Annotated in this window: 76 protein-coding genes and 1 pseudogene; 35 read left to right on the forward strand and 42 right to left on the reverse strand. The window is 69.5% G+C overall.

What is annotated here, in order from left to right:
• Nucleotides 1-166 precede the first annotated feature (166 nt).
• Nucleotides 167-955, reverse strand: a complete 789-nt coding sequence (locus tag AC16DP_RS11365; protein ID WP_329732946.1) for a DUF2379 family protein — start codon at nt 953-955, stop codon at nt 167-169.
• Between the two features lie 583 nt (nt 956-1538).
• On the opposite strand from AC16DP_RS11365, the pseudogene AC16DP_RS11370 reads away from it, so the two are divergent.
• A pseudogene (locus tag AC16DP_RS11370) lies at nt 1539-1841 on the forward strand (DUF2381 family protein); the annotation flags it as partial.
• A 125-nt stretch (nt 1842-1966) separates the two neighbouring features.
• Here AC16DP_RS11370 and AC16DP_RS11375 read toward each other — a convergent pair.
• Both AC16DP_RS11375 and AC16DP_RS11380 read right to left on the reverse strand, forming a co-directional pair.
• Nucleotides 1967-2836 (reverse strand): alpha/beta fold hydrolase, encoded by an 870-nt coding sequence (locus tag AC16DP_RS11375; RefSeq protein WP_329732947.1) that lies wholly within the window; start codon nt 2834-2836, stop codon nt 1967-1969.
• 24 nt (nt 2837-2860) lie between these two features.
• Nucleotides 2861-5332, reverse strand: coding sequence for a PAS domain-containing sensor histidine kinase (locus AC16DP_RS11380; protein ID WP_329732948.1), 2472 nt, complete (start codon nt 5330-5332; stop codon nt 2861-2863).
• Between the two features lie 109 nt (nt 5333-5441).
• Between AC16DP_RS11380 and AC16DP_RS11385 the strand changes: the two genes are divergently transcribed.
• Nucleotides 5442-7184, forward strand: a complete 1743-nt coding sequence (locus tag AC16DP_RS11385) for an N-acyl-D-amino-acid deacylase family protein (protein WP_329732949.1) — start codon at nt 5442-5444, stop codon at nt 7182-7184.
• Here AC16DP_RS11385 and AC16DP_RS11390 read toward each other — a convergent pair.
• Nucleotides 7178-8128, reverse strand: coding sequence for a tetratricopeptide repeat protein (locus tag AC16DP_RS11390; protein WP_329732950.1), 951 nt, complete (start codon nt 8126-8128; stop codon nt 7178-7180). The genes AC16DP_RS11385 and AC16DP_RS11390 overlap by 7 nt on opposite strands.
• A 15-nt stretch (nt 8129-8143) precedes the next feature.
• The gene (coaA, locus tag AC16DP_RS11395) at nt 8144-9097 is read right to left on the reverse strand and encodes a type I pantothenate kinase (RefSeq protein ID WP_329732951.1); all 954 of its coding nucleotides are present in this window, start codon (nt 9095-9097) and stop codon (nt 8144-8146) included.
• 48 nt (nt 9098-9145) lie between these two features.
• Here coaA and AC16DP_RS11400 point away from each other — a divergent pair, with 48 nt between their 5' ends.
• Complete coding sequence (locus tag AC16DP_RS11400; RefSeq protein ID WP_329732952.1) at nt 9146-9607, forward strand: hypothetical protein; 462 nt, start codon at nt 9146-9148, stop codon at nt 9605-9607.
• Nucleotides 9608-9618: 11 nt separating this feature from the next.
• Here AC16DP_RS11400 and AC16DP_RS11405 read toward each other — a convergent pair whose 3' ends face one another.
• Nucleotides 9619-9804 (reverse strand): hypothetical protein, encoded by a 186-nt coding sequence (locus AC16DP_RS11405; RefSeq protein ID WP_329732953.1) that lies wholly within the window; start codon nt 9802-9804, stop codon nt 9619-9621.
• A 47-nt stretch (nt 9805-9851) separates the two neighbouring features.
• On the opposite strand from AC16DP_RS11405, the gene AC16DP_RS11410 reads away from it, so the two are divergent.
• The 4 genes from AC16DP_RS11410 (at nt 9852) to AC16DP_RS11425 (ending at nt 15279) form a co-directional block, all read left to right on the forward strand.
• Complete coding sequence (locus AC16DP_RS11410) at nt 9852-12182, forward strand: DUF3857 domain-containing protein (RefSeq protein WP_329732954.1); 2331 nt, start codon at nt 9852-9854, stop codon at nt 12180-12182.
• A gap of 162 nt (nt 12183-12344) precedes the next feature.
• Nucleotides 12345-13898 carry an ELWxxDGT repeat protein gene (locus AC16DP_RS11415; RefSeq protein WP_329732955.1) on the forward strand — a complete coding sequence of 518 codons (1554 nt, stop codon included), beginning with the start codon at nt 12345-12347 and terminating at the stop codon, nt 13896-13898.
• Between the two features lie 93 nt (nt 13899-13991).
• A complete protein-coding gene (locus tag AC16DP_RS11420; RefSeq protein ID WP_329732956.1) occupies nt 13992-14597 on the forward strand; it encodes a Wall-associated protein precursor in 606 nt (201 codons plus the stop codon).
• Between the two features lie 133 nt (nt 14598-14730).
• Nucleotides 14731-15279 (forward strand): imm11 family protein, encoded by a 549-nt coding sequence (locus AC16DP_RS11425; RefSeq protein WP_329732957.1) that lies wholly within the window; start codon nt 14731-14733, stop codon nt 15277-15279.
• Nucleotides 15280-15330: 51 nt separating this feature from the next.
• Here AC16DP_RS11425 and AC16DP_RS11430 read toward each other — a convergent pair whose 3' ends face one another.
• Nucleotides 15331-15684 (reverse strand): hypothetical protein, encoded by a 354-nt coding sequence (locus AC16DP_RS11430; RefSeq protein WP_329732958.1) that lies wholly within the window; start codon nt 15682-15684, stop codon nt 15331-15333.
• 178 nt (nt 15685-15862) lie between these two features.
• Here AC16DP_RS11430 and AC16DP_RS11435 point away from each other — a divergent pair, with 178 nt between their 5' ends.
• Complete coding sequence (locus AC16DP_RS11435; protein WP_329732959.1) at nt 15863-16678, forward strand: hypothetical protein; 816 nt, start codon at nt 15863-15865, stop codon at nt 16676-16678.
• Between the two features lie 49 nt (nt 16679-16727).
• On the opposite strand, the gene AC16DP_RS11440 is transcribed toward AC16DP_RS11435, so the two are convergent.
• The 4 genes from AC16DP_RS11440 to AC16DP_RS11455 form a co-directional block, all read right to left on the reverse strand.
• A complete protein-coding gene (locus AC16DP_RS11440) occupies nt 16728-17168 on the reverse strand; it encodes a hypothetical protein (RefSeq protein ID WP_329732960.1) in 441 nt (146 codons plus the stop codon).
• Nucleotides 17169-17298: 130 nt separating this feature from the next.
• Nucleotides 17299-19608: an efflux RND transporter permease subunit gene (locus AC16DP_RS11445; protein ID WP_329732961.1), complete on the reverse strand. Its 2310-nt coding sequence runs from the start codon at nt 19606-19608 to the stop codon at nt 17299-17301.
• Entirely contained in the window at nt 19605-20360 is a 756-nt protein-coding gene (locus tag AC16DP_RS11450) for a sterol desaturase family protein (RefSeq protein WP_329732962.1), read from the reverse strand. Before AC16DP_RS11450 ends, AC16DP_RS11445 begins: the two co-directional genes overlap by 4 nt.
• 333 nt (nt 20361-20693) lie before the next feature.
• Entirely contained in the window at nt 20694-21515 is an 822-nt protein-coding gene (locus AC16DP_RS11455) for an SDR family oxidoreductase (protein ID WP_329732963.1), read from the reverse strand.
• A 142-nt stretch (nt 21516-21657) separates the two neighbouring features.
• On the opposite strand from AC16DP_RS11455, the gene AC16DP_RS11460 reads away from it, so the two are divergent.
• The 6 genes from AC16DP_RS11460 (at nt 21658) to rimO (ending at nt 27031) form a co-directional block, all read left to right on the forward strand.
• Nucleotides 21658-21963, forward strand: a complete 306-nt coding sequence (locus tag AC16DP_RS11460; protein WP_329732964.1) for a hypothetical protein — start codon at nt 21658-21660, stop codon at nt 21961-21963.
• A 53-nt stretch (nt 21964-22016) separates the two neighbouring features.
• Nucleotides 22017-22220 carry a hypothetical protein gene (locus tag AC16DP_RS11465; RefSeq protein ID WP_329732965.1) on the forward strand — a complete coding sequence of 68 codons (204 nt, stop codon included), beginning with the start codon at nt 22017-22019 and terminating at the stop codon, nt 22218-22220.
• Between the two features lie 103 nt (nt 22221-22323).
• On the forward strand, nt 22324-23967 hold the full coding sequence (locus AC16DP_RS11470) for a ribonuclease J (RefSeq protein ID WP_329732966.1): 1644 nt from the start codon (nt 22324-22326) through the stop codon (nt 23965-23967).
• A 17-nt stretch (nt 23968-23984) separates the two neighbouring features.
• Nucleotides 23985-24482: a YajQ family cyclic di-GMP-binding protein gene (locus AC16DP_RS11475; RefSeq protein WP_329732967.1), complete on the forward strand. Its 498-nt coding sequence runs from the start codon at nt 23985-23987 to the stop codon at nt 24480-24482.
• A 2-nt stretch (nt 24483-24484) separates the two neighbouring features.
• Nucleotides 24485-25612, forward strand: a complete 1128-nt coding sequence (locus AC16DP_RS11480; RefSeq protein ID WP_329732968.1) for a DOMON domain-containing protein — start codon at nt 24485-24487, stop codon at nt 25610-25612.
• 45 nt (nt 25613-25657) lie between these two features.
• Complete coding sequence (gene rimO / locus AC16DP_RS11485) at nt 25658-27031, forward strand: 30S ribosomal protein S12 methylthiotransferase RimO (RefSeq protein WP_329733019.1); 1374 nt, start codon at nt 25658-25660, stop codon at nt 27029-27031.
• An 18-nt stretch (nt 27032-27049) separates the two neighbouring features.
• Here the strand turns inward: rimO and AC16DP_RS11490 are convergent, their stop codons facing one another.
• From AC16DP_RS11490 to rplU, 7 genes are all read right to left on the reverse strand, one after another.
• Nucleotides 27050-28501, reverse strand: a complete 1452-nt coding sequence (locus AC16DP_RS11490) for a hypothetical protein (RefSeq protein ID WP_329732969.1) — start codon at nt 28499-28501, stop codon at nt 27050-27052.
• A gap of 158 nt (nt 28502-28659) precedes the next feature.
• Nucleotides 28660-30108: a hypothetical protein gene (locus tag AC16DP_RS11495; RefSeq protein ID WP_329732970.1), complete on the reverse strand. Its 1449-nt coding sequence runs from the start codon at nt 30106-30108 to the stop codon at nt 28660-28662.
• Nucleotides 30109-30111: 3 nt separating this feature from the next.
• A complete protein-coding gene (lolA, locus tag AC16DP_RS11500) occupies nt 30112-30885 on the reverse strand; it encodes an outer membrane lipoprotein periplasmic chaperone LolA (protein WP_329732971.1) in 774 nt (257 codons plus the stop codon).
• A 76-nt stretch (nt 30886-30961) separates the two neighbouring features.
• On the reverse strand, nt 30962-31651 hold the full coding sequence (locus tag AC16DP_RS11505) for a TrmH family RNA methyltransferase (RefSeq protein WP_329732972.1): 690 nt from the start codon (nt 31649-31651) through the stop codon (nt 30962-30964).
• Nucleotides 31652-31655: 4 nt separating this feature from the next.
• Entirely contained in the window at nt 31656-33059 is a 1404-nt protein-coding gene (gene obgE, locus AC16DP_RS11510; RefSeq protein WP_329732973.1) for a GTPase ObgE, read from the reverse strand.
• A gap of 131 nt (nt 33060-33190) precedes the next feature.
• Nucleotides 33191-33457, reverse strand: coding sequence for a 50S ribosomal protein L27 (gene rpmA, locus AC16DP_RS11515; RefSeq protein WP_047855918.1), 267 nt, complete (start codon nt 33455-33457; stop codon nt 33191-33193).
• 60 nt (nt 33458-33517) lie between these two features.
• Complete coding sequence (gene rplU, locus AC16DP_RS11520; protein WP_329732974.1) at nt 33518-33826, reverse strand: 50S ribosomal protein L21; 309 nt, start codon at nt 33824-33826, stop codon at nt 33518-33520.
• Nucleotides 33827-34103: 277 nt separating this feature from the next.
• On the opposite strand from rplU, the gene AC16DP_RS11525 reads away from it, so the two are divergent.
• Complete coding sequence (locus tag AC16DP_RS11525; protein WP_329732975.1) at nt 34104-34445, forward strand: hypothetical protein; 342 nt, start codon at nt 34104-34106, stop codon at nt 34443-34445.
• A gap of 50 nt (nt 34446-34495) precedes the next feature.
• On the opposite strand, the gene AC16DP_RS11530 is transcribed toward AC16DP_RS11525, so the two are convergent.
• On the reverse strand, nt 34496-34771 hold the full coding sequence (locus AC16DP_RS11530) for a hypothetical protein (protein ID WP_329732976.1): 276 nt from the start codon (nt 34769-34771) through the stop codon (nt 34496-34498).
• Between the two features lie 175 nt (nt 34772-34946).
• Here AC16DP_RS11530 and AC16DP_RS11535 point away from each other — a divergent pair, with 175 nt between their 5' ends.
• The 3 genes from AC16DP_RS11535 (at nt 34947) to AC16DP_RS11545 (ending at nt 38265) form a co-directional block, all read left to right on the forward strand.
• A complete protein-coding gene (locus AC16DP_RS11535) occupies nt 34947-35909 on the forward strand; it encodes an isopenicillin N synthase family dioxygenase (protein WP_329732977.1) in 963 nt (320 codons plus the stop codon).
• A gap of 15 nt (nt 35910-35924) precedes the next feature.
• Nucleotides 35925-36590, forward strand: coding sequence for a hypothetical protein (locus AC16DP_RS11540; protein ID WP_329732978.1), 666 nt, complete (start codon nt 35925-35927; stop codon nt 36588-36590).
• 145 nt (nt 36591-36735) lie between these two features.
• Nucleotides 36736-38265, forward strand: coding sequence for a hypothetical protein (locus tag AC16DP_RS11545; protein WP_329732979.1), 1530 nt, complete (start codon nt 36736-36738; stop codon nt 38263-38265).
• 61 nt (nt 38266-38326) lie between these two features.
• Here AC16DP_RS11545 and AC16DP_RS11550 read toward each other — a convergent pair whose 3' ends face one another.
• Both AC16DP_RS11550 and AC16DP_RS11555 read right to left on the reverse strand, forming a co-directional pair.
• Entirely contained in the window at nt 38327-41800 is a 3474-nt protein-coding gene (locus tag AC16DP_RS11550) for a DEAD/DEAH box helicase (protein ID WP_329732980.1), read from the reverse strand.
• 276 nt (nt 41801-42076) lie between these two features.
• Nucleotides 42077-42811 (reverse strand): hypothetical protein, encoded by a 735-nt coding sequence (locus AC16DP_RS11555; RefSeq protein WP_329732981.1) that lies wholly within the window; start codon nt 42809-42811, stop codon nt 42077-42079.
• 75 nt (nt 42812-42886) lie between these two features.
• On the opposite strand from AC16DP_RS11555, the gene AC16DP_RS11560 reads away from it, so the two are divergent.
• Nucleotides 42887-45676, forward strand: a complete 2790-nt coding sequence (locus AC16DP_RS11560) for a patatin-like phospholipase family protein (RefSeq protein ID WP_329732982.1) — start codon at nt 42887-42889, stop codon at nt 45674-45676.
• Nucleotides 45677-45679: 3 nt separating this feature from the next.
• Here the strand turns inward: AC16DP_RS11560 and gatB are convergent, their stop codons facing one another.
• The 4 genes from gatB to AC16DP_RS11580 are packed head-to-tail and all read right to left on the reverse strand — an operon-like array spanning nt 45680 to nt 49237.
• Nucleotides 45680-47119: an Asp-tRNA(Asn)/Glu-tRNA(Gln) amidotransferase subunit GatB gene (gatB, locus tag AC16DP_RS11565; protein ID WP_329732983.1), complete on the reverse strand. Its 1440-nt coding sequence runs from the start codon at nt 47117-47119 to the stop codon at nt 45680-45682.
• Between the two features lie 17 nt (nt 47120-47136).
• Nucleotides 47137-48597: an Asp-tRNA(Asn)/Glu-tRNA(Gln) amidotransferase subunit GatA gene (gene gatA, locus AC16DP_RS11570; RefSeq protein WP_329732984.1), complete on the reverse strand. Its 1461-nt coding sequence runs from the start codon at nt 48595-48597 to the stop codon at nt 47137-47139.
• A 4-nt stretch (nt 48598-48601) separates the two neighbouring features.
• Entirely contained in the window at nt 48602-48889 is a 288-nt protein-coding gene (gene gatC, locus AC16DP_RS11575; protein WP_329732985.1) for an Asp-tRNA(Asn)/Glu-tRNA(Gln) amidotransferase subunit GatC, read from the reverse strand.
• An 18-nt stretch (nt 48890-48907) separates the two neighbouring features.
• Nucleotides 48908-49237: a TFIIB-type zinc ribbon-containing protein gene (locus tag AC16DP_RS11580; RefSeq protein WP_329732986.1), complete on the reverse strand. Its 330-nt coding sequence runs from the start codon at nt 49235-49237 to the stop codon at nt 48908-48910.
• 184 nt (nt 49238-49421) lie between these two features.
• Here AC16DP_RS11580 and AC16DP_RS11585 point away from each other — a divergent pair, with 184 nt between their 5' ends.
• From AC16DP_RS11585 to AC16DP_RS11595, 3 genes are all read left to right on the forward strand, one after another.
• Nucleotides 49422-52532, forward strand: coding sequence for a DNA translocase FtsK (locus AC16DP_RS11585; RefSeq protein WP_329732987.1), 3111 nt, complete (start codon nt 49422-49424; stop codon nt 52530-52532).
• 197 nt (nt 52533-52729) lie between these two features.
• Nucleotides 52730-53029, forward strand: coding sequence for an antibiotic biosynthesis monooxygenase family protein (locus AC16DP_RS11590; RefSeq protein WP_329732988.1), 300 nt, complete (start codon nt 52730-52732; stop codon nt 53027-53029).
• A gap of 24 nt (nt 53030-53053) precedes the next feature.
• On the forward strand, nt 53054-54298 hold the full coding sequence (locus AC16DP_RS11595) for a THUMP domain-containing class I SAM-dependent RNA methyltransferase (RefSeq protein ID WP_329732989.1): 1245 nt from the start codon (nt 53054-53056) through the stop codon (nt 54296-54298).
• Here the strand turns inward: AC16DP_RS11595 and plsY are convergent.
• A complete protein-coding gene (gene plsY, locus AC16DP_RS11600; protein WP_329732990.1) occupies nt 54215-54796 on the reverse strand; it encodes a glycerol-3-phosphate 1-O-acyltransferase PlsY in 582 nt (193 codons plus the stop codon). The two genes, AC16DP_RS11595 and plsY, sit on opposite strands and share 84 nt — an antisense overlap.
• 9 nt (nt 54797-54805) lie before the next feature.
• Entirely contained in the window at nt 54806-55237 is a 432-nt protein-coding gene (locus AC16DP_RS11605) for a DUF2752 domain-containing protein (protein WP_329732991.1), read from the reverse strand.
• Between the two features lie 66 nt (nt 55238-55303).
• Between AC16DP_RS11605 and AC16DP_RS11610 the strand changes: the two genes are divergently transcribed.
• Both AC16DP_RS11610 and AC16DP_RS11615 read left to right on the forward strand, forming a co-directional pair.
• Nucleotides 55304-55834 carry a DUF4920 domain-containing protein gene (locus AC16DP_RS11610; RefSeq protein WP_329732992.1) on the forward strand — a complete coding sequence of 177 codons (531 nt, stop codon included), beginning with the start codon at nt 55304-55306 and terminating at the stop codon, nt 55832-55834.
• Nucleotides 55835-55837: 3 nt separating this feature from the next.
• On the forward strand, nt 55838-56443 hold the full coding sequence (locus AC16DP_RS11615) for a hypothetical protein (protein ID WP_329732993.1): 606 nt from the start codon (nt 55838-55840) through the stop codon (nt 56441-56443).
• 157 nt (nt 56444-56600) lie between these two features.
• Here the strand turns inward: AC16DP_RS11615 and AC16DP_RS11620 are convergent, their stop codons facing one another.
• The 4 genes from AC16DP_RS11620 to AC16DP_RS11635 all read right to left on the reverse strand — a co-directional run bounded on the left by AC16DP_RS11620 (nt 56601) and on the right by AC16DP_RS11635 (nt 63308).
• Nucleotides 56601-57518, reverse strand: a complete 918-nt coding sequence (locus tag AC16DP_RS11620; RefSeq protein ID WP_329732994.1) for a hypothetical protein — start codon at nt 57516-57518, stop codon at nt 56601-56603.
• 91 nt (nt 57519-57609) lie between these two features.
• Nucleotides 57610-59145 carry a radical SAM protein gene (locus AC16DP_RS11625; protein WP_329732995.1) on the reverse strand — a complete coding sequence of 512 codons (1536 nt, stop codon included), beginning with the start codon at nt 59143-59145 and terminating at the stop codon, nt 57610-57612.
• A gap of 134 nt (nt 59146-59279) precedes the next feature.
• On the reverse strand, nt 59280-60176 hold the full coding sequence (locus AC16DP_RS11630; RefSeq protein ID WP_329732996.1) for a hypothetical protein: 897 nt from the start codon (nt 60174-60176) through the stop codon (nt 59280-59282).
• Nucleotides 60177-60206: 30 nt separating this feature from the next.
• Nucleotides 60207-63308 (reverse strand): TonB-dependent receptor, encoded by a 3102-nt coding sequence (locus AC16DP_RS11635; protein ID WP_329732997.1) that lies wholly within the window; start codon nt 63306-63308, stop codon nt 60207-60209.
• A 325-nt stretch (nt 63309-63633) separates the two neighbouring features.
• On the opposite strand from AC16DP_RS11635, the gene AC16DP_RS11640 reads away from it, so the two are divergent.
• The 4 genes from AC16DP_RS11640 to AC16DP_RS11655 all read left to right on the forward strand — a co-directional run bounded on the left by AC16DP_RS11640 (nt 63634) and on the right by AC16DP_RS11655 (nt 66186).
• Nucleotides 63634-64392: an energy transducer TonB gene (locus AC16DP_RS11640; protein WP_329732998.1), complete on the forward strand. Its 759-nt coding sequence runs from the start codon at nt 63634-63636 to the stop codon at nt 64390-64392.
• A gap of 68 nt (nt 64393-64460) precedes the next feature.
• On the forward strand, nt 64461-65150 hold the full coding sequence (locus AC16DP_RS11645) for a MotA/TolQ/ExbB proton channel family protein (protein ID WP_329732999.1): 690 nt from the start codon (nt 64461-64463) through the stop codon (nt 65148-65150).
• A gap of 104 nt (nt 65151-65254) precedes the next feature.
• Complete coding sequence (locus AC16DP_RS11650; protein ID WP_329733000.1) at nt 65255-65680, forward strand: ExbD/TolR family protein; 426 nt, start codon at nt 65255-65257, stop codon at nt 65678-65680.
• A gap of 2 nt (nt 65681-65682) precedes the next feature.
• The gene (locus tag AC16DP_RS11655) at nt 65683-66186 is read left to right on the forward strand and encodes an ExbD/TolR family protein (RefSeq protein WP_329733001.1); all 504 of its coding nucleotides are present in this window, start codon (nt 65683-65685) and stop codon (nt 66184-66186) included.
• A 92-nt stretch (nt 66187-66278) separates the two neighbouring features.
• On the opposite strand, the gene AC16DP_RS11660 is transcribed toward AC16DP_RS11655, so the two are convergent.
• Complete coding sequence (locus AC16DP_RS11660) at nt 66279-66941, reverse strand: hypothetical protein (RefSeq protein ID WP_329733002.1); 663 nt, start codon at nt 66939-66941, stop codon at nt 66279-66281.
• Nucleotides 66942-67135: 194 nt separating this feature from the next.
• On the opposite strand from AC16DP_RS11660, the gene AC16DP_RS11665 reads away from it, so the two are divergent.
• Entirely contained in the window at nt 67136-68770 is a 1635-nt protein-coding gene (locus AC16DP_RS11665) for a YifB family Mg chelatase-like AAA ATPase (protein ID WP_329733003.1), read from the forward strand.
• Here the strand turns inward: AC16DP_RS11665 and AC16DP_RS11670 are convergent.
• Nucleotides 68718-70058, reverse strand: a complete 1341-nt coding sequence (locus AC16DP_RS11670) for an NAD(P)/FAD-dependent oxidoreductase (protein ID WP_329733004.1) — start codon at nt 70056-70058, stop codon at nt 68718-68720. The two genes, AC16DP_RS11665 and AC16DP_RS11670, sit on opposite strands and share 53 nt — an antisense overlap.
• 100 nt (nt 70059-70158) lie before the next feature.
• Between AC16DP_RS11670 and AC16DP_RS11675 the strand changes: the two genes are divergently transcribed.
• Both AC16DP_RS11675 and recA read left to right on the forward strand, forming a co-directional pair.
• The gene (locus AC16DP_RS11675) at nt 70159-70953 is read left to right on the forward strand and encodes a lysophospholipid acyltransferase family protein (RefSeq protein ID WP_329733005.1); all 795 of its coding nucleotides are present in this window, start codon (nt 70159-70161) and stop codon (nt 70951-70953) included.
• Between the two features lie 180 nt (nt 70954-71133).
• Nucleotides 71134-72183, forward strand: a complete 1050-nt coding sequence (gene recA / locus AC16DP_RS11680; RefSeq protein WP_329733006.1) for a recombinase RecA — start codon at nt 71134-71136, stop codon at nt 72181-72183.
• Between the two features lie 111 nt (nt 72184-72294).
• On the opposite strand, the gene AC16DP_RS11685 is transcribed toward recA, so the two are convergent.
• From AC16DP_RS11685 to pssA, 4 genes are read right to left on the reverse strand one after another with little or no spacing between them, the layout of a single operon-like run.
• Entirely contained in the window at nt 72295-72819 is a 525-nt protein-coding gene (locus AC16DP_RS11685) for a DUF1285 domain-containing protein (RefSeq protein ID WP_329733007.1), read from the reverse strand.
• A 52-nt stretch (nt 72820-72871) separates the two neighbouring features.
• Complete coding sequence (locus tag AC16DP_RS11690; RefSeq protein WP_329733008.1) at nt 72872-74344, reverse strand: hypothetical protein; 1473 nt, start codon at nt 74342-74344, stop codon at nt 72872-72874.
• A complete protein-coding gene (locus AC16DP_RS11695) occupies nt 74341-75606 on the reverse strand; it encodes a CinA family nicotinamide mononucleotide deamidase-related protein (protein ID WP_329733009.1) in 1266 nt (421 codons plus the stop codon). The genes AC16DP_RS11690 and AC16DP_RS11695 overlap by 4 nt, the downstream gene beginning before the upstream one ends.
• 56 nt (nt 75607-75662) lie before the next feature.
• The gene (gene pssA, locus AC16DP_RS11700; protein ID WP_329733010.1) at nt 75663-76502 is read right to left on the reverse strand and encodes a CDP-diacylglycerol--serine O-phosphatidyltransferase; all 840 of its coding nucleotides are present in this window, start codon (nt 76500-76502) and stop codon (nt 75663-75665) included.
• 102 nt (nt 76503-76604) lie between these two features.
• Here pssA and AC16DP_RS11705 point away from each other — a divergent pair, with 102 nt between their 5' ends.
• Nucleotides 76605-77750, forward strand: a complete 1146-nt coding sequence (locus AC16DP_RS11705; RefSeq protein ID WP_329733011.1) for an alpha/beta fold hydrolase — start codon at nt 76605-76607, stop codon at nt 77748-77750.
• On the opposite strand, the gene AC16DP_RS11710 is transcribed toward AC16DP_RS11705, so the two are convergent.
• Complete coding sequence (locus AC16DP_RS11710) at nt 77696-79138, reverse strand: right-handed parallel beta-helix repeat-containing protein (protein ID WP_329733012.1); 1443 nt, start codon at nt 79136-79138, stop codon at nt 77696-77698. The genes AC16DP_RS11705 and AC16DP_RS11710 overlap by 55 nt on opposite strands.
• 325 nt (nt 79139-79463) lie before the next feature.
• Here AC16DP_RS11710 and AC16DP_RS11715 point away from each other — a divergent pair, with 325 nt between their 5' ends.
• Nucleotides 79464-79733 (forward strand): HU family DNA-binding protein, encoded by a 270-nt coding sequence (locus AC16DP_RS11715; protein ID WP_329733013.1) that lies wholly within the window; start codon nt 79464-79466, stop codon nt 79731-79733.
• 30 nt (nt 79734-79763) lie between these two features.
• On the opposite strand, the gene AC16DP_RS11720 is transcribed toward AC16DP_RS11715, so the two are convergent.
• Nucleotides 79764-80798, reverse strand: a complete 1035-nt coding sequence (locus tag AC16DP_RS11720; protein WP_329733014.1) for a M23 family metallopeptidase — start codon at nt 80796-80798, stop codon at nt 79764-79766.
• A 195-nt stretch (nt 80799-80993) separates the two neighbouring features.
• Between AC16DP_RS11720 and nth the strand changes: the two genes are divergently transcribed.
• Nucleotides 80994-81632, forward strand: coding sequence for an endonuclease III (gene nth, locus AC16DP_RS11725; RefSeq protein ID WP_414640795.1), 639 nt, complete (start codon nt 80994-80996; stop codon nt 81630-81632).
• Here the strand turns inward: nth and def are convergent.
• On the reverse strand, nt 81629-82150 hold the full coding sequence (def, locus tag AC16DP_RS11730; RefSeq protein ID WP_329733015.1) for a peptide deformylase: 522 nt from the start codon (nt 82148-82150) through the stop codon (nt 81629-81631). The genes nth and def overlap by 4 nt on opposite strands.
• 252 nt (nt 82151-82402) lie before the next feature.
• Between def and AC16DP_RS11735 the strand changes: the two genes are divergently transcribed.
• On the forward strand, nt 82403-83128 hold the full coding sequence (locus AC16DP_RS11735; RefSeq protein ID WP_329733016.1) for a hypothetical protein: 726 nt from the start codon (nt 82403-82405) through the stop codon (nt 83126-83128).
• Nucleotides 83129-83155: 27 nt separating this feature from the next.
• On the opposite strand, the gene AC16DP_RS11740 is transcribed toward AC16DP_RS11735, so the two are convergent.
• A complete protein-coding gene (locus AC16DP_RS11740; protein ID WP_329733017.1) occupies nt 83156-87634 on the reverse strand; it encodes a hypothetical protein in 4479 nt (1492 codons plus the stop codon).
• A gap of 17 nt (nt 87635-87651) precedes the next feature.
• Nucleotides 87652-89028 (reverse strand): replication restart helicase PriA (gene priA / locus AC16DP_RS11745; RefSeq protein WP_483956701.1); only part of this gene is annotated, 1377 nt, incomplete at its 5' end.

Genomic DNA, 89028 nt, shown 5'->3' on the forward strand with positions numbered 1-89028 from the left:
CTCGAGCTCTCGCGGGGACTTGCGTCCCATGACCATCGCTCGGCTCCGCACACCCGTGAACCCCAAATCCTCCCCATACGCACGGCCTCTGGTCCTCGGCCCTGCCCACTCGACGTACCGAAGACCCCGATTTGTGTCCTACTCCGGAGCGCCCAGCCCGAGCCGGTCATGCCTCCGGGGGCGGATTGTCTAGGCCCCGTAGCTGCTCCTCGGCCGCCTCTCGGAATCGCGGCACTACCTCCACGGCGAGCACGTCGCGCATTTGCTGGCGCGCACCTTCGAGATCCCCAGCATCCCGGAGGCTTGTCATCCGGTACATCGAGCGCAAGAACCGGCTTTGGGCCTCTTGGAAGCGAGAGAGAATCATCCCCATCAAAGCCTCGGCGCCATCCGGGCTCTTTAGGGCCTCTTCCGTCTCGGCCTCGCTGATGGCTGCCGTGGGGGCGGTCCGGCGTAGAAGAGCGCACAGGTCGTCGGTGAGTTCTAGTGCGTGCCCCTGCTCGATGCGTTGAGCGAGAACGGCGAGCTGCGGCCGGTCGGGAAGGTTCGGATTGAGCCGCCCGGTTGCGAGCACTTCCGCCAGCCCAGCCGACTTCTTAAGGGTTCTTTCGGCCTGCTCCCGGTAGAAGGGGACAACCTCTACGGCGAGCACGTCACGCATGACCTGTTGTGCCCCGTCGAAGTCCCCTTGCTGCTGAAGATCGCTCACCCGGTCTCGGGCTTCGTCAAGTCGATTTGACCCTTCCCCAATACGGCGGTGAATCTCTCGAAGCAGCGTCATTGCGGTTGAGTGGCCACGCAACGCATCCTCCGCGTCCTGCTGACCGATGGCCACCTGCTGAGCAGCCCGCGAAAGGAGGACACACATCTCGTCGGTGAGGTCCAACGGGGCGCCATTTTCGAGAACGTCACGACACAACACCCACACATCATCCAAATCCGCCTCTTCGGCCATGTGCGCGCCTCCACCTACTCTTTTCCGTGGCACTTGCCAGAAGGCCATTTGTGCTGCCCCTCACACATACGTAGGCAGTCGTGGCAATTGCCCGTCCAATCGTCCTCTACGCACTCGTTGTACCTCTCGATGCACTTCTGTTTCCACTTGGGTAGGGAAGCGTTGTTGGAGAAGTCGTCCTCATCCTCGTCAACATCGGAGCCGGTTCGCACGGCTCGGAGCGCCTGATCAACCTCGGATTGCGTGGCTCCACAAGCGCCTACCGGGTCTTGAGGGTGCTTCTTGATGCAACAGGTCATTGTTGAGTCACCGGGGCGGCAGTCCATCGTGGCCGCTTGCGCCAGGAGTGTGGGGCGGTTCGACGAACAGTGCGTCCCACCGGAACAGGTGGTGTGCGCCCTACTGGCCGAGCAACCGGATGCGAACAGCCCCCAAAGGAGGGCCAAACCCAAGAACACACAGGACGTCAAGTGTTTCATTCGGCCCAGGCTAGAACAGTCTCTTTTCGAGACGCTACGACGGGCCCGCTCACAGGGGGCTGGCCGCTCGCGCCCCTTACTTATCTGGTAGGTCAACCCGCGATATGCGGAACTTCTTACCTCCCCGGTCTGCCCTTCTGCTCGTCATCTTGGCGTCTGCGGCCATGGCTCGTGGACGCGAGCCCATCTCTCGGACCGTCTATCTTTCGGACGAACCAAAGGCGGAAGTGCCCTCGGTTTACGTCGCGGGTGAGATGGTAACCGTCCTCCGTTTCGAGAAACCTTGTGACCGGGAACGGACGAAGCTGCTGGGCTGGGAAGGCCGCTTCGAGCCCGTGGAATGCGTCGGGAAGAAGGTGCTCGTAGAACCGCTAAAAGACATCAAGCCCGAGGATGGTTTTCTGTTGGTGGTGACGCTCGGGGAACCGTTTTTTCACCCACTAAGAGAGGGTCAGGGTGAGGGTCTACACGCTGGCGACGACCCTCCCCCCCCCGCCCTCTCCCAGGGCGAGAGGGAGCATGCGGAACCCGATCATGCTCCGAGGAAGGCCCGTAGGCGCTCGGCGACTATCTCCGGCTGCCGCATGGGCAGATCATGGCTCGCGTCGGGAATCGCCTCGCAGGTGAGGTTCGGGATGAGCTCGCGCGCACGGGCCATCATCGGCTCCGCGTCGTAGATGCGCTCCTGCTGGCCCACGAGCAGCAGCGTCGGCGCCCGGATGCGCCGCAACACCTCCTCCTTCACCACTCCGGGCCACTGGCCGGCGTACCAGCCGAAGTGGCGGAGCCCCGTCCACATCACGTCGGCGATCCCGCTCATCGCCTTGTCGTACAGGCCACCCGCCTCCTTCGCTGGAACGGCCGCCCAGCGCAGATAGGCGTGGACCCAGTCGCGGCGCGGCCAGATCAGGAAGGGAATGCCCCGCAGCACGAAGTCGGTGTTGAAGCGCAGGAACGTGGCCCCGGGCGCGATCAGCACCAGCTTGGACACCCGCTCCGGCGCCCGCGCGGCGTACTGCGCGGCGAGCCACCCGCCGAACGACATTCCCCCCAGGTTCGTCCGCGACAACCCCAGCGCCGTGAGGAGCTCGTCCAGCCAGCCGAGCAGATCCTCCACGCGCCGCGGCGGACGGTGCGGCACGCTGAAGCCGTGGTCTCCCGGCGTGTCGGGGGCGTAGACCCGGAAGGACTTCCCGAGCTCCAGGGCATTCGCGGCCCACATGCCGGACGTGACCTTGAAGCCATGCAGGAGCACCAACGGCGGTGCGTCCTCCCGTCCCCACACCTGCACCCGCGTCCGCGCGCTCGGCGTCTCCACGTCCCGCGACTCGGGCTTCGTGGTCCACAAGGCGAGCAGGTCATCGTACGCCCGCCGGAAGGCCGCTTCGGTTCGAGGATTCATCGCTCCCCCTCTGCCCACGTGGCTTCACCAGTGGGTTTCATCCACCGGCTCCGAGGGGCGAGTCTCGGAGGGGAAGCGGGGCAGGCGCAACTCGAAGGTGGCTCCCTCCCCCGGCTGGCTCCGCACCGCGAGCGTCCCGCCCAAGCGCATGGCGATCCGCCGGGAGATCCACAGCCCCAGCCCCAGCCCTCCGTAATTGCGCTCGGACACCGCGCGCTCGAACCGCTCGAAGATGCGCTCCTGATCCTCCGGTGCGATGCCAATGCCCCGGTCCCGCACCCGCACGAGGTACCCGTCCTCGTCCCCGTCCAGGGAGACGTCGATGGGCTTGCCCTGGCCGTACTTCGCCGCGTTGGAGAGCAGGTTGAGGAGGATCTGCTCCAACCGCATCGGATCCACGCGGGCCGAGTACGGGCCGCGCAGGTGCAGCCGCACCTCGGAGCCGCAGTGCCGGAGGAGGCCCCGCTGCCGCTCCAGCATCTCGCGCACCAGCCGGGTCACATCCACGGTCTCGAAGCGGAACTCCATCCGCCCCGAGTTGAGCCGCGAGATGTCGAGCAGATCATTCACCAGCGTGACCAGGCGCCGCACCTGGTGCTCGGCGAGCGAGAGCTTCTTCCGGGCGCGCTCCGGGGTGAAGGCACTGCCCTCCTGGGTGGCCAGTGCGCGCAACATCTGCAGATGGAGCTGGAGCGTGGTGAGGGGCGTCTTCAGCTCGTGCGAGGCCACGGACAGGAACTCGTCGCGCAAGCGGATGGCACCCTGGGCCTCGCGGTAGAGGCGGCTCCGCTCGTCCTCGGCGCGCCGCCGGGGGGTGATGTCCGCCACGGCGCCGATCATCCGCACGGGACGGCCGTTCTCGCGCACCACGTAGCCCTGATCCCTCACCCAGGCCTGGCTCCCATCCCCGCGCAGGAAGCGGTACTCGGCGCACCACCGCTCCTCCTCGCTCTCGAGGACACGCATCAGGGAGGACAGCACCTCTTCCCGGTCCTCCGGATGGATGCGCGCTTCCCACCAGCCCAGGGAGCTGGCGTCCTCGTCCTCCGGGTAGCCCAGGCGCGCCATCGCCTGTTCCCCCCAGTCCAGCCGGTTCCGCACGAGGTCCCAATCCCAGATGGACTCCCCCGTGGCCCGGCTCACCAGGCGGTAGCGCGTCTCGCTGCGCTGCAATCCCATCTGCGCCTCGTAGCGCTCGGTGACGTCCCGGCTCACCACCGAGAAGCCCCGGAGCCCGCCCTCCTCCGTCCACAGCGGGAAGGCCGTGTCATTGGAGAGGAAGCGCGAGCCATCCTTGCGGATGCACCAGCTCTCCACCTCGACGCGGCCCTTGCGCGCGGCCTCCGCGAGCGCCTCGCGCAGCAAGCCGGGGTGCGAGAGCTCCCCCTCATGGATGAACGCCGCCTGGCGGCCGATGATCTCCTCGGCCTTGTAGCCCTTGAGCCGCTCCGCGCCGCGGCTCCAACTCCTCACCCGCCCCTCCGCGTCCAGGCCGATGAGGCCCTGATCCTCGAGCCCATCCACCATCTGACGCAGATCCTCCTCGCGGCGGCGCAGCCCCTGCTCGATCTTCTTCAGGGAGGAGATGTCGAGCGCCATGACCCCGATGGCGCCGGCCGTCCCATCCGGGCTCCGGAGGGGAAAGCGTTCAGCGAGGAAGGACAGGGGCCCCTCGGGCAGCGGGAGCACCTCCTCGAACTCCCGCGGCGTCCCCGTGGCGCGCACGGTGTCGTCATGGGCATGCAGCATCCGCGCGGTGTCCGCGGGGAAGAGCTCCTCGTCGGTATGTCCGAGCACCTCCTCCACGGGCTTGCGCAGGTAGGAGGCGAAGCGGCGATTCACGTAGCCGTAGCGTCCGTCCGCGTCCTTCAGGCCGATGAGCACGGGCGAGCCCTGGAGGAGGGCTTCGAGCCGGTCCCCGCGGGTGCGGAGTGTCAGCGTCTGGCGCTCGTGGAGGAGGGCCGAGCCCAGGAGGAGCGCGACGGCCTGGAGGAAGGCCAGGGAATCCGCGTCGCATCGCCGCTGCGGGGGCAGCCCCAGCGCGAGCACGGCCACGGCCTCGCCCGAGGGACCGGGCAGCCGCACCAGGAGCCCCCGGCAGCCCGGCACCAGGGGCGTGAGGGCAACGGGTGCGCCCTCGCCGAACACCTTCACGGTGAGGGAGTGCGTCGCGAGGAATGTCTGCCACTCGCCGGCTTCGGCGGACGCCACGAGCCGCCCGGGCGCCAGGGGCACCCCGAAGCTGGCCACGCACCGCGGCGGGCCCTCGGGAAGCAGCTCCAGCAACGCGCCCTGGGACAACTCCAGGGCCTCGAGGAGCTGGGCGAGCGCCTCCCGGGCGAAGGACGAGAAGGAAGGTCCTCGAAGGGCCAGCTGACCCAGGCTCGCCAGGACTCCGTACCGCCGCAGCTGGGCCTGCTGAGCCGCCTGCTGCAAGTGGGCCACTCCCGCGGGGGTATGCCCCTGCTCGGCTCCAGGATGCGCTGGCGAGCCCATGTGCACCCTCCTGAGAGGGAGAAGATGCACACGTCCCCCACCTGCTGCATGGAAGGTGGGGACGGCTCCGGGCTGAAAGCAGGAGCCAGGGAAGCTAGGGTGGGGCCCCATGGACGAGCTCGTCATCGCCAACGGCCTCTTCTTCGATGGACTCGGCACTCCGCCCCGCGTGCGGCACCTGGGCATCCGCGACGGACGGGTGACGGCCATCAGCGAGCCGCCCCTGCCCACGGGGCCGGACACGCGCGTCATCGACGCCACGGGCCGCTGGGTGATGCCCGGGTTCATCGACCTGCACACCCACTACGACGCCGAGGTGGAGCTGGCCCCCTCGCTCTCCGAGTCCGTGCGCCATGGCATCACCTCGGTGATGGTGGGCAGCTGCTCGCTGAGCCTCGCCGTGGGCACACCGGAGGACCTGGCCGACCAGTTCTGCCGGGTGGAGGCCATTCCCTATGACACGGTGCGCACGCTGCTCGAGCGCAAGAAGGACTGGGAGACGCTCGGCGAGTACTTCACGCACCTGGACCGGTTGCCGCTGGGCCCCAACGTGGGCTCCTTCGTGGGCCACTCGGCCATCCGAGCGCACGTGATGGGGCTGGAGCGCAGCCTGGACAGCGCGGTGAAGCCCTCGGCCGGGGAGCTGGCGCGGATGGAGGCCCTGCTGCGCGAGGGGCTCGACGAGGGCTACGCGGGGCTCTCCATCATGACGCTGCCGTGGGACAAGATGGGCGGCAACCGGAGCATCCGCAGCCGTCCCCTGCCCTCCACCTTCGCGAGCTGGTCCGAGTACCGCCGCTTCACGCGCATCCTCCGCGAGCGCCGCCGCGTCTTCCAGGGCGTGCCCAACATCACCACCAAGGTGAACGTCCTGCTCTTCCTCTGGGAGAGCGTGGGGCTGCTGCGCCAGCCGCTGAAGACGACGGTCATCTCCATGATGGACACGCGCGCCACCCGGGGCCTGCACCGGCAGATCGGCCTGCTGTCGCGCTTCTTCAACCGGCTGCTGAAGGCGGACTTCCGCTGGCAGGCGTTGCCGGAGATCTTCGACCTGTGGTCGGACGGAATCGACCTGGTGGTCTTCGAGGAGTTCGGCGCGGGAGCGGCGGCGCTGCACCTGCAGGACGCGGTGGAGCGCAAGCGGCTGCTGGAGGACGCGAAGTACCGGGCGTGGTTCAAGCGGCAGTGGAAGAGCAAGCTGCTGCCCAAGGTGTTCCACCGGGACTTCAACCAGTCGCGGGTGCTGAAGGCGCCGGACGCGTCGCTGGTGGGCCGCTCGTTCGCGGACATCGCGCGGGAGCGCGGACAGGACGTGGTGGACACCTTCCTGGACCTGGTGGCGCGCCATGGCCCGGAGCTGCGCTGGTACACGGTGATGGCCAATGACCGGCCGCGCGAGCTGGAATCCATCGTGAGCCACCCGGACGTGCTCATCGGCTTCTCGGACGCGGGGGCGCACCTGCGCAACATGGCGCACTACAACTTCCCGCTGCGGATGCTGAGGCTGGTGCGCGAGGCGGAGCGGCGCGGCGAGCCGGTGATGCCGATGGAGCGCGCGGTGCACCGGCTCACGGGGGAGCTCGCCGGCTGGCTGGGGCTGGACGCCGGGAGGCTCGCACCGGGCAAGCGGGCCGACGTGGTGGTGCTGGACCCGGAGCGGCTCGGGGAGGGGCTGGACGTGCCCCAGGAGTCCTCGATGGAGGGCTTCGACGGCTTCGTGCGGCTGGTGAACCAGAACGGGGGCGCCGTGGAGACGGTGCTCATCAACGGCCGGCTCGCGGTGGACGGAGGAGCGGCCACGCCCGCGCTGGGCAAGGAGCGGGGCTTCGGGCGCGTGCTGCGCGTTCAGTAGCCGAAGACCTGCTTCGCCTTGCCCCTGGCGAGCAGCGCATCCTCCTGGCGCTGCTTCTGCTGGACCCAGGCCTGCCCCTGGGCCCACTCCGCGTCGAGCCCGGCGGCGAGCGCCTCCCATTCCGGGAGCCTGTTGGAATAGGCCTTGATGGTGCGAGACAGCGCCACGGCATGCTCACGCGCCAGGGGATGGCCAAGCAGCTCGGCGCGGCGCATCGCGCGAAGGGCGAGGTTCTTGTGGCCACTCCACGCCAGCGAGATGCCCAGACTGAACCACAGGTGCGGGCTCTTCTCGCCGCTACCGAAGCGGATGATCCCCACCAGCCCTTGCAGCACGTCCTTGGGGAGCTCGGGGCGCTCCTTGCGCAGAGCGGCCTTCTCCGGATTCATGACGAAGAGGTAGCGCTCCGGCTCGAGCGGGAGGCCGAGAAACTCCTCCTTCTGGACGAGCTCGGGAGTCCCGGCCAGCCGCTGCAGGTATTCGATGGCCTTCACCTGGTACTTCTCGCGGCCGAAGTGGGCATCCGGGTTGAGGGCCAGGGCGCGGCGCAGCTCCTCGAGCGCTCGCGGGTAGTCGCCCGCGTGGGCATGGAAGGTCCCCAGGTTGGCCGCCGTCGTGTAGAGGCCGGGGAAACGCTTCTCCTTGGCCTCCAGGGTCGCGATGGCCTCCTGGGTGCGGCCGAGCTTCTCGTAGGCCACCGCGAGGTCATCGTAGCGCTCGGGCTTCACGTCCTCGCGCTCCAGCAGCGGGAGCGTGTAGGCCACCTTGCGCTCATAGAAGGTGGCCGAGTGCTTGAGGATCCTCCCGCGGAGCACGGCGGCCACCTCGTCGAGGCCGATGGACTCCTCCTTCAGGGTGTCGCTGTCCCACAGGCATGCGAGGGCCGGAGGCACGAACAGCAGGAGGCCGACGAGGACGACACGGAGCGAACGGAGAAGCTGCATGAGGATTCCCTGGCGTTAGATCTTCCGCATGCGGACGCGGCGCACCCGGTGGTCCGCGCCCTTCACGAGGATGAGCCGCGCGCGCGAGCGGGTGGGCGCGATGTTCTGCGCCAGGTTGGGGCCGTTGATCTCCCCCCACACAGACTCGGCGCGGGCAATCGCCTGCTCCTCGGTGAGCTCGGCGAAGCGCCGGAAGAAGGAGCGCTCGTCGCGGAACGCCGTCTGCCTCAGGTTGAGGAACCGGTCCACGTACCAGCGGCGGATGTCCTGCTCGTGCGCGTCCACGTAGATGGAGAAGTCGAAGAAGTCCGACAGGAAGGTGTGCGGCATCTTCCCGCCCTCCACCGGCCCCGTCTGCAGCACGTTGAGCCCCTCGAGGATGACGATGTCCGGCCGGCGCAGCCTCACCGCCTCGCCCGGGACGATGTCGTAGACGAGGTGCGAGTAGACGGGCGCGAACACCTCGCTCCGGCCGGACTTGAGCTCGGCGACGAAGCGCACCAGGGCGCGCCGGTCGTAGCTCTCCGGGAAGCCCTTGCGGTGCATGAGGTTGCGCTCGGTGAGGATGCGGTTGGGCAACAGGAAGCCATCCGTGGTGACGAGCTCCACGTGGGGATGGTCCGGCCACCGCGACAGCAGCGCCTGGAGGATGCGCGCCGTGGTGCTCTTGCCCACCGCGACGCTGCCCGCGATGCCGATGATGAAGGGCACCTTCTGGGTGAAGCCGCCGAGGAACGCATGCTGCGCCGCCCAGAGGCTCTGCGTCGCGGCCACGTGCAGGTTGAGCAACCGGGAGAGCGGCAGGTAGACGTCCGCCACCTCCTGGAGATCCAGGTGCTCTCCGAGCCCGCGCAGGCCCTCGACCTCCTCCGCGCTGAGGGGCAGCGGCGTCGCGGCGCGCAGGGCCCGCCACGCCTCGCGCTCGAAGTCGACGAACATGGACGCGGACTGGTGCTTGGGTGCGGACATGGTTCCCATCCTAACCGGCTCCCTCGCGCCTGTGGCACAGTCGCGAACGTGAACCGCTCGACCCTCCTCCTGTGGCTGCTCCTGTCCTGTACCGTGGCCTGCTCGCGCAAGACGGAGCTCCCTGCACTCGGACTCCAGTACGAGCCGCCCTCGGGCATGGCCCTGCGCGCCGAGGAGCCGGGCCCGCCGGCCGTGGCTCGCTTCGAGGGTGGCCTGGAGCTGCGCTCGGTGCAGGGCACGCCGCCCAAGGTGGATGCACCCCCGGAGGAGGTGCTGGGTGCCGCGGGTGTTCCGGTGCCGGAAAGGCGGCTGAACGCCACGAGCGGGACGCTCCCCGCGGGCCCGGTGGCGCGCTACGAGTTCCAGCAGGGCACGTCGAGGACCCTCGTGTACTTCCTGCCGCTCGCGGACCGCGCCGTGCTCGTCCTCTACACCGCGCCGGAGCGCGACTACGGGCCCGGCTCGTCCCGGGTGGAGCGCTCGCTCTCCACGCTGAAGCCCACGCGTTGATGCGTGGGACATCAGAACCGGGAGAAGCTCGCGAAGTCCACCAGCTCCCCCGCCTGCTCCGCTGGGACGAAGAGGTACTCGCCCTCACGCGTGCGCACTGCCGGTGGAAACCATCCGACACACACCTCGCCCAGCGCCTCGGCGGGAACGCGCGCGGGCCGCGCTCCCCGTGGAAATGGATGGCCCTCGAGCACCATGCACGGGCTTCCCTCCCCGTCCTCCCTCCTGGGAGTATGCGCCCGTCATGTCCTTCCCGCGATTCCTCCTGCTGCTGTCCGCCCTCGCCACGCTGCCCGCCCGCGCCGGGGAGGCCGGTGTCACGCTGACCGAGCCTCCCTCCTGGGTGGAGCCCACCCGCGTGGACACCGGGCGCCCGCTGCGCGAGCAGGACGCCGTCTCGGGCCTCCACGTGCTGCTGTCCGAGGAGCAGGTCCGCGTCTCGCCCGAGGTGACCGAGCGCTTCGTCCGCCAGGTGCGGCGCGTGGCCAGCAGCCGCGGTGTGGAGACGGGCTCCAAGCTGGAGGTGAAGTTCTCCAACACCCATGATCGTCTGCGCCTGCACGGCGTCTGGCGCACCCGCGACGGCGTGCGCACCCAACTGCTGCGCGCCGAGGACGTGAAGGTCATCCAGCAGGAAGAGCGGCTGGACATGAACATCTACAGCGACGAGCGCACCGCCCTCGCCTTCCTCCAGGACGTGCGCGCCGGAGACCTGCTCGAGGAGTCCTGGACGGTGGAGGAAGGCCACCCGCTCTTCCGGGGCCATCACCTGGACCACATCTCCCTGGCGCAGCAGACGCCCGTGGCGCACTTCGTCCACCGGCTGCTCGCCCCCGCGGACCTGAAGCTCTACTTCAAGACGCACGGCGCACCCACGGCGGAGCCCACGGTGCGCGAGGTGGGTGGCCTGCGCGAGTACCGGTGGGAGCGCAAGGACATGCCCACCTTCACCGGAGAGGACGGCGTGCCCGCGGACCTGGCCGTCTGGCCCCACGTCCAGGTGAGCAGCTTCCAGAGCTGGGCCGAGGTGGCCTCCTGGGGGCTCGCGCTGCAGGACGGGCTGGAAGGCTCGCCCGAGCTGACGGCGCTGGCCGAGTCCTGGCGCGCCCTTCCCTCCGAGGAGGCGCGATTCCTCGCCGCGGTGCGCTTCGTCCAGGACGAGGTGCGCTACCTGGGCATCGAGCTCGGCCCCAACACCCACCAGCCGCATGCCCCGGGCCAGGTGCTCGCCCAGCGCTTCGGCGACTGCAAGGACAAGGCGCTGCTGCTCGCCACCCTGCTGCGCCCCCTGGGCATCCCCGCCCACGTGGCCCTGGTGAACTCGCGCAGCCAGGGCGGCATCAGCGCCCAGCTGCCCTCGCCCTACGCCTTCAACCACGCCATCGTGCGCGCCCAGGTGGCCGGGAGGACGGAGTGGGTGGATGCCACCATGACCCATCAGCGGGGCCGGCTCGGCGCGCGCAGCCCGCTGCCCTACGCCCGGGCGCTCGTGCTCGCGCCCGGCACCACCGCCCTGGAGTCCATTCCCCTCCCGCCGCCCCCGGGGCCGGAGCAGGACGCCCACTATGAGCTCTCCGTGAAGGACGATGGCACCGGGACGCTCGCCATCACCACCCGCTACACGCGCACGGAGGCGGACAGCGCCCGCTCGTGGCTGGCCGGCCTGTCCTCGGAGCAGCTCACCACCCGAACCCTCGAGCTGCGCCGCGCCCTCTTCTCCAAGCTCACGTCCGAGGGCACTCCGCGCGTCCAGGACGACACGGACGCCAACACCCTCACCCTGGAGGAGCACTACAAGCTCGAGGACGCCTGGGCCGGCGGCGGGCTGAGCGTCGCGGCCACGCGGGTGAGCCGGGAGCTGGCCCTTCCCCGCCGCACCGAGGGCCGGGTCCACCCCGTGGAGGTCGACCATCCGGTCCACCTGCGCGTGCGGTGGGAGGTCCACGCGGACTCGCTGCTGAACGTCGCCCCCTCGGAGAAGACGGTGGAGGGTCCGGCCTCGCGCCTGGAGATGTCCGTGGTCCCAAGGTTCGGCGGCTTCACCTACCAGGTGGAGTACCGGAGCCTGGCGGACCGGGTGGCGCCGGACGCGCTGGCCCGCCACGCCGAGGCGGTGAAGGAGATGAGCACGCAGCTCGGCATCGCCTTCAGCGCGCCGGTGGGGGTCGTCTCCCCGTCGGCCATGGCGAAGGACACGCAGCTGTCGCGCACCACCAGCCTCGCCATCAGCGGCGTGTTCCTGGTGGTGGTGGGGGCCCTGGTGCTGGGCATCCCCCGGCGGTTCCGCCAGTTCCTGCGCGAGCGCAAGGCCCGGCGGGCCGCGCCCCCGCGTCCCGTGCGTCACCTGCGTGAAAAGGAGCAGGGCGGTGCCGTGATGATCGTGGAGAGCCTGGACCACGCCGACCAGCGCATCCGGAGTGAGCGCTGCTCCTGCGGTGGCACCTTCGAGCGCGTGCCGGACGCCCTGCAACTGCGGCACACGGGGAGCGACGGCCGGGCCATCACCGTCCTCCGCGTGCGCTGCACGTCCTGCCACGCGCCCCAGTTCCTCTCCTTCGACGTGCGTCCCAACTGAGCGGGAGGGCGTCCCTGTTCGAGCTCCCCGTCGTGGCCGACAAGGAGTGAAGCCCTCCGTACGCGGAGCAGCGGCGAGCATCCGCTCATCCCGGGGCACCACTGGACGAATCGCCTGACTCTCCCCACCCTCCCGTACCAGCGAAGACATGGGAGGTTGGGGATGAGAGTGTGGCGTAGCGCGGTATTGCTCTGCTCACTGGCGGTCGGGTGTGGCGGAGCGCTCCCGGAGGAAGCCATCCAGGAGGACGAGCGGCCAGAAGTCCGCTCACCGGGGGAGGAGGGGGGCGAAGCACCCGAGGCGCAGTGGGGCCGCGTGGAGCTGGGAACGGCGAGCGTCGTCCGGGACATCTTCCCGCCGCCCGGTGACGTGCCGCCGTGGCTCGCCCCCGGCCCGTCGAGCCTGGCGGAGTTCCGCGGGAGGCTCTACTTCGCCGCCAACTTCGAGGATGGCCGCGGCGGCTTGTGGAGGAGTGATGGGAGCGGCTCGAGCACCGTGCCGGTGAAGGAGTTCCCCGCGCCGCCGATCCCCTCCTCCCGCGTGCCCGTGTCGGACCTGACGCGCGTGGACACGCGGCTCTTCTTCGTCGCGGCTGACGCGGACCACGGCGGCGAGCTGTGGGTCAGCGATGGCACCAGCGGGGGCACGAAGCTCGTGAAGGACATCACGCCGGGAGCGGGTGACACGCACCCCTACAACCTCACGGCCCTGGGGAAGACGCTGCTGTTCTTCCGCTTCGTCCCCGGGGCGCTGGACGCGCCCGGAAGCACGGAGCTGTGGCGGAGTGATGGCACGGAGGCCGGCACGGTGCGCGTGCGGGACATGGGGCCCGACTCGGCGCTGATCTATTCGCAGGTGCTCGTGGGGAGCACGCTCTACTTCGTCTTCACGGATCCGGTGCACGGCACCGAGCTGTGGAAGACGGATGGGACCGAGACCGGTACGGCGCTCGTCAGTGACCTGCGGCCGGGCCCGGACAGCTCGAATCCGTTCTACCTGCGTGCCGTGGGCCGGTACGTCTTCTTCCTCACCCAGACCGCCGATGGCCTGAGCGAGCTGTGGAGGACGGATGGCACGGGCGGTGGCACGGTGCGCGTGGAGGCGTTCCCGCCGGGCCCGGACACGTACAATCCGAGGCTGCTCGGGGTGGTGGGAGGACGCTGCCTGTACCTCACGCTCACCCACCTGGCCGATCATCGGCTGTACCTGTACAGGCTGAGGGTGGACGAGGCGGGCACCGTGTCCAAGCGGCGCGTGGCGGCACTGCCCAATCCCTTCGCCGGACAGCCCGACGCGGACCCGTACATCACCACCTTCACCGTCGCGGGCAGCAGGCTCTTCTTCGCGATGGCCATCTCCACCTCGGGCCCGAGCCCACGGGACGTGCAGCTGTGGGTGACGGATGGAACGGGCGCCGGGACGAAGCTGCTGCACCGGCCGCTGAGCATGTCCGACGAGTTCGAGTCCCAGCTCTACACGCTGGATGACCGCATCCTCTTCAGCGGCATCGGCGAGGGCACGGGGCTGGAGCTCTGGGTGAGCGACGGGACGGAGCAGGGCACGCGGATGTTGCAGGACCTCGACGCGGGGCCCGGCTCCTCGTACCCGAGTGGCTTCACCCGCGTGGGCTCCTCCGTCTTCTTCGTCGCGGATGACGCCGCGCACGGGAGCGAGCTGTGGGTGCTCCCGCCGCGCAGCTCCCTGGCCTCGCAGTAGTCCCGGGCACTCGCCGTGAAGCAGGCCCGGGTCCCGCAGTGGGGCTCCCGGGCCTGCGCGCTTCCGATTAAGCTCGGCAGCACCTGGGAGGTCATGGTGCGCATCAACAGCAAGGCCCTCGTGCTCTGGATGTCGCTCGTGCTCGCGAGCCTCGGCTCCGCCGCCGCGAGCAGCCCCGTCTACCTGGCACAACTCACGTGCCTGAACACGATGGATTGCTGCATTCGGAAGGAGCCTCTGACCGCAGCGCAGCGCTGTGGGGCGAGTTCATCGGAGATCGCCGAGGCCCTCAACGGAGCGAAGGTGCTCCACGAGGCCACTCAACCCGCGGTGGCGACGCTCAAGGAGGACGCCAGCGCACAAGAGAGCGCCGAGTCAGGCGAAGAATCGGAAGCATCGGACGAGCCCCCCCACTGCACGGGCCAGAAACACCACATCATCTCCCGGCCCATCGCCGAGGAGTTGGAGAGACATGCGACTCTTCGCGGACTGTACAAAGCCCGGGATGAGCGCTTCGTGACCAGGGCGAAAGACAAGGAGTCACACTGCGGCTACCAGAAATGGCACCGTGATGTGGACAACGAGGTCATCCAATGGCTCAAAGAGCAGGCGAAGGCAACGCCGAGTCAGTTCGAGCAGATGCTGCGCGAAATCTATGCTCGCCCGGACATGCGAAAGAGGTTTCCGAATGGATTCTAATCCATCACCAACGCCCCGGTTCTTCGTGCTCCAGAAAGAGATGTGGGGGCCCCACGACACCACGTTCAGTTCCGGGCTACCTGTCAATACCGCGGAGGCGCCGCGGTGCCCTGCGTGCGGAGACATCATTGGCATGCGGCCATGGCTGCCGCCCTACCGAGGCGAAGTGACGCTACACGGCGAGGCATTCGGCGACTTCATCGAGGCGTCGGGCCATGACGTTCTCATCTCCGAGCGCATGGCCGAGGCTTTCCGAGCCGATGGGCTGACCGGCTTCCAAGGATTCCACCCGGTAGAGGTGCTGCGCGTGCGCCGCAGGCGCAAGAAGTCGCAGCCACTCCAAGTACCCTGCTACTTCGCCGTGACTGCCTGTTTCGGCCGCGCGGCCCTGGATGTGGCACACAGCCGCTTACGCATCCGCGAGCCGGTGACCTGCATGGAGTGCCGCTCCATCGGATTGAATACCATCCACGGATTCACCCTGGAGCCGGGCACATGGGCAGGTGAGGACGTGTTCCGCCCCCGTGGCAAACAGGGAAGCATCGTCGTCTCCGAGCGCTTCGCCGCGTTCATCCAACGCCATGCGCTGACGAACATGAAGTTGCTCCCCACGGAGGAGTACGTCTGGGATACGTCCCGCCTGGGACCCCCCACAGGAGCCCCAGTACTCCCTCTGGAGTAGTCCCAGGCAGCTCGCGTGAAGCAGGCCCGGGACCCACTCCAAGGCCCAGGCCTACGCCCGCAGCAACTGGCGTACGCCGAGCACCGTGTACGCCGCGGACAGTCCCGCCATCACCGACTGGGAGATGACGGCGGCGGGCCGCTCCAGCTTCTCCCCTCGGAGCAGGGCCGGCAGCAGGCGGAGGCCTCGCGCGGCCCCCAGGAAACCGAGCAACCCGACGAGCGCCGAGCCCCCCAGCACCCACCGCTGGGCGGACACGCGGCGCGACAACAGGCCCAACCCGAGCGCCGCCGAGCCGAAGCCCGCGGGGATGAGCGCCGTCTTGTGTTGCCTGCCCGTCGCGAGGAATCCCCCCACGCCGAGCGTCGTCAGCAGCGAGCCATACCCCAGCGTCCAGTTCTCCATGCCGCACCTCCTCGATTCCGGATCGTCCCGGCCCGCGGAATGTGCACACGGCCCGGACCCGCTGCCCGGGGCACTCACCGGTCCAGGAGGGTGTACGGTCCGTTGAGATTCCCTTATAATGGGGCTTCTCTTCGATTCCCCATCTACTCCCGCTCGCGCCCCCCGGAGGAGTGCCCCCATGTTGCTCGACCACTACATCGCCAGCTGCCTCGGCAACGCGCAGTACTACACGCAGAGCGAGCTGAAGGTGGGGAGCGTGCTCGCCGACAAGATTCGCGGCCGCATCCAGCTCTCCGAGGCGAACGTACAGGAGCTGGGCTTCAACCTGTTCTGGCTGTCCTCGAAGCTGTGGGCGGGGCAGTTCCTCCAGGGCTCGGCGTCCGGCACCACCATCAGCCTGGACACGACCAACGCCCGTCAGAAGCCCGGGTACATCGGCGACTTCCACACCCATCCCTACGAGAAGAAGATGGGCGGGGGCGCCAAGCTGCCCTTCTCGAATGGAGACCTGGTCGAGTACTTCGACAAGCCGCCCCTCCATCAGCCCATCAGCCTCCACTTCGTCGCCAGCTCGGACCAGCTCTACCTCATCGTGTTCCGCGGAACGCCCCCCGCCGAGCCGGACTTCACCGTGACCACTCCCGAGGTGGTCCGGCTGAACGAGCACATGATGAACAACGACAAGCTCTCCACGGCCTACATGAAGGCGGACTCCCTGACGGGCATGGCGAAGTGGGCGGCCATGAAGAAGGCGTGGGAGAACCACGCGCCCCAGGCGGCCGCCGAGTTCGCCGAGGACACGCTGCGCATGAACCTCGACCTGGCCAACCACCACGGCTACGAGTTCTACATGGGCTCGCTGGCGGGCACGGGAGAGGTGACGCTGACACTGCAGTCCCGGTACGTCTACTGCTCCACCGTCACCCGCGTCTTCTCCACGATGGGAGAAGCCTACGAGGCCCAGCGCCGCGCGGGCCCCATCACCCTGATGTGACCCGCGGAGCCCGTCACCCGAGGGCCCCTCGGGGAAGCCGTGGCTGGGGTCAGTCCCCCACCCGGGTGAGCGTGGCGTTCTGGAAGAAGGAGCCCGGGTAGCGCCGTCCCCACGCCGTGGCCGTCACGGTGCCCGCCATGTCGAACCGGCCGCTCCCGCCCGAGAACGAGAACGTTCCGCGCGTCAGGGTCACCGTGACGGAGAGGCCGTTGTCGCCGGGGTACGTGCAGGAGCCGCCCGGCCGGAGGACGGCCCGCTCCCCCTCCATGTCCGCGAGCAGCGAGCACCGTCCCGTGGCATCCGTGAGGAGGAGCTCCGAGTCCGTGCCCTCCGAGACACGGAAGGTGTCCGAGACCTGGGTGGAGGAATGACCGATGTCATGGATGCTGAAGTAGGCGGTGCCCGTCACCGCGTAGACACCGTGAAGCCGCTGACCGGAGGAGCCACACCCCAGCAGGGCGAACAGGAGGAAGAGAATCGACTGGCGCATGCGCCGCGCCCTGTGCAGAAGCCCTGCCACGCCTCCCGCGAGGCCTGTTCCGAGTGACACGCACGGCGAGCCGCTCCACCGGCCGTCCAGCAAGCGGGATGGGCATCGCGCCCACGGAACGGAGGGGCCTTCAGCACAGCGGGGAGCGCTCGCGAGGCGGGCCCAGCTCCGGCTTCAAGGCCATCAACAGCACCGGGCTCAGGAACGCATCCGCCAGGCCCGCCACCCACAGCGTCAGCCCGGTCAGCAGGCCCAGGTGGGCGATGCCCTCGAAGCGCGAGAGCTGCAACAACAGGAAGCCCCCCGCCACCGCCGCCGAGGTGACGAACATCGCCCGCCCGCACTCGCCCAGCGACTCCAGCGCCGCCTGCTCGTGGGGCTCGGCCGCGCCCTCCGCCTTCAGCCGCAGGTAGCGCCGCTTGAAGCGCACCAGGTACTGCAGCGTGTCGTCGTCGGCGATGACCAGCGCCATGCTCGCGATGATGACCGTGGACGGCTTGAGGCTGATGCCCAGCAGCGCCATCACGCCGAACAGCACCCCCACCGGCAGCACGTTGGGAATCAGGCCGATGAGCGCCAGCTTCGCGCTGCGCAGCACCAGGAAGAAGGCCACGAAGCTCACCGCCAGCGCGGACAGGAAGCTCTGGAGCAGCCCGCGCGTCAGCATGCCCGTCACGTGCTCGGTCATGGCCAGGTTGCCCGTCACCGTCGCCCGGTACCCCGCCGGCACCTCGCGCGACACGAAGGCCCGTGCCGACTCCACCAGCTCGTGCATCCGTCCCGCCCCCACGTTGGGCAGCAGCGCCACCACCCCCGCCGCGCTCCGGTCCTCCGACAGCACCGTGTCCAGCGGCTGGTAGCGTGCCAGCCGCGTCACCGCCTTCTCCGTCGTCTCCTCCGTCCGCTCGAGCAGCGCCGGCCCGAAGACCGCCTCGTACACCGGCTCCACCAGGCGGGGCAGGCTCACCACCGGTGGGTGCTCGGGCAGGGCCGCGAGGTACGCGTCCACCCGCTCCTGGAAGGCCATGGCCTCCGGCGACAGCGCCGCGCCCGCGCGAGTGCCCTCCGGCTCCAGGAAGATGGCCAGCGGCACCAGTCCACCGAGCGCGCCCTCCGCGTACGTCAGCTCGGCCGCGAGCGGCGAGTCCTGGCGCAGGTCATCGAAGACGCGGAACTCGTGCCGCAGCCGCGTCAGGGACAGCAGACTCAGCAGCGCCACCACCGCCGCCACGCCCACCACCCGCCGGGGGTGGTGCACCACCTGCCGCTCCACCCACGCCAGCACCGAGTCCAGGGGCCGCGTGCGCGAGGCCCGCAGCTCCCGCCGGGCCCGGTTCGCCGAGGCGCGCGAGCGCAACGTCAGCACCCACGGCAGCACCAGCATGTTGGCCGCCCACGCGAGCACCACGCCCAGGGCGGTGGCCAGGCCGAACTCCCACACGGCGGTGAGGCCGATGAAGCCCATGGAGAGGAAGCCCGCGGCGATGACGAGCTCGGTGGCCAGACAGGGCCCGGCGGCGGAGGCCATGGCCTCGGTGAGCGCCCGGGCGTATGGCGTCCCCGAGCGGCGGCGCTCCTCCAGGTCCGACAGCACGTGCACCGTGTCCGTCAGCGACACGATGAGGATGACGATGGGCGCGAACGAGGTGAGCACGCCGAAGGGGACGCCCACCCAGCCCATGGCGCCCACCATCCACATCCACGCCACCACCAGCGTCGCGGCGGTGGCCAGCACGGACCACACGTCCCGGTAGGCGAAGGCCACCAGCCCGAGGATGACGAGCAGCGCCAGGGGCAGCAGCCGCCCCATGTCCTCCTCCACCATGAGGGCCAGCATGGCGCGCACCGCCGGAGCCCCCGAGAGCGTCAGCTTCAGCTCCGGCCCCGCGTGGCGGGCCAGCAGCGCACCGGCCTGGAGGGAGAAGGCGCGCTCGGCGAGAATCCGCTCGGCCCCCGCTCCCGACGCGAGCGACACCTGCACCACGGACAGCTCCCGCGTGGGGTGCACCAGCACTCGGGCCAGGGGCTCCTTCCGGGCCCGCGCGAGCGCCTCCCGGAGCGCCTCCACGCCCGTGCGGGAGTCCTCGGGGAAGAGGAGCCCCTCCGCCGTGCGAGCCGAGGCCGGCCCCACCACGTGCCGCACCCGGGGCAGGCCGCGCAGCTCCTCCTCCAGCTTCGCCAGGGAGCCGAGCCCCGCGGGAGTGAAGACAGCGGGGCCCTCGGCGATGACGAACACCTGCGAGTCCTCGCCGGGGAAGGCGCGGCGGTAGCGATCGAAGTCCGCCTTGGCCGAGTCGCCGATGGGGTGCATGCGCTCGATGGAGGGGTCCATCGGCACGCGGGCGGCGCCCAGGCCGGCCAGCACACACAGCGCGAGCAGCCCCAGGCCGAGGAGCCCCCGGTGCGCCAGCAGGCGCTCGAAGAAGGAGAACCAGGTCACGAGCGCTGCCTACGCCAGGCCGAGAGGAAGTACAGCATCTCCTTGCGGTAGCCGAAGGGCTCGTGGGCCTGCGGTGGCAGCCCCACGGGGGCGGTGGCGGTCTCGGGCTCGGGCCAGTGCACGGTGCCGAAGACGACGTCCCACACCGTCAGCGTGCCGCCGTAGTTGCCCTTGCCGACGCGGCGGTGGTGGTGGCGGTGGTAGGCGGGGCTGATGATGAGCCAGTCCAACCACCCCAGCGAGTACCCACGCGCCGAGTGGTGGTACGTCAGCACCACCGAATACAGGGCGAAGTAGAGCTGCACGGACAGCGGGGAGAAGCCGAGTCCGGCCAGCAGCGCGACCAACGCCGTGCCCGACAACACGACCTCCAGCGCGTGCGTATGCGTCACCATCCAGACGCTGAAGTGCTCCTCGCGGTGGTGCTGGAAGTGGAAGCGCCAGAGGAAGGGGTGCTGGTGCTTGACCCAGTGGCTCGTCCAGCTGACGAGCTCGGCCACCAGCATGCAGGCCACGAAGTCCAGCACGGGAGGCAGCGTCCCGGGCCGCATGAGCGTGGGCAGGTGGGCGTGGAACCACGTGCCGGCGGACTGCACCAGCATCGTCGGGATGAAGCTGGTGAAGAAGAAGGCCCAGTTGCGGCGCCGCCTCGGCCCCGCCGCGAAGCTGTCCGCCCGGAACTGCGGATCGCGCAGCTCCAGGAGCACCAGTGCCAACATCGCCAGCGCCGTCCCGGTGTGAATCAGTCCCAACGTGTTCATCCACCAACAGAATTGCACGAGCCGGGCCGGGCCGCCCAGGGCCCCCCTCCCCCAGCCTCCCGGTGGTGGGGAGCACCCCCTGTGCAGGACGCTGTACGGGGCCGTGCAGAGATGGGCTCGAAAGGATTTCCCATGATGCTGGTCAGAAACATCGTGGTGCTTGGCGCTCCTCACAGGATGTGTGACGAGCCAGCCCGGAGGCGGCCCGACAGATAGAACCACCGGCGGCCCAGCTCCGCTCCGGCCCGTGCTCGCGGGCCAGCAACTCCCGGAGCAGCGCCGCCGCATGGGCCCCGCGAAGATGTTCGAGACGCGTCATCCGCCTCAGTCGAGGAAGAAGTCCTGCATCGGCTCGGTGCCGGGCTTCACCAGGTACTTGGAGAAGTCCTTCACGCCGGTCTCGCGCAGCAGGTCCTCGTCGATGAAGAAGTTGCCGGTGCTCGAGCGGCTGTCGCGGGTGAGGATGACGTGGGCCGCGTCGGCCATGATCTCCGGGGTGCGGCTGGCCTCCATCATGTCCTGGCCGCCGATCATGTTGATGGCCGCGGTGGCGATGACGGTGCGCGGCCAGAGCGCGTTGAAGGCCACGCCCCGGTCCCGGAACTCCTCCGCCATGCCGAGCACGCACATGCTCATGCCGTACTTGGCCATGGTGTAGGCCACGTGGTTCTCGAACCACTTGGGCTTCATGTTGAGCGGCGGAGACAGGGTGAGGACGTGCGGGTTCTTCGCCTTCAGCAGCTCGGGCAGACAGGCCTGGGTGGTGGCGTAGGTGCCGCGCACGTTGACGCCGAACATCAGGTCGAACTTCTTCATCGGCGTCTCCAGCGTGCCCGTCAGGCTGATGGCGCTGGCGTTGTTCACGAGGATGTCGATGCCGCCGAAGCGCTCCACCGTCTGCTTCACCGCGGCGTGGATCTGCTCCTCGAAACGGATGTCCACCATCAGGGGCAGCGCCTTGCCGCCGGCCTTCTCGATCTCCTCGGCGGCCGAGTGGATGGTGCCGGGCAGCTTCGGGTGGGGCTCGGCCGTCTTGGCGGCGATGACGACGTTGGCGCCGTCCTGGGCCGCGCGCTTCGCGATGGCCAGGCCGATGCCACGGCTCGCGCCGGTGATGAACAGGGTCTTCCCCTTCAGCGTGTTCACAGTGGGTCCTTTCTCCCGCCCGGTGGAGCGGGACGTTCAGCTCCCTGCGTACTTCGTCCCAGAGGGGAGCGCCAGCGGCTCGGACGGGTGCGACGCCCGGGCGGGTTTGACGGAAGCGCCCTCGTGGCTACGTTGAGTCCCGATGTCCGGTCCTCTGCACCACATGGCTCGCTGGATGAGGCTGGCGCTGGCGTGCCTCGCGCTCGTCGGGGCCAGTGCGTCGGCGCACACGCTCCCGACCGCCACGGCCGTGGTGTCCGTGCTCGTCGAGCAGTACGCGCCCGAGAGGCCCCGCACGGAGGTCCGGGCCCCCGTCCATCGCGAGCCCGAGTCCCAGCGAGAGGTGCGGCTCGACTCGCGTCCGCTGTCCACCGGTGGCATCCGCGAGACCCGTGCACCCGGGCCACCGCGCCGCCTCTTCCTCACGCATCGCGCGCTCCTCCACTGAGCCACTCCGGGGTCCCGTTCCTGGAGTGTGTCTTTCAGCTGGAGGAGTCCGTCATGACCTTGCTTCCCAAGGCCGTGCGCACCTTCGTGCGCGCCAGCCTTCGCCTTGCCTTTCGTGCGCTCCGCTTCCTCTTCATCCTGGGCCTGATCATGCTGCCCTCGCCCCTGACGGCCTGGGTCGTCGTCATCCTGGAGCCCCTGCGCCGCAACCTGCCGGCCGAGGTGCTCCGGAAGGAGGAAGAACCGCCGCCCCCGTAGACCCTCACGGAAGACCCTCACCCCAGCCCTCTCCCAGGGGGAGAGGGAGCGGGCGGGCGATTCCTGAGGCCGCCTGCCCCTTCGTGGCCATATATGTAGACGCATGCTCCACGTGATTCCCCTCGGAGGATTGGGCGAGATCGGCCTCAACGCGATGGTCATCGCCTGCCGTGGGGAGATGCTCCTCATCGACTGCGGGCTGATGTTCCCCCCCATCGGTACCCTGGGGGTGGACATCATCCTCCCGGACTTCACCTACCTCCGGCAGAACGCCTCCCTGCTCAAGGGCATCCTCCTCACCCATGGTCACGAGGACCATGTCGGCGCCCTGCCCTTCCTGCTCAACGAGGTGCCCGTCCCCGTCTACGGCACCCGCTTCACGCTGGGCATGGTGCGCCACCGGCTCCACGAGCTGGGCGTGGAGGCGGACCTGCGGGAGATAGAGCCCCGCAACCCCTTCCCCGTGGGCGCCCACTTCAAGGTCGAGGCCACCCGCGTCACCCACACCGTGCCCGATGCCGTGGGCTACGTCGTCCACACCCCCGAGGGCCCCGTCATCCACACCGGGGACTTCAAGCTGGACCCGGACCCCATCGACGGCCTGCGCACCGACCTCGAGCGCTGGGGCGAGCTCGGCGACCAGGGCGTGCTCTGCCTCCTGGCCGACTCCACCAACTCCGAGCGCACCCACGAGACGGGCAGCGAGCGCGAGGTGGAGCAGACCTTCGAGCGGCTCTTCCGCGACGTGCGCGGCCGCATCGTGGTGAGCATGTTCGCCTCCAACCTGCACCGCATCCACCACGTGCTGGACCTGGCCCGGACGCTGGAGCGCAAGGTGGTGACGATGGGGCGCAGCATGCTGCGCAACATCGAGATGGCCCGCGAGCTCGGCTTCCTCCCCTCCGTCACCGACGGGCTCTTCATCCCGCTCGAGGACGCGGCCAGGCTCCCCCCGGAGCGCGTGCTGGTGCTCGCCACCGGCTCCCAGGCCGAGCCCCGCGCCGGCCTCTCCCAGCTCGCCGCCGGAGACGGCCCCCTGCGCCTGGGCCCCGGAGATCTCGTCGTCCTCAGTGCCCGCGCCATCCCCGGCAACGAGCGCGCCGTGTCCGGCCTCATCGACCAGCTCCTCTGGCGCGGCGCCCGCGTCGTCTACCCGGACCTCGAGCCCGGTGTGCACGTGTCCGGCCACGCCAGCCAGCCCCAGCAGCGGCGGGTGCTGGACCTGGTGCGCCCCAGGAACTTCGTCCCCATCCACGGCGAGCTGCACCACCTCCACCGACACCTGGCCACCGCCCGGGAGTCCGGGCTGTCCCCCGAGCAGCTGCTGCTGGCGCAGGATGGGGACCTGCTCGTCTTCGAGGAGGGCCGGGGCCGCTTCTCGGGCAGCGTCCCCACGGGGCGCATCTACCAGGACCGCTTCGGCCAGGGGGTGGTGACGCCCGACATCCTCCAGGAGCGCACCCGCATCGCCGAGACGGGCTTCATCGTGGCGGCCCTGGTCATCGAGCGGGCCAGCCTGGCCGTCCTGGGGGGCCCCCAGCTGTCCGGACAGGGGCTCAACCTGGACGAGCAGGTGCTGCTGCCCCGGGTGGCCGAGGACGCACGGGCCTTCTTCCTGGAGATGTCCCAGCAACTCCGGGGGGATGACGCCCGGGTGCGGGAGGAGCTGGCCAAGGCGGTGCGCCGGGCCTTCAAGCTGTATACATCCAAGCGGCCCGTCGTGGTGCCGATGGTCATCAAGGTGTGATAAGGGCGCGAACTGCCATGCCTTCCTTCGACGTCGTCTCCAAAATCGATATCGCCGAGCTCGACAACGCGGTCAACCAGGCCAAGAAGGAGATCTCCACCCGTTACGACTTCCAGGGCGTCAACGGGGACATCGTCCTCGCCCCGGACAAGACGTCCATCACGGTGAAGGCCAACAGCGAGGAGAAGGTCCAGGCCGCCAAGGAAGTGCTCCTGAACAAGCTGGCCAAGCGCGGCATCTCGCTGCTGGCGCTGGAGTACGAGCCCATCGAGAAGACGGGCCTGTCCAACGTGAAGCAGCTCATCAAGCTGCAGCAGGGCATCCCGGTGGAGAAGTCCAAGGAGCTGGTGAAGCTGCTCAAGGACTCGAAGATGAAGGTCCAGGGCTCCATCCAGGCGGATCAGCTCCGCGTGACGGGCAAGAACAAGGACGATCTGCAGGCCGCCATGGCCCTCTTCCGGAAGGAAGCGGACAAGCTGCAACTCGACATGCAGTTCACCAACTTCCGGGACTAGCCGTGCGCTCACTCGTCGTTTCCGCCCTCCTCGCGGCGCTCGTGCCAGGGGCCGCCTCCGCCCAGGAGAAGAAGGAGCCGGCTCCCGCGAAGCCCCGCACGGTGAAGTCCGTGCCCTCGCTGCCGCGCGCGCCCAAGCTCGACGGCAACCTCAAGGACTTCCCCACCACACTCACGGTGAAGCCGCCGGCCTCCGTGGACGCGAGCGCCTCGTTCACCGCCCGCGCCGGGTGGCGCAAGGACACCCTCTTCGTGGGGGTGGAGGCCACGGACGATCAGCTCCAGGCCGCGGACGTGCTCACCCTCACCCTCTTCTTCCCGGACGCGGGCCTCACCGCCACCGGGCACGTCTTCCGCTTCGCCTTCGATGGCAAGCGCGCCTCGCCGCCGGACAGCGGCACCTCCCGGTACGCCCAGCAGCTGGTGGACGTGGGCGTGCAGCACAAGGACAACGCCCTGTCGCTCGAGGTGGCCATCCCCGCCCGGGCCCTGCCGCGCTTCCCCGCCGAGGAGCCGCTCACCCTCGACCTGTGCCTCACCTACGAGGACGTGGACGCGGCGGGCTCCACCCCCCCGGCCGTCTCCAACTGCAAGGGCGGCGGCATGGTGGGCGAGGTCCTCCGGCTGCCAGACGACTTCCGCAAGGGCCTCAAGCTGAAGCCCTCCAAGGGGGTCATCGGGCTCGAGGGACAGCCGGACGGCTGGCTGGGCTACGGCATCCTCCACTACCCGGACTGGGTGGAGGCGGACGAGCCCCTGACGCCCGAGCTGCTGGAGGTGCTGGTGGCCCCCCACACGGTGGACGCGGCGTCGGTGGGGGTGAATGTCCCCAAGACGCTCCTGCTGCCGAATGGAAAGACCCTGCTGGTGGTGTTGTCGGGCGAGAGCCCGTATACGGCCAACGGCACGTGTGACGGGGACAAGGAATTGCGCCTCGGCCTCTACCTCGTGAAGGGGAAGACGGCGCAACGGGTGCTCGAGTGGCCGGCCGCTACCTGTGCACTGGGACGAGCCACCTCGGTGGTGCTCGATGAAGAGGGCGCGTTGAGCATCGGTTACTCGAACGGCCCGACCATCAACTTTGCTTGGAGTGGCGACCACTTCGAGCGGACCGAACTCGGAAAGCGGTAAGGTAACGCCGTGCAGAATCCCCCAGAGACCAAGAGCCTCTACATGATGACCCTCGGCTGCCCGAAGAACCGGGTGGACTCCGAGGTGATGCTCGGCACCCTCAAGCAGCGGGGCTACTCGCTGGTGCAGGATCCGGCCGCGGCCCAGGTCATCGTCGTCAACACCTGTGCCTTCATCGGGCCCGCCAAGCAGGAGTCCGTGGACTCCATCCTGGAGATGGCCGAGTACAAGAAGTCGGGGGAGTGCAGCACCCTCGTCGTCACCGGCTGCCTCTCGCAGCGCTACGGCGCCGAGCTCTCCAAGGAGATGCCCGAGGTGGACCACTTCCTCGGCACGGGCGCCTACGCCCAGATTGGCGACTTGCTCGCCGCCGAGGCCAGCCCGCGTCAGGTGATTCCGGATCCGGACTACATCCACGACGCGCAGACGCCGCGCGAGAACTCGATGCCGTCGTACACGGCATACCTGAAGATCTCCGAGGGCTGCGACAACGCGTGCGCCTTCTGCATCATCCCCACGCTGCGCGGTGGCCAGCGCTCGCGGCCCATCGCGGACATCGTCGCCGAGGCCCAGCGCCTGTCCGAGCAGGGCGTGCAGGAGCTGAACCTCGTGGCGCAGGACCTGACGGCCTACGGGCATGACCTGCCCGGCAAGCCCAAGCTGCATGACCTGCTGCGCGAGCTGGTGAAGGTGGACGTGCGGTGGATCCGCCTGCACTACGCCTACCCGCGCGTCTTCACCGACGAGCTCATCGAGCTGATGGCGACGGAGAAGAAGATCGCCCGGTACCTGGACATGCCGCTGCAGCACGCGAGCGACAAGCTGCTGCTGTCGATGAAGCGCGGCCGGGACAGCAAGTTCCTCAAGGAGCTGCTGACGAAGCTGCGCGCGCGGGTGCCGGGGCTGGTGATGCGCACCTCGATGATCGTCGGCCTGCCCGGCGAGACCGAGGAGGACTTCGAGCTGCTCAAGGAGTTCGTGAAGGAGCAGCGCTTCGAGCGGCTCGGCGTGTTCCAGTACTCGGACGAGGAAGGCACGGCCGCGTACGACTACGAGAACAAGGTGCCGAAGCAGACCATCGAGCGCCGGTGGCGCGAGGTGATGGCCATCCAGAAGCGCATCAACCGCGAGCAGAACAAGAAGCTCGTGGGGCAGCGCATCGAGGTCCTGGTGGAGGGCCCGAGCGAGGAGTCCGAGCACCTGCTGGTGGGCCGCCACGAGGGCCAGGCGCCGGAGATCGACGGACTGGTCTACATCAACGACGGCCTGGCCTACCCGGGCGAGTTCGTCACCGTGGAGGTGACGGAGGCGCACGACTACGACCTGATCGCCAAGGTGGTGGAGCGCCCCAACCCGAAGGACCGCGTGCACAAGCCCCGCGAGTCCTTCCCCATGCCCGTGGTGACGTCGCAGCGCTGACGTCCCCGCGGTAGAGCCTCAGCGCCGCTCCAGGCGGCGCCACGAGCCCGCGCGCCCGGTCTCCTCGAAACCCGCGAGGGTCCCGGGCAGCGGCGCATCCCCGTACACCAGCAGGGCGCTGAAGGGCGCCAGCTGCTCCTCGGAGCCCGCGTCCATCCACTGGGGCAGCGATTGGCCCGGACGGAAGCGCACCGGCTGGTGGTCCGCATCGGCGAAGAAGTGGTGCCCCACCCCGCCCTGCGTCGCCGTCCACCACTGGCCCAGGTGCTCCAGGTACACGAGGCGGCTCCCCTGGGCCCGGTTCCCCACGAGCGAGACGTAGCCGTGCACCCCCGGCGGCGGAGGGCTGGCGATGAGGGTCTCGAGTCCCGCCACCTCCTGCTTGAAGCGCCAGTGGTAGCGCGCCGTCTCGGCGAGTGAAGCCACCACCACGAGCAGCAGCACGAGCCGCAGCCGCCGGTCGATGCGCGCCGGGTCCACCAACACGAGGGCGACGATGCCCGCGAGCACGGGCAGCCGCACGTGGATGAGCCACGCGCCCGAGAGCGCCTTGGGTGTCACCAGGAAGAGCGCGCCCAGCGCGAGGAAGAGCACCCAGGGAGCACGAGGCTCCTCGCGCCGGTGGCGCAGGTAGGCCAATACGAACACCAGCGTCACCAGCACCGGGCCGATGACGGCGAGACGGCCCTCGGGGCGGTAGTTGCGCAGGAGCCAGTTGAAGTGGGAGCCCCAGCCGTAGTCTGAGGCCATGTGGTTGCCGGGGGTGACGGCCCTCGACGCGAGCGTCAGCACACGGGTCGCACACAGGGCCAGGGGAAGCGCGAGGCCCGCGGCGGCGAGCCCTATCGCCCGTCTCCGATCTTCAGAGGTGAGCGCGAGCGCGGCCACGCCGACACAGAGGGCTCCGAAGGCGACGAGGTGCGAGAGCATCGTCGCCGTGGACAGGAGCGCGAGCCCCACCACCGCGCCCACCATGCGCCCGGAACCGCGCAGCGCGTGCAGGTAGAGCGCGAGCGAGAGCAGGGCGAGCGGCAGGGAGAAGAGGCTCGGCAGGAAGCCGTACCAGTAGGAGATGTTGAAGGCGAACGGGAGCCCGAACACCACCGTCCACGCGGGCCGGTGCAGGACGCGCGTGAACGCCAGGTGGGCCAGGGGGAAGAGCATCAGGGCCGTCCAGGCCGCCAGCCGCGCGGCGAAGGCCCCATTCGTCAGCAGCGTCACCGGCAGGAATAGCCAGATGGGCAACCCGTAGCCGAGCGGGAAATGCGCCTCGTAGTAGGCGGACACCTGGGGATTGCCCCGGACGAGCTCCGCGAGCGTCTGCATCTGGGCCGCGTGGGCGGGCAGATCGACGGCGGGCGGGATGCCACTCACGCACCACGCGGCGAAGATGCCCCAGGCTCCCAGCAGGAGGACGATCTTCCAGGACTCGCGCGGGGAGACGGGTGCGTCCAGCGGCTCTCGGGACATTTCCGCTCGCCTTATACCGCTCCTGTCCTCCTGGCGAACTCCTCGGGGAACACACTCCAGAGGGGAACCCGGGGTCCGTGGCACCCTCACCCCGTCCCTCTCCCGGAGGGCGAGGGGATATCTGGGAGACAGTGAGGACTTGTGGCGTCGGGGTTCAGCTACCTCGGATCCTCGGGCTCCTGCTCGCGCTCCTTCTTCGTCGGCGGCTTCGACGTCTTGCTCCGCTGGGGCACCGCCACCGCGTCTCCCAAGGGCGTCGGCTGGCACTCGCACACCGTGCGCCGCGTGCTCCCCTGGTGCACGAAGATGCAGGCGTTCGGACACTCCTGGAGCTGCCCTTCTTCGAACAGTGCCAGCGCGTATCCGCGCACCGACTTCAGGGCCTCGGCGCACTCGGGCATCGCCTGCGTCAGCCTCGGCCACGGCACCAGGTGTTGGGTCGTCACGCCCCGGCTCGTGGGCGAGAACGAGAACCCCACCTGGCAGTCCAGCGTCAGCGGCTTGCCGTCCTCGCCCAGTGGTTCCAGGTGCACCCGCCCTCCCTCGGGCAGGTCGCGAAACACCGCGCTCGTGAGCGCCCCCCGCCCGTCCGCCCCCCGCCGCACGTGCAGCCCGAAGCAGGACTCCTCGCGCGCCTCTTCCGGATTCTGGGAGCCCGGACGCGCGCAGCGCTGGCGGCCCTCGACGCTCTGCACGCGCGGCCGGCGCAGCACCAGCGTGTCGCCCTGCACGTCCACCATGGTGCGGAAGCGTCCCCAGACGTCCGGCCCCAGCCGGCCCAGCGTGGTCGGGTTCCTCCACCCCACTCCAGCCTCCAGCACCAGCGGAGTCACCCCCACGCCCGAGGTCACCTCCACCGCGTCCACCAGGAAGGCCCTCGGCGGCAGGTTGGCCGCCGTCTCCAGCGCCTGGAGTCCCTGCGCCTCCGCGGCCCCCATCGCGAGCCGCGAGAAGGGCTCGCGCGAGCCCAGCACGAAGGGGCCCGTGAGCGCCGCCTCGCCCTGCGTCACCCGCGCCGCCAGCAGCGGCCAGTCACCCACCGGATCCCTCGCGAGCTCGAGCCGGTGCACCTCCTCGGCCGGGTCCCCGCCAGCGGCGGCCGCGTCGGCGAGGTACTCCGCGCGCGGGCGAGACTTCTCGAAGGAGATCTCCCGGCGCAGCGGGTCCACCGTGAACGCATAGGCGGCGAGCACATCGGCCCCGAGCGTCACCGCGCAGGCCCGCTCATCGGTGAGCCCCATGCCACGAGGCCCCAGGTTGATGCCGCCCACGCGCAGGCCCGGCAGGCGCACCAGCGGCCAGTCACGCAGGGCCCCGGGCACGCCGTAGACATCCGGCACACGCGCGGAGCCCATCACGGGCGGAGGCGGCTTCTTCGCATCCCAGCAGGCCGAGGACACCGCCGAGAGCGCCCGGGCCACGTCCAGCACCACCGGCACCGCCCGCCCATTCAACTGCCCCTCCACCACGAGCCGCAGGTTGGGCGAGGGCAGCAGGGGCAACGTCTGGCCCACGAGACTGCCCGGGGCCTCGGGCGCGGCGGGGCCCGCCCCCCGGTGACACCCGGCGAGCAACAACAGCAGGGCCCCGAGACGCGCGCTCCTCACCGGCTACTTCCGCGGCTTGGTGAAGTCGTCGATGCGCGTGCCCTCGGGCGGGTTGATCTTGAAGGCATCCGCCCCGACGCCCACGTTCGTCTTCAGGTTGAGGAAGGCGATGGCGTTCTCGCTGCCGTCCGGATCCACCACCGTGCTCTTCAGCACCTGCGCCGTCTTCGGATCCACCTCCAGGCGCACCTGCTGGAAGCGCGGGTCCGGCTTGAGCGGGTCCAGCACCAGCAGCGTGCCCTTGCAGTCCTTGCAGGCGCCCTTGCTGATGGAGAACTCGTCCGCCAGCTTGCCCTGGCCGAAGAGGAACGTCACCGACGCGGATAGCTGGCTGGTGTCGATGCGGCCCACGCTCAGCGTCTGCGCCTCGGGGTCGTACGCGTACACCTTCTCGCCGGCCAGCACGAAGGTGCGCGCCGAGGGCTTCAGGTACTCCCAGCGCATCAGGCCCGGCTTCTTGTAGATGACCGTGCCCGTCGAGGACTGCGTGCGCCGCAGGGCCTTGTACTTGTAGTCCTGCTTGAACTCGGCCGAGAAGTCCTGCGTCTTCTCGTAGAAGGACTGCATCCGCTCCACCAGCTCCTTCACCTCCGGAGCGACCTTCTTGTCCGCGGCCTTCGGGGCCTCGGCGGCCTTCGGCGCTTCGGCCTTGGGAGCGGCAGGAGCAGGGGCCGGCTGAGCGGGCGCCTGGGCGACCACCTGGTGGGCGACGGTGGTGGGCACCGGGGCAATCACCGGCGCGGCGAGCAGGGTCACGAGCAGCTTCTCGAGGTACATGGCTTGAGCTCTCTCCAGGCGGGCGAGCCGCCCGCGAATCCAACTGTACCTACAGACGGGGCGCCCGGCCCGGCATTCAAGGCTTGGAGGGGGGCGCCTTCTTGAAGATGCGCTTCCGTTGTTTCACGGCGAGCACATAGAAACGGTCACGCAGCACCTGGGCCTCGGCCTCGGTGAGGTCTCCCACGCGCCCGAGGTGCTCCTCGCGCCAGGAGATGACCCGGGTGACACAGGCCGACACGGCGGCGGAGATGTTCAGGCTCTGGCTGAAGCCGCGCATCGGAATCCAGAAGGTGCCATCCGAGCCGTCCAGCACCTCCTGGCTCACCCCTTCCCGCTCGTTGCCGAAGACGAGGGCGATCTTCGAGTCGAAGCGCATCGAGTACAGGCTGGTGGCGTCCTCGCGGATGGCCGAGGCGTAGATGGAGAAGCCCCGCGACTTGAGGTGCTCGCGGCACGAGGCGAAGTCCTTGTAGAGCTTCACGTCGAGCCACTTGTCGCACCCCTGCCCCACCCGCGAGTTGGGCATGAAGGGCGCCGCGGGGTTGACGATGACATGCACCTCCTGGAGGCCATTGGCCTCGCAGGTGCGCAGCACCGCGGCGATGTTGAAGCTGTCCTCCAGCCGATCCAGCACGATGGTGAAGGTGCGCGTGCGCTGGGAGATGACCTTGTCGATCTTCTCCTTGCGCACGTCGAGCAGCAGCGACTCCGCGTCGATCGGAGCCTTCTCGAGCTTCTCGTAACGGGGGCCGCCACCAGCCATCGCGTCAGGACCTCCGGGCCCGCTTCGGCGCGGCCTTCTTCGCCGCCGCCCTGCGCGCCGGTGCCTTCTTCGCCGCGGCCTTCTTCGTCACCACCCGCTTCGCCGCCGCCTTCTTCGCGGGCGCCTTCTTGGCCACGGCGGCCTTCTTCGCGGGCGACTTCTTGGCCACCGCGGCCTTCTTCGCCGGAGCCTTCTTCGCCACCACCGCGGCCTTCTTCGCGGGCGCCTTCTTCACCGCCGCCGCCTTCCTGGCAGGAGCCTTCTTCGCGGGCGCCTTCTTCTCCGCCGCGGCCTTCTTCGCGGGGGCCGTCTTCACCACCGCCGGAGCCTTCTTCGCGGGGGCCGGAGCGGTCTTCTTCTCCGCCCGGGGCTTGGGCGGCGGCTCCACGTGCAGCTTGTCCGTACGGCCGGTGAAGAGCACCTCGGCCACCGCGTCCAACAGCGGCTGCATGCCCAGGCCCGTGGCGCACGAGACGGGGAACACGGCGATGCCGCGCTTGCGCATCTCCTCCGTCAGCTTCCCGAGCCGCTCCTGCGCGTGCGGCAGATCCAGCTTGTTGGCGGCCACCACCTGGGGCTTGCGCGACAGCTCCTCGCTGTACTTGCGCAGCTCCTCGTTGAGGACGTCGAAGTCCTTGAGCGGCTCGCGGTCCTCGACCTCGGTGCCCATGTCCAGCAGGTGGATCAGCACCTTGCAGCGCTCCACGTGCCGCAGGAACTGGTGCCCCAGCCCCACGCCCTCGCTGGCGCCCTCGATGATTCCGGGGATGTCCGCCATCACGAAGGACAGGCCGTCCTTGTACTGGACCAGGCCCAGGTTGGGCACCAGCGTGGTGAACGGGTAGTCGGCGATCTTCGGCCGCGCCCGGCTCACGATGGAGATCAGCGTGCTCTTGCCCGCGTTGGGGTAGCCCAGCAGTCCCACGTCGGCCAGCAGCTTCAGCTCCAGCCGCAGGGTGCGCTCCTCGCCCTTGGTGCCGTCCTGGGCGAAGCGCGGCGTCTGCCGCGTGGAGGTGGCGAAGTTCATGTTGCCCAACCCGCCCCGGCCGCCCTTGCACACCACCGTGCGCTCGCCGGCCGTGTTCAGGTCCGCCAACACCTCCTCGGTGTCCACGTCGCGGATGATCGTCCCCACCGGCACCTTGAGGAGCAGATCCTCGGACGAGCGGCCATTGCAGTCGCTGCCCATCCCGTTCTCGCCATTCCTGGCCCGGTGGTGCTGCTGGTAGCGGTAGTCCAGCAGCGTGGTGAGCTGCGGATCGGCCTCGAAGATGACCGAGCCGCCGTCTCCCCCGTCACCCCCGTTGGGGCCGCCGCGATCGACGTACTTCTCCCGGCGGAAGGCAACGGCCCCGTTGCCCCCGTCTCCGGCCTTCACGAAGATGCGGACTTCATCGACGAATTTCATCCCAGACCCCAGAAATGCGGAACGGGCCGCCTCCACGTCCCACGCCAGGAGGCGTATGGACCGGGAGCGACCCGCTCACGAGGCAAACGGGGAACCGGCCAGGCCGGCTCCCCTTTCAGACGACGCGCGGACTAGGCGCTCGTCTGCGCCGGGTGCACGGAGACCTTCTTGCGGTCCCGGCCCTGGCGCTCGTACTTCACCACTCCGTCCACCGTGGCGAAGAGCGTGAAGTCACGACCGAGCTTCACGTTGGCGCCCGGGTGGATCACCGTGCCGAGCTGCCGCACGAGGATGCTCCCCGCGCTGACCGTCTCGCCGGCGAACACCTTCACGCCACGGTACTTCGGATTGGAATCGCGACCGTTGCGCGAAGAACCCTGTCCCTTTTTATGAGCCATGACACCGATTCCTGATGAGGCCGGCGCGCCTCACAGCGCTCCGGGAAGTTGTGACCCGGACTAGCCGGAGATGGAGGTCACCTTGACCTCGGTGTAGGGCTGACGGTGGCCACGGCGGCGCGTCCAGCCCTCCTTCTCCTTGCGGAAGTGCAGCACCTTGCGGTGCTTGTCCTGGGCAAGGATCTTGCCCACGACCCTGGCGCCCGACACGGTCGGCCGGCCCACCTTCGGGCTGTCCGTCCCACCGAGCATCAGGACATCGTTGAAGGTCACCTCGGCGCCGATGTCTCCCGTGACCTTCTCGATCCGGAGCACGTCGCCCTCGGCCACGCGGTACTGCTTCCCGCCCGTGCGAATGACTGCGTACATCGTTGAACCCCTGAGTTTTGTTCCGGGTTGATTCAACCCGTGAAAGGCCGGCGTGCATTTCGGACGTCGAAAACCGTCCTACGATGCAAAGGTCGCCCGATCTACGGGAGAAGGCCAGGGGAGTCAAGGCAGATAGCACGCGGTGGCGCACGGAGTGCACTCCCGGAGCCCCCACCCCTCGCCCTGCCCACCCGTGGACAGGCGGTACTCCCCAGCCCGCCCGGCCGCCTGCCCCGCCGCCAGGCTGGGCCCTCCCCTTCTACAAGGAGTGGCCCCGATGCGGAAGTCCGGATGGATGCTCGCCCCCCTGGCCGCCGTGGCGCTCCTGGGAGGGTGCCGGAGCACGGCCTGCGAGGATCTGGCGGAGGCCTACGCCGAGGTGGCCCGGAAGTCCCAGCCCTGCGTGGAGCAGGCGCCCCTGCCCGCCTTCGAGGCCGCCCGGTGCGAGCAGAACCTCCAGGAGTGCGACGGGGACGACCTGGCGCAGTTGGAAGCCCAGGTGGAGTGCTACCAGGGGCTCGGCACCTGCAACCCCGAGCTGCCGAAGGCCTTCTTCCAGGCCCTCAGCACCTGTGACGGCTACGCGCTCAGCAATACCTGCGAGGCGGCCATCTTCTAGCCCGGCGGCCCCTGGACGAGCGCCAGGAGCCCACCAGACCGAAGGGCTTCTCAGCAGTTCGGCACGTTCTGGAAGCAGTTCACGAAGTTGGTGCAGGACTGCAGCTCGAGGCAGTCAGCCGTCTGCTTGTCCCAGTCCGCGCGGTCCGACGAGGTGAGGTTGTCCGTGCACTTGGTGTACTGCTCCGTGCACTCGTCCGCGCTCAGGCCCGCCGGGAGGAAATTGCACTCATCCGCGCGCTCGCAGAACCGCTGCTCGGTGGAAGCGCAACCAACGGCGAGACTGCAGCAGGCGACGGCCACGGCCATCCGAATCCGGAACATCATGGGTCTTCCCTCCCTCATCAGAATCCCGCCCCAGGGCGACAGGAGACGGGAATTCACTTGGTGTGGGGGGGCGTGACTGCCGGAGAAAGGTGCGCATGTCAACCAGACGGGCCGCCCCGGGGGCCGGGAGAGGCAGTTCACGTGCCCCCCGGAGGACGGCTAGAGTGCGCCCGCCATGTCTCGTACCGCTCGCCGCATCCCCGTCGTCAACCTGTCCCACTACCGCTCCGGCAGCCCCGAGGAGCGCGCCCGCTTCGTCCGGGTGTTCGGAGAGGCCCTCAAGGAGTTCGGTTTCGTCTCCGTCGAGGGTCACGGCATCGACGATGGGCTCATCCGCCGCACCTACTCGGACGTGGAGTCCTTCTTCCGCCTGCCGGAGCAGGTGAAGCACCGCTACCACGTGCCCGAGTTCGGCGGTCAGCGCGGCTACACGCCCTTCGGCCGGGAGCACGCGAAGAACCGCACCGTGGGCGACCTCAAGGAGTTCTGGCACGTGGGCCGCGACCTCCCCGAGGGCCACCCGCGCCGCCCGGACACCGCCGCCTACAACGTCTGGCCGGAGGAGGTGCCGTCCTTCCGCCCCAACACGCTCTCCCTCTTCAACGCGCTGGACGAGGCCGCGGCGCTGATGCTGCAGGCCGTGGCCGAGTACTTCGGCATCGAGCGCAACACCTTCAGCGACATGGCGCAGGACGGCACCTCCGTGCTCCGCGTCATCCACTACCCGCCCCTGAAGGAGAAGTTCATCCCCGGCGCGGTGCGCGCCGCCGAGCACGAGGACATCAACCTCATCACCCTGCTGTGCGAGGGCACCGCCTCGGGCCTGGAGCTCCTCACCCGCGACGGCGAGTGGATTCCCGTGGACACCCTGCGCGGGCAGATCGTCGTGGACTCGGGCGACATGATGAGCCGCATCACCAACGGCGTCATCCCCGCCACCACCCACCGCGTGGTCAACCCGCCCTCGGCCGCCGAGGACAACACGCGCTACTCCATGCCCTTCTTCGTGCACCCCTATCCGGAGTGCGTGCTGCAGCCCCTGCCCAGCACCGTGACGCCGGAGAAGCCGGGCCAGCCCCCCATCACCGCCGACGCCTTCCTCAAACAGCGTCTGCGGGAGATCGGCCTCATCAAGTAGCCTCGGCCGCGTGGAGTGACCCACCCCTCCCTCTCCCACCACCGCCACCTGCTCCTGCTCGGAGCGCTGGCGGTGCTCCCCGGTGTAGCCGGAGCCGGGGAGTTGCCCCGCCCCCTGATGCGCCCGGGCCACGTCGACCTGCGCATCGAAGCGGCCGCCTCGCTCCTCCCGCTGTCCCTCGAGGGCGGTGCCACCGTGGAGGCCGGCGTGCTGCCCCTCGCCACCGGCACGCTCTCCCTCGGCGCGGAGCTCGCCGCCAACCTGTGCGCGCTCGCGTGCTGGGTCCCCAACCTCTTCTCCGAGCGCGACACCTCGCGCTGGGACCTCTCCGCCGTGGGCCGCCTGGGCTACCACTTCACCCTGGCCAATCGGAACTACGGCCGGATGGACCTCTTCGGCGTCCTGCTCGGGGGCGTGATCGAACCGCGCACCACCGTCACCGCCCCCGGCTACCGCTTCGAGGGCCGCGGCCGGGGCGCCGTCCTCGGGCTCGGCATGGGCGGCAACTACTTCCCCTCCGCCTCCCGCTTCTTCCTGGGCTTCGAGGCCCGGCTCCGCTTCTCCACCGGCACCTACGCGCTCACCCTCACCCGGGGCTCCTACGACTTCACCGACGAGGATCGCCGCTGGCTCCGGCTCGGCCTCAGCACCGCCTTCTTCGTGGGGATCCGTCTTTTCTGATGCCCGGCCTGTAACCCATTGATTTTCGGACTCTCGAGCCGTCCCGCGCTGGCCACGAAACTCCGCACGGGTTATCCCGATAATCTAGGGGCCAGAGGCATCTTCCTGACCTACCGCGACCCCGTTCCCCAGGGGGGAGAACACCATGAAAGTCGGACAGAACCGGCCGTCCGTGCCCACGCAGAGCACCACCTCCACCGAGGCCCGGAAGGGAACCCCGGCGGCTCCGGCAAGGGCCCCCACGGCGCGTAACGCGAACACGTTCCAGACGGGCTTCGACACGGCGGTGAGGAAGAACACGTTCACCATGGAGGCCGCGGCCACGCCCGTCGTCATGACGCCGGCCCCTCCGCCCGAGACCGCCGCACCGGGGACCGCGGGCAGCAAGCTCACCGACGATCAGCTGAAGAAGGCGCTGAACGAGGCCCACCAGATGATCTTCGGCCGCGATGTCGACCCGGCCCAGCTCGACGGCTGGATGAACAGGGCCCGCAAGCTGCGGGACAACCCGGAGGACCCCTCCAAGCCGCTGAGCCTCGACGACATCAAGTACACCCTCTTCAGCGAGCTCCGCACCGGCAAGACCAAGGAGCAGCTGAAGACGCTGGACGATCCCACGCTGAAGCGGCTGGTGAACGATGCCTACCAGCTCTTCGCCGGTCCCGGCACCCAGCCCGACGCCGCCAAGGCCAAGGAACTGCTCGACCTGGCCACGCAGCTGCGCGACCACCCGGAAGACCCCTCCAAGCCCCTGGATGCCGACGGCATCAAGTACGCCCTCTTCTCCAAGCTGCGCGGCACCTACAACAGCGACCCCAACGGCAAGGTGACCGACGCTCAGCTGAAGAAGGCGGTGAACGACGCCTACCAGCTCTTCGCCGGTCCCGGTGCCCAGCCCGACGCCGCCAAGGCCAAGGAGCTGCTCGACTTCGCCACGCAGCTGCGTGACAAGCCGGAGGACCCCTCCAAGCCGCTGGATGCCGACGGCATCAAGTACGCCCTCTTCTCCAAGCTGCGCGGCACCTACAACAGCGACCCCCAAGCCAGGCTCACCGACGACCAGCTGAAGAAGGCGCTGAACGAGGCCCACCAGATGATCTTCGGCCGCGATGTGGACCCGGCCCAGCTCGACGGCTGGATGAACAGGGCCCGGAAGCTGCGGGACAACCCGGAGGACCCCTCCAAGCCGCTGAGCCTCGACGACATCAAGTTCACCCTCTTCAGCGAGCTGCGCACCGGCAAGACCAAGGAGCAGCTGAAGACGCTGGACGATCCCACGCTGAAGCGGCTGGTGAACGATGCCTACCAGCTCTTCGCCGGTCCCGGCACCCAGCCCGACCCCGCCAAGGCCAAGGAGCTGCTCGACCTCGCCACGCAGCTGCGTGACAAGCCGGAAGACCCCACCAGGCCGTTGGATGCCGACGGCATCAAGTACGCCCTCTTCTCCAAGCTGCGCGGCACCTACAACAGCGACTCCAAGGCCAAGATCACCGACGATCAGCTGCGCAAGCTGCTGGACGAGGCCCACAACCTCGTCTTCGGCAACGGCGCCAACGGCCCCAACGTCGAGACCTGGATGGCCAGGGCCCGGAAGCTGCGCGACGACAAGGACAATCCGCTGGACGCCAACGGCATCAAGTACGCCCTCTTCAGCCAGATGCGCCAGGTGAAGTAGCCGCGCGCACGGCCCGGGCCGCTGGAGACACGCATCGTCTTCAGCGGCTCGCCCCGCGGCCTCAGTGCACGACTCTTCCGGACCCGGAGGACGTCTCCTCGCCCACCGGAGCACCCCCGGCTTCGAGCAGCTGGAGGAGATCCTTCGTCGTCAGCCGCGCCGCGGCGTCCGTGCCCTCGAGCACACCCGCCACGAGCGAGCGCTTGTCCGCGTGGAGCGAGAGGATCTGCTCCTCGATGGTTCCCCGGGTGACGAGCCGGTACACCGTGACGGGCTTGTCCTGGCCGATGCGATGGGCGCGGTCGGTGGCCTGATCCTCCACGGCCGGGTTCCACCACGGATCCAGGTGGATGACGTAGTCGGCCGCGGTCAGATTGAGGCCCGTGCCTCCCGCCTTGAGCGAGATGAGGAACAGGTCGCCCTCGCCGCGCTGGAAGGCCTCCACCCGCTTCGCCCGCGCCCCCGCCGGGGTCGAGCCATCCAGGTACTGGTAGCGGAACCCCGCCCGGTCGAGCTCCTCGCACACCAGGGCGAGGTGCGAGGTGAACTGGCTGAACACCAGCGCCCGGTGGCCCGCGTCACGCAGTTCCTCGAGCAGCTCGAGCAGGCGGCGCATCTTGGAGGAGCTGACGTTCGATTTCGAGTCGTAGAGCTTCGGATGGGAGGCGAGCAGCCGCAGGCGCGTCAGGGCCGCGAGCACCTGGAACTGCTGCTGCTCGTTGCGCACGCCCTTGCCTTCCCGGGAGACCTCGGCCACGGCGGCGAGGCGCGCGTCCTCGTAGAGCGCCCACTCCTCCTCGGAGAGCGCGACGGGGACCTGGATCTCCGTGCGGGACGGCAGCTCGCGAGCCACCTCGCGCTTCGTGCGCCGGAGCAGGAAGGGCTTGAGCACCCGGTGGAGCGCATCACGCGCCTCGGGATCCTTGCCGCGCTCGATGGGCGCGGCGAAGCGCTCGCGGAACTGCTCCCAGCTCCCGAGCAGGCCGGGGAAGACGATGGAGAAGAGGCTCCACAGCTCCCCGAGATGGTTCTCCAGGGGCGTGCCCGACATCGCGAGCCGGAAGCCGGCATTCAGCTTGCGCGCCGCACGGGCCCGGTGCGTGGCCGGGTTCTTCAGCGCCTGCGCCTCGTCGATGACGAGGGTGGCGAAGGTGACGGCGCTCAGGCTCGCGATGTCCCGCGTGAGCAGGCCATAGCTGACGATCAGCACGTCCTTCTTCGTGAGCTTCGCGAGACACCCCGCGCGATCCGGCTGCTCGGCGTAGAGGAGGGGACGGAGGTCCGGCGCGAACCGGCGGAGCTCCTGCACCCAGTTGAAGCCCACGGACGTGGGGCAAAGCACGAGCGCGGGCCCGAGGCGCGTCCGGTCCACCAGCACCGAGATCGCCTGCACCGTCTTCCCCAGGCCCATGTCGTCCGCGAGGCAGGCGCCAGCCCCCCACGCCGCGACCCGGCTGAGCCATGCATGCCCCTCCACCTGATAGTCGCGGAGGGTCGCCTTGAGCGACGCGGGCGGCTTGGGCCGGAGCGACAGCGAGGCCGCGAGGCGCTCGGTGAGCAACTGCCAGGCCGGTGCCGACTCCACCTCCGCCCCCGCACCGCCGAGCGCCTCGATCGCGGGAACGGCTCCGGGTGACAGCTCCACCCGTCCACCTCGAGCGAAGGTGTGATCGGCGATGGCCCGGAGCCGGTGGCGCAACGTGTCGCTGAGCTCGACCCAGCGCCGCTCGTCGACCCGCACGAACCGCTGCTGCCGCCGCGCCGCATCGAGCAACACCGCGAGCTCGAGCCGGCCCACCTCGACCTTCAGCTGGCCGTTGATGCCGAACCAATCCCGCTTCCGTTCGATCTGGACCTTGAGCGCCTCGGGGCCGACCGACGACATGACCCTCGGCTTCTCATCGAGCCACTCGACGGCGAGTCCACGCGGGGGATTCTGCAGGGCGGCCACGAGCTCCAGCGCGGAGTCGGTGTCCTTCATCCGGAAGCAGTAGGGCGGGCCTTCTTCCGCGTTGGCGAGCGGAAGCGTCGAGAGCATCGCCCGCGCCCGCTCGTCCTCGGTGAGCAGGGAGCGCCGCACGTACGCGCGCTCGGCGCCTCGCAGCAGCAGGACATCCCGAGGGCCCACTCCCGGATGGAAGAGCGGTGCACCCGGACCCGGACGCACGAGCAGCTCGAGCTCGAGCGACACGTCCGGCAGGAGCCTCAGCCGGACCACCGTCTCCGGCTCGGAGGAGATCTCCCGGCCCTTGAGCGACTCCGGGACCACGAGCGGGAGCCGGGCCTCCAGACGCGAGAGCCTTTCGAGCAACGGCTGCTGCGCCTCGGGTGGGAACCGCGCACCGTGCTTCTGGAGCAGCTCGAACAGCTGGCGGGCCTCGTCGCTCACGTCGATCAACAGGCAGCGGCCCCGCTGCTCCTCGGCGGTGAAGAGCGGCTCGCCCGGCGCGAAGGACTTCATCAGGGCGGTGAGCAGGCGCGCGTCGAAGACCTCGCCGTCGACGGAGGGCTCGAGCCGGATGTGATCGCCGGACGGCACCGCGATGAACCCCAGCCGGACCCGCTTCAGCTCGAGCGGCTCATCGGGCGAGACATCGAGCGCCACGCGTGGATGGCCCACCAGCGCGACGAAAGCCCGGGCCGCGTATGTACTGCCCCGGGCTCCCGGACGTGCCGACCAGGAGGAGAAGAGCTCGGCGACGCGCAGGTCCTGCTCGGAGAGGGAGTCGCGGTGCTCGTCGAGCAGGCGTGCGGGGGTGGTGCGCGCCCCCGAGGACAACGTGCCCCGGCGGCTCCGCTTCTTCACCGAGGGCACCGCGGTGAGCATCCCGAGCTCATGCTCGATGCGCCACCACACCTCGATGAAGGTGCGCGGCTCGGTGAGCTTCGCCTCGAACACCTCGAGCGCCTTGAGGGCCCGGGCCCACGAGGGCCTCAGGAGCTCATAGGCCAGGACCCGCGCCTCGTCGCGCCGCGCCGGGTCCTCGAGCAGATCCATCGTGGCGTCCAGCAGCGCGAGGGCATGCGTGCAACCACCGCCCCGGGCCTCGCAGGTGCACTCGAGCCGGGGCTCGCCGTCGTTGGGGAACGACAGCCTCGATTCGGCCGCGAAGGAGCCATAGGACGGTCCACCGCGAACGCGCCGCCAGCGCTCCTTCCACGAGACGGCACAGGGCTCGGCGAGAAATGCCCAGGAGCCGGAGGCGCGTGCGGCGCGGGAGCGGGGAACGGCACGCGAGCGGATGCCACGCCGGAGCTGGAGCAATCGTGACCAGAGCACCGCGAGGGCGGGGTCCTCGAGCGACTCCGGGCGAGAGGCCTCCTCGAGCACGCCGAGCCGGAGGGACTCCGCTTCATCGGCCAGGAACGCGGCGACCGCGAGGGGCACCGCCTCCTCGAGGACCCCGCGAGCCCGGGCCGCCAGATAGCGCGAGGCCCCTTCGCGAGACCCGATGTCCCGAATGGGGAGACCGCTGAGCGCATAGCGCAGGCTGTTTTTCTGCGCCTCATCCACCGCGAGTGCGGGCAGCAGCACCTCCGCCGAGGTCGCCAGGGCGTCCTGGAGCGAGTGGGCCTCCGCCCATTGCTCCAGTTCCTTCCGGGTCCCGAAAGGCGAAGGGAGGGCGACAGGTCCGGAAGCGGCGGGGGTGCGAGGCGTGAGGAGGGACACGGAGGCGGCGGAGTGTAATCGCGAGGGTGGGCCGGATCAGCCTCCGTTCTGATGCCTGGGAAGCGAGGAAGCAGGCGCTAAAAACGCCCCCGCAGTACTCACGAGGAGCAGGAGCGGGCTGGAACCCGCCATACCCATTCCTCACTGCGCCAGGCAGTTCACGTCAGCCAACGCGACCTCGAACGCGTTTCCGACCTGATAGGACGCGAACTCCCTGTTCGGCGTGAACCACGTCACTGCTCCGGTATCGAGGAAGCGTGGTCCTCCAGAGCAGGGGTCACCTGGTTCGCACGCGAGCATATGAAGCATTTCGTGGATGGCGGTGTGAAGAATGTCGCTCCTCACGCTGGGAGACTTGAAGTAGGAAGGATCGAAGCGCAGGGCGGAGGCCGAGGTGCTCTCGAATCGGGTCGAAGCCGTTCCCCCTCCATCGACCACACGGACTCTCACGGTAGGACTGCCCGCGACGTAGCGCGTGAGGCGTGTGGCAATCTCCGTCCAGCTCATCCGCTCTGGCTTGAACCACCCGAGGTCATACCCTGTCCGGCCGTTCACCCCGGAGAGTCTCGTCTGGAGAGCAGGGCATGTCGGGTTCAGCAGCGCAACGCAAACCCGTTGAAAGCCTTCCGTGACGATGGCCCGGTCACTCTCCCGGGTCCCGTCCTCGAATGTGAGGCGAACACATCCTTCAATCGGGACGTCGGTGACGGATGCCGTCACTTCTTCAGATGCCGCCCCTTCCGTGCTCCTCGTCACCTGCTCCGTGGTTGCGCAGCCAACGCCTACGCAACCGATGACGGCGCTAATGATGAGGCAAGCAGGTCGCAATGAGGACATGTCCGATTCTCCTTTTCCCACGATGAACGGCGTGTCCATGCCAGCATACCGGCCATCCGCGTGCTCTTCGCAAGTACCTCGTCCCACTGCTTCGAGTATACAACAAGGACCCTCATGAGTTCGCCAAATCTCCACATCGCATCGAGCCACTTTGGTTCTGGCGTTGTTTTGTTTGTGGCCCTGGGCATCCTCGCCGTCCCGAGAACTGCGGAGGCGCAGATGACCGCATCTGAAGCCGCCACCTTCTATGACGCCTTCCTCGGCCAGCCGGCCAAGAGCTGCGCTGACCTGCGTGCATATCCGGGCAAAGTGCCTTCGTTCCGCTCGGAGCTCTGTGTTGGTGCCGCGAACACCGCGCCCATCAACCTGGATGCGTACCTGAAAGACCGCGTCCCCAAGGTGGCGCTCAAGACGAAGGCGCTCATCAACGGCGGCGGCGTCAGCATGGGTTCCTACCAGGCCGGGCGGCTGCAGGGGCTCATCAACGAAGCGCGCGTCGAGGTGCTCGACAAGCTCTTCGACGCCGCCGTGCTCGCTACCGACCCCAGTGAGCTCGCGAAGGTGGATGAGCGGCTGAACGCGGTGCTCGCCGGCACGGACTGGGCCAACCTGGGATTCACCCAGGTGGCGGGCGCGTCCGCTGGTGGCATGAACGCCTTGGGCTTCGCCATCGAGGTCTGCCGGGACACGCTCCTGCCCACCTTCGCCCCCAAGAGCACGACGCCTTCGTTCCTGGACAAGACCGACTCGGTGCTGCGCCGCATGTGGATGGACGTAGGGTTCGAGGAGAGCGACCCGGACTCGTGGGTTGGCGGCGCCGCGCTGCTGCGCCCGGGCAAACTCCCCGAGGATGCCGCCCGTGCGGACAAGAACGCCGTCTTCTCCGCGGAGCCGCTCGACCAGGTCATTTCAAAGGTCACGCAATTCTTCGAGTCCGATCCCAAGCGCGCTGCCCCGGTGCCACTCCGGGCCGGCTGCCACATGGGTGCCTCCATCACCCTCACCAGCTTGAAACCGGTTGAGGTGAACCTGAAGGGAGAGGAGGACGGTTCGTTCCTATCCGTCACTCTTCCTGTGATGGTGGAGTTGAGGACGACCTCCACCACGCCGCCGCATTTCGAGGTGAAGGCGTACGACGACGGCAACGAGTCCATCATGACGGTGGACGGCAACGCCGAGGCGTTTCTCAAGCTCGTGCGGGCGACCGGCGCTCTTCCGCCGGCGCTCCCGATGCTCACGCTTTGTGAGGATTCGCTCGCGGGCCCCATCCAGTTTGGAGGGACGAGGTACACGGTCGGAGCGTGCGACCTTGAAGATTGGGAAAAAGCCGTGCAAGCCAAGGAGGGCAACTGGTTACGGCCATGGAAAAAGCCAAAGCGAGGCGGTGTCCGCGGAGAGTTGAGCCTCATCGACGGCGGCCTGTTCAACAACAACCCGCTCGATCTGGTGCTGGATCGGACGCCGCTGGATCAGAAGTCACCCGGCAGCATCCAGACGTTCCTGTTCTTCGATCAGGACTTCACGGAGATCCCGCGTCCAACGGCCCGTGCGAAATACACGGGCAACACGCTGTACGTGCATTTTCAACAGCTCATCAGCGCGGCGCTCGTGGACGTCGCTCGCAACCAGCAGGTGTCATCCGCGCTGCGCCGGTTCAAGCCGCAAACGGGAGGGGCCGCTCCGGCGAGGCCGCAGGTCGTCTCCATCGGCCGCAAGAGCCCAGCACTCAGCGAGGCAGGCTTCGCCACCTCCGCCTTCCTGCTGCGGGAGTTGCGCGAGATCGACTATCTCGCGGGCATCCTCGACGGGCACTCGTCGTCCCCCCATGAGACCTGGGTATCGCGGCACGCGGACGTCCAGCTTCTGCGCAGATTCTACGACTCGCCCCTGGGCCCCACCTTGGATGCCACGGCACTGGCTGCGCTCGTCGATACGTGCCGCACGCAGCCATCGGTCCTGGCGCTTGGACAGGCGGCTTGGGGGCGGCGCTGCCTTCTGGCCGGGGCCGCTCGCTTGTCCGTCCAGGAGCTCAAGAGCATCTGTGGCGACAGTTCCACGAGCGATAAATGTGAAAAGGCCTCGGAGTTCTCCGCGCTGGGCAAGGCGGCCAAGGAGCTCCAGGCCACCCAGAAGACCTGGCAATTCGAGGAAGGCATTGGCAAGGACATCGATCATCAGTTGTCGCTGCTGGGCGATCGAATCGACGAGATGGTCCGCAATCAGCCCTCCCGCCTCGCATTGCCGAGCCGCGCGCTCGACATGGCACTGGAGTCACTGTTCATCGACGGCCTGCAGTTCCAGCCCAACACCTTCAGCGATGAGAAGGACCGGCGGGTGATGCGCGGGCGGAAGAATACGGTGGCATGGGGCCTGCTCACTGACCTGCGCCTCGTGGTCGATCGATCCTTCTGGGCGCTTGAGGCGTCGCGGCGTTTCAACCCGTGGGTTGCCGCAGCATTCGCCCCGGGCGGCGTGGAGATGGGCTGGGGATTCGTGCCCGCGCTGTCGCTCGGAGCGGGGATCGGGTGCTCGAACCACGGGGCGTTCACCTGGTTCACATGTACGCCGCAGCCGGAGCGCCTGGCGGATGGCAGCTTCAGAGCCACAGACTCGTTCCACTCCTTCCTGGTACACGGAAGCTTGAGCGCTGAGGTGCTCGTGCTGAGGCCCCACCCGGTCCTGTCCTTCCACATGGGCCCTCTCGTGACGGCACGTAGCAAGCCCTTCGGAGGCGGAGGGCGCACCCTGGGCGTGGAAGCCGGCGGGTTCCTGCGCCTGGGGCTGGCCCGCTGGATCTCTCTCGATTTCCGCGTCGTGACGGGTCTGCCCGTGGGCGTGGGCACCGGCACGGCGAAGCCAGTCGGGTCACCCGACCTGATCTTCGCCGCTGGCTGGCAGTACTGAGGGCTACTCCCCGATCTTCTTCTTGAGCAGCTCGTTGACGAGGGCCGGGTTGCCCTTGCCCTTCATGGCCCGCATCACCTGGCCCACGAAGAAGCCGAAGATGTGCTTCTTCCCGGCCTTGTACTTCTCCACCTCGCCCGCGTTCTTCGCCAGCACCTCGTCCACCACCGCCTCGATGGCGCCCGTGTCGCTCACCTGCGCCAGGCCCTTCTCCGCGATGATGGCCTCCGGGTCCTTCCCCGTGCGGAACATCTCCCCGAACACGTCCTTGCCCGCGTTCGCCGAGATGCTCCCCTTCTCCACCGCCGTCAGCAGGCTCGCGAACTGCACCGTCGTGAAGCGCAGCGTGGTGACGCTCCCGCCCTCCTCCTTCAACAGCCGCAGCAGCTCTCCGAGGAACCAGTTCGACAGTCGCTTGTAGTCCTTGAAGTGCTGCGCCACCGCCTCGAAGTAGTCCGCCAGCGGGCGCTCGGCGCACAGGATCTTCGCGTCATACGCCGGCAGCCCGTACTGGCTCGTGAACCGCGACACCTTCGCCCGGGGCAGCTCCGGCAGGGACTTCGCCACGTCGTCGATCTGCGCGTCCGTCAGGTGCAGCGGCGGCAGGTCCGGCTCCGGGAAGTAGCGGTAGTCGTGCGCCTCCTCCTTCGAGCGCATCGAGCGCGTCACGCCCTTGTTCGGGTCGTACAGCCGCGTCTCCTGCTCCACCTTCCCGCCCGACTCCAGCAGGTCCACCTGCCGGGAGATCTCATACTCGGTGGCCTGCTTGATGAACCGGAACGAGTTGATGTTCTTCAGCTCCACCCGCTGGCCGTACGCCGTGCTGCCCTTGCGCATCACGGACACGTTGACGTCGCAGCGCAGCGAGCCCTCCTCCATGTTCCCGTCGTTCACCCCGAGGTACACCAGCACGTCCCGCAGGGCCTTGAGGTACTCCACCGCCTCGTCCGCGCCGCGCAGGTCCGGCTCGCTGACGATCTCCAGCAGCGGCACGCCCGCGCGGTTCAGGTCCACCAGGCTCTCGGCCGCCGAGGCGTCGTGCACGCTCTTGCCCGCGTCCTCCTCCATGTGGATGCGGCGGACGCGGACGACCTTCTCGCCCTCGGGCGTGTCGATGGTCAGCTTGCCCCACTCGCAGATGGGCTGGTCGAACTGCGTGATCTGGTAGCCCTTGGGCAGGTCCGGATAGAAGTAGTTCTTCCGGCTCCACACGCTCGTCTTGTTGAGGGTGCAGCCGAGCGCCAGGCCCGTGCGGATGGCGAACTCCACCACCTTCGCGTTGAGCACCGGCAGCACGCCGGGCAGGCCCAGGCACACCGGGCAGGTGTTGTGGTTGGGCGCCGCGCCGAAGCTGGTGGAGCAGTTGCAGAAGATCTTCGTGTGCGTCAGCTGTTGGGCGTGGACCTCGAGCCCGATGACCGGCTGGAAATCGCTCAGGGGCATGGCGTCTCCGGAACTCTCTAGATGGGGGCCTGGCGGCGCACGTAGTCGTGCTCGCGCTCGAAGGCCCGGGCGATTCTCAGCAACTTCGCCTCGTCGAACGGGCGGCCCATGAGCTGCAATCCAATCGGCAGGCCCGCCTTCGTGAAGCCGCACGGCAGCGACAGGCCGGGCAGTCCCGCCAGGTTGCACGGCAGCGTGCACACGTCCATGAGGTACATGGACAGTGGGTCGTTCACCTTCTCGCCCAGCTTGAAGGCCGGCACCGGCGAGGTGGGCGTCACCAGCGCGTCCACCTGCGTGAAGGCCTTCGTGAAGTCCTCGCGGATGAGCGTCCGCACCTTCTGGGCCCGCAGGTAGTAGGCGTCGTAGTAGCCCGCGCTCAGCGCGTAGGTGCCCAGCATGATGCGGCGCTTCACCTCGGGGCCGAAGCCCTGGTCGCGCGTCAGGCCGTACATGTCCCGGAGGCCCTTCACATCCCGCGCCCGCCGGCCGTAGCGCACGCCGTCGTAGCGGGCCAGGTTGCTCGACGCCTCCGCCGGGGCCAGCAGGTAGTAGGTGGCCAGCGCGTACTTCGTATGCGGCAGGGACACGTCCACCAGCGTGGCGCCCAGCCGCTCGTAGGCCTTCAGGGCCTCGCGGACCGAGGCCTCCACCTCGGGGTCCATGCCCTCGACGAAGTACTCGCGGGGCACGCCCAGCTTCAGGCCCGCCACGCCGTGCTCCAGGTCCGCCAGGTAGTCCGGCACGTCCGCCGTTGCCGAGGTCGAGTCCCGCGGATCATGCCGCGCCAGCACCTGCAGCAGCGCCGCCACGTCCCCCACGGTGCGAGCCATGGGGCCCGGCGCATCCAGCGAGGAGGCGTAGGCGATGACGCCGTAGCGCGACACGCGCCCATAGGTGGGCTTGAGGCCCACGGTGTTGGTGAGCGCCGCGGGCTGGCGGATGGAGCCGCCCGTGTCCGTGCCCAGCGTGCCGAACACCTCGCGCGCCGCCAGCGCCGCCGCCGAGCCTCCCGAGGAGCCTCCCGGCGTGCGCGTCACGTCCCACGGGTTGTGGCAGGGGCCGTAGGCGCTCGACTCGTTGGACGAGCCCATCGCGAACTCGTCCTGGTTGAGCTTGCCCAGGATGGGCGTCCCCGCCTCCTTCAACAGCCGCACCGCGGTGGCGTCGTACGGGGGGACGAAGCCCTCGAGGACGCGCGAGGCACACGTCGTCTCCACGCCCTCGGTGAGGAAGATGTCCTTCACGGCCACGGGCACGCCGTCCAGCGGCCCGAGCGGGTTGCCCTGCTTGCGGCGGGCGTCGCTGGCCTCGGCGGCCGCCAGGGCGCCGTGCTCGTCCAGCCGCAGGAAGGCCTTCACCTTCCCATCCACCTGGGCAATGCGCGCCAGACAGGCCCGCGTGGCCTCCACGGAGGTGGTTTCTCCCGAGGCCAGCTTCGCCGCCAGCTCCAGCAGGGTGAGGTCGGTCAGCTGCATGGCGTCACTCCAGGATCTTCGGGACGGCGAAGCTCGTGCCCACCCTGGCCGGCGCGTTGGCCAGCGCCTTCTCGGGCGGCAGCGAGGGCCGCGTCACGTCCTCGCGCAGCAGCGAGGACGCGAGCGAGGCATGCGAGGTGGGCTCCACTCCGCTCACGTCGAGCTCCTGCAGCTGCGCCACCGCGTCCAGGATGGCGGAGAGCTGCGTGGCGTAGCGCTCCTCCTCCTCGGACGAGAGAGACAACCGGGCCAGGGTGGCCACATGCCGGACCTGCTCGACGGTGAGCTTCATGGACCCGACCTCCCGCGACTACTTGTTCTTGAAGAGGTTGAGGACGGCGCCCATCCACCGCCCGTCCTTCTCGTGCGCCATCTGGTGCTGCAGCCGCTCCAGCTCGCCCGAGTCCAGGAAGACGCCGTGGCAGTTGAAGCAGGTGTCGATCTCGACGTCGCCCCGCTGCACGGGCTGCAGGTCCATGCCGCACCTGGGGCACTTCATGAAGTGCAGCTTCTTGAGATCCTCACGCTGCTGGGCGGCCATCGACTGGGACTGCTGGAGGGCCAGCTTGCGCTTCTTTTCGATTTCCTCGCGCGCGAAGTATTCCTCTTCGGTCGACGACGGCTTGTCCTGGGTGGCCATGATGTAGGTCTCCTTGGTTCCGCTACGCGGCCGGAGCAACATACATGCTCCATTCCCGGGTGGTGCCTCAAAGTGGTAGCGCCGTGTACCTCTGGACGGCCCGCCGGAAAATTGACCGGACCCCCTCCCTCCCTACACTCCGCGGACGGCTGCTACAGCCCGCTACGGGGAGTGTGAGGAAGTCATGGCGGAACGGAAGGCCAGAGCGGAGAAGACGGTCCTTTCGCGGCAGGAGATCGCCACGCGCCGCAAGGCCCTGGCGGAGAAGAAGGCGCAGAAGGGGGTTGGGGAAGAGTCAGGGCCCGGGCAACGGGCGCTGATCGGCCTCTTCCTGATGGCCATCTCCATCCTGTCGTTGGTGTCGGTGGCGACCTTCAGCGCGAAGGACCGCAGGGGGCCTGGCTTCGAGAACGCGGTGGGGCCCATGGGCCACCTCATCGCCGAGGGCCTGCGGGGCATGCTCGGGGTGTGGGCCTATCTGCTCCCCCTGTGCGGCGTCTACGCGGCCATGGTCGTCTTCGTGGGCAACCGGGAGCGGCGGCGCTGGCCGCAGCTGGTGGCCTTCGTGCTGCTCACCCTGAGTGGCGCGGTGCTGGCCCAGCTCTTCATCGGCACCCAGCCCGGCCAGGCCCACCCGCCTGGAGGCTTCGTGGGCGCCACGCTCGGCGGCATGCTGGTGGGGCTGTTCTCCACGGTGGGCACCATCATCCTGGTGACCACGGTGTGCGCCGCCGCGCTGATCGTCGGCACGCAGTACACGTTCCTCAAGCTGTGCTCGCTGGCGTGGGCCGGGGCCTGTGTCGTGGGCCGGCGGCTGCAGGAGAACGCCCTGGTCTTCTGGGAGCAGCAGAAGGAGGCCTACAAGGAGCGTCAGGAGCGCGCCGCCAAGGAGAAGGAGGAGGAGGACGCCTTCCTCGCGGAGCTCGAGGAGGAGGAGGCCGAGCTGGAGGAGGCCGAGCGTCTGGCCCTCGAGGCGGAGGAGGCCGAGCAGGAGGCCATGGCCGAGGAGGCCGTGCGTCTGGCCCGCCAGGAGGAGAAGGAGCGCGCCGCCGCGGCGAAGCTGGCCGCCAAGGAGGCGCGAGAGCTCTCGAAGCAGACCGCCCGCGAGGCCCGGGAGAAGCGGCCCGAGCTTCCCGCTGGCCAGCAGCCCGTCATCGTGACGCCTCCGGGGGCGCCCGCGCGCCCGGCACCGGGAGCGGATCCGGCGTGGGCGGCCTTCCTGTCGCCCTCGCCCGCCGCGCCTCCGGCCGAGGCCGCGAAGGGCAAGCGGGGCAAGGCGCCGAACATCGTCACGGGTCCCGAGACGCCCGCCGACGCGCAGGCCTCCGAGCCCGTGCTGGCCGCTGCGCCCGGGGCCGCGCTGGCGGCTCCGGCGGCCCAGGCTCCGGCCTCGCCCGCGGCCCTCGTGCCGGCTCCGCCCTCGGCGCTGGCGCGCACGCCGCTCATCGTGGAGCCCAAGGCCCCGCCCAAGCCCACCGCCGTCGCCGTCAAGAAGAAGGACCAGGAGCAGTTCCAGTTCGTCGGTGGCCGCACCAGCTTCTCGCTGCCCCCGCTGGACGTGCTGGAGATCGAGAAGAAGGAGCGCTCGGCGCTCGACAAGGACGCCTTCCTCAGCACGGCGGAGAAGCTGCGCGCCAAGCTGGCGGACTTCGGCATCTCCGGCGAGGTGGTGGAGATCCGTCCCGGCCCCGTGGTCACCATGTACGAGTTCCTCCCGGGGCCCGGCATCAAGGTGAGCAAGATCGCCGCGCTCCAGGACGACCTGGCCATGGCCATGGAGGCCATGCGGGTGCGCATCGTGGCGCCCATCCCCGGCAAGGGCGTGGTGGGCATCGAGGTGCCCAACCGCGACCGCGAGACGGTGTACCTCAAGGAGATCGCCGAGCAGGACGTGTTCCAGAAGGCCGGCAGCCGGCTGACCATGTGCGTGGGCAAGGACATCGAGGGCATGCCGTACGTCTTCGACCTGGCCAAGGCGCCCCACCTGCTCATCGCGGGCACCACCGGCTCGGGTAAGTCCGTAGCGGTGAACTCGATGATCATGAGCATCCTCCTGAAGTCCACGCCGGAGGAGGTCCGCTTCATCATGGTGGACCCGAAGATGCTCGAGCTCTCGGTGTACGAGGGCATTCCGCACCTGCTGTTGCCGGTGGTGACGGATCCGAAGAAGGCGGCGCTCGCGCTGCGCTGGGCCGTGGAGGAGATGGAGCGGCGCTACCAGATGCTGTCCGAGGCGGGCGTGCGCAACATCGCCGGCTTCAACAAGTTCGTGGAGACGCAGGACGCGGAGAAGTCCAACGCGAAGCCCGCCGAGGAGTCCGCGAAGAAGGCCGCGCCGAAGAAGCCCAAGAAGGTGGTCGTGGTGGACGTGGCCACGCCCGAGGACGCCATCATCGAGGAGTCCCACTCCGCCAGCACCAACACGGGTCCCGGGGTCGCCGCCCCGAAGGACGACGTGGAGGAGCTGCGCGAGGCCCTGCCCGAGCCCGAGGAGGCGCCGGAGAGCCTGCGGGCGGCGGACGAGGACGATGACGACGGGATGTCGGACGCGGTGGAGGCCGCGCTTGAGGCGGCCGGGGAGTCCGAGTCGTCGCGGGAGGAGAAGCGGGAGTGGAAGAAGCTGCCGTACATCGTGGTCATCATCGATGAGCTGGCGGACCTGATGATGGTGGCGAGCCGCGAGGTGGAGACGTACGTGGCGCGCCTGGCGCAGATGGCTCGAGCGGCCGGCATCCACCTGATGGTGGCCACGCAGCGTCCGTCCACGGACGTCGTCACGGGCATCATCAAGGCCAACTTCCCCACGCGCATCAGCTTCATGCTGCGCTCGAAGCCGGACTCGATGACGATTCTCGGCACGGTGGGCGCCGAGGCGCTGCTGGGCATGGGCGACATGCTCATCATGCCGCCCACGAGCGCGCACCTGCAGCGTGTGCACGGCGCGTACGTCTCGGAGAACGAGATCAAGCACGCGGTGGACCACCTGAAGGCGCAGGGCAAGCCGGTCTACGACGAGTCCATCCTCAAGCCGCGCGACGAGGAGGGCGAGGGTGGTGGAGGCGAGGAGGACGAGCTGTCCGACGAGCTGTACGATCAGGCGCTGGCGACGGTGAGCGAGATGAGGGCGGTGTCCATCTCGATGCTGCAGCGCAAGATGCGCATCGGCTACAACCGTGCGGCGCGAATGATCGAGCGGATGGAGCGGGACGGAGTGGTGGGTCCCGCGGACGGAGCGAAGCCGCGCGAGGTGCTCATCCGGGGCGTGGGCGAGATGCCCGGAGCCGGAGCCGCCTGACCCCAGCCGCCCTTCTCCCCTGCCGCCAATATCCCCTCTCCCCCCGGGAGAGGGACGGGGTGAGGGTATCCGGGTCCCAGGTTGCCCCTGTGTATGCCCCCTCTTCCCCTGGGAGAGGGCTGGGGTGAGGGTATGCAGTTCCCAGCGAGAACCCGTGGGCCCCACCCCGTCACGGAAGCGGGAAGCAAGCCGCACCCATGACCGTTGCCCGCACGATGATCGTCACCATCAATCGCTTCCGGACCTCCGCGGAGGAAGCCGAGCGCCTGGAGGTCTCCTTCCGGGAGCGCTCGCGCCGGGTGGACCAGTACGAGGGGTTCCTCGGGCTGGAGGTGCTGCGCTCCTTCGAGCCGGAGCCCGAGTTCCTGCTGGTGACGCGCTGGAGGGACCGGGAGAGCCTGAAGGCCTACTTCCAATCCGAGGACTTCAAGGAGACCAAGGCGGCCAGTGCCCGGCAGGACGCCACCTTCAGCATGTACGAGGTGGTGGCGGAGTGAGCAGCTTGATAAGGCGAGCCCCCTATGGCTGAACGTCTCGCCCTTTTCGCCACCACCGCCCGCGGAACCGAGGACCTCCTGGCCGAGGAGCTCAAGGAGCTCGGCGCGCGCCGCATCCGGCAGGACCGGGGCGGGGTGCGCTTCATGGCCTCGCTCGACGAGGCGCTCAAGGTGTGCCTCTGGTCGCGCATCGCCATGCGCGTGCTCTACCCGCTGGGCGAGTTCGAGGCCCATGGCGCCGAGGGCCTGTACGAGGCGGTGGCGAGCGTCCCGTGGGAGGAGCACCTCACGCCGGACACCACCTTCGCGGTGGAGGCCACGCTCAAGGACAGCGAGCACAGCCACACGGGCTTCGTGGCGCTGAAGGTGAAGGACGCGGTGGTGGACCGGATGCGCGACAAGCAGGGCGCGCGGCCGGACGTGGACCCCCGGAATCCAGACGTGCGCGTGGTCGCCCACCTGGTGCGCGAGCGGCTGTCGCTCTCGTTGGACCTGTGTGGCGAGCCCCTCCACCGCCGGGGCTACCGGGTGCGGCCGACGCCAGCCCCGCTGAAGGAGACGCTGGCGGCGGCCCTGCTGCGCGCGGCGGGCTACACGGGCGAGGAGGCGCTGGTGGACCCGATGTGCGGCTCGGGCACCCTTCTCATCGAGGGAGGCCTCATCGCCCGGCGGCGAGCGCCCGGCATCGCGCGGGACTTCGCGGTGGAGAAGTGGCCGCACCTGGGCGCGCGGGCGCGGGAGCTGCTCGAGGACCTGCGCGCGGATGCCCGCCGCAACGAGCGCAAGGTGACCGTCCCGATTCTCGGCTTCGACAAGGATCCCGAGGCGCTGGAGGCGGCGCGGCGCAACGTGAAGGCGGCGAAGCTGGCGGAGGAGATCCTCCTGGAGGAGGGAGACGCAACGAAGCTGCCGCCCCTGCCCGCCTCGGGAGGCCTGCTGCTCACCAATCCGCCTTACGGAGACCGGCTGGGCTCGGGCGGACAGAAGGGCATGAAGAGCTTCTACTTCAAGCTGGGCGACAGCCTGCGGGCGCAGGCGGGCTGGCGCGTCTGGGTGCTCTCGGGCAACCCGGCCTTCGAGAGCGCCTTCCACGCGCGGCCCCGGAGCCGGCGCGACCTGTGGAACGGCCCCATCGCCTGCACGCTGCTGGGCTACTCGTCGGTGCCGGTGCGCGGCGAGCCGAAGTCAGAAGCGCCGCTCGGTGTGCCGCACGAGCCGCTGGATGTTGCTCCGGTGCGTCCAGACGATGAGGGCGAAGAGCAGCGCTGAGAGCCACGCGTACTCGGGAGCGCGGGCGGTGAGGGAGGCGACGGCGACGGCGGTGACACCCCCGGCCAGGGAGCCCACGGAGCTGACGCGCCAGGCAGCCACGAACCCGGCGTAGACGAGCGCCCCGGCGAGCGCCCCCAGCGGCACGAGCACGACGAGCACCCCGAGCGCGGTGGCCACGCCCTTGCCACCGTGCAGCTTGAGCCAGACGGGGTAGACGTGGCCGAGGAAGGCGGAGAGCGCCACGGCCGCGTGCAGGCGGGGCGCCTCGGGCTCGAGCCAGAGGGCGAGGGCGACGGCGAGGGCGCCCTTGAGCGCATCCAGCAGGAGCACCACGGCGCCGAGCTTCTTGCCGGCCACGCGGGTGACGTTGGTGGCGCCGATGTTGCCGCTGCCGCTCTGACGGACATCCACGCCGCGGACCCAGCGGGTGAGCAGCACCCCGAAGGGCACGGAGCCCGCCAGGTAGCCGAGCAGCAGGAGGGCGGCGGGGTGCACGGGAGCGTCCTAGGTGAGCAGGTGGGGGAACTTCGTCTTCACCACCACCCAGGCGTAGTTGAGCAGGACGACGGTGGCGACGGTGATGCGGGCCCAGTGCCACTCGGTGGGAGACAGGTGGAGTTGGGGGATGGGCATGGCGAAGACGAGGTGCAACACCATGACCACGACCATGAGGGCGAAGAAGAGGGCGGCCACCGTGCCGAGCGGGTTGGCGTCCCAGGCGCCAGCGAAGTTGAAGTGGGCGACCCGGTCGGCCACCCGCGTCAGTCCGCAGCCGAGACAGGGCCAGCCAGTCGTTTCTCGCAGGGCACAACCCCAGAAGGGGACGAGCCGCGCCACGGGGATGTAGCGGGCGATGAGCAGACCGAAGAGGCCCACGAGACCGAGCACATCGGCGGGGCCGAAGGTGCGGTTGGGCTTGGGGAGGGTGACCTTCACGTCCGGTAGTGTAACCGGGATGGCGGGCGCCTTGCCCGGACAAAGGCTTCGAGCTATCCGTGAGGGATGAAGACCTTCCGCTCCGCCCTGCTGACGCTGTTGGCCCTTCCCCTCGTGGCGCTCGCCGAGGCCCCTGCCTCGAAGCCGGCCGTTCAAGAGGATTGCCCCCACCCACCGGCCCCCGCCGCCGAGGCCAAGCCCACCGCGGGCTGGACGCTGACGCGGGGCGAGGCGCTCAAGGGGGCGCCGGCGGTGAAGCTCTCCGAGCTGCTGGCGAAGCCGCAGGCGCACGAGGGCAAGACGGTGCGGGTGGAGGGCCAGGTGCGCAAGGCGTGCGAGAAGAAGGGCTGCTGGATGGAGCTCGCCGAGGGCGCGAAGGGCGCCGGGGTGCGGGTGACGTTCAAGGACTATGGCTTCTTCGTGCCGCTGGACTCGGCGGGCTCGTCGGCGCGGGTGGAGGGCGTGGTGAAGGTGACGGAGCTGAGCGAGTCCATGGCGAAGCACTACGAGGCCGAGGGCGCGCAGGTGCCGCGTGGCGCGGACGGCAAGCCGCGCGAGGTGCAGCTGGTGGCCACGGGCGTCGAGCTGCGCCGCTGAGCGATGGCGCGCGGCTTCAGCATGAGGGGCGTGATGGGCGCGGCCGATCGGGCCGTGCAATACGCCCGGAACTGGTTGCTGGCGACCGAGCCCGGCTCGCGCGTCCATGACGTGCAGGACGATCCGCGCTTCCAGCACCGAGGGGTGGACCTCTTGTGGGAGCTGCCCTCGGGAGAGGTGCGCGGCATCGAGGTGAAGGGAGACCGGCAGCCCCGGCGCCGGCGCTACTTCTTCGAGCTGGTGTCCAACCTGGAGCGGGACACGCCGGGGTGCTTCCTGTACAGCGGGGCGGACCTGCTGGTGTACGTCTTCCTGGCGCAGGGGGAGCTGCACGTGCTGCCGCTGAAGACGGTGCGCGAGTGGTTCCTGCCGAGGGCGAAGTCGTACGAGCTGCGGCACACCTTCACGCAGACGGGGGCCATCCGCTACACGACGGTGGGGGCGGTGGTGCCGGTGAAGGACGTGCAGGAGGCGGTGCCGGAGGTGAAGTACATCCCCCTGCCCCGCCGGGGACAGACGGCGGAGGACGTCCAGGCCGAGCAGGCCGCCGCGGAGACCCAGGCCGTCGCCCAGGCCCAACAACCTCCCGAGGAAGACGTCCCCTACTGAGCCCCTCTCCCCTCGCCCTCCGGGAGAGGGACGGGGTGGGGTATCGGGACTCCTGGGTTGAACCCCGTGGCCCCACTTGGGGACCACGGGGGGGAACACCGTGACGAAACACCCTCACCCTGACCCTCTCCCGAGGGGAGAGGGGGGGTATCACCGCTCAGTGCTGATGCTGGTGACGGCGGTGGCCGGGGTGGGCCTCGTCATGGGCCTTCTCGACGCGGGCGCGATCCTTGGCGAGGGCCTCGAGCGCGGTGCGATCGCCGATCTGCTTGTAGGCGTGCTCCAGGCGGGCGACGAGATCCAGCGCGAGGTGCCAGTCCTGGATGCGCTCGGCCTCCTCGAGGAGGGGGCGGCCCACGGCGGCGACCTTGTCATTGGCCTTGAGGTGCAGCAGGCCGTCCACGGCGAGCACGCGGGAAATCGGCGTGCGCGAGCTGTCCATGGCCGCCTTCTGCAGGTCCTCGAGCGCCGCGTCGCGCTCCCCGTGGGAGGCGCGGATGATGGGCTTGGCGATGCCGCGGCGATCCGGCAGGAGGAACTCCTCCAGGTCGGCGAAGGCCTCGGCGTGCTGGCGGTGGCCGGCCTTGGCGAGCATCTCGGCCAGGTCGTCGAAGGCGCGGGCGGCGCGCTCGTCGAACACGCGCAGGGCCTCCTGCATGAAGCCGGTGTCGGGCTCGCCCTTGTCATTGACGGGCACGCGCTTGCGCACCTCGTTCATCCGCTCGAAGGCGGAAGCCACGGGAGCCTGCTGCATGCCCTGCAGGAGCTGCCCGAGGGAGCCCATCAGCTGGGCGAGGCTCTCGGAGAGCTCGTACGGGGCGAGCCGATCGGACAGCCAGCGCTTCCACAGCTCCCCGGCCGCGGCGTACGGGAAGGGGGCGAACTGGCCGGTGCCCTTCCACTTCGGCATCCAGCTCTCGGCGATGCCCGCCGGGTACTGCTTCTCGGCGAGCTGGCGGAAGTCCGCCTCGCTGACCGTCACGCCATAGTGCCCGAGCGTCCCGACGATGGCGTCCGTCGAGTAGTCCTTGAGCCCCTTGCGCTGCCACGCCTTGTCCACGCGATCCGTGCTCACTGCCGCTGAAGCCTCCTGGCGCCTGGAAGCGGCGCGTGTGGCCTTCTAGCAGAGAGCGGGCGGCCAGGGGCAAGGTCTGGCCGCGCCAGTGTCAGACGTAGGGCGGAGCGACGTTCTCCACCCGGGGCCACTCGGTGGGCCGGCGCCGTCCATCCTCCACCCGGCGGGCGATGAAGGGCTGACAGTCACGCTCCTGGAAGGCGCGCTTGAAGGCGGCGAAGCTCCCACCGGCCTTCCAGGCGTCCATGGCGGCGAGTCCCGCCTCGGGGCCGCACTGGGCGAGCATGTACTCCACCCAGGCCCAGCGGGCCGACGTGGGCCGCACCTCGGCGCGCCCCTTGAGGCCCTTGCGCAGCCGCTCCAGCCGGCCCTCCACCTCGCGGATGCCGGCGAAGGGGGCTCCATCCAGGGGGGTGTTGCGCTTGGCCACGAAGGGCGCCACGCCCAGCGCCACCGGCAGAATCCTCGACAGCTCCGTGGTGAAGCGGGCCAGCTCGTCGACGTCCGCGTCCTCCTCCAACGGCAGGCCAACGACGTTGTACACCTTGAGCTGCCGCATCCCCGCCGTCTTGGCGAAGTTCGCCGCGCGGATGATCTGCTCCTCGGAGTGCTTGCGGTCCACCAGGTCCCGCATGCGCTGCGAGGCCCCATCCGCGGCCACGGTGAGGTTGGTGGCGCCCCCGCGCCGCAGCTGATCCACCAGTTCCTGGGTGAGCCGGTCCGCGCGCAGCGAGGACACGCCCACCTCCCGGCCCGAGTCCACCAGGGTGCGCAGCAGCTCGACGATGCGAGGGTGGTCCGTCACGGCGGCGCCCACGAGCCCCACGCGCCGGGCATGCTCGGGGATGAGCGACAGCACGCGCTCGGGAGGCACGGTGCGCATGCCGCCGTTGGTGGTGCGCCGCATGACGCAGTAGTGGCACCCGCGCGAGCACCCGCGCTCGGGCTCGATGAGGAACATCGAGCGCAGCTCCGTGTGGGGGGTGATGATGGCCGAGCGCGCCGGCAGCCGCGCGTCCGAGGCCTTGCCCACGTGGTAGCGCCTGCCTCCCCGCCCGGCCACGCGGAAGCCCGGGATGCCCGCCAGGTGCGTCAGCAGGGCGTCCTTCTCCATGGACGCGGCTGCCTCCAACAGCACGTGGATGAGGTCATCCGCCTCGCCCTGCACGAGCACGTCCACGAAGGGCTCGAGCGGGTCCGGATTGGAGAAGGTGAGCGGCCCGCCAGCCACCACGAGGGGGTGACGCTCATCCCGCTCCTCCTTGAGGAGGGGGATGCCGGAGAGGTCCAGCATGGAGAACAGGCCGGTCATCTCCAGCTCGTAGGCCACGGAGAAGGCCAGCATGTGGAAGCTGGAGACGGGGGCCTGCGACTCGAAGGTGAAGAGGGGCGTGCGCGTGCGGCGGTACGCCTCCACGTCATCGGGCAGGAAGGCACGCTCGGCGGTGGCCCCCGGGTGCTCGTGAATCTCCCGGTACATGGCCTGGTAGCCGAGCGAGCTCATGCCCACGTGGTAGGGGCTCGGATAGCAGAGCGCCACCCGGTAGGGCGCCTCCTTGCGGAGCGTCCCCTGCTCATCGGCCAGCAGCGCCGCGACACGTTCAACCAGTGAGTACCGACCCTCCATGCACCTTCCCGGAAAGACTCGTAACGGAGTTCAACCGTCCATAAACACCGCGGCCCCGGGCCGCCACTCCCACGTGGGGGAGGAGCAACCGGGGCCGCAGTTCACTTCAGCTCAGCCTCGCAGAGGCCGCTTGCCTACTTGTTCTTGAAGGCAGGCACGCCCTTGGCCGGGTTCGGCACGCAGGCGGGGTCACCACCGGCGATGCCCTCGACGCACACCGCGTCGAAGTCCGGGTTGAGGCCGGAGCCCTCGGCGCAACGATCCGCGGCGTTCTCCTCGGTCGGGTTGGCGAAGGCCTCGGGATCGCAGCCCACCTGCGGCCACAGCGCCAGGACCGTGTACTCCGCCTCGCAGTCCGGGCCGTCCGAGTACTTGAGCGTACCCGCCAGCTGGGTGCCAGGCGCGGACGGATCCGAGTACACCTTCACGTCGCTGAACGTGTAGGTGAGGCTCTCGGCGGGAGCGACCACCACGGTCTCACCCTTCACTTCGTCCTCACGGACCACTTCCTTGGCCGTCACGCTCGCGGGCTTGAAGCCCGTGGTGGCGCACAGCCCCTTGTCATCCGGCTCGTCGGCGAGGGTCTCGGACAGAGCGGTGGCGGCCTTGGCGATCGCGTAGTTGTTGTCACGCGCCCCATCGACACGCTCCACCGTGACATCCTTCATCACGACCGCGCCCTTGTCGTCCACCTTCACGGTGCCGTCGGCGTTGAGCACCTCGTCCTTGTAGGTGACCTCGAACTTCGAGGCGAGCCCCTCCGGCCGGATGCCGATGTAGGCGCGCTTCTTGGTCAGCCGCTCGTTCGCGCCCTTCTCGAACTCGATGTACTTGTAGACACCGAGCGCCTCACCCTTCAGCTGACCGCACGACGACTTCGCGTCGCCGTTCTTCAGCACGTACACGGCCTGCCACGGATAGTCCGTGGAGTCCTGCACGATGCAGCCGGCGGACGGCTGCTCGAGGCTGCAGCCGGAGATGACACCCGCCGCACCGAGGAGAGCCACTGCAGTAACGATACGCTTGCTCATTGTTTCGAATCCCAATCCGGCAAGAGGTTCCTAGAACGTGTACTTCAGACCGAAGCGGATCTGACGGGGGGCCTGGTACGACGTGGCCTTGGTCCAGTTCAGGTTGCGCTGGCTCTCGGTCATCGGCCTGCCGTTGGCCTGCGTCACCTGCTCGGGCTTCAGGTCCATCGGGTTTCCGTCGATCTTGCCACCCTCGATGGGCAGCACGTACACGCCCGCGTTGGTGAAGGCGTTGTCGACCGTGGCGATCTCCTGGAAGTTGAAGAGGTTGAACACGTCCAGGCTGAACGACACGATGTTGCTCTTGTTGATCCGGTAGTTCACACCGATGTTGGAATCGATGTTGTTCACCCACGGGGTGCGGCCCACGGAGCCGCGGTTGAGGATGAACGCCTCGGTGCCGCCGTAGATGGGGTGACCACCCAGGGCGCTGATGGGCGTACCGGAGTTACCACGGTAGGACAGGCCCAGGCTGGCGCTCAGATCCTTCGTGAAGCTGAACTCCTTGGCGCCGAACAGCTTGATGGCGTGGGTGCGGTCGTAGGGCAGCAGACCCTCGCGGTTCTCCAGCAGCGACGTCAGGTCGAAGTCCGAGGTGATGTTCGGATCGAGCTGGCCGTTCTCCGGACGGAACAGACCGGCGTAGTTGCCGTACAGCCGCGACCAGGTGTAGCTCGCCTGCGCCAGCCAGCCATCGCTGAAGGTGCGGTTGAGGAGCACCGTGACCGCGTCGTAGTTACGCGTGGCCTTCGGGAACTCCTTGGCGAAGCCCTCGCTCGGGTTGCCGATGAAGTACGTGTGGCCGTCATCCCGGCTCATGTCCTCGATGACCGAGTTCATGTAGCGGTGGGTGTAGTTGGCACCCAGGCGGATGTTGGCGAGCAGCTCGTACTCGGCGCCCACGAGGAACTCATCCGAGCCCTGCGGCTTGAGAGCCGGGTCCACCGGCGTGGTGTCCACCTTGCCACCGAGGTACTTGAAGCTCGGATCCAGGGTGGTCAGGCCCTCGTCACGCTCGATGACGGAGGAGTCCTTGCGGCACTCGTCCTGCCCCTCACGCGTGGTGATGGTGGCGGGATCGCACGGCGCACCCGCACCACCCTGGCGGTAGGCGGCGTAGCTGGCCTCGGGCGGGAACGCGCGGTCCGCCATGTTGAGCGGCACCTGCTCGTAGTAGCGAGCGAAGTTCGCGTACACCTTCATGCGGCCGTTGGCCATCGGGTCCACGACCAGGCCCAGGCGCGGAGACACCTGGTTGGGCAGCACGATGCCCAACTGGCCGGTGGCACCGTACATCCACTGGGTGTCGTAGCGGACACCGGCGTTGAGCGTCACGCGGTTGGCGATCGTCCAGCTGTCCTGGATGAAGCCACCCACCGTGGTGCTGCGCGACAGGGAGTCCTGGTAGGCCAGGTTCACCGGCTGGTCAGGACCGTTCTGGTAGCCGTAGCGGCGCGAGTCCAGCCAGCTGTTATCGGCCTCCTCGGCCAGGGTCACGCCACCGGAGAAGGTCTTGCGCTGCTGGTAGCTGAGGAGCTCCAGGTCCGCGCCGGCCTTGAACACGTGGTTGCCGAGGGCGCTGAACATGTACGTCGCCTTGGCATTGGCCTGGTAGCGGTCCAGCAGACCGTCCGAGATGAGGCCAGGACCACCGGCGAAGTACGAGCGCACCGGGCAGGCGAGCCGGCCGCCCTGGCCGTCCGCGTTGCAGAGGGCCCGCGCCTCATCGCCCAGGTTCTCATACGGCAATCCCGCGATGGAGCGCAGGTTGCGGAACTGGATCAACGACAGACCGGCCAGGCCCTCCATGGAGCCGATCTTGGAGCCGTCGCTCGGCAGCGTGGCGGACGTCTGGTGGAACCAACCCAGGTTGGCGTCGATCAGCACCTTCTTGTCCATCAGGGCGCCGGCGTACTTCAGGGCCACCGTGGTGGAGCCGGCCACGCCCTGCGTCTGGCCGTAGCTGTTCGGATCACCGTTCAGCGTGCCCGGCAGAGCGCCCGAGCGGGCGTTGATGGCCAGCGCGCCGTTACCGCCCGACACGCTCGGGGTGCCGGCGAGCGAGACGGAGACGTTGTGGTCCTGGTTGATGAGGTACGTCAGCTTGCCCATGTACTGCAGGCTCTGACCGGTGACGTCGTACTCGCGCTCGGAGCCCGGGATCCGCTGCGACTTGTTGAAGCCGGTGACCGGATCCCTCGCGACGCGGCGGCCCGTGGTGCCGTCCGGCCGCGTGAACTCCTCGGTCTCGAAGGCGTTGATCGCGCGCGTGTGGGTGTAGTTGCTGAAGGACGGCGCCACACCGGCGAAGAACCAGAGCTTGTCCTTGAGGATCGGACCACCGAGGGTGGCGCCGAAGTCACCGATGGCCTGCAGGTTGTTGCGGCCGGTGATCACCGAGGCGTTGCTCACCACGGGGGTGCGCTGGCCCTCGAAGACGCCCGGGGTCAGGTTGCCGTAGACGGAGCCGTGGAACTCGTTGGAGCCGGACTTCGTCACCGCGTTGAGCACGCCGCCGGTGGAGCGGCCGTACTCGGGCATGTAACCGCCGGTGATGATGTTCACGTCCTGCACGAACTCGACGCTCAGCGGGCTGCCGTTGACGCCGAAGGCCGGGTCGTTCGTGGACAGACCGTCCACCACGTACCCGTTCTCAGGGGACGTGGTGCCGTTGATGGACACGCCGTACGCGTCGCTCTGCGCGCCCGGGGCCAGCTCGGCCAGGGACTCGAAGGAGCGCGCCGCGCCACCCTTGCCACCCGGACGGTTCACCGCGATGCGCTTGATGAAGTCCTGATCCACGTTGACGCCGACGCTGGTCGAGCCGACGTCGATGGTCGGCGGCGTCGCCGTGACCACGATCGTCTCGCTCATCTCCTCGGGCAGCATCTCCACGTTCACGCGGATGGTGCGATCCAGGCGCAGCTGGATCTCCGAACGCGAGAACGGACGGTACGACTCCTTGTCGAACCGGAGGGTATAGACGCCGGGCGGCAGCTGGGGAATGCGGTAGTTACCCTGCGCGTCCGTCACCACGACCTGCTCGCCCTGAAGATTGGGCGACGTCGCCGTGACGACCACGTCCGCGACAGGCTTCTTGTTATCGGCACCAACGACCGTACCGATGATCACGCTATCGGCGTAAGCCGCGGTCCCGTACGACAGGCTCGCGACCACAACCACTCCAGTTGCCCGGAGCATCCGTCTGACATGCATGCTGGGAACCCCTCCAAGGTGGGCTTGCACTGCAACTAAAATGGTACGGGAAAATACCTGGGGTCTACCAGTTGTCAATATGCCGTTGCTTTTTGGTGACTACTGGGGCATTGGCCGATCACGCGGGTGGCCTTCCTGGGTGGGGTCACTTGCACCCGTTCCCGGTTTTTGTAATGTAGCTCGCCTTTTGCGATCCGGGCGGGACGAGGTGGGTGTCCACCGGAGTTCAGGAGCGTTGCGCATGTTCGACTCTGTCCTTGACCGCGGACAAGGCCCCAAGACGCGTTTCGGCGTGGGCACCTTCATCTCGGTCGCCCTTCACGTCGGTCTCTTCGGCTTCTCGTTTTGGCTCTCCGCGCAGCCCCAGAAGGAGAAGGAGAAGGAGGTGGAGGTCACCTTCAAGCAGGCCATGGCGCCTCCGGCCTCGGCCGCTCCTCCGCCGCCTCCACCGCCTCCGCCCGCGAGGAAGAGCAACCCCACCAAGAAGCCGGTGGTGAAGAAGCCGGACGTCATCGTCCAGCCCAAGGAGATCCCCCAGGAGAAGCCGCCCGAGGTGGAGCCTGATCCGAACGCGGGTGAAGAAGAGGAGGCCAGCGAGGAGGAGGTGGAGGGAGGCGTCGAGGGTGGCGTGCCCGGCGGTGTGATCGGCGGCGTGGTGGGAGGCGTGGTCGGCGGAGTGCTCGGCGGCCAGGTGGGCAGCACCGGAACGGACGTGCTTCCGTTCGGCGCGGGAATGACCCGACCGGAGAAGATGTCGGGTCCGGCGCCGCAGTACACCCGCGAGGCCCTCGAGGCCCGCGTTCAGGGTCTGATGATCGTCAAGTGCGTCATCACCACCGAGGGAGCGATCGAGCGCTGCCGCATCATCAAGCCGTTGCCCCACATGGAGCAGGCGGTGTTGGATTCGCTGTATGCTCAGCGCTACAAGCCGGTGACGTTCCAGGGCCGGCCCGTCCAGGTCGACTACACCTTCAACATCCGTCTGAGCCTGCCCCGCTAGTGCAGGGGACCGCTTTGTCGTAACCGCCGTACCCCAACCGCGCTCGAGGAGGAGCGCTTTCATTCCCCATGGATCATTCTGCTAATTTCACGCTTGCTGGCATCTGGGCATCCACGGGTCCGTTCGCCCGCGGAGTCATCTTCAGCTTGGCGATCATGTCCATCGCGTCGTTGGTGGTGATGGCGGAGCGCATCATCGTCTTCCGCAAGACCCGCAAGGACTCGCGTAATTTCGCCGCCAAGATGGGCGCCATCCTGGCCAAGGGCGATCTGCAGCAGGCCGCCAACACCAACATGGGCAAGGACGTGGGCCACCTGGGCCGGGTGATCGGCTCCGGTCTGACCGCGTACCGCATCAGCCCTTCCGACAAGGAAGTGGCGGTGGAGTCCGTGGCGCGCGCGCTGGAGCGCCAGGCGCAGCGTGAGGTGCAGAGCCTCAAGCGCGGCCTGGGCGTGCTGGCCACGGTGGGTTCCACGGCCCCGTTCGTGGGTCTGCTGGGCACCACGATGGGTATCGTGACCGCCTTCCAGCTCATGGCGGCTTCCGGCGCGGGTGGTCTGGGGACCATCTCCGCGGGTATCGCCGAGGCGCTCATCACCACGGCCTTCGGTCTGCTGGTGGCCATCCCGGCGGTGATGGCCTACAACTTCCTGTCGGGCTGGGTGGACGCTCGCTCGGTGGACATCTCTGAGTCGTCCAACGAGTTCCTGGACGTGGTGGCGCGCCATCTGGGTGGCTCGCACACGCCCCAGGCCTAGTCCCCCCCGAGAGCCAAAGGCCCGCCTCCTCGTGCAACGGGTCTCCGTGAACCGGAGACCTCACGTGGGGCGGGCGCTCTCATTGTCCAGGAACAGGTGCACGCATGGGAATGTCCGTAGGCGGCTCCCAAGGGGGCCCCAAGAGCGACATCAACGTCACGCCGCTGGTGGACGTGGTGTTGGTGCTCCTCATCATCTTCATGGTCGTCACGCCCATGCTCCAGCGTGGCAAGTCCGTCACCCTGCCCAAGGCGGCCAAGGTGGAGGACGACAAGGGCGGTACGAACGATCCGGATCCGATCATCCTCTCCGTCACCAACGACAAGAAGATGTTCGTGGAGCAGGACGAGTATGACGCGGCGGGGCTGGAGGCGAAGCTGAAGGACACGCTCTCCTTCCTGCCCAACAAGAAGATCCTCCTCAAGGGAGACAGTGCCCTCACCGTGGGCGACGTGCGCCAGGTGATGGAGGTCACCCGCAAGGCCAAGGCCAAGAAGATCTTCCTGGGTGTCGAGGAGCTGAAGAACTAGCCATGAGTGCCAAGCGCAAGTTTGTCAAAGCCGCGACCCCCCCCAACTCGGACATCAACGTCACGCCGCTGGTGGACGTGGTGCTCGTGCTGCTCATCATCTTCATGGTCGTCACGCCGCTCCTCGAGAAGGACATCGAGGTGCGCATTCCGGAAACGGAAGACGTCCCCGTGGAGCAGATGCCGCAGGACAACAGCCAGCTGATCGTCAAGCTGGACGCCGACGGCACCTACTCCATCAACACCGAGACGGTGCAGAAGGATGAGTACGTCAACAAGCTCAAGCGCATGTTGACCGCCAAGAAGAAGGAGGACCGCATCGTCTTCTTCGTGGCGGACGACAAGGCGAACTACGGGCTGCTCGTGGCCGCCTTCGACGGCGCCAAGCAGGCCGGCGCCTTCGTGCTGGGCATGGCCACCGAGGACATTCCGGCCGCCGCCGCGGCTGGGGGTGCTCCGGTGGATCCGAACGCCGCTCCGGCGCCGGCTCCGGCCCCCGCTCCGTAGTCACAGTGAGATTCACAACCCGGGAGCTCGCCGGCGAGGGTCCTTCACCCTGATGCCCGGCGAGCTCCTGGTGTTTCCGGGCTGCCCCTCCCCTACTGCATCAGCTGGAGCGAGGCCTCCGTCTCCTCGGGCGTGGCCGGCAGGGGCGACTCCAGCGCCGCCACCAGATCCGGATCCATCATCTCCCGGTAGATGAACTCGGCGATCAGCCCCGTCACCATCCAGATGGGCAGGATGTAGAGCGACGTCATCTGCCAGAGGATGGCGCCGCTGTCCGCGTAGTACCAGATGCGGTAGCCCGTCAGCTTCTCCAGGAACACCCCGCTCAGGCCCTCGAAGACGAGGATGGCGTGGCCGTAGAGCACCGCGCGCAGCAGCGTGGGCTGGCGGAAGGTGCGGCGGTAGATGGCCTCGATGAAGAAGAAGCAGGCCACGCCGTAGATGACGAACATCCACAGCGAGCACTGGCCGTACCCCGCGACGATGGGCGTGTCCCAGATGTCGTTGAGCGGCAGCCGATCATCCACCCGCCACTGGAAGCGGAAGAGCAGCTCGAGCAGCGGCACGTGCCGGGCGATGCGCACCAGGTTGTAGAAGAAGATCTCCGACGACAAGCCCACCATCCCGTAGAGGCAGAAGCGGAAGACGGCGAACGTCAGCTTCAGCCGGGCGTTTCTCTTCAGATCGCCTCGGCGGACGTGGATGGACGACCGGGAGTCGCTTACCGGGTGCGGGGCCAGGACGGAGTGTTCCATGGCTTGCCAGATTAGCCGACTTTCACACCAGCTGTCCGCTTCCTCTCTCACGGTAAGAGCAGGTGAGCGGAGAGGACCCTCGGGCGCGAGACGCGCCATCCAGAGCCGGGGACACCGGTGGTGCGGCGCTCCCTCGGAAAGGGGCCGGTACGCGCATTGCTCCCGTGTGGCGGAAACCATTCGGAGGGCGGGACATGCTGGCGCGGGTGAGATCGGGCGCGTTGATGGGAATCGACGCGGTGGTGGTGGAGTGCGAGGTGGATATGGCCCTGGGGTTGCCCTACTTCAACGTGGTGGGGCTCCCGGAGGGAGCGGTGCGCGAGTCCAAGGTGCGCGTCATCTCCGCGCTGAAGAACTGTGGCTTCGAGCTGCCCTCCAAGCGCATCACGGTGAACCTGGCCCCGGCGGACATCCGCAAGGAGGGGGCGGCCTTCGAGCTGCCCATCGCCCTGGGAGTGCTGGGAGCGGCGAAGCTGATGGAGGAGGAGCCCCTGTCGCGCTACCTCTTCGGCGGGGAGCTGTCACTGGACGGGGCGGTGAAGCCCATCAAGGGCGTGCTGCCCCTGGCGGTGGCGGCTCGGAAGGGCGGCTACCAGGGGGTGATGGTGCCAGCGGCCAACGCGGCCGAGGCGGCCCTCGTCGCGGGCATCCACGTGCTGGCCGTCCACCACCTGCGCGAGGCGGTGGACCACCTCACCGGAGAGAAGCCCCTGGCCCCCTTCACGCGCGAGGAAGGCTCCCCTGCCCCGTCCCACGGGCGCCAGGCGCCCCTGGACATGTCCGACGTGCGGGGACAGGCGGACGTCAAGATGGCGCTGGAGCTGGCCGCCGCCGGTGGCCACAACATCCTGATGTGCGGTCCACCGGGCTCGGGCAAGACGATGCTGGCCCGAAGGCTGCCCGGCATCCTCCCCGCGATGACGTTCGACGAAGCGCTGGAGGTGACGAAGATCTACTCGGTGCTCGGACTGCTGGGCGACGAGCAGACGATGATGCGCGAGCGGCCCTTCCGCGCGCCCCACCACACCATCTCCGACGCGGGATTGGTGGGCGGCGGCCCGGCCACCCGGCCCGGAGAGCTGTCCCTGGCACACCACGGGGTGCTCTTCCTCGACGAGCTGCCCGAGTTCCGCAAGAACGTGCTGGAGGTGCTGCGGCAACCGCTGGAGGAAGGCACCATCCACCTGGCACGCGCCGTCCAGCACGTGACCTACCCCTGCCGCGTGATGCTGGTGGCCGCGATGAACCCGTGCCCGTGCGGCTTCTTCAACGTCCCCGGACGCAAGTGCTCGTGCCAGGAGTTCCGCATCCACGACTACCACTCGCGGGTGAGTGGACCATTGATGGACCGCATCGACATCACCCTGCAGACGCGCCCCGTGGAGTACCACCACATCGCCCGGAACGACGGGGAGGAGCCGACGAGCGCGTACTACCGCGAGCGCGTGGAGGCCGCTCGCGACCGGCAACGGTTCCGCTTCCGCGACGAGCCCGGGGTGTACTGCAACGCGCAGATGCCCACCCGGCTGCTGCACCGCTACTGCAAGCTGTCCCAGAAGGCCGGCAGGGACCTGGAGAAGGCCATGACACAGTACGGCCTGTCCGCACGCGCCCATGACCGCATCCTCAAGCTGGCCCTGTCCCGGGCCGACCTCGAAGGGCACGAGCGCATCGAGGACGCGGACGTGCACCTGGCCATCGACTGCCGGCAGATCGACCGGCGGACCTGGCTGCACACCAACACCCTCGGAGGCCCTCCCCCCTGGCAGGGCCCCCTCAACCCACCGCCGCGTCCCGAGCAGGACTCCCTGCTCCCGGACGACTCGTGAGCGGCCCCTCCCCTGCCCGCTCGGGCCGCACCAACTCGGGCAGCGGGCCGGTGATGAGCCGCGCCGAACGCTTGAAGGCGATGAACGAGTACGCCCAGTTGATGAGCACGGCCAGCTTGCTCCGGAAACCGATCAGGAAGAGCACGTGGATGCCCAGCCAGGCCATCCACGCACTGAAGCCCGAGGACTCGAAGCGCCGGAACGCCACTCCCACCGCCTGGCCTCGTCCGATGACCGCGTAGGTGCCTCGGTCCCAGTAGCGGAAGGCCTCCATCGGCTGGCCTCGCAACCGGCGGAGGATGTTGCGCGCGGCATGCTTGCCCTGCTGCATCGCCGCGGGCGCAACACCCGGAATGGGCTGGCCGTCCTGGACGAAGTGCGCCAGGTCGCCAATGACGAACACGTCCTCTCGGCCGGGAAGCGTGAGCTCGGGCGCCACCTTCACGCGGCCCGCCCGGTCCAGCTCCACCCCCAGCGAGCGCGCCACCGGTGAGGCCGCCACGCCCGCGGCCCAGATGATGCTCTTCGCCCGGATGTGCTCCTCGCCGATGAACACGCCCGTCTCGTCGATGTGGGTCACCCGCGTGTCCGTGCGGACCTCCACCCCCAGCTTCTCCAACGAGCGGCGCGCCTTCTGCGAGAGGTGCTCCGGGTAGACGGGCAGCACGCGCGGCAGGCCCTCCAACAACAGGATGCGCGCCTGCGAGGGGTCGATGTTGTGGAAGTCCCGCGCCAACGAGTGACGGGAGATCTCCGCGAGCGCCCCGGCCATCTCCACCCCCGTGGGCCCCGCGCCGATGATGACGAAGGTGAGCAGCTCGCGGCGGCGGACCGGATCCGTCTCGCGCTCGGCCCGCTCGAAGGCCAGCAACACCCGGCGGCGGATCTCCAGCGCGTCGTCGATCGTCTTCAACCCCAGGGCGTGCTTCGCCCACTCGTCATGGCCGAAGTAGGAGTGCGTCGCCCCCGTGGCGATGACGAGGAAGTCGTACGACAGCTCCCCGTCCGCCAGCAGCACCCGCTTGCCCGCCACGTCCACGCCCGTCACCTCGGCGAGCAGCACCGTCGTCTCCCGCCCCAACAGTCCGCGGATGGGCGAGGCGATCTCCCCCGGGCTCAGCGTGGCCGTGGCCACCTGATACAGCAGCGGCTGGAAGAGGTGATGGTTCTGCCGGTCCACCACGGTGACTCGCACCGGGGCGTTGCGCAGCGAACGGGCGGCATACAGACCACCAAAACCACCACCCAGGATGACCACATGGGGAAGCGTGTCGCGTGGGCCTGTCATGTTCAGGATGTTCCTCCCGGTGCGCGGAACTTCAATGCAATCGACGTCCCCGCGTCTACCCCGTACCCGCCTTGGATTGGGCGAGCTAGAAGGCCGGGTGATGAAGCTCCTGTCACCCCTCATCGCACTCTTCCAGGCCGTCTTCCTCGTCCTGTGGCTGGTGTTCTGGATTACCGTGTCCGGGCTGGCGGCGATCCTCACCCTCAACGGAGAGGTGCCGCTGATGATGGCGCGGCGTTTCTGGGCCCCCATTCACTGGCGCATCACCGGCTCGCCCTTGCGCGTGGAGCCCCTGCCCGATGTCGACTGGAGCAAGCCCCACATCTTCCTGATGAATCACCAGTCCGCCTTCGACATCCCCGTGGCGTTCGCGGTGATTCCCGTCAACATCCGCTTCATCGCCAAGCACGTGCTCAAGTGGATTCCCTTCCTCGGCTGGTACATGGCGGGCACGGGGATGATCTTCCTCAACCGCTCCAACCGGCGTGAGGCCATGCGCAGCCTCAAGCTCGCCGGCGAGCGCATCCGCGCCGGCTCCAACATCCTCGCCTTCCCCGAGGGCACCCGTTCCATGGACGGGCGCATCCTCCCCTTCAAGAAGGGCTCCTTCGTGCTGGCCGTGGAGGCCGGCGTGCCCATCATCCCGATCGCCATCGAGGGCACGCGTGGAATGCTCCCGCGCGGCAGCATCCGGCTGCGGCGCCACCCCATCCGCGTGAAGGTGGGCCAGCCCATCAGCACCGCGGGACGCAAGGGACCCCAGCGCGAGGCCCTCATGCACGAGGTGCGGGACATCATCATCCAGCTCCACCGGGACATCGGCGGCGAGGGTGGCGTGCCCCAGGATGCGCTCACGTCCGGCGGCGACGAGAACCTCTCCGAGACACCCGCCTGAGGGGCGTGAACCCCACGGCTCCACCGTGCGGGACACTTCGCGCCAGATGAGACACCTCCGCGTCACGTGCTCAGAGTGAGCAGTGGGCGGCACGGCCGTTGCTCATGCTCCTCGCGGCACGCCCGGGCCATTCCGGCTCCGAGGCGAAGCCCCACTCAACAAGGGCGGCGAGGAGCGACGATGAACAAGCTGACGGAGAAGCTGAAGGCGGTGGCGGCGGCGGTGGCGGCGATCGAGAAGCAGTTCGGCAAGGGCGCGGTGATGCCCCTGGGCGGCGAGGTGCGCGAGCAGCGCGTGGCGGTCATCCCCACGGGCTCGGTGGGACTGGATCGGGCGCTCGGGGTGGGCGGCTACCCGCGCGGGCGCGTGGTGGAGCTGTTCGGCAACGAGTCCTCGGGCAAGACGACGCTCACCCTGCACGCCATCGCGCAGGTGCAGGCGCAGGGCGGCGTGGCGGCCTTCATCGACGCCGAGCACGCGCTGGACGTCAACTACGCGCGCAAGCTCGGCGTGCGCGTGGAGGAGCTGCTCATCTCCCAGCCGGACACCGGTGAGCAGGCGCTGGAGATCACCGAGCAGCTCGTGCGCTCGGGCGCCGTGGACCTCATCGTGGTGGACTCGGTGGCGGCGCTGGTGCCGCGCGCGGAGATCGAGGGCGAGATGGGTGACGCGCACATGGGCGTGCAGGCGCGGCTGATGAGCCAGGCGCTGCGCAAGCTGACGGGCGCGGTGAGCCGCACCGGGTGCTGCATCATCTTCATCAACCAGATCCGCATGAAGATCGGCGTGGTGTTCGGCAACCCGGAGACGACCACGGGCGGCAACGCACTGAAGTTCTACTCCTCGGTGCGCATGGAGATCCGCCGCACGAGCAACCTGAAGGATGGCGAGAGCGTGGTGGGCACGCGGGCCAAGGTGAAGGTGGTGAAGAACAAGGTGGCCCCGCCCTTCCAGGAGACCGAGTTCGATCTGCTCTACGGCGTGGGCATCAACCGCCCGGGCGAGGTGCTCGACCTGGGCGTGCAGGCGGGGCTGGTGGACAAGGCCGGCAGCCACTTCAGCCTGCGCGGGGAGCGCATCGGCCAGGGCCGCGAGCGCGCCTCGGAGTGGCTGCGCGAGCACCCGGAGGCGATGGAGGCGCTCGCCCGCGAGGTGGTGGGGATGAGCCTCCCCGTCCCCGCCCCGAATCCGGCGCCCGCCGAGATGGAAGCGCCCGCGGCGATGGCCTGAGCCAGGAGGGGGCCCGTCGGGGGGGAGGTTCCGGCCGCGATGGGGAGCAACGGGTCCGATGGCCGGACCAGTTGGGACGCCGCGCGGCCGGAAGGCACCCCGTGCCTTCCATCAGCCACCCAGGGACTCGAGCGACACGGGCACCGCGAGACGGCGCTGGCCGGCCTGCAGGTACAGGTGGCCGTCCTCGCCCTGCTCCATCAACTCACCGAGCTGGTATTGGGCGTCCCGGGAGAAGCGCGCCTTCGCCCGGCCACCCTTCACGCGGCAGGTGAGGACACCCTCGGCATCCACGGCGAGGGTGTCTGGAGCGAGCGCCTCGGCGGTGCGATCGCTCAGGCGCACGGACACCCGCTCGTCCGGGGTGACGTCCACGGTGCGCACTTCGTAGGCGGCGTCCTCCACCTGGATGAAACACCAGTCATTGCCAATCTGGAGCTGGTAGCGGCCCTGCTCGTCGAGCACCAACGAGCTGTTGAAGAGCTCGATGATGCGCGGGTGCTCGATGGGCTCGTCGTCGTGCCACCAGCGCAGCCGCGCATCCAGCCGGATGCCGCTGTCCTCGCGGGTGTGCCAGCGCTTGCCCGGGGGCGGCGGCCCCGAGGGAGGAGTGGGTCCTGAGGGCGGTTGTGTCACGTCTCGTTATCTGCTCGCCCCGGGGCGGCCGGTCAAGTCCACGTGCCTGGCCCTACCAGTTCCGGACAAGCTCGGTGTAGCCACGGAAGGCCACCGCACCCCAGAAGTTCACCAGCACGCCGAGCACCACCACGGCCTGCACCGCGCGGTTGCGCAGGGACCAGCCCCCAATGGCGAAGAGCAACAGCAGGTAGGGCGTGTAGTCGATGCTGAACCGGAAGCCGAACTGCATGTACCCGGTGTTCTGGTAGAAGAGCCCGGGCAGCGCCGTCACGGCCACGGTGAGCCACAGCGGCCAGTGCAGGCGCGGCCTCAGCTTCGGCACCACCAGGAAGACGAGCAACGGCAGCGTCAGCAGCAGCGTCAGGCCGTGCGGGTCGTAGCCCAACCGCAGCGGATTGAACGAGACCTTCGGCAGCTTGAAGAAGGCCGCCTCCAGGTTGCGCGACAGGTAGACCGGATCGAACAGGCCCCACCGGTCGATGTCCACGTTGACGCGGTTGTTGTAGAGGAACGCGTGGCCGAACTCGCCCGGGCCGCCGAAGCGGTAGACGTTGTAGGCCGCCGCCAGCAGCGCGAGCGGCGCGGCCCCGAGCGCGAACAGGCCCAGATTGCGCAGCACGGGCTTCCACCGGTCGCCCAGCGTCTTGAGCTGCCCGAGCCGGTCCGGTCCCGGGCACAGCACCTCCAGCACGAAGAAGAGCCCGGAGAACAGCAGCGGCGTGCGGGTGAGCGTGGCCATGGAGAAGAACAGGCCCGCGAGCACCGGGCGGTGCGCCCGCACCGCGTTGCGCACGTAGAGGCACGTGAAGACCACGCCCATCACTTCCGCGCTGAACCACACCTCGCCCCGGATGGCCGCGTAGAAGAAGAGCGTGCCGAAGGCCAATATCAGCGCCAGGCCGATGTTCTCCGTACGGTCCCTCGACGTCTCCCCCTCCTTCGCGAGGAAACGCAGCAGCGAGTAGAAGAGCGCCACCGCCAGCGCCCCGACGATGACCCCGAACGAGGTGTCGTTGAACTGGTAGCCGTGCAGCGCCACGAAGGGCACCATCACCACCGCCGGGAACGACGGGAAGCTCACGTACCAGCGGTCTCCGGGACGCAACCGGCCCTCGCACCGGACCTTCGTCCCCGCCACCTCCCGCACGCACGCCCAGTCCTCCAGGTTGGGCAACACCTCGGGGTCCAGGTCCAGCCGCCCCTCCAACCACGCCTTCGCCTGGTACACGAAGTGCGGCGCCTCGCTCTGCCGCAGGAAACGCTGCGAGCTGAAGCTGGCCAGCACCACGAAGCTCACCAGGAAGAGCACCACCTCCACCCGGTACGCCGAGAGCCAGATCCTCAACGCGGCTCCCGCGACCCCGCCTCGCGCTCCCGTGGACACGGAGGACTCCACGGGCCGCTCGGGAGCCGTGGACTCCGGTGGGGCCGTCCGGGGCTCGCCGGCCGACGCGGCGGACGGCGCGGATTCTGGAGCCTGCGCGGAGGACTGCTTGGGACGCTTGGACTTGGAGCGGCTCATGGGGCGGAAGGCGGGGTCAACAGGCGCTCACGCAGCAGCTCGAGCGCGTAAGAGGCGGCGAACAGACGCACCATGTCCCGATCGCCAGCAATGGAGAAACGCTCGACACGCGTGGGAGCCCCCTCCGCGGCGAGCGCGCAGTAGACGGTGCCCACCGGATCCTCCGGCGTGCCCCCCGTCGGGCCCGCGAAGCCCGTCACCGACAGGCCATACGTCGTCTTGCACGCGGCCCGGATGCCCTCGGCCATGGCCACCGCTACCGGCCTCGACACCGCGCCGTGCGTGGCCAGCAGCTCGGGCGGCACCCCCGCCCAGGCCGTCTTCATCGGCTCGGTGTAGACCACCGCTCCGCCCAGCAGGAAGTTGCTCGCACCGGACACCCCGGTGAGCTGCGCCGCGATGAGGCCTCCCGTGCAGCTCTCCGCGAGCGACAGCGTGGCCTTCGCCTCCGTCAGCAGCTTCGCCAGCACGACGGGATACGAGTCCCCATCCGCGCCGTACACCGCCAGGCCCAGTTCCTGTCGAGCGGCCTTCTCCGCGGCGGCCAATGCGGCGTCGGCCTCGGCCCGCGAGGGCGCCTCCGCCATCAGCTTGAGCTGGTTCTCCGGCGCGTGCGTGCGGAAGCCGAACACCACCCGCGCGTGCGCCGCGGCCAACGGGGCCACGCGCGCGTCCAGCACGGACTCGGGGATGCCCACCGTGCGCAGCAGGCGGAAGGCCCGGTACGTGCGCCCCGGCTGCTTCTCCAGCTCCTCGCGCACGCGCGGCAGCACCTCGCCGTCCACCAGCGCCCGGTACTCGCGCGGCACTCCCGGCAGGAAGAAGAGCCGGCAGCCACCCATCCTCACGATGAACAGGGGCGCGGCCCCCACCGGGTTGGGCACCACCTCCGAGCCCTCGGGCACCAGCGCCATGCGCGCCACGTTGGGCGTCAGCTCCCGGCCCCGCTTCGCGGCTCGCTCGCGCAGGAACTGGAGCGTCCGGGCATCCTCGACCAGCGGCACACCCGCGGCCCCGGCGGCGCACTCGGCGGTGAAGTCATCCGCGGTGGGCCCCAGCCCTCCCGAGACGATGACCACGTCCGCCCGGTGGGCCGACTCTCTCAAGGCCCGGGTGATGTCCTCGCGAACATCCCCCACCAGCACCACCCGCGTCACCTTGATGCCCAGCTCGAAGAGCCGCGCCTCCAGGTACGGGCTGTTGGTATCGGGGGTCAGTCCGGTGACGAGCTCGTCACCGGTGCACAGCAGCTCGACGCGCATGGGCGGCGCATCCTAGCCGCACCCGACGTCCCCGGCACGCGCAGATACGGGCACCGCTACGCCACGTTCCGCTCGTCCTCGTCCTCGTCGTCCAGCTCGTCCTCCTCCTCGAGGACGGCCGCGGCGACGGCGCCCGGCCCCACCTTCCGGGCCACGAGGCGGTTGCGCACCAGGAAGGCGGACTCCACCAGGCCGAAGGCGAGGTAGGCGAACGAATAGGCCACCAGCACGTAGGCCGGGTGGAAGCGGGTGCCGATGACCACGCCACTGGCGAGCACCAGCATCAGGACGATGGCCGAACGGCGCGACAGCCGCAGGTCCTTGAAGGTCCGGTAGCGAACGGTGGACACCATCAGCAGCGCGAGCAGCGTCGCCGCCACCGCCACGGGGCCCCGGGCCGAGTCCTCGAGCCCCTCACCCGCCGTGGCGGAATGGTGGGCGAGGATCATCGACACGAGCACGCCCGCGGCCAGCGGAATGGGCAGGCCGACGAAGAAGCTCCCGCCACCGCCCTGGGGGCTGCGCATGGCGAGCACGTTGAAGCGCGCGAGCCGCAGCGCCCCACACGCCGCGAAGGCGAAGGAGAGGAACAGGCCGAGGAAGCCCAGGGGCTCGAGTGCCCACTTGTAGACCAACAGGGCGGGCGCGGCCCCGAACGAGATGACGTCCGCCAGGCTGTCGAGCTGCATTCCGAAGTCGCTCTGCGTCTTCGTCAGGCGGGCGACCCGGCCGTCGAACCCGTCGAAGAACATGGCGAAGAGGATGGACAGGGCCGCCTGATTGAACTGCGCCGGGCCCGGCTGCCCCGCGCAGAGAATCATGGCGTAGAAACCACAGAGGATGGAGGAGACCGTGAACAGGTTGGGCAGGACGAACATCAACTTGTGGGGTCTCATCGTTCTCCTGACTCCATGTGTCGGCCACTGGCCGTTCCAGTGAAAGCCGGGGGAGAACGAATCATACCAGGGTTTTATTTGCCCGGTCTTCGCGGAGGGCCGATGGACGCGGTGCGTTGGACATCCTGGGTGCTGCTCGCCGTACTCATCCTGTTGGGTATCAACGGTCTCTGGGTGCTCGCCGTGCGCTGGTGGTACCGGCTGCGCACCCCCGCGCCCGAGCGGCTGAAGGTCCGCTGCCAGGATGGTTGGGAATTGACCGTGCACGTGCGGCGCGCCGCGCACCGGCGCTTCGAGGAGCCCGTGCTGCTGTGCCACGGGCTCGCCGCCAACCGGTGCACCTTCGACTTCGAGCCGCCCTACTCCCTGGCCCACGCCCTGTCCGAGGCCGGCTTCGACTGCTTCAGCGTGGAGTGGCGCGGCATCGGCCACTCGCGGCCCTCGCCCCGCGGCCGCCGCTGGTCCGAGGTCACGGTGGACGACATCGTCGCCCAGGACGCGCCCGCGCTCATCGAGCTGGCACTCGCCCAGACGGGGGCCCGGCGCGCCCTCTGGGTGGGCCACTCGCTGGGAGGGCTCGTGGGCTACGCGGTGGCGCAGGGCCCCACGGGCGAGAAGCTCGCGGGACTGCTCACCCTGGGCTCGCCGGTCTTCTTCCCGCCGGATCCCCTCATCCGCCGGCTCATCCGCGTGGGCAACCGGGCCGCGTGGCCCCGCGGCTTGCGCAACGAGTGGCTGAGCCGCTCGCTGGCGCCCTTCCTCGGCTACGTCACCCTGCCCATGTCCGACGTCATCATCAACCCGCGGCACATCCTCCCGCCCACCCAGCGCAAGGTCTACGCGAACATGATGGCGTCGATGAGCCGCAACGTGCTGCGGCAGTTCCAGGATTGGATCGACCACGACGCCTTCCGCTCCTTCGATGGGAGCGTGGACTGGCGCGCGGGGCTCGCCAAGCTCTCGCTGCCGGTGATGGTGATGGGAGGGAGCATGGACCGGCTCGCCTCGCCCAAGAACCTGCGCGCCCAGTTCGAGCTGGTCGGCTCACCGGACAAGAAGCTCCACGTCTTCGGCTGCGAGCGCGGCGACAAGATGAACTACGGGCATGGAGATCTGCTCTTCGGCACGGGCGCCCCGCTCGAGGTCCACCCGGAGATCCGCGGCTGGCTGGTGGCCCACGCCACGCCCCTGCGTCAGGGAGAGACGCTCGCCACACAGGCCAGCGCGGGGACCGTCTCCCTGCCCTGACCCGTCACGCGGCCCAGCGTCACCCCGGTGGCGCCCTCACAATCCGCCACCACGAGCCCCGCGGCGTTGTCCCTCGCCGTGAGCGCGTCCACCCGCAGCACCCCGTCCACCATGGCGACCAGCGCGGGCCCTCGGGAGCCGCGCACCTCCACGCCCACGGCCGTCACCTCGCCCAGCGTCTCCGCCCACACCCCGGCCTCCCGGCAGGACTCCAGCGAGGCCTCGCGCAGCACCACCTGGGAGCCCTGCGCCGCCAGCACACCCACGCCCGCGGCGTCGCGCACCACGAGCCCCTCCACCTCCACCCGGATGTCGCGCAGGTGCAGCCCGTCCCCCGCCTCCCCGTCCCGCGTCGTCAGGCGGGTGAGGACCGCCCGCTCCAGCCGGAGCCTCCCGCGCGTGGCCATGACGCCGTACTCCTCCGCCCCATCCACCCGGAGGCCGCGCAGCACCGTCTCCGAGGCCACCAGCGACACCCCGCCGTAGGCACCACTGCCCAGCACCACCGTGTCCTCCAGCTCCGCCTGGGAGCCCACGAGCGCCACGCCCGCCCGCACCGCCCGCACCGAGGTGAAGCCCCACCCCTCCAGCGTGGCCTTCATGGACTGGAGGCCGAACTCGTGGCCCGTGACGGTGACGTCCTCGAGCCGCAGCGTGCCCCGCTGGACGAAGAGCCCCACCTCGCGCCCTCCCTCCACCGACACGTGCCGCAGCCGCACCCGCCCCGCCTCCTGGTAGAGCGCCGTCTGGGGCCCCCGGAAGCGCACGGACTCCAGCTCCGCCTCCGCGCTCCGCGCCTCCACGCCCCGCCGGTAGGAGCCCGTGAACGTGGCCCCCCGCATCTCCGCGCGCGAGCCCGCCCCCAGCAGCACCCCCACCGCTCCCGTCCCCTCCGCCTCGAAGCCGCCTCCCTCCACCGTGAGCTGCCCCGACTCCATCCGCACCGCTCCCTGCCCCTGCCCCCGGAAGCGCACCCCCTCCAGCCGCACCACCCCTGACGCTTCCAGGCCCCAGGTTCCGCCCTCGACCACCAGGTCCTTCAAGCGGACCCCTCCCGGCGCCCGGATCACCGGCTCCGTCCCCGGCCCGTGCAGCACCGGGTCCGCTCCCGCCCCCACCAGCTCCCACCCGGCCGGCAGGACGAACGGGCCCACGTAGCGCCCTGGCGCCAGGTGCACCCGGACCGGAGCACCCCCTCCCGGCACCCGAGCCAGCACCTCGGACAGGGAGGTGAAGGGCCGCGCCCGCGAACCGTCCCCGGCCCCGCCGCGGGCCCCGTCGACCCACACCTCGGAGGGTCCGGCCGGCGAGACGGGGGCGATCACCCGGTCGGTGGCACAGCAGGCCGGAAACGTCAGGAAGAGGATCATCAGCAGGCGGCGGAGCATTCGATCGCACACACTATTACCTGCCGGCCTTTCGTGCCCCTCGGGATCAGCGGACGCCACGCAAATGATCGAAATGACAAAGAAAAACCCTCTCAATCGATCACATCCACACCTCGCGGGTCATGAGACCCACGGCGCGCGTCTCCGAGGAGCGCGGAACGTGCTTCTCCTCTCTAGAGGAGCCCGGTGAACCGTCAAATTCCTCGCGGATCGCGCGCAGGCCGATCTACCGGCCTCGCAATGGTTGCCAGCATTGACAGACAAAAGAGCGATTTGTTACCAACCTCGGACTTTCGAATTTCAACGCTGACGGAGGAGAGCGCGGATGACCAAGGCAGAGCTCGTGGAGGCGGTGGCGGCGCAGTCGCGGCTGACGAAGAAGTCGGCGGCCGAGATTCTCGACATCGTCTTCGCCAACATCGGCAAGGCGGTGAAGAAGGACCAGCGCTTCAGCTACCCCGGGTTCGGCACCTGGTCGGTCCGCACTCGCAAGGCGCGGAAGATCCGCAACCCGCAGACCAACGAGATGATGAAGCTCAAGGCCTCGAAGACGATCGGCTTCCGGCCCGCCAAGGAGCTGAAGAACTCGCTGTAGTCCGCCGGAGCCCGCGCGCGCGCTCCGACCTCACCGGGGGCGTCGTCCGATCGGACGGCGTCCTTCGCGTTGGGAGACCCCGGCCGGCACCGGCTCGCGCTGAACGAACGAGGGCTCCTCACCGGACTCCGTGGGGCCCAGCTCGTCGAGCGGATCCACCGGCTCCCCGCCCCGCCACAGCTCGAAGTGCAGGTGCACGCCGGTGGCCAGGCCCGTCTTGCCGGCCGCGCCCACCACGTCCCCCTCCTCGAGCACCTCGCCGGGCGTCACCAGCACCCGCGACAGGTGGCTGTACCGGGTGGTGATGTTCCCGTCGTGCTGGAGGATGACCTGGTTGCCGTGCGAGCCGTTCCACCCCGCCCGCACCACCACGCCCTTGGCCGCCGCCGAGACGAGCTGGCCCCGCTTCGCCGCGAGGTCCAGGCCCAGATGATCCCTCTCCTCGCCCGTGATGGGGTGCACCCGGTTGCCGAAGACGCTGGTGATGACGACCGGGTCCACCGGCCAGATGAACCGGGCGGGCTTCTTCGAGGGCTTGAGCTGCAGCAGGCGCAGCTCGGCCATGCGCACCGCGAGCTGGTCCATCCGGGCGAGCACCGCGTCGGCCAGGTCCGCGGGCATGTCCCCGTAGGTGCGCGCGTCCTCCTCCAGCTCGGCCTCCAGCGTCACCCGGGCGCGCACCACGTCCAGCGAGGACGTCTTGCGCGCGGACTGGCTCAGGAAGGCGTCCAGGGTGGTGTTCATCTCCCGCCAGTTGAGCACCTGGGCGTCCGGCATGGGGCTGCCCCGCTGCACCTGCGAGCGCGTGGCGCGCGCCTGCGTGGCGAAGGTGGCCAGGGCGTCCCGCAGCTCCTGGGACACCGGGGCATCCACCCGCGAGCCCTTCCGCCTCGCCTGGGGCATGCGCTGGGACGTCCCCCCCGGGGACACGGCCTCCGCGCCCGCGTCCACCCGCGAGGACCCGGTGTCCTGGGAGTACAGCTCGGCGAAGCTCATCTTCTGCCGCGCGCGAGGAGCGGCACACGCCGACAGGAGGAGCAGCAGGAGGGCGGCAAGACGACGCAAGGCACCGCCAGTCTACCAACCTCCCGGGAATCGGCCAGCCATCGTCCGGAAGTCCTGGCCGGGCGTCTCACCGGAGGCACTCCCGGTATGGGCTCCAGCCCCGGGAGGTCGGATGAGCTGTCCTGTGAGGTAGTGGAAACCGCTTTACGTCCGAGGTCGGTTTTGTCATAGAGCATCCCCGTGTCGCGCGAGTCGATGGAGTCGAAGCGGAAGCGGGCGGTGGACGTCCTGGACCGGCTGGAAGAGGCCATGCCGGACGTGCGCATCGAGCTGGACTATCGCAACCCCATGGAGCTGCTGGTGGCGGTCATCCTCTCCGCCCAGTGCACGGACAAGCGGGTGAACAGGGTCACCCCCGCGCTCTTCCAGCGCTTCCCGGATGTGTACTCGTACGCCCGGGCCACCGCGGAGGAGGTGGAGCCCTACATCCAGACGTGCGGCCTGTACCGCGCCAAGGCGAAGAACATCATCGCCGCCGCTCAGGCCCTGGTGGACGAGCATGGGGGCGAGGTGCCCCGCTCGCGCGCCCTGCTCGAGGAGCTGCCGGGCGTGGGCCGCAAGACGGCGGGCGTGGTGTGCATCCACCTCGGCGGCGACGATGCCTTCCCCGTGGACACGCACGTGAAGCGGCTCGCCTACAGGCTGGGCTTCTCCCGCCACGAGGACCCGGACAAGGTGGAGCTGGACATGCAGGCGCTGCTGCCGCCGGAGCGGTGGGCCAAGGGCCACCAGCTCCTGGTCTGGCACGGGCGGAGGACCTGCCTGGCCCGGGCGCCCGCGTGCGAGCGCTGCCCGGTGGCCCACCTCTGCCCGAAGAAGGGCGTACGGACCTAGGCCGTCGGCCGGTCCTCGCGAGACGACTTCACGCGCTTCATCCGCTTGCGGATGAGCTCGCGCTTGAGCGTGGAGACGTGGTCCACGAAGACGGTGCCGTTGAGGTGGTCCGTCTCGTGCTGCACCGCGATGGCCAGCAGCCCGTCACACGTCAGCGTCTGCTCGCGCCCCTCGGGGTCCAGGTACTTCACCGTCACCACCGCCGCGCGGTCCACGTCCTCGGCCTCGCCGGGGATGGAGAGGCACCCCTCGGTGTAGGTCGTCTTCCCCTCCAGCGCGATGAGCTCCGGGTTGATCATCGCCAGCGGCTGGGACTCGGGCTGGCGCGGCCGGGTGTCCAGGACGATGACCCGCTGCAGGATGCCCACCTGCGGCGCGGCGAGCCCCACGCCATCGGCGGCGTACATGGTCTCGAACATGTCCTGGACCAGGGTGCGGATGGAGTCGTCCACCCGGGCCACCGGCCTGGCTTTCTGCTTCAGGAGGGGGTCGGGCCAGATGAGGATTTCGCGAACCATGGCGCCCCTCTTAACTCCCTGAAAGCGGCCGGGCAACCGGCCCGCGGGGCCCGTCCGCCCGCTCCGTCACCCGGATGGCGGTACGCCCCTGCCCGCTCTTTCTTCTACCCAGGCTTCAGTTTTCCAGTAGAGTGGTTTTCACGGGGAGTGCGTGACAGGAAAACCATCGGGCGGCTTTCCACCGGGCGAGCGGCGAGGCACACTGGGTTCAATTCGGTATTCCCCGGTAGACCGGTTCAGGAGGGATTCGCCGTGCTCCGGAAGATCGCGCTGCTGTCGACCCTGGTGCTGTGCGCTTGCGAGCCCTACGCCTCGCCCGCTCCGAACATCGTCTCCATCGAGCCCGAGGAGGTGGTGAGCGGTGAGGCGGCGACGATCGCCATCCAGCTCGATACCCCACTGCCGGTGAAGGTGGACTACGGCGCGCGGACGGCCACCGTGGTGATGCCGACCTTGCGGATTGGCGGGCAGACGGTCATCCCCACCTACGAGGAGCAGGAGGGGACGCTGCTGGCCCACCTGCCCGGAAGCCTGTCCGCCGGGCTCCAGGACGTCCAGCTGGAGTTGGAGGACGGCAGCGGCTCCATCCGCGAGCAGGGTCTGAAGGTGCTCCCGCTGCCCCCGGAGATGGAGCCCCGGACCGCGGACGGCTCGACGGACCCTGGCACCGAGCCAGGCGGGGGCAGGTCCCTGCGCGTCACGGACGTGCGCATCGAGCCCATCCCGGATCAGATCCGCGGCGTCCCGTTCTCCATCACCCTGCGGGTCGAGGGCCCCGAGGCCGCCCTCTTCGAGGGCCAGGTGCAGCTGTCCACCAACAAGGGGCGCATCAGCCCGAACCTGAGCAGACCCTTCAGCAAGGGCCTGCGGCTGGAGCAGGTCGTCCTCGACAAGCCGGGCAACAACGTGGTGCTCACCGTGCGCGTCGGCGCCACCCTCGTGGCCCAGTCCAATCCCTTCAAGGTCTCGCCCAAATAGGACGGGCCGGCGGCACGCGGCCGCCGCTCAGTCCAGCAGGCTGCGGGCGTACTCCTCGCGCAGCCGATCGTCCGCGAGCGCCCGCGCCGCCTCGGCCAGCGCGGTGGAGATCTGCTGGGCCCGGTGCTGGAGCGCGGGATCCGGATGCCCCGCGAAGCGCAGCGGGTGGAACTCGGTGGTGAGCAGCTCGTAGGCGCGCTTCACCTCCTCGCTGCCCGCCGAGCGTGAGAGCCCGAGCACGGTGAAGTAGTCCGCCTCCTGGATCTCCTCGAACTTGGATTCCAGCCGGCGCACGTCCAGCTCGCCCGGTGCGTCCTGCTCGGAGTCCGAGGGCTGGGAGGCGGGACGCAGGGTGATGAGACCCAGGGCCCGTGCCACCGCGAGCGCCTTGAGCGCGGTGTCCTGCGGCATGCCCGCGCCCAGCAGCAGCTGCTCGAGCGTCTGCTCTCCGTCGATGTCCTCGAGCAGCCGCAGCTCGCGCGAGGAGAGCCCGAAGGCCTCCGGGGCGGGCTCGGGCTCGCCGCGGACGACCACGGCGCGCAGCCCCCCGGCCGCCTCCACGAGCGAATCGCTGGAGACCCCGTTGCGCAGGGACTCGGCCAGCAGGTGCAGCAACGGCCGGGTGGAGGCGGCGAGCGCCACCTCGTGCGGAGGCAGCTCCTCGGTGAGCCGGTACAGCGACGAGGGCTCGGAGAGCGCATCCAGGGCCACCTGCTCGGTGTAGCGCTGCACCAGCGGGACGAGCTCGTTCTCGCGCAGGTAGCCGCGGCTGCGCATGGCGTCGAGCATCGGCCCCGTGGCGGCACTGCGCACCAGGCGCAGCTCGTTCTCCTGGCGTGCGTCGATGAGCCCATCCGCCCGCGCCCGGTCGACGAGCGACTCGTCCGGCGCAGAGGACACCGCGCCCACCAGCGCTCCATCCTTCAACCAGAGGATGCGCAGGGCTCCCGCCACCTTGAGCTCGAGGCGGATCTGCGCGCGCGCCTCCTGGAGCCGGGTGACGAGCCGCGCGAGCCCCTCCGGGTTGACGCCGCCGGAGCGGGGAATGTCCACCTCGAACCGGCCCGGCACCTGGATGGAGACGATCGCCGCGCGGGCCCGGGCCGCCAGCTCCTCGGCCTCGGCGCGCACCCGGGCGACCGTCTGCTCGGCCTCGCGCAACGCCTTCTGCTCGGCCTCGCGGTGGGCCTGCTCGGCACGCGCCAGCCGCTCGGCCGTCTCCGCCTGGGCCTGGGCCCGCGTCGCCTCGAGCCGCTCCACCTCGTGGGCGAGGAACTCGCGCTCCTCCCGCTCCTGGGCCAGCGTCTGCGTGAGCCGCTCCGCCTCCGCCCGCGCCTCGCGGACCCGCGCCGCGTGCTGGGCCACCGTCTCCTCGAGGCCGGACAGCCGCGACTCCAGCTCCGCGCGCACGCGCGCCAGCTCCTCGCGCGCCTGGGACTCGGCCTCGGCACGGGCTTCCGATTCGGTGCGGGCCCGCTCCGCCTCCCCGGCACGCTCCTCCGCCTCCGCGCGGGCCTGCTTCTCCTCCGCCGCCTTCGCCTGCGCGGCGGCACGCGCCTTCTCCGCGCGCTCGGCACGGGCCTCCGCCTCGGCGCGCTGCCGCTCCGCCGTCTCGGCCCGCGTCTCCGCTTCCGCCCGCGCCCGCTCCTGCTCCCCGGCGTACCCGTCCGACGTGCTCCGCGCCTTCTCCGCGCGCTCGACACGGGCCGCCAGCTCGGCCCGCTGCCGCTCCGCCGTCTCGGCCCGCGCCTCCGCGTCCGCCCGCGCCCGCTCCTGCTCCTCGGCCCGCGCGAGCGCCTCGGCACGCTCCTGCTCCGCCTTGACGGCTCGCGCCTCCGCCCGCGCCCGGGCCTTCTCCATCGCCTCGGCGCCCAGCTCCGCCTTGGCCCGGACACGCGACTCCGCCTCGGCCTTCGCCTCCGCTTCGGACCGAGCCTTCTCCGCCGCCTCGGCCCGTGCTTCCGCCTCGGCGCGGGCCTTCATCTCCGACTGCACGCGCGCATCCGCGCTGGTGCGCGCACGGGCCTCCACCTCGGCCCTCGCCTTCTTCTCGGCGGTGACTCGCGCCTCCGCCTCGGCCAGCGCCTTCTCCGCGTCGGCGAGCCGCTCCTCGGCCGCCACCCGCGCCCGCGACTCGGCCGCCAGGCTGGACTCGGCCTGCGTACGGGCCTGGAACTCCGCCTCGGCCCTCGCCTCCGCTTCCGCCCGGGCCTTCGCCTCCTTCTCCCCGCGCGCCGTCACCTCCTTGCGCGCCCTCGCCTCCCCGTGCGCCCGCGCCTCCCACTGCTCGCGGGACTTCGTCTCCGCCTGGGCCCGTGCCTCCACCTCCGCCCGCGCCGCCTTCTCCGCCTCGAGCCGCGCTTCCACCCGCGCCCGGGCCTCCGCCTCGGACGTGGCGCGCTGCTCCGCCTCGGCCCGCAGCCGCTCCCGCGCCTCGGCCTTCTCCCGCCACTCGGCGGCCTGCTGCTCGAGGGCCTCGAGTCGCTGGCCCAACTGGGAGAGCTGCTCCTCCCGCCGCGGCCCCAGCTCCGCCTCCCGCGCCCGCGCCGCCTCCAGCTGCCGCTCCACCTCGGCACGCAGCGAGGCCTCCTGGCCCCGCTCCTCCGCCAGCGCCGTGAGCCGCGTCCGCTGCGCCTCGGCCTCGCGCCGCAGCGACTCCTCCCGCGCCCCCGCCTCCTGCTTCAGCCGCTCCACCTCGGCACGCAGCGAGGCCTCGCTCTCGCGCGCCGCCGCCACCTCCCGCTCCAGCGACTCCCGCCGCGCGTCCGGCACCTCCGGCCGCGTCTCCAGCGAGGCACGCAGCCGGGCCACCTCCGCCTCGAGCTCCGTGCTCCGCTGCTCCGCCTCGCGCCGGCACGCCACCGCGCCATCCCGCTCGGACAGCACCTGGGAGATCCGGCGCTCCGCCTTCATCAGGCGCACTTCCAGCACCGCCACCGCGTCATCCGCCGGCAGCGACGTCACATCCGGCGCATCCGCCGCCCCGGGCACCGGCCGCAGCGGGAACTTCGACGTGGTCTCCAGCGACTTCTTCTTCGCCGGCGCGCCTTCCTCCCCGTCCTCCCGCGCCTCTTCCGGTGCCGCCTCCGCTACCGGCTCGGCCTTCGCGGGCTCGGCCTTCACCTCTTCGGCTCGCACCGGCTCGGCCTTCACCGGCTCGGCCTTCACCGGCTCGGCCCGAGGCGCCCCGGCGGGCTCGGAGTCGAACCAGTCCGCGCCCACGCTCTCCTGGTGCGGCTCCTCCCACCCCTCGGGCGCGTCGCCCTCGGACGGCAGCGGCGCATCCTCTGGCACCGGCTCCAGGTCCGAGCCATCCAGGGGCCGCACGGACATGGGCGTCTTCGGGACGTCGAAGAACCCCTCCTCCCCGAGTTGCGGCCCCGCCTTCTTGTGCGGCTCGGCGGAAGGAGCCGCCTCCGGCGCACCCGACGCCGCCCGCTCGCGCGCCAGCGCCGCTTCGATCTCCTGCTGGGCGAGGCGCTCGGCTTCCGCGCGGGCCTCCGCCTCCACGTCCACGACCTTCACCGCCGGCAGCGGAGGCAGCGGAGGCAGCGAGGCCAGGGGCACCACCGGCTCCGGCACCGTCCCCGACACGGGCCCGAGCTCCACGGGAGTCGGGGCCGTGATGATGGGAATCGCCGAGCCCATCGCGGGCGTCCGCGCGAAGAGCCCCGCCGGGGAGGACTCGGGCAGCGAGGAGTCCTCCTGCTTCATCCGGCGCCGGGCGGCGGCCTCGCGGCGCACCTCCTCCTCCATGCGCCGCATCTCGTCCTCGTCGGGGCCCGGACGCGCCTGCACCGGCACCTGGACCGACCCGGCCACCGCCTGCTCCGTCGCGCCGAAGAGGGACTCCGCCTCACCGCCAGGATCCGGCTCGGACCCCCCCGGGACCTTCGGAGCCGGGGCCTCCACCCCGGGCGCGAGCGCTGGCACCGTGGCCACCGCCTGCTCCGTCTGCGAGAAGAGATCCTCGGCATCGAGCGAGGACTGGGACGGCCGAGGCTCGTCCGCCTTCGGCAGGTCATCGAAGAGCGCGTGCTCCAGCGCCGCGTTGCGGCCGGAGCCGGCGGACCTGTGGACGAGTCCCGGGGGCCCGGACTGCGCGGGAGCGGGGGCCTCCGGCTCCACGTCGTCCTTCACCGCGAACCAGGCCTCCGGGCCCGCGGGCGAGGCGATGACCGTGGCCACCTGCGCCACGAAGCCGGAGCCATCCAGGGGCAGGGGCGCCACCGGGGCGGCACTGCCGGGCACGGACTCGCCGAGCAGCAGCACGCGGGCGAGCCGCATGTCCGGGTGCTGGCCGAGCTCGTCCAGGACGAGGTGGCCCCGCCCCCCCTCCATGCCGGGCGCGAGAATCATGAGCGTGGGCAGGTGGTGGCCAAAGGCAATGAGGGCATCCGCCACCGAGGTAGCGAGAATGACCTCATGGCCCTCGCGTGCGAGCAGACGCCGCACGGTGGCGATGGTGGCGATGTCGTCGTGGACGAGGAGGACCGATTCGGCCATTGGAATCGCGGGCGAGTCTACAGCATGGCCGCCGGATCCACGTCGATCGTGACACGCACGGCGGAGGGAATGTCGACCAGCTTCGCCTCCAGGCGGGCGAGCAGCGGGGCGAGGGCCGCGTGGGTGGGGGCCTTGAGGAGCAACTGCCACCGGGTGCGGCCCCGAATCCGGGCTATGGGCGCCACGGCGGGCCCCAGCAGGCGCACCCCCCACGAGGCCGGGGGCATCTGCCGGGAGAGGAAGTCCCCGAGCTGCCGGGCCACGCTGGCCGTCTGCTCGGCGCTCTCGCCCTCGAGCCGCACCGCCGCCATGCGGGTGTAGGGCGGCCAGGCGAGCACCTTGCGCCGCTCCAGCTCCCGCTGGGCGAAGCCGTCGAAGTCATGCACGAGCATGCGCTTCACCGGGTCCGCCTCGGGGTTGTAGGTCTGCACGAGCACCCGCCCCGGGTCCTTCCCGCGCCCGGCCCGCCCCGCCACCTGGGTGAGGAGGTGGAAGGTGCGCTCGGCCGCGCGGAAGTCCGGGATGGCCAGCGAGGTGTCCGCCATCACCACGCACACCAGCGTCACCCCGGGGAAGTCGTGCCCCTTGGCCACCATCTGCGTGCCCACCAGCACGTCGATCTCCCGGCGCGCGAAGGACGCGAGCATCTCCGTGAGACGCTCGGCGCTGGTGGCCGAGTCCCGGTCCAGCCGCGCCACGCGCGCCTGGGGAATCCGCTCGGCGACCTCCGCCTCCACGCGCTCGGTGCCGATGCCCATCTTGAGCAGCGGCCCGGTGCACTCGCGGCAGTGGTCCGGCAACGGGTGGGCCACGCCACAGTAGTGACACACCACCCGGTTCTGCGAGCGGTGGTAGGTGAGGCACACGTCGCACTCGGAGCACTTCACCGAGGTGCCGCACACCTCGCAGAGGAGGAAGGTGCTGTGGCCGCGGCGGTTGAGGAAGAGGATGACCTGCTGGCCCTTGGCGATCGTCTCCGCCATGGCGTCGAGCAGCGGCGCCGAGAGGATGGGCGCCTCCTCCTGCACGAGCGGCTCGCGGGGACGCTCCTGGCGCAGGTCCACCAGACTGATGGAGGGCATGGGCCGGTCATCCACGCGGTTCTCGAGCACGAGCTTGCGGTAGCGGCCGCGGCGGGTGTTCTCCAGCGTCTCCAGCGAGGGCGTGGCCGAGCCGAGCACCACCACCGCCCCGGCCTGCTTGGCGCGCACCACGGCGAGGTCGCGCGCCTGGTAGCGCAGCTTGTCCTCCTGCTTGAAGGAGGGATCGTGCTCCTCGTCCACCACCACGAGGCCGAGGTTCTCCACGGGAGCGAACACCGCCGAGCGCACCCCGACGGCGATGCGCACCGTGCCCTTGCGCAGGGCCTGCCAGTGGAAGAGGCGCTCGCGGTC

Source organism: Archangium sp. (genome assembly GCF_057119385.1).

Coding starts and splice junctions, on each gene's coding strand:
- AC16DP_RS11365 (WP_329732946.1), bottom strand. CDS start 955: ATGGCCGAAGAGGCGGATTTGGATGATGTGTGGGTGTTGTGTCGTGAC.
- AC16DP_RS11375 (WP_329732947.1), bottom strand. CDS start 2,836: ATGAATCCTCGAACCGAAGCGGCCTTCCGGCGGGCGTACGATGACCTG.
- AC16DP_RS11380 (WP_329732948.1), bottom strand. CDS start 5,332: ATGGGCTCGCCAGCGCATCCTGGAGCCGAGCAGGGGCATACCCCCGCG.
- AC16DP_RS11385 (WP_329732949.1), top strand. CDS start 5,442: ATGGACGAGCTCGTCATCGCCAACGGCCTCTTCTTCGATGGACTCGGC.
- AC16DP_RS11390 (WP_329732950.1), bottom strand. CDS start 8,128: ATGCAGCTTCTCCGTTCGCTCCGTGTCGTCCTCGTCGGCCTCCTGCTG.
- coaA (WP_329732951.1), bottom strand. CDS start 9,097: ATGTCCGCACCCAAGCACCAGTCCGCGTCCATGTTCGTCGACTTCGAG.
- AC16DP_RS11405 (WP_329732953.1), bottom strand. CDS start 9,804: ATGGTGCTCGAGGGCCATCCATTTCCACGGGGAGCGCGGCCCGCGCGC.
- AC16DP_RS11410 (WP_329732954.1), top strand. CDS start 9,852: ATGTCCTTCCCGCGATTCCTCCTGCTGCTGTCCGCCCTCGCCACGCTG.
- AC16DP_RS11415 (WP_329732955.1), top strand. CDS start 12,345: ATGAGAGTGTGGCGTAGCGCGGTATTGCTCTGCTCACTGGCGGTCGGG.
- AC16DP_RS11420 (WP_329732956.1), top strand. CDS start 13,992: ATGGTGCGCATCAACAGCAAGGCCCTCGTGCTCTGGATGTCGCTCGTG.
- AC16DP_RS11425 (WP_329732957.1), top strand. CDS start 14,731: ATGCGGCCATGGCTGCCGCCCTACCGAGGCGAAGTGACGCTACACGGC.
- AC16DP_RS11430 (WP_329732958.1), bottom strand. CDS start 15,684: ATGGAGAACTGGACGCTGGGGTATGGCTCGCTGCTGACGACGCTCGGC.
- AC16DP_RS11435 (WP_329732959.1), top strand. CDS start 15,863: ATGTTGCTCGACCACTACATCGCCAGCTGCCTCGGCAACGCGCAGTAC.
- AC16DP_RS11440 (WP_329732960.1), bottom strand. CDS start 17,168: ATGCGCCAGTCGATTCTCTTCCTCCTGTTCGCCCTGCTGGGGTGTGGC.
- AC16DP_RS11460 (WP_329732964.1), top strand. CDS start 21,658: ATGTCCGGTCCTCTGCACCACATGGCTCGCTGGATGAGGCTGGCGCTG.
- AC16DP_RS11465 (WP_329732965.1), top strand. CDS start 22,017: ATGACCTTGCTTCCCAAGGCCGTGCGCACCTTCGTGCGCGCCAGCCTT.
- AC16DP_RS11470 (WP_329732966.1), top strand. CDS start 22,324: ATGCTCCACGTGATTCCCCTCGGAGGATTGGGCGAGATCGGCCTCAAC.
- AC16DP_RS11475 (WP_329732967.1), top strand. CDS start 23,985: ATGCCTTCCTTCGACGTCGTCTCCAAAATCGATATCGCCGAGCTCGAC.
- rimO (WP_329733019.1), top strand. CDS start 25,658: ATGACCCTCGGCTGCCCGAAGAACCGGGTGGACTCCGAGGTGATGCTC.
- AC16DP_RS11490 (WP_329732969.1), bottom strand. CDS start 28,501: ATGTCCCGAGAGCCGCTGGACGCACCCGTCTCCCCGCGCGAGTCCTGG.
- lolA (WP_329732971.1), bottom strand. CDS start 30,885: ATGTACCTCGAGAAGCTGCTCGTGACCCTGCTCGCCGCGCCGGTGATT.
- AC16DP_RS11505 (WP_329732972.1), bottom strand. CDS start 31,651: ATGGCTGGTGGCGGCCCCCGTTACGAGAAGCTCGAGAAGGCTCCGATC.
- obgE (WP_329732973.1), bottom strand. CDS start 33,059: ATGAAATTCGTCGATGAAGTCCGCATCTTCGTGAAGGCCGGAGACGGG.
- rpmA (WP_047855918.1), bottom strand. CDS start 33,457: ATGGCTCATAAAAAGGGACAGGGTTCTTCGCGCAACGGTCGCGATTCC.
- rplU (WP_329732974.1), bottom strand. CDS start 33,826: ATGTACGCAGTCATTCGCACGGGCGGGAAGCAGTACCGCGTGGCCGAG.
- AC16DP_RS11525 (WP_329732975.1), top strand. CDS start 34,104: ATGCGGAAGTCCGGATGGATGCTCGCCCCCCTGGCCGCCGTGGCGCTC.
- AC16DP_RS11530 (WP_329732976.1), bottom strand. CDS start 34,771: ATGATGTTCCGGATTCGGATGGCCGTGGCCGTCGCCTGCTGCAGTCTC.
- AC16DP_RS11535 (WP_329732977.1), top strand. CDS start 34,947: ATGTCTCGTACCGCTCGCCGCATCCCCGTCGTCAACCTGTCCCACTAC.
- AC16DP_RS11545 (WP_329732979.1), top strand. CDS start 36,736: ATGAAAGTCGGACAGAACCGGCCGTCCGTGCCCACGCAGAGCACCACC.
- AC16DP_RS11555 (WP_329732981.1), bottom strand. CDS start 42,811: ATGGACACGCCGTTCATCGTGGGAAAAGGAGAATCGGACATGTCCTCA.
- AC16DP_RS11560 (WP_329732982.1), top strand. CDS start 42,887: ATGAGTTCGCCAAATCTCCACATCGCATCGAGCCACTTTGGTTCTGGC.
- gatB (WP_329732983.1), bottom strand. CDS start 47,119: ATGCCCCTGAGCGATTTCCAGCCGGTCATCGGGCTCGAGGTCCACGCC.
- gatA (WP_329732984.1), bottom strand. CDS start 48,597: ATGCAGCTGACCGACCTCACCCTGCTGGAGCTGGCGGCGAAGCTGGCC.
- gatC (WP_329732985.1), bottom strand. CDS start 48,889: ATGAAGCTCACCGTCGAGCAGGTCCGGCATGTGGCCACCCTGGCCCGG.
- AC16DP_RS11580 (WP_329732986.1), bottom strand. CDS start 49,237: ATGGCCACCCAGGACAAGCCGTCGTCGACCGAAGAGGAATACTTCGCG.
- AC16DP_RS11585 (WP_329732987.1), top strand. CDS start 49,422: ATGGCGGAACGGAAGGCCAGAGCGGAGAAGACGGTCCTTTCGCGGCAG.
- AC16DP_RS11590 (WP_329732988.1), top strand. CDS start 52,730: ATGACCGTTGCCCGCACGATGATCGTCACCATCAATCGCTTCCGGACC.
- AC16DP_RS11595 (WP_329732989.1), top strand. CDS start 53,054: ATGGCTGAACGTCTCGCCCTTTTCGCCACCACCGCCCGCGGAACCGAG.
- AC16DP_RS11610 (WP_329732992.1), top strand. CDS start 55,304: ATGAAGACCTTCCGCTCCGCCCTGCTGACGCTGTTGGCCCTTCCCCTC.
- AC16DP_RS11615 (WP_329732993.1), top strand. CDS start 55,838: ATGGCGCGCGGCTTCAGCATGAGGGGCGTGATGGGCGCGGCCGATCGG.
- AC16DP_RS11625 (WP_329732995.1), bottom strand. CDS start 59,145: ATGGAGGGTCGGTACTCACTGGTTGAACGTGTCGCGGCGCTGCTGGCC.
- AC16DP_RS11630 (WP_329732996.1), bottom strand. CDS start 60,176: ATGAGCAAGCGTATCGTTACTGCAGTGGCTCTCCTCGGTGCGGCGGGT.
- AC16DP_RS11640 (WP_329732998.1), top strand. CDS start 63,634: ATGTTCGACTCTGTCCTTGACCGCGGACAAGGCCCCAAGACGCGTTTC.
- AC16DP_RS11645 (WP_329732999.1), top strand. CDS start 64,461: ATGGATCATTCTGCTAATTTCACGCTTGCTGGCATCTGGGCATCCACG.
- AC16DP_RS11650 (WP_329733000.1), top strand. CDS start 65,255: ATGGGAATGTCCGTAGGCGGCTCCCAAGGGGGCCCCAAGAGCGACATC.
- AC16DP_RS11655 (WP_329733001.1), top strand. CDS start 65,683: ATGAGTGCCAAGCGCAAGTTTGTCAAAGCCGCGACCCCCCCCAACTCG.
- AC16DP_RS11660 (WP_329733002.1), bottom strand. CDS start 66,941: ATGGAACACTCCGTCCTGGCCCCGCACCCGGTAAGCGACTCCCGGTCG.
- AC16DP_RS11665 (WP_329733003.1), top strand. CDS start 67,136: ATGCTGGCGCGGGTGAGATCGGGCGCGTTGATGGGAATCGACGCGGTG.
- AC16DP_RS11670 (WP_329733004.1), bottom strand. CDS start 70,058: ATGACAGGCCCACGCGACACGCTTCCCCATGTGGTCATCCTGGGTGGT.
- AC16DP_RS11675 (WP_329733005.1), top strand. CDS start 70,159: ATGAAGCTCCTGTCACCCCTCATCGCACTCTTCCAGGCCGTCTTCCTC.
- recA (WP_329733006.1), top strand. CDS start 71,134: ATGAACAAGCTGACGGAGAAGCTGAAGGCGGTGGCGGCGGCGGTGGCG.
- AC16DP_RS11690 (WP_329733008.1), bottom strand. CDS start 74,344: ATGAGCCGCTCCAAGTCCAAGCGTCCCAAGCAGTCCTCCGCGCAGGCT.
- AC16DP_RS11695 (WP_329733009.1), bottom strand. CDS start 75,606: ATGCGCGTCGAGCTGCTGTGCACCGGTGACGAGCTCGTCACCGGACTG.
- pssA (WP_329733010.1), bottom strand. CDS start 76,502: ATGAGACCCCACAAGTTGATGTTCGTCCTGCCCAACCTGTTCACGGTC.
- AC16DP_RS11705 (WP_329733011.1), top strand. CDS start 76,605: ATGGACGCGGTGCGTTGGACATCCTGGGTGCTGCTCGCCGTACTCATC.
- AC16DP_RS11710 (WP_329733012.1), bottom strand. CDS start 79,138: ATGCTCCGCCGCCTGCTGATGATCCTCTTCCTGACGTTTCCGGCCTGC.
- AC16DP_RS11715 (WP_329733013.1), top strand. CDS start 79,464: ATGACCAAGGCAGAGCTCGTGGAGGCGGTGGCGGCGCAGTCGCGGCTG.
- nth (WP_414640795.1), top strand. CDS start 80,994: ATGGAGTCGAAGCGGAAGCGGGCGGTGGACGTCCTGGACCGGCTGGAA.
- def (WP_329733015.1), bottom strand. CDS start 82,150: ATGGTTCGCGAAATCCTCATCTGGCCCGACCCCCTCCTGAAGCAGAAA.
- AC16DP_RS11740 (WP_329733017.1), bottom strand. CDS start 87,634: ATGGCCGAATCGGTCCTCCTCGTCCACGACGACATCGCCACCATCGCC.